The following is a 115,343-nucleotide window of genomic DNA, read 5'->3' as shown; positions in this document are numbered from 1 at the left end:
GATCTCTTCGGTGCGCGGCTTGAACAGTTGCCCGATATCTGGCGCGAGCTGGTCGAGGCGGGGTTTGAGACCGGGCACGCTTACGGGAAGTCGCTGCGTACGGTGAAGTCCTGTGTCGGCTCAACCTGGTGTCGCTACGGTGTTCAAGACTCAACCGGACTGGCGGTCACACTGGAGAATCGCTACAAGGGCCTGCGCGCACCGCACAAAATCAAAATGGCGGTTTCCGGCTGTACCCGCGAGTGTGCCGAAGCCCAAGGGAAAGATGTCGGCGTCATTGCCACGGATAAAGGCTGGAACCTCTATTTGTGCGGCAACGGCGGCATGAAGCCGCGCCATGCCGATCTGTTTGCCAGCGATCTGGATGATGCCATGCTGATTCAGACCATCGATCGTTTCCTGATGTTCTACATCCGCACCGCGGACCGCCTGCAGCGTACCAGTACCTGGATGGACAATCTCGAAGGCGGTATTGATTACCTGCGCGAGGTGATCATGGACGATAGCTTAGGTATTGCCAGCGAGTTGGAACAAGAGATGGCGCGGGTAGTGGAAAGCTACCAGTGCGAGTGGCAAACCACGCTCAGCAGTCCGCAACGTCTGGCGCTGTTTCGCTCTTACGTCAACAGCGATGCCCCGGATGACGCCATCGCGCGTCAAGCCTTACGCGGCCAGCCGCAGTTGGCCCCCCCTGTACGCCATGCTCGTGAGACATTGCCGGTGAAACCCTGGCAGGCGATCTGCCCGCTTGAGGCGATCCCGGAACAGGCAGGGATTGGTGCCCTACTGGGTGACCTGCAAATCGCACTCTTCCGTTTTGGTCAGTCGATTTATGCGCTGGATAATCGTGAACCCGGCAGTGACGCTCAGGTACTTTCGCGCGGCATTTTGGGGGATGTGGCCGGTGAGCCTGTTGTGATTTCGCCGCTGTATAAACAGCGCATTCGCCTGCGTGATGGTCGCCAGTATGACAGCGGCGAGCAGGCGGTACGCGCCTGGCCGGTGAAAGTGGTGGATGGAAACGTGTGGGTGGGCAATCAGGCATTGATTCTGCGCGCGGAGGCCTCATGAGTGAGATACGTACCACATGTCCCTACTGCGGCGTCGGCTGTGGGGTGATCGCCCAGGTGAGCGAAAAAGGCGTTAACGTCCGGGGCGATCCTGACCATCCGGCAAACTTTGGTCGCCTGTGCGTCAAAGGCGCGGCGCTGGCGGAAACCACCGGGCTGAGCGGCAGATTGTTACAGCCGACGGTTGACGGGGCGAAGGTTAGTTGGTCGCAGGCGCTGGAAACCGCAGGCACGCGTCTGCGCAGCATTATCGCCCAGCACGGCCCGCAGGCGGTGGCCTTTTACGCTTCCGGTCAGCTACTGACGGAAGATTACTACGCGGCCAACAAGCTGATGAAAGGTTTTATCGGTGCGGCCAATATCGATACCAACTCGCGGCTTTGCATGTCGTCGGCGGTGACCGGCTATAAGCGGGCGCTGGGTGCCGACGTGGTGCCCTGCAGCTATGAAGATATCGAGTGTAGCGATCTGGTGGTGCTGGTGGGATCGAATGCCGCGTGGACGCATCCAGTGCTGTACCAACGGCTGGTGCAGGCACGACAAACCAATCCATTGTTGAAGGTGGTGGTAATCGATCCCCGACGTACTGCCACCTGTGATATTGCGGATCTGCATCTGCCGCTGCTGCCTGGCAGCGACGGTGGGCTGTTTGTGGGTTTGCTCAACAGAATTGCCACCGACGGTGCAGCGCTGGGGGATTTTGACGGGGCAACGGAAACGCTGGCTATCGCGCGTGACTGGGACGTGGCGCGGGTGGCGGAGTTTTGTGGGCTGGAGGTGGCGGAAGTCACCGCGTTTTATGACGCGTTTATGCAGGCGCCAAAGGCCGTCACGCTGTACACCATGGGCATTAACCAGTCCGCCAGCGGCAGCGATAAATGCAATGCGATCATCAACGTCCACTTGGCCAGCGGTAAATACGCCCGCGCCGGGTGCGGGCCATTTTCGCTGACCGGACAGCCAAACGCGATGGGCGGTCGCGAGGTAGGCGGGCTGGCGACGCAGTTGGCAGCGCAGATGAGTTTTGACCCGCAGGACCTGTCGCGCGTGGCCCGCTTCTGGGGTGCTGAGCGGCTGGCGCAAACGCCGGGGTTGATGGCGGTCGAGCTGTTCGAGGCTATTGGCAACGGCAAGATTAAAGCGGTGTGGATCATGGGGACTAACCCGGCAGTATCGCTACCGGACAGCCATGCCGTGTGTCAGGCGCTGGCGGCCTGCCCGCTGGTCATTGTCTCCGAGGTGGTGGCCGACACCGATACCAGTCGCTATGCCCACATTCGCTTTCCGGCGCAGGCCTGGGGAGAGAAGAATGGTACGGTGACCAATTCAGAGCGGCGCATTTCTCGCCAGCGCGCCTTTTTGTCCTCTCCCGGTGAGGCGCGTGCAGACTGGTGGATTATCGCCCAGATGGCTAAACAGTTGGGGTATGCCGGGGCGTTTAGCTGGCAAAACGCGTGGGAGGTCTTCTGTGAACATGCGGCGCTTTCCGGTTTTGAAAATAATGGGGAACGCGCCTTTGATATTGGTGCCCTGGCCGATATGACGTACGCGCAGTGGGAAGACATGACCCCGGTTCGCTGGCCGGTCAGTCGACGTCTAGCGCCGCTAAACCTCTGGCAGGGCTGGCACGCGAACCAGCGTTTGCGGCTGGTGCCGGTCACGCCGCAGGGGATGACAACTGCCTGTGATGCGCTCTATCCGCTGGTGTTAAACAGCGGGCGTATCCGTGACCAGTGGCACACCATGACCCGCACCGGCACCGTTTCGCGCCTGATGCAGCACATCAGCGAACCGCTGGTCGAGGTGTCACCCGAGGACGCCGCACGATTTCAGCTGACCGGGGGGGCGCTGTGTCGTATCAGTTCCCCGCGCGGGCTGATGGTGGGCAGGGTGGCAATCCAGCCAGGTCAGCGGGCGGGCAGCGCGTTTACCTCGATGCACTGGAACAACAGCTTTGCCCGTCAGGGCCGGGTAAACGCGCTGGTCGCGCCGGTGTGCGATCCCCATTCCGGACAGCCAGAAAGTAAACAGACTGCGGTGCGTATCATGCCCTGGCAGCCGCAATGGCAGGGGGAGATGTTTAGTCGGCATCAATTAACACTGCCCGGTTTTGTCCATTGGTGGCGCAAAGCGGCGGACACGGTTTTTCGCTATACCCTGGCGGGTGACAGGGAATTCGCCAGCTGGCTATGCCAGTACTGCACGGCACAAGGCTGGCAAATCCAGCAGGCGCACTGGGGCCAGGGGCTGAATATCCTGGCCTGGCGGGAGGGGCAACTGATGCTGGGATTCTGGTCGGCGGCGACGCAGCCTGAGATTGACACCGTCACTATTCTCGCCGCGTTTGTGCGAGCGCCAGACAATGCTGAAATACGCCATGCGCTGCTGAGCGGCAAACCCGCAGGTATAGCGCCTGACGAGGGGGCGATAGTGTGCAGCTGTTTCAGCGTAGGTGAAACGGCGATCGTCCGGGCGATCACCGACGGTTGCCATTCGGTTCAGACGTTGGGGCAACAGCTGCGCTGCGGCAGCAACTGTGGGTCGTGCATCCCGGAGTTGCGTGCCTTACTGAAACAAACGGTAACGCTTAAAGAGTAAGGATATTCCTGAAAATTTGAGAAAAGGCTGCAAATTGCTGGCCTGAAAGGTATGGTTAACGGTCGAGAGACCTGATTTTAATGATGTAAAAGCCACCGACGATTTGAGCCGTTTTTTCAGTTGTACACGTAGTATCCTCCTACTCTTGCCGCTGGCAGGCGGTACTGCCAGCGCGCAGTCTTCGTTTATCCAGCAGGCCGCCAACCCGTTTGACAACAATCATGATGGCTTACCCGATCTTGGCATGGCAGCGGAGTCCCGGGCCGGTGAAAAGCATTTTGCCGAAATGGTCAAAGCGTTTGGCGAAGCCAGCATGACCGATAATGGTCTTGATACCGGTGAACAGGCGAAGCAGTTTGCGTTTGGCCAGGTGCGTGACACGGTCAGTGAGCAGGTGAATCAACAACTGGAGTCGTTGCTTTCTCCCTGGGGTAATGCCAGCGTTGGGCTACAGGTGGATAACGAGGGTCGCTTTACCGGCAGCCGGGGAAGCTGGTTTATTCCCTGGCAGGATAATCAACGCTACCTGACCTGGAGCCAGATGGGGATAACCCAGCAAGATGAGGGGCTGGTCAGTAATCTGGGCATCGGGCAGCGCTGGGTACGCAACGGCTGGTTGTTAGGTTACAACACCTTTTATGACACTCTGCTGGATGAAAACCTGCCGCGCGGTGGCGTGGGTGCCGAAGCGTGGGGCGAGTATCTGCGCTTATCTGCCAATTATTACCAGCCGTTCTCGTCCTGGCAGGAACGTTCTGCGACGCAGGTGCAGCGCATGGCGCGGGGATACGATCTTACTGCCCTGATGCGGGTCCCGTTTTATGAACATCTCAATACCAGCGTTAGCGTGGAGCAATACTTTGGCGACCAGGTCGATCTGTTTCATTCCGGAACCGGCTACCATAATCCGGTGGCGGTCAAGCTGGGGCTGAGCTACACGCCGGTGCCGCTGGTGACGGTGACCGCGCAGCATAAGCAGGGGGAAAGCGGGGTCAGCCAGAACAGCGTCGGCGTAAAGCTTAGCTATCGCTTTGGCGTGCCGTTAAAAAAACAGTTGATGGTCAGCGAGGTGGCTGGCAGTCAGTCCTTGCGCGGGAGTCGTTATGACTTACCACAGCGTAACAATCTGCCGACGATGGAATATCGCCAGCGCAAAACCCTGGCTGTGTTTCTGGCAACTCCGCCGTGGGATCTCACGCCTGGCGAGTCGGTAGCGCTGAAGCTGGAAGTGCGCAGTCAGCACGGTATTCGCCACCTGACGTGGCAGGGGGATACGCAAGCGCTGAGTTTGACGGCGGGAACAACTACCCGGAGTGCAGAAGGCTGGACGATTATTATGCCAAAGTGGGACAGCAGTGACGGGGCAACAAACCGCTGGCGGCTGTCGGTGGTGGTGGAAGACGAACAGGGTCAGCGTGTCTCTTCCAATGAGATCACGCTATCACTGACCGAACCGTTTAGCGCGGTGTCGGAAAATGATCCTCGTTAACGATAAGCAGCATTAAAAATTAGAAAATGCGTTCCTGATGCACCCATACCGCGGCTTCTACGCGTGATTTGAGCTTCATTTTCTTCAGCATATGCTTCACGTGGACTTTGACCGTGCTTTCGGTGATGTCCAGACGGCGGGCAATCATCTTGTTAGGCAGGCCCTGGGCAATCAGTTTCAGGATGTCGCGTTCGCGCGGCGTGAGCTGGGTGACATCGCGGTCTGAGGTGGCACGATTAGCACGCAGGCTGGCGGCCAGTACGGGTGTTAAAGCTTCGCTAAGCACCATTTCACCGGCGGCCGCTTGCTGTAATGCCTTCAGCAAATCTTCCGGTTCCATGTCTTTCAACAAATAACCATCCGCGCCGCGTTTCAGGGCGGTGACCACGTCTTCTTCATGATTGGAGACGCTGAATACGACGATGCGGCCGGACAGGGATTTTTCGCGCAGCTTATCGAGCGTTTCCAGACCGTTCATACCGGGCATATTGAGATCCAACAGGATCAGATCGGGATCAAGAGACTCAGCCAGCTCGATACCCTGCTCGCCATTACTGGCTTCGCCGACCACGGTAATATCGGGCGCCATGCTGACAAGCTGTTTTACACCGGTTCGCAACATCGGATGATCATCGATCAACAGGATGGTTGCCGGTTCCAGATTACTCATGGGTATCTCCTTGGACTTCTGTGAAGTTTGTTTCGGGAATGAAAGTGACAGCAACTTCAGTACCGCCAGTCTCGCGACGGCGTACACGGCAATCGCCGCGCAAGCTTTGCGCACGATCGCGCATAATAATCATGCCGTAGTGGTTACTGCGTTCGGCGTTTTCCGGTACGCCGCAGCCGTTATCTTGCACTGTCAGTTTGACCTGCTTGCCATTTTGCACCACCGTCACCACAACGTCATCGGCGTGAGAGTGTTTCAGGGCATTACTCAGGGCTTCACGGGCAATTTGCAACAGGTGAATAGCCTGGTGCGAAGGCACCAGACGCGGCGGCAGCTGGTAATCCAGCTTCACCGTAAAACCAAATCGGGCGCTGTATTCCAGGCAGCTGGCTTCCAGCGCTGGGCGCAATCCAGGCTCCGTTAACTGCAAACGGAAGGTGGTTAACAGCTCACGCAACTGCACCCAGGACGTGTTCAGTTCATTACGAATTTGACTCAACAGGTCGCGGCAGTTTTCCGGCAGCGCCTCGCCTTGCATTTGCAAACAGCTGACCTGCATCTTCATACAAGAAAGCGATTGTGCAATAGAATCATGCAGTTCACGTGCAATGGTGGCACGCTCTTCCATCACAATCAACTGCTGCTGACGCTCCTGCTGCCTGTCCAGCGCCAGCGTCGCGGTCAGTTGTTCAACCAGGGTATCAACCAGTTGCTGCTGGTCGTGGCTAAGATGACGTCCGTGCGGCAACGTGGCCAGCAGAATACCATACTGAGTATGCGCATCGGTCAGTCGCCATTTCAGTGTGATTCCGCCGTCAATGGCGGGCAGCGTGCCGCGCGGACACAGATGACACCCTTTTTCATCACAGCTGACGTTCGACTGACAGGTAAACTCCTGGTGATTATCTTCATCTTCCAGGTCGTACACCCGCAGTTCGATATCATGCAACAGCGTTAAATTTTGTAGCCCGTTGAGTACCGGGGAAAGACGTTCACACAGTGGTACCTGAGAGTGCAGACGGCGGTTGGCTTGCCACAGGAAGGAGAGGATCTGGTTTTTATGCTCCAGACCGGCGGTTTTCTCCTGCACCCGCTGTTCCAGTACCGCGTAACTTTCTGCCAGCTCTTCTGACATATTGTTCAGTGCCGATCCCAGGGCCGCCATTTCATTACGCCCGCTAATGCATGCGCGCTGGGTAAAATCACGTTGGCTGACGGCTCGCGCCATCGACAGCAGCTGTTTCCACGGTTCCAGCAGACGAACACGCAGCCAGATAATGGTGAAAACCAGCAGCAGTGCCATAAACACGGCCATCAGACGATGCAGCATCACCACGCGCTCAATACGCAATTCCGTGGTGTGGTCAAAGGCGGTCACCAGCTTATCCAGTCCTGCCACAAACTGCGTAACGTCCTCGGCAACGGCGTCCGCGTTTTGTGCATGTGATAGCCCTGGCGCCAGTTCGGTATGCCAGTAATCCTGTAACGCCTTCAGCTGTGCCTGTTGTCCGTCGCGCTTAGCGGCGCGCGTGAGTTCCGGGCTGAAGGCCGTTCTTTCCATCTCTTCCAGCAGCGGCTGGTCATTGGCATCCAGCGGAACCGCTGCCAGCAGACGATAGCTCTGCATACGCAGGGAGCCGGCTTTGTTAATCGCATGCGCGCTGCCCTGAACGCCCTGAACCAACCAGCCGGAGACGGCCATACCTGCCACGCCGATTGCGGTGGACAGTAAAACAATCAGCGCCACCTGGTTGACCAGCGTAAGCGGAGAGAGACAACGTTTTAACATGGTGACTTCTTCCTTCAGGATTTCGTTGTAGCGAAAACCTTATGAATGACGATGCTGCTGCAAGCAGTGGCGTTATTCTCAGCTATACACTGGAGTATACCCATACCTCAAACGGGCTACCCCTTAATTGCCACAGGTGGGAGAGATCCCCGGCTGCGGGGAGTAGGGGGCGACAGAAGCGTGAAAAACCACATCTTTTTTAGCGATGTTATGTACTCATTTGGGGTAATGATAAATTTTAAGCACTAATAATGACATCTTTTCCTTTGATTTATATCAACTTACCTCTCGCTGTAAACCCTAATGTTGCAGGCATCGAAACAAGTATCAGAGGTGTCTATGAGTCACTCATCTGCCCCGGAAAGGGCATCTGGATCTGTAATTACAGAATGGCGGCCGGAAGATCCCGCCTTTTGGCAACAAAGAGGTCATCGTATTGCCAGCCGCAACTTGTGGATTTCCGTCCCTTGTCTGCTGCTGGCATTTTGCGTATGGATGTTATTTAGCGCCGTAGCGGTGAACTTACCGAAGGTTGGCTTTGACTTTACCACCGAGCAGCTGTTCATGCTGACGGCATTACCGTCGGTTTCCGGTGCGCTGCTGCGTGTTCCGTACTCCTTTATGGTTCCTCTGTTTGGCGGACGTCGCTGGACGGCATTCAGCACCGGTATCCTGATTATTCCTTGCGTATGGTTAGGTTTTGCCGTGCAAGATACCACCACGCCGTTTAGCACGTTTATTATCATCTCTCTGCTGTGCGGTTTTGCCGGGGCAAACTTTGCTTCCAGCATGGCTAACATCAGTTTCTTCTTCCCGAAACAGAAACAGGGCGGTGCACTGGGGCTGAACGGCGGTCTGGGTAACATGGGCGTCAGCGTGATGCAGTTGCTTGCGCCGCTGGTGGTCTCCTTGTCTATCTTCGCGGCATTCGGTAGCCACGGCGTTGAACAACCGGATGGCACGCAACTGTATCTGGCCAACGCCGCGTGGATTTGGGTACCGTTCCTGGCGGTGCTGACGCTGGCTGCGTGGTTTGGTATGAACGAACTGGCAACCTCTAAAGCGTCACTGAAAGAGCAATTACCGGTGCTGAAACGCGGACATCTGTGGATTATGAGTCTGCTGTATCTGGCAACCTTCGGCTCCTTTATCGGCTTCTCTGCCGGTTTTGCCATGCTGTCAAAAACGCAGTTCCCTGAGGTGCAGATCCTGCATTACGCCTTCTTTGGTCCGCTGATTGGCGCCCTGGCTCGTTCTGCTGGTGGGGCAATTTCTGACCGACTGGGCGGGACGCGTGTGACGTTGGTGAACTTTGTCCTGATGGCCATTTTCAGCGCCTTGCTGTTCCTTACGCTGCCAACAAACGGTGAGGGTGGCAACTTTATCGCCTTCTTTGCGGTGTTCCTGGCGCTGTTCCTGACGGCTGGGTTGGGTAGTGGTTCTACCTTCCAGATGATCTCTGTGATCTTCCGTAAACTGACGATGGACCGAGTGAAAGCCGAAGGTGGCTCCGAAGAGAAAGCGATGCGTGAAGCGGCAACCGACACGGCGGCGGCACTGGGCTTTATCTCAGCTATCGGCGCGATTGGCGGCTTCTTTATTCCTAAAGCGTTTGGTACGTCGCTGGCGTTAACCGGTTCGCCGGTGGATGCGATGAAAGTGTTCCTGATCTTCTATGTCGCCTGCGTGGTCATCACTTGGGTGGTATACGGACGTCATTCTAAAAAATAAAAAAGTAATGTACACAAAATCACTCAAACTGCATCACGGCGGCAAGTGAGAAATCCCCAGGAGCATACTCAAGTCAGTGACTGGGGAGAACGAGCACAGCCAACGCGGAAGCAGTTTGAAGGATGACGTGTAGGTTGATTATCCTTTGCGCGGTGTTAGACCGTGCTTTTTTTTGTCTGTAATTAGTTACAACATACTTATTTGTCTACAGAGACTATCGTCTGTCAGAACGGTACACAGAAAGAGGCCTGCCAGGGGGGATACCCCTTAATACTCACTTGTAAAGAATTTAACATTTGTATGATGAGTTAATTTTAAAATCATATTTAAAATCAATTGATTACTGACTTTTACCTCATCCCACTTAAGGGGTATATAAAATTTAACCTCTCTTTCCCATCCCTGCCTGCCTTGATCGTTATCAATTCCCACGCGCTTTCATAGCGTTACCTTCATTCTCAATCAAGCAATGTCGATTTATCAGAGAGCCGTCAGGCTCCTACAGGAGACAACCGATGAGTAAATTCCTGGACCGGTTTCGCTACTTCAAGCAGAAGGGCGAAACCTTTGCCGATGGGCACGGCCAGCTTCTCAATACTAACCGGGACTGGGAGGATGGATACCGCCAGCGTTGGCAGCATGACAAAGTCGTGCGATCAACTCATGGGGTAAACTGCACTGGCTCATGCAGCTGGAAAATCTACGTGAAAAATGGTCTGGTGACCTGGGAGACCCAGCAAACCGACTACCCGCGCACCCGTCCAGACCTGCCAAACCACGAACCACGCGGCTGCCCGCGCGGTGCGAGCTACTCCTGGTATCTCTACAGCGCTAACCGCCTGAAATACCCGCTGATGCGTAAACGCCTGATGAAAATGTGGCGTGAAGCGAAAAGACTGCACAGCGATCCGGTAGATGCATGGGCATCCATCATCGAAGACGCCGATAAAGCAAAAAGCTTCAAGCAAGCGCGCGGTCGTGGTGGTTTTGTACGTTCTTCCTGGCAGGAAGTGAATGAGCTGATTGCCGCTTCTAACGTCTACACCGTCAAAACCTACGGCCCTGACCGCGTGGCAGGCTTCTCGCCGATCCCGGCAATGTCGATGGTTTCCTACGCCTCCGGTGCACGTTACTTGTCCCTGATTGGCGGTACCTGCCTGAGCTTCTACGACTGGTACTGTGACCTGCCGCCTGCGTCTCCGCAGACCTGGGGTGAGCAGACCGACGTTCCGGAATCTGCCGACTGGTACAACTCCAGCTACATCATCGCCTGGGGTTCAAACGTTCCGCAGACCCGTACCCCGGATGCCCACTTCTTCACTGAAGTTCGCTACAAAGGGACCAAAACGGTCGCGATCACCCCGGACTACGCCGAAATTGCCAAGCTGTGCGACCTGTGGCTGGCACCGAAGCAGGGCACCGATGCCGCGATGGCGCTGGCAATGGGCCACGTCATGCTGCGTGAGTTCCACCTTGATAACCCAAGCCAGTACTTCACCGACTATGTGCGTCGTTACACCGACTTCCCGATGCTGGTGATGCTCGAAGAGCGTGACGGTTACTATGCGGCGGGCCGTATGCTGCGCGCCGCCGATCTGGTCGATTCTTTGGGCCAGGAAAATAACCCAGAGTGGAAAACCGTTGCCGTCAATACCGACGGCGAGATGGTCGCGCCAAACGGTTCGATTGGTTTCCGCTGGGGCGAAAAAGGGAAGTGGAACCTTGAGCAGCGCGACGGCACGTCCGGTAAAGAAACCGAACTGCAGCTCAGCTTGCTGGGCAGCCAGGATGACATCGCTGAAGTCGGCTTCCCATACTTTGGCGGCGAAGGCACCGAGCACTTCAATAAAGTCGAACTGGAAAACGTTCTGCTGCACAAACTGCCGGTCAAACGCCTGCAACTGGCGGACGGTACTACCGCGCTGGTGACCACCGTTTATGACCTGACCATGGCGAACTACGGTCTGGAACGCGGTCTGAACGATGAAAACTGCGCCACCAGCTACGATGACATCAAAGCATATACCCCGGCATGGGCAGAAAAAATTACCGGTGTATCACGCGCTCAAATCGTGCGTATCGCCCGTGAATTTGCCGATAACGCTGACAAAACGCACGGTCGTTCAATGATCATCGTCGGTGCCGGTCTGAACCACTGGTATCACCTCGATATGAACTATCGCGGATTGATCAACATGCTGGTGTTCTGCGGCTGCGTTGGTCAGAGCGGCGGCGGTTGGGCGCACTATGTGGGTCAGGAAAAACTGCGTCCGCAGACCGGCTGGCAGCCGCTGGCGTTTGGCCTTGACTGGCAGCGTCCGGCACGTCACATGAACAGCACCTCCTACTTCTATAACCACTCCAGCCAGTGGCGTTATGAGACGGTAACTGCGCAGGAACTGCTGTCGCCGATGGCGGATAAGTCCCGCTATAGCGGTCATTTGATCGACTTTAACGTGCGCGCTGAACGTATGGGCTGGTTGCCATCTGCGCCGCAGTTGGGCACCAACCCGCTGTACATTGCCCGTGAGGCGGAAAAAGCCGGGATGACGCCGGTGGATTACACCGTGAAATCGCTGAAAGAGGGTTCTATTCGCTTTGCGGCAGAACAACCTGAAAACGGTAAAAACCATCCGCGTAATCTGTTCATCTGGCGTTCTAACCTGCTGGGCTCGTCCGGTAAAGGTCATGAGTACATGCTGAAGTATCTGCTGGGTACTGAACACGGTATTCAGGGGATGGATCTGGGCAAACAGGGTGGCGTGAAGCCAGAAGAAGTGGAATGGCAGGATAACGGTCTCGATGGCAAGCTGGATCTGGTGGTGACGCTGGACTTCCGTCTGTCGAGCACCTGTCTGTATTCCGATATCGTGTTGCCTACCGCCACCTGGTATGAAAAAGACGACATGAATACATCGGACATGCATCCGTTTATTCATCCGCTGTCTGCCGCTGTTGATCCGGCCTGGGAATCGAAAAGCGACTGGGAAATTTACAAAGCCATCGCCAAGAAATTCTCTGAAGTCTGCGTAGGTCACCTCGGTAAAGAAACCGACGTGGTGACGCTGCCTATCCAGCACGATTCCGCTGCCGAACTGGCGCAGCCGCTGGACGTGAAGGACTGGAAAAAAGGCGAATGCGATCTGATCCCAGGCGTTACTGCCCCGCACATCATGACCGTTGAGCGTGATTACCCAGCAACTTACGAACGCTTCACCTCCATCGGCCCACTGATGGATAAAGTCGGTAACGGCGGGAAAGGGATTGCCTGGAACACCCAGAGCGAAATGGACCTGCTGCGTAAGCTTAACTACACCAAGGCAGAAGGCCCGGCTAAAGGTCAGCCGATGCTGAATACGGCGATTGATGCCGCCGAGATGATCCTCACCCTGGCGCCGGAAACCAACGGTCAGGTGGCGGTGAAGGCCTGGGCTGCGCTGAGTGAATTTACCGGCCGTGACCATACGCATCTGGCACTGAATAAAGAAGACGAGAAAATCCGCTTCCGCGATATTCAGGCGCAGCCGCGTAAAATTATCTCCAGCCCGACCTGGTCTGGCCTGGAAGATGAGCATGTTTCTTACAACGCCGGTTACACCAACGTTCACGAGCTGATCCCATGGCGTACGCTGACCGGTCGTCAGCAGCTGTATCAGGATCATCAGTGGATGCGCGACTTCGGTGAAAGCCTGCTGGTTTATCGTCCGCCAATTGACACCCGTTCGGTGAAAGCCGTGATGGGCGAGAAATCCAACGGCAATCCGGAGAAAGCGCTCAACTTCCTGACGCCACACCAGAAGTGGGGTATCCACTCCACTTACAGCGACAACCTGCTGATGCTGACATTAGGCCGCGGCGGTCCGATCGTGTGGATGAGTGAAGCGGATGCGAAAGATCTGGGTATCGAAGATAACGACTGGATCGAAGTCTTTAACAGCAACGGTTCACTAACCGCCCGTGCGGTAGTCAGCCAGCGTGTCCCGGCCGGGATGACCATGATGTACCACGCCCAGGAACGTATTGTGAATATTCCAGGGTCGGAAATTACCGAACAGCGCGGTGGGATCCATAACTCGGTGACCCGTATTACGCCGAAACCGACGCACATGATTGGTGGTTATGCCCACCTGGCCTACGGCTTTAACTACTACGGCACCGTAGGGTCAAACCGTGATGAGTTCGTGGTGGTCCGTAAGATGAAGAACATTGACTGGTTGGATGGCGAAGGCAATGACCAGGTACAGGAGAGCGTAAAATGAAAATTCGTTCACAAGTCGGCATGGTGCTGAATCTCGATAAGTGCATCGGTTGCCACACCTGTTCAGTAACCTGCAAAAACGTCTGGACCAGCCGTGAAGGGACCGAGTACGCCTGGTTCAACAACGTTGAAACTAAGCCGGGCACCGGTTTCCCGACCGACTGGGAAAACCAGGAAAAATGGAAGGGCGGTTGGATCCGCAAGATCAACGGTAAGCTGGTGCCGCGCATGGGTAACAAAGCGCTGCTGCTGGGTAAAATTTTCGCTAACCCGCATCTGCCGGGTATCGATGATTACTACGAGCCGTTTGACTTCGATTACCAGACGCTGCACAACGCACCGGCTGACAGCAAAGCGCAGCCGATTGCACGTCCACGTTCGCTGATCACCGGCAAGCGTATGGACAAGATAACCAAAGGTCCGAACTGGGAAGACGACCTGGGCGGCGAGTTCGAGAAGCTGTCAAAAGACAAAAACTTCGAGAACATGCAGAAGGCGATGTACGGCCAGTTCGAAAATACCTTCATGATGTATTTGCCGCGTCTGTGCGAGCACTGCCTTAACCCGGCGTGCGTGGCGACCTGCCCAAGCGGTGCCATCTACAAGCGTGAAGAAGACGGCATCGTGCTGATCGACCAGGACAAGTGCCGCGGCTGGCGTATGTGTATTACCGGTTGCCCGTACAAGAAAATCTACTTCAACTGGAAGAGCGGTAAGTCAGAGAAGTGCATCTTCTGCTATCCGCGTATCGAAGCCGGTCAGCCGACCGTATGCTCCGAAACCTGCGTCGGACGTATTCGTTACCTCGGCGTACTGCTGTATGACGCTGACGCCATTGAAAGCGCGGCAAGCACCGAGAACGAGAAAGATCTGTACCAGCGTCAGCTGGACGTGTTCCTCGATCCGAATGACCCGGCGGTCATTGAGCAGGCACTGAAAGACGGTATTCCGCTGAGCGTGATCGACGCGGCTCAGCAGTCTCCGGTGTACAAAATGGCGATGGACTGGAAGCTGGCGCTGCCGTTGCACCCAGAATACCGCACGCTGCCAATGGTCTGGTATGTTCCGCCTTTGTCACCGATTCAGTCTGCGGCTGATGCGGGTGAGCTGGGCAGCAACGGTATTCTGCCGGACGTGGACAGCCTGCGTATTCCGGTTCAGTACCTGGCAAACCTGCTGACTGCAGGGGATACGCAGCCGGTGGTACTGGCGCTGAAGCGCATGCTGGCGATGCGTCACTTTAAACGTGCGGAAACCGTTGACGGTAAAGTCGACACCCGTGCGCTGGAAGAAGTTGGTCTGACTGAAGCGCAGGCGCAGGAAATGTACCGCTACCTGGCCATCGCGAACTACGAAGATCGTTTCGTGGTACCGAGCAGCCATCGTGAGCTGGCGCGTGAAGCGTTCCCGGAGAAAAGCAGTTGTGGCTTTACCTTCGGCGACGGTTGCCACGGTTCGGACACCAAATTCAATCTGTTCAACAGTCGCCGCATCGATGCTGTCGATGTGACCAGCAAAACGGAGCCGCACCAATGATTGAACTCGTCATTGTTTCGCGTCTGCTCGAGTACCCGGATGCTGCCTTATGGCAGCATCAGCAGGAACTTTTCGATGCACTCGCGTCATCTGAAAACCTGGACAAAGATGATGCCCAGACTCTGGGCGTCTTCCTGCGCGATTTAACCGCGCAGGACATGCTGGACGCACAGTCCCGCTACAGTGAACTGTTCGACCGTGGCCGTGCAACCTCGCTGCTGTTGTTTGAACATGTGCATGGTGAATCCCGCGACCGCGGTCAGGCGATGGTTGACCTGATGGCGCAGTACGAGCAGCACGGTTTACAGCTCGACAGCCGCGAATTACCGGACCATCTGCCGCTGTACCTGGAATATCTGGCGCAGTTGCCGAAGGAAGAGGCGCTGGGTGGTTTGCAGGATATCGCCCCGATTCTGGCCCTGCTCAGTGCGCGTCTGCAACAGCGTGAAAGTCGCTACGCCGTGCTGTTCGATCTGCTGTTGAAACTGGCGAATGCAGCTATCGATAGCGACAAAGTGGCGGAGAAAATTGCGGATGAAGTTCGCGATGATACTCCGCAGGCGCTGGACGCTGTCTGGGAAGAAGAGCAGGTGAAATTCTTTGCCGATCAGGGGTGCGGTGAATCTGAGATCTCCGCTCACCAGCGTCGTTTTGCCGGGGCCGTCACGCCGCAGTATCTGAATATCACCACCGGAGGACAGCAATAATGCACTTCCTGAATACGTTCTTCTTTGACATCTATCCGTACATTGCGGGTTCTGTCTTCCTGATTGGTAGCTGGCTGCGTTATGACTACGGGCAGTACACCTGGCGTGCGGCATCCAGTCAGATGCTGGATCGCAAAGGGATGAACATGGCGTCAAACCTGTTCCATATCGGGATCCTGGGTATTTTCGCCGGCCACTTCCTGGGGATGTTAACGCCGCACTGGATGTACGAAGCGTGGCTGCCGCTGGAAGTGAAACAGAAAATGGCCATGTTTGCAGGCGGTGCGTCCGGCGTGATGTGTCTGGTCGGTGGTGTATTGCTGCTCAAACGCCGTTTGTTCAGCCCACGCGTGCGTGCCACTACCACCGGCGCGGATATTCTGGTGCTGTCCGTTCTGGTTATCCAGTGTGCGCTGGGTCTGCTGACGATTCCGTTCTCCGCCCAGCATATGGACGGGAGTGAGATGATGAAGCTGGTCAACTGGGCACAGTCCGTGGTGACCTTCCACGGCGGCGCGTCCCAGTACTTGGACGGTGTGGCGTTTATCTTCCGTATGCACCTGGTGCTCGGTATGACGCTGTTCCTGCTGTTCCCGTTCTCGCGTCTGGTACACATCTGGAGCGTGCCGGTCGAGTATTTGACCCGCAAGTATCAGATTGTTCGCGCACGCCACTAATCGATTCTCTGCGTCATTGTAAACCCTGCTTCGGCGGGGTTTTTTTATGGCTGTTGCCGGGTGGTGGCGAATACGCCTTATCCGGCCTATGGGGTTTAGCTGTTTAGCTAAGGGTACTACAGAGAAGTGGTGGAGGGGGAAGGATGACTCAGCGCTGCGCGCTTCGCCCTTCGGGTCGTTGCCTGCGGCAACGCTTTCTCGCTATGCTCGAATCGAACCTTAATCGAAGCTTCTCATCCTTCCCGCACGGGCAGAATATAGGGCATTGTGCTTTGATTTAGCTGAGGTATCACAGGGGATTGATGGTGGTGGGGGAAGGATTCGAACCTTCGAAGTCGATGACGGCAGATTTACAGTCTGCTCCCTTTGGCCGCTCGGGAACCCCACCAGGGGTAATTCAAATTGTAGGTAATGCTATGAGGATGGTGGTGGGGGAAGGATTATTCGTCGCTTCGCTCCTCACCCTTCGGGCCGTTGCCTTTAGCAACGTTCTCTCGCTTTCGCTCGAGTCGAACCTTAATCGAAGGTTCTCACCCTTCCCCGATAAGTGCAAACTTCTGCATTGCTCATCGAGTTAACTACATCGCTGTAGTGAATAATGGTGGTGGGGGAAGGATTCGAACCTTCGAAGTCGATGACGGCAGATTTACAGTCTGCTCCCTTTGGCCGCTCGGGAACCCCACCACGGGGTAATGCTTTTACTGGCCTGCTTCCTTGGGAAGCGGGGCGCATCATATCAAATGACGCGCCGCTGTAAAGCATTCCTTTGCTTAACGTAGATCGTTTGCGTGTTTTTCATCCGTAACGCAGTAAAGCTAATCAATTCATATTATTGGTGATTACAGAATAATCGTTCGGTTACCGTAAACAAAGACTCGCTGGGCCAGAACCTGATACAGCGCACGGCTTAACACATTCTTTTCTACGTCGCGGCCTGCGCGCATCATATCTTCTGCGGTATAGGTGTGATCCACGTGAATCACGTCCTGCATGATGATTGGACCTTCATCGAGGTTATCATTCACATAGTGAGCCGTTGCACCAATGATCTTGACGCCGCGCTCATAAGCCTGGTGGTACGGACGTGCACCAATAAAGGCAGGCAGGAACGAGTGGTGAATATTAATAATCTTGTTCGGGAAGCGTGAAACAAATTCTGGCGTCAAGACACGCATATATTTCGCCAACACCACATAATCAGGCTGGTGGGCGTCGATGGCATCGGCCATGTTTTGATCGTGTTCTTCGCGGGTTAATCCTTCATGGCTGACTAGCTCAAAAGGAATATCAAAACGTTCAACCAGCGAACGCAGCGTGTCGTGGTTGCCGATTACCGCCGCAATTTCAACATCGAGTCCACCGTAATTGGCTTTCATTAACAGGTCGCCCAGACAATGCGCTTCCTTGGTGACTAAAATAACGATGCGGCGACGGCCTGCTGGCGTAAGTTCGCGAATGGATCCTTCAGGCAGTGCGCTGTCCAGATCGGTCAGCAGCGTGACGTCATTAAAAATGCCTTCCAGTTCTGTACGCATAAAAAAGCGACCGGTACGGTGGTCAACAAACTCGTTGTTTTGCACGATGTTCAGTTCATGCTTGTAACAAATATTGGTGATGCGTGCGATCAAACCTTTTTGGTCGGGGCAGATAGTGCGCAGAACTTTACGTTGTTGTGAATGCATTGCCGGGGTATTCCTGTTGAAAATGTTTGCGTAATAAATGCTGTCGGGCGTGGGTTAGCCGCAGCACTTTTTAAATTTTTTACCTGACCCGCAAGGGCAGGGATCGTTACGGCCAATTTGCGGACGCGTACCATCAATATAATACCACTGGCCGTTTTCTTTTAAAAAACGAGAGCGCTCAATAATGGCGCCCATTTTCCCCTGTTCGGAAAACCGCGCCACAAAGCTGACATAGCCGGTATTTTCTGTGTTCGACGTTGCCTGTTCAAAAAGGGTAAGTCCAAGCCATTCGGTATGGGCAAAACCTGCGCTAATCTCATCGCGAAATGCAGCAGCATGACAGTCGGGGTGCCAGGTCTTAATCAGGTAATCTGCGTCTTTCATCACAAAAGCACAGTAACGAGAACGCATGAGGTGTGACGGCGTTGGTGCTACTTGCGCGCCAGACACATAACGGTAGCAACATAGGCTATACTCGACAGCGCTACCACAGGGACAAAGCTGAGACACAAAATACTCCCTGGAATAAAAAAACGGCGTAAAAACGCCACGGTAGCACTATGTTAACTGAGCCGTAGTGATGTTGCTACGTCTGCAAGCCAGGGGAAGTCTGTAGGTACAATGAGAAAAATAAAAATTGGGCTGGCGCTAGGTTCCGGCGCGGCACGAGGCTGGTCGCATATTGGTGTGATTAAGGCCCTTAAACATATGGGCATTGATGTTGATATCGTTGCAGGGTGCTCAATCGGTTCGTTGGTTGGCGCCGCCTATGCGTGTAATAAATTACCCGCCCTCGAGCAATGGGTCTGCTCGTTCAGCTATTGGGATGTTTTACGCCTGATGGATCTCTCCTGGCGCAGAGGCGGATTGCTGCGCGGTGAACGCGTGTTTAATCAATACCGCAACGTCATGCCTGTCGAGTCAATTGAACAATGCCAGCGCCGGTTTGCTACCGTCGCGACGAATCTGAGTACGGGTCGCGAACTGTGGTTTACCGAAGGTGATTTACACCTTGCCGTGCGGGCCTCTTGCAGTATTCCTGGTCTGATGTCCCCGGTTGCACATAATGGTTATTGGCTGGTTGATGGCGCGGTGGTTAACCCTGTGCCGGTTTCGCTGACGCGTGCGCTAGGCGCCGATATCGTCATTGCGGTTGACCTGCAACATGATGCGCACCTCATGCAACAAGATCTGCTCTCCTTTAACGTCAGCAATGATACCGACTCGAGTGATGACGAGCTTTCATGGCATGCGCGTCTGAAAGAGCGGTTGAGTAATATCACCGCCAGACGAACGGTCACTGCGCCCACGGCGATGGAGATCATGACCACCTCTATTCAGGTGCTGGAAAACCGGCTTAAACGTAACCGCATGGCCGGCGACCCGCCAGATATTCTAATTCAACCGTTTTGTCCGCAAATATCCACGCTGGACTTCCACCGTGCTGGAGCAGCTATTGCTGCCGGGCAGCTTGCGGTAGAGAAAAAAATGGATGAGTTGCTGCCACTGGTGAAGACCAACATCTAACGCATTTTTTATCAACACTTAAGTCAATTCTGACAGGCGTGAGTAGCAATAGCATGCCACTATTGATTAAAGCCAGTCAGGGGGGAGAATATGACGCAGCCATTGGTCGGAAAACAGATTCTTATTGTTGAAGATGAGCCTGTATTTCGCTCACTTCTGGACTCATGGTTTTCCTCTTTGGGAGCGACAACGGCTGTAGCGGGCGATGGGCTTGATGCGCTGGAATTATTGGGGCGCTTTACACCCGATCTGATGATCTGCGACCTTGCGATGCCGAGAATGAACGGTCTCAAACTGGTTGAATACCTGCGTAACCGTGGCGATCGGACGCCAATCCTAGTTATCTCCGCGACAGAAAATATGTCTGATATTGCCAAAGCACTTCGCCTCGGTGTGGATGATGTGTTGCTTAAGCCGGTGAAAGACCTTAACCGACTACGGGAAACGGTTTTTGCGTGCCTTTACCCCAACATGTTTAACTCGCGCGTTGAAGAAGAAGAGCGGTTATTTCGTGACTGGGATGCGATGGTCGGCGACCCCGCAGCAGCAGCAAAACTGTTACAAGAGCTACAGCCACCGGTTCAACAGGTGATTTCACAGTGTCGCATCAACTACCGTCAACTGGTTGCCGCCGATCAACCCGGCCTGGTCCTTGATATTGCGCCGTTGTCGGAACACGATCTTGCCTTCTATTGCCTGGATGTGACGCGGGCAGGGGATAATGGCGTGCTGGCGGCACTGTTGTTACGGGCACTGTTTAATGGGCTGCTACAAGAGCAACTGGCACATCAGAATCAACGGTTGCCGGAGCTCGGTACGCTCCTGAAACAGGTTAATCATCTGCTGCGACAGGCCAATCTGCCAGGGCAATTTCCGTTGCTGGTGGGTTACTACCATAGCGGTTTAAAAAATTTGGTCCTGGTCTCTGCGGGTCTGAATGCGACCTTAAATACTGGTAGCCACAACGTGCAAATCAGTAACGGTGTTCCGCTGGGAACGTTGGGGAATACGTACCTCAACCAACTAAGCCAACGCTGTGAGTCCTGGCAGTGCCAAATTTGGGGGGCCGGGGGGCGTCTGCGACTGATGTTGTCCGCAGAATGAACAATCGAGAGGCAGGGATTCAAATTGGCTCACCTCCCTGTCTTTTGCAGTGCTACTATCAGCGCCAGATTTATTCGTATTTATCTTAATTATACCGACGCGCGTCCTTTTCAGACCTGAAGCTTGTCGCGGTACTGATATACTCGGATGCGATACAGATTGATGAACACGTTCAATACATGAACAGTCCAGGAGAGTTTTAAATGGCTGCCCTTAATTCGAAAGTCAAAAAAGCCGTTATCCCGGTAGCGGGATTAGGAACCAGGATGTTACCGGCGACCAAGGCAATTCCTAAAGAAATGTTACCGCTGGTTGATAAGCCATTAATTCAATACGTCGTCAACGAATGTATTGCCGCGGGTATCACTGAAATTGTCCTTGTGACTCACTCGTCTAAAAATTCGATTGAAAACCACTTCGATACCAGCTTTGAACTTGAAGCTATGCTGGAAAAACGTGTTAAGCGCCAGTTGCTGGAAGAAGTGCAATCTATTTGCCCACCGCACGTGACGATTATGCAGGTTCGTCAGGGTCTGGCAAAAGGTCTGGGTCACGCTGTATTGTGTGCGCACCCGGTTGTTGGTGATGAACCCGTAGCGGTCATCCTGCCGGATGTTATTCTCGACGAATACGAATCTGATTTATCCCGCGATAACCTCGCCGAAATGATTAGTCGCTTTGATGAAACAGGCAGCAGCCAAATTATGGTGGAGCCAGTAGAAGATGTGACGGCTTACGGCGTGGTGGACTGTAAAGGTGTGGAATTAGCGCCGGGCGAAAGCGTACCGATGGTCGGTGTTGTGGAAAAACCGAAAGCCGATGTCGCGCCATCTAATCTTGCTGTTGTAGGGCGTTATGTCCTGAGTGCAGATATCTGGCCTCTGCTGGCAAAAACGCCTCCGGGCGCAGGTGACGAAATTCAGTTGACCGATGCTATCGATATGCTGATTGAAAAAGAAACGGTTGAAGCCTATCACATGAAGGGCAAAAGCCATGACTGTGGTAATAAGCTGGGTTATATGCAAGCGTTCGTCGAATATGGTATTCGTCATAATACCCTTGGCGCTGAATTTAAAGCCTGGCTTGAAGACGAGATGGGTATTAAGAAGTAACATCACGTTATTAATCCGCATGCAACGGCGCTGTTTATCCAGCGCTGTTTTTTTATACCCCTATTGGGTAGGTGTTATGCGAAGTACAGGTAAAAAAAATCCCGCCGTCGGCGGGATTTTAAGCAAACTAATTGTGGATTAATCCTTGATCAGGAAATCGTCCAGCTGTTTACCTTGTTCTTCCATCGCTTTTTTGATTACTGCCGGTGTACGACCCTGGCCGGTCCAGGTTTTCGTTTCACCGTTTTCGTCAACATAGCTATATTTAGCTGGGCGTGCTGCGCGCTTGGCTTTAGCACCGGTTTTAACCGCAGCCATGCTATTCAGCAGTTCGTTCGGGTCAATACCGTCAGCAATCAGCATTTCACGATATTGTTGCAGTTTACGAGTGCGCTCTTCAACTTCAGCAGCGGCAGCGCTTTCTTCTTCGCGACGCTCGCTAACGACAACTTCTAATTTTTCCAGCATTTCTTCAAGCGTTTCCAGAGTGCATTCTCTTGCCTGCGCACGAAGAGTACGGATGTTGTTCAGAATTTTAAGTGCTTCGCTCATTGTAGTAATCTCAAACTTATATTGGGTGGGGTTTGTTGAGCTAATAATAGAGCGATAAATTCAGATGTGCAATAGCCAGGAATGTAAGGAATTCAAAATTGCGCTTTATTTAGTATCTACATTAATTCATTGTCGTTAAATTTCGTCTGGGAAAGGGCATGAAAAAGGCTTATTGGTGTGGGGGCTACTCTTCAGTCATGCAGGAAAATTCAAGATTCAGGTCACATTTTACAGCACGGTAATTGTATCTGTTTGCAGTAATTTCAACCTTTTGTATTAGTTTTGCTTACGGGAATTCACTATTACAGGGTGTTCGTAGGGGGATTCAATAACATTGAAAGCAAGGTTTCTTTATTGAACTGTGATGATAAGCACCGTTGATGAATTTCAAGGGCACTATTTGTGAAAGAATGTGTATATACCGTCATAAGTCAGATTATTCGAGCATTGGTGGTGTGCATCACTGTGCGATCCATAACTTAAGTCTGTTTCCTGAACCTTACCGTAGTTCGTCATATTTAGGAGGTTGATGAGTGATGCTGACGCGATTTTTTATACGTATGTGGGCGACAACGGTGCGCAGACATGTTTGTGAATTATGATACAATCGCGCCCATATTTATTTACTCAGGTGAGGGCTGACGGTCAATGGCACAGCTATATTTTTACTATTCTGCAATGAATGCGGGGAAGTCGACCGCTTTGCTGCAATCTTCATACAATTACCAGGAACGTGGCATGCGTGCCGTTGTATATACAGCGGAAATCGACGATCGGTTTGGAACAGGGAAAGTAAGTTCACGTATAGGTCTGTCGTCACCTGCAAAACTGTTTAACCAAAATTCATCATTGTTCGAAGAAATTCGCGCGGAGAATGCGCAGCAGAGAATACATTGTGTACTGGTTGACGAGTCACAGTTTTTGACACGCCAGCAGGTTTATGAATTATCCGAGGTTGTCGATCAGCTGGATATTCCGGTTTTGTGTTACGGGTTACGCACCGATTTTCGTGGTGAATTATTTGGCGGTAGCGAATACCTGCTTGCCTGGTCAGATAAATTGGTCGAATTAAAGACTATTTGTTTCTGTGGGCGGAAGGCGAGTATGGTACTACGTCTTGATCAAGCTGGACGACCTTATAACGAGGGAGAACAGGTGGTTATTGGTGGCAATGAACGCTATGTGTCGGTATGCCGCAAGCACTATAAAGAGGCGCAATCTGAGGGCTCTCTGACGGCCATTCAGGAAAGGCACAGCCACGATTAATCTACGCTCGCCTGGGCGCTGTAACGCGCAGGGTAGACCACTGGCCATAAGTCAGAAGTACTACCCTACAATCACCTCTGTAGACCCTTTACGCGCATCCTCCTCCAATCTCCTACGGGCATGTCCATTCACCGCGATGGTCTGCATGAGTTTTTGCGCTGTGAAGGTGAGAATAAATCAGGCGAAAAAAAACGGTCCCCTAAAGGGACCGTTCGACGTGATACTACAGCTTAGATTTATGAATTAAGCGGATTTCTTCGCTTTTTTCTCTGCTTTAGGCGCGGCAGGTGCTTCAGTTTTAGCGGCAGTTTCACCTTCGTTGTATTCGCGACCGTAGAAGGTATCCAGCAGGATCTGTTTCAGTTCAGAAATCAGCGGGTAACGCGGGTTAGCGCCGGTGCACTGGTCGTCAAACGCATCTTCAGACAGTTTGTCAACATGTGCCAGGAAGTCAGCTTCCTGAACGCCAGCTTCACGGATAGACTTAGGAATACCCAGTTCAGCTTTGATCTCATCCAACCATGCCAGCAGTTTCTGGATTTTCGCTGCGGTACGGTCACCCGGTGCGCTCAGACCCAGATGGTCTGCGATTTCAGCGTAGCGACGACGGGCCTGCGGACGGTCGTACTGGCTGAAAGCAGTCTGTTTAGTCGGGTTGTCGTTCGCGTTATAACGAATAACGTTGCTGATCAGCAGGGCGTTCGCCAGACCGTGAGGAATGTGGAACTGTGAACCCAGCTTGTGCGCCATGGAGTGACATACACCGAGGAAGGCGTTAGCAAACGCGATACCTGCGATGGTCGCTGCACTGTGTACACGCTCGCGAGCTACCGGGTTCTTAGAACCTTCGTGGTAGGACGCAGGCAGGTTTTCTTTCAGCAGTTTCAGCGCTTGCAGAGCCTGACCGTCAGAGAACTCAGAAGCCAGTACGGAAACGTAAGCTTCCAGGGCGTGAGTGACGGCATCCAGACCACCGAACGCACACAGTGACTTCGGCATATCCATCACCAGGTTAGCATCGACAATCGCCATATCCGGGGTCAGCGCGTAGTCTGCCAGTGGATATTTCTGACCAGTAGCGTCGTCGGTTACAACCGCAAACGGGGTGACTTCAGAACCAGTACCGGAAGTGGTGGTGACGGCGATCATTTTCGCTTTCACGCCCATTTTCGGGAACTTGTAGATACGTTTACGGATGTCCATAAAGCGCAGCGCCAGTTCTTCGAAGTGGGTTTCCGGATGTTCGTACATGACCCACATGATTTTCGCTGCGTCCATCGGGGAACCGCCACCCAGCGCGATGATCACGTCTGGTTTGAAGGAGTTGGCTAGTTCAGCACCTTTGCGCACAACGCTCAGCGTCGGGTCAGCTTCAACTTCAAAGAACACTTCGGTTTCAACGCCCGCAGCTTTCAGAACGGACGTGATCTGATCAGCATAGCCGTTGTTGAACAGGAAGCGGTCGGTCACGATCAGCGCACGTTTGTGACCATCGGTAATCACTTCATCCAACGCGATTGGCAGTGAACCACGGCGGAAGTAGATAGATTTCGGAAGTTTGTGCCACAACATGTTTTCAGCTCGCTTAGCAACGGTTTTCTTGTTGATCAGGTGCTTAGGACCAACGTTTTCAGAGATGGAGTTACCACCCCAGGAACCACAACCCAGAGTCAGGGATGGTGCAAGCTTAAAGTTGTACAGGTCGCCGATACCACCCTGAGACGCCGGGGTGTTGATCAGGATACGTGCAGTTTTCATCATCTGACCGAAGTGAGCAACGCGTTCTGGCTGGTTGTCCTGGTCAGTGTACAGGCAAGAGGTATGACCGATACCGCCCATAGCAACCAGTTTTTCAGCTTTAACAACTGCATCTTCGAAGTCTTTCGCACGGTACATTGCCAGCGTCGGAGACAGTTTTTCGTGAGCAAACGGTTCGCTTTCGTCGACAACTTTAACTTCACCAATCAGAATCTTGGTGTTAGTCGGCACGGAGAAACCAGCCAGCTCAGCGATTTTGTATGCCGGTTGACCCACGATAGCCGCGTTCAGCGCGCCATTTTTCAGGATGATGTCCTGAACAGCCTTCAGCTCTTTGCCCTGCAGCATATAGGCACCGTGGCTGGCAAAACGTTCGCGAACGGCGTCGTATACGGAATCTACAACCACAACGGACTGTTCAGACGCACAGATTACACCGTTGTCGAAGGTTTTAGACATCAGCACGGAAGCAACGGCACGTTTGATATCTGCTGTTTCGTCGATAACAACAGGGGTGTTACCTGCGCCAACACCGATTGCCGGTTTACCAGAGCTGTATGCTGCTTTAACCATACCAGGACCACCGGTCGCAAGGATCAGGTTAATGTCCGGGTGGTGCATCAGAGCGTTAGACAGTTCAACAGAAGGTTGATCGATCCAGCCAATCAGGTCTTTTGGTGCGCCAGCAGCGATAGCAGCCTGCAGAACGATGTCTGCCGCTTTGTTGGTTGCATCTTTAGCACGCGGATGTGGAGAGAAGATGATAGCGTTACGCGTCTTCAGGCTGATCAGCGATTTGAAGATTGCAGTAGACGTTGGGTTAGTGGTTGGAACGATACCGCAGATGATACCAATCGGTTCAGCGATAGTGATGGTCCCAAAAGTATGGTCTTCGGCCAGGACACCACAGGTTTTTTCATCTTTATAAGCGTTATAGATGTATTCAGATGCGAAGTGGTTTTTAATCACTTTATCTTCGACAATACCCATGCCAGATTCGGCAACGGCCATTTTCGCGAGAGGAATTCGAGCGTCTGCGGCAGCCAGAGCGGCGGCACGGAAGATTTTGTCAACCTGTTCTTGAGTGAAACTGGCATATTCACGCTGGGCTTTTTTTACGCGCTCTACAAGTGCGTTAAGTTCAGCGACATTAGTAACAGCCATGATGCTCTCCTGATAATGTTAAACTTTTTTAGTAAATCATCTGCTCGCTACGAGAGTATAGACAGATCGACGAAAATTTGTGTAACGTTTTGAAAATCAAACGGTTAATTAACGCCCGCCTTACATTGATTTACTAAAAGAGCTTATACGCTAGCGTATTCAACTCTAACGCGTTTCCTCCAGGTGGCGTAAGCAAGATTACTCACTTCTGAGTAGTAATTGCGTGATCTGGATCAAATTTACGCGAAGCTGACACCTTTCAGCAGGCTCTTTTAGTGTTTATCGGCAAGTGTTAACGAATTGATGGAGTGAATGAGATTAACATTAGCATATTTCATACATATTAATAACACCGAGTATTGGTAGCACGTTTACAGAGATTAACGCAGATAGAAGGTGAAGAATGCTGCCAAAAAGCGTATCTTCAGCGCGGTTTTTAACATTTTTTATGACTCATTTTATCCGGCTAACGCTTCGGAGCTAACCGTGATCCAAACGCTATTTGATTTTCCTCTTTACTTTAAGTTTTTCATTGGGTTATTTGCGTTGGTCAACCCCGTCGGGATCATCCCGGTCTTTATCAGTATGACCAGCTACCAAACCGCAGCGGCGCGTAACAAAACCAATCTGACGGCAAACCTGTCGGTGGCGATTATTTTGTGGACCTCGTTGTTTCTTGGTGATGCGATCCTGCAACTCTTCGGTATCTCGATTGATTCGTTCAGAATTGCCGGCGGGATTCTGGTGGTAACCATTGCAATGTCGATGATCAGTGGGAAACTCGGGGAAGATAAACAAAACAAACAGGAAAAGTCAGAGACTGCCATACGCGAGAATGTTGGTGTTGTTCCGTTGGCATTGCCGTTGATGGCGGGGCCGGGGGCGATAAGTTCAACCATCGTCTGGGGGACTCGCTATCACAGCGCATTAAACCTGTTCGGGTTCTTTGTGGCGATTGCACTGTTTGCCTTATGCTGTTGGGGACTATTTCGTATGGCTCCTTGGCTGGTACGCCTGTTGGGGCAAACGGGTATTAACGTTATTACCCGTATTATGGGCTTATTGCTCATGGCGTTGGGGATTGAATTCATCGTCACCGGCATCAAATCTATTTTCCCGGGCTTACTGGCCTAACGGGACTGTTTTCAGTAAACGGAGCTGGCCCTCAGCTCCGTTCTTTTCATTATCAGTAAAACGTCTCACTAAAGTTGAAAATTAGCATTGAAATTGTAAAACATGCTGATTGCCAATCCATCCGTTACGTATTGATTTAAAAGATAATAATTTTTATGGCTACGTCCCTGAATAGGGGGCTTACTGTTATTTTTCTAACATTATACTCTGGGGCTTGCTGAAGGATTATCGAAATGTTATTAGTTATTTCAGTGTCTTTTTTAGAGTAATGTGCTAATTAATGACCAATTGTTAATTTTATGTAAATTATATCGGCATATTGATACCGGACAGGGTAATCAACCGCTCAATGGATTTAATTCTTTATCTATCATGATGTTACGATTATGGCCTCTCTTTTTGAGGACCATTGATGTGCGATTTTTTTCGATAAAAGCGAATTGGTTAACAAATATGTAAAATGTATTGGCGGTTAAGAAAGGCATTTGATACTTTCCGACCAGGTATTTTGCAGAAGATTTTACGTTGATGAGAACTGTTTTCAGTTAGTTTCTCTCAATAGAGTAACCGCGTGTTTCCGACAGGGGAGACACGTAGAAAATCGACGCAAGGCGGTCGCTCGAACCGCCAGAATAAATAAAGTCGGTGATAGCAAGCAGTAAAACAATAAATCACCTGACGGCAGAAAATCTCCGGTGCCGTACAGGGATCCGTACAGGATTAACAGTCTGGTTAAAAAACCAGCCATAATAATGAGGGAGTACAAACACAATGACTAACATCACTAAGAAAAGTTTAGTAGCGGCGGGGATTCTATCTGCGCTTATCGCAGGAAATGTTGCCACGGCGGCAGAAGTACCTGCCGGTGTTCAACTTGCTGAGAAGCAAACGCTGGTACGCAATAATGGTTCGGAAGTTCAGTCTCTCGATCCGCACAAGATCGAAGGTGTGCCAGAATCCAACATTAACCGTGACCTGTTTGAAGGTTTATTAATCAGCGACGTTGATGGCAAGCCATCACCGGGCGTGGCGGAAAAATGGGAAAATAAAGATTTTAAAGTCTGGACGTTCCATCTGCGTAAAGACGCGAAATGGTCCGATGGCTCGCCCGTGACCGCGCAAGATTTTGTGTATAGCTGGCAACGTCTGGCGAATCCAAATACCGCTTCACCATACTCCAGCTATTTACAGTATGGGCACATCGTTAATATTGATGACATTATCGCCGGTAAAAAACCGGTCACCGATCTCGGTGTAAAAGCCATTGATGACCATACTTTTGAAGTTACCCTCAGTGAACCTGTTCCGTATTTCTACAAACTGCTTGTTCACTCATCCGTTTCCCCGGTGCCTAAAGCCGTGGTGGAAAAATTTGGTGATAAATGGACCCAGCCCGCGAACATCGTTTCTAACGGCTCCTATAAATTAAAAGATTGGGTCGTCAACGAGCGCATCGTTCTTGAGCGTAATACTAACTACTGGGATAACGCCAAAACGGTGATTAACCAGGTAACTTATCTGCCAATTTCTTCTGAAGTGACTGATGTTAACCGCTACCGCAGTGGTGAAATCGACATGACCTACAACAACATGCCGATTGAGTTATTCCAGAAACTGAAAAAAGAGATCCCGAACGAAGTTCACGTTGACCCGTATTTGTGTACCTACTATTACGAAATTAATAACCAGAAGCCACCGTTCAACGATGTGCGTGTACGTACCGCCCTGAAGATGGCACTGGATCGTGACATTATCGTCAACAAAGTGAAGAACCAGGGCGACCTGCCAGCGTACAGCTTCACGCCGCCGTATACCGATGGCGCAAAACTGGTTGAGCCAGAGTGGTTCAAGTGGTCACAGGAAAAACGTAACGAAGAAGCGAAAAAACTGTTGGCTGAAGCTGGCTTTACCGCAGAAAAACCGCTGACGTTCGACCTGTTGTATAACACCTCCGATCTGCACAAGAAGCTGGCTATTGCAGCCGCCTCTATCTGGAAGAAAAATCTGGGTGCCAACGTTAAGCTGGAAAACCAGGAGTGGAAGACCTTCCTCGATACCCGTCATCAGGGTAACTATGATGTTTCTCGTGCGGGCTGGTGTGCGGATTACAACGAACCGACCTCTTTCCTTAACATGGTGCTGTCAGACAGCTCCAACAACACTGTTCACTATAAGAGCGCGGCATTTGATAAGTTGATTGCCGATACGCTGAAAGTGACTGACGAAGCGCAGCGCAGCGAGCTGTATTCGAAAGCTGAGCAGCAGTTGGATAAAGACTCTGCGATTGTACCGGTGTATTACTACGTCAATGCGCGTTTGGTGAAACCATGGGTAGGCGGATACTCCGGTAAAGACCCGATGGATAATATCCACGTTAAAGACTTGTATATTATCAAGCATTAATGGCAAGACGTGGGGCGACCATCGTTGCCCCACAGTGTCTTTTTCTTCGAACTATAAATACCTCTCTGGCCCCATAACTGGCTTAAAGAGGTATAAAGGCACACGCCAGAAGGTACGGGCAATGTTAAAATTCATATTACGTCGCTGTCTGGAAGCGATTCCGACGCTATTTATTCTTATTACGATCTCATTCTTTATGATGCGCCTTGCGCCGGGAAGTCCTTTCACCGGTGAACGTGCGTTACCGCCAGAAGTACTGGCGAATATTGAAGCGAAATATCATCTTAATGACCCTATCACCACGCAGTACTTCAGCTACCTGAAGCAACTGGCGCATGGCGATTTTGGACCTTCCTTTAAATATAAAGACTATACAGTTAACGATCTGGTTGCCTCGAGCTTCCCGGTTTCGGCGAAGCTGGGTGCAGCTGCCTTTATCCTGGCGGTACTCGTTGGCGTCAGTGCTGGCGTCATTGCTGCGTTGAAGCAAAATACGCGCTGGGATTATACGGTGATGGGGGTGGCGATGACCGGGGTGGTTATCCCAAGCTTTGTGGTGGCCCCCTTGTTAGTGATGATATTTGCAATAACGCTGAAATGGTTGCCCGGTGGTGGCTGGAACGGCGGGGCGCTGAAATTTATGATCTTGCCGATGGTGGCGTTGTCGCTGGCTTATATCGCCAGTATCGCCCGTATCACCCGTGGGTCGATGATTGAAGTGCTGCACTCCAACTTTATTCGTACCGCACGGGCGAAAGGTCTGCCAATGCGGCGGATTATTTTCCGTCACGCGTTAAAGCCCGCTTTGCTGCCGGTGTTGTCTTATATGGGCCCGGCGTTCGTCGGCATTATTACCGGTTCGATGGTGATTGAAACTATCTACGGCTTGCCGGGTATTGGTCAACTGTTCGTTAACGGCGCGCTGAACCGCGACTACTCGCTGGTATTGAGCCTGACCATTCTGGTCGGTGCACTGACAATTGTATTTAATGCGATTGTTGATGTGCTGTATGCCGTTATCGATCCGAAAATCCGTTACTGATACTGGAGCTCGCTATCTATGATGTTAAGTAAGAAAAACAGCGAGACGCTGGATAATTTCAGTGAAAAGCTGGAAGTCGAAGGCCGCAGTTTGTGGCAGGATGCGCGTCGACGCTTTATGCATAACCGCGCGGCGGTAGCCAGTCTGGTTGTGCTGGTGATTATCGCGCTGTTTGTGACCCTTGCGCCGATGCTATCGCAATTTACCTACTTCGACACCGACTGGGGAATGATGTCCAGCGCGCCGGACAGTGAGTCCGGCCACTACTTCGGTACTGATTCTTCGGGGCGTGACCTCCTGGTACGCGTGGCGATTGGTGGACGTATTTCGCTGATGGTCGGGATTGCCGCGGCGCTGGTGGCGGTGATTGTCGGCACGTTGTACGGATCGTTGTCAGGATATCTGGGCGGCAAAATTGACTCCGTGATGATGCGCCTGCTGGAAATCCTCAACTCCTTCCCGTTCATGTTCTTCGTCATTCTGCTGGTGACCTTTTTTGGGCAAAACATCCTGCTTATCTTTGTGGCGATCGGTATGGTCTCCTGGCTGGATATGGCACGTATCGTGCGTGGCCAGACGCTGAGCCTGAAGCGCAAAGAGTTTATTGAGGCTGCGCAGGTGGGTGGGGTTTCGACCGTGCGCATTGTTATCCGCCATATTGTCCCGAACGTTCTGGGCGTGGTAGTTGTGTACGCATCGCTACTGGTACCGAGCATGATTCTGTTCGAATCCTTCCTGAGCTTCCTTGGCTTAGGGACCCAGGAGCCGTTAAGCAGTTGGGGAGCGTTGTTAAGTGATGGTGCTAACTCAATGGAAGTCTCACCGTGGCTGCTGCTGTTTCCGGCTGGTTTCCTGGTGGTGACGTTGTTCTGTTTCAACTTTATTGGCGATGGCCTGCGTGATGCCCTCGACCCGAAAGACCGTTAAGGAGTGCAGCCATGAGCGTAATTGAAACCTCAACCGCGCCGCTCGCGCAACAACAGGCTAACGCACTGCTGGACGTGAAAGATCTGCGCGTGACGTTTGCCACCCCTGATGGGGATGTAACCGCGGTAAACGATCTGAACTTTTCGCTGCGTGCCGGTGAAACGCTGGGTATTGTCGGTGAATCTGGATCGGGGAAATCGCAAACGGCGTTTGCCCTGATGGGACTGCTGGCGGCCAATGGTCGCATCGGCGGTTCTGCGACGTTTAACGGACGTGAAATTCTTAATTTACCGGAACGCGAGCTGAACAAACTGCGCGCCGAACAAATTTCAATGATCTTTCAGGACCCCATGACCTCTCTGAACCCGTATATGCGGGTCGGAGAGCAGTTAATGGAGGTGCTGATGCTGCATAAAGGCATGAGTAAAGCCGAAGCGTTTGAAGAATCCGTCAGAATGCTGGATGCGGTCAAAATGCCGGAAGCGCGCAAGCGTATGAAGATGTATCCACATGAATTTTCAGGCGGGATGCGCCAGCGTGTGATGATCGCCATGGCGTTACAATGTCGGCCAAAGTTACTGATCGCCGATGAGCCGACAACCGCGCTCGATGTCACGGTTCAGGCGCAAATTATGACGCTACTGAATGAACTTAAGAGCGAATTCAATACCGCGATTATTATGATCACCCACGACCTCGGTGTGGTTGCCGGGATATGCGACAAGGTTCTGGTGATGTATGCCGGGCGCACCATGGAATATGGCAGCGCGCGCGATGTCTTTTATAAACCCGTTCATCCGTATTCTATTGGTTTGCTTAACGCGGTACCGCGTCTGGATGCTGAAGGGGAAGAGATGCTGACCATCCCGGGTAACCCGCCAAACCTGCTGCGTTTGCCAAAAGGATGCCCGTTCCAGCCTCGTTGTCCGCATGCGATGGAAATTTGTAGCAGTGCACCGCCGCTGGAAGAGTTTAGCCCAGGCCGCCTGCGCGCCTGCTTTAAACCGGTGGAGGAACTGGTATGACAACGGCAACTGAACAACGAAAAGTCTTGCTTGAGATAGCCGATCTTAAAGTCCATTTCGATATCAAAGACGGCAAGCAGTGGTTCTGGCAACCCTCACAAACACTGAAAGCCGTTGATGGCGTGACCCTGCGACTGTACGAAGGTGAAACGTTAGGGGTGGTGGGCGAGTCAGGCTGCGGTAAGTCTACCTTTGCCCGCGCCATTATTGGTCTGGTGAAAGCCACCGACGGCAAAGTGGCCTGGCTGGGTAAAGATTTGCTGGGTATGAAACCCGATGAGTGGCGCGCGGTGCGCAGCGATATTCAGATGATTTTCCAGGATCCGCTGGCTTCATTAAACCCGCGTATGACCATCGGTGAAATTATCGCAGAACCGCTGCGCACTTATCATCCCAGCCTGCCAGGGCAGGAAGTGCGCGATCGCGTGAAGGCAATGATGATGAAAGTCGGGCTGTTGCCAAATTTGATCAACCGCTATCCGCACGAATTTTCAGGCGGGCAGTGTCAGCGTATCGGGATTGCTCGCGCGCTGATCCTCGAGCCGAAGTTGATTATTTGCGATGAGCCGGTTTCGGCGCTGGACGTGTCGATTCAGGCGCAGGTAGTGAACCTGTTGCAACAACTGCAGCGTGAAATGGGATTATCGTTAATCTTTATTGCCCATGACCTGGCGGTGGTTAAACATATTTCCGATCGCGTGCTGGTAATGTACCTGGGGCATGCGGTAGAACTGGGCACTTACGACGAGGTGTACCATAACCCGCTGCATCCTTATACTAAAGCGCTGATGTCGGCGGTGCCGATCCCCGATCCCGATCAGGAGAGGAACAAAACCATCCAACTGTTGGAAGGCGAATTACCGTCACCGATCAATCCGCCGTCTGGTTGTGTGTTCCGTACCCGTTGTCCGATTGCCGGACCGGAATGTGCAAAAACGCGACCGGTTCTGGAAGGAAGTTTCCGCCACGCTGTTTCCTGCCTGAAAGTAGACCCGCTATAATCGTGAGGGCTGACAAAGGTCAGCCCTTCTTATAGATGAGGTGAATGTGTCTGGCTTTGTGTCCTCTGTCCGCCGCGCTGTCTATCGTAAATTATTCGATTTAAACACGCGCTCAGGTCGTCGTTTTGAAGGTCTGTGCGCGCTGTTTGCGTTGCTTAGCGTCATTGTCATCTTCGTCGAGTCGGGCGTCGGGACGCAATATCATTTAACGTATGATGAATGGCGTTCTTTTGTCTGGCTGGAGATCTTTATTACTCTGGTCTTCACCGCCGAATACTTGCTGCGATTATGCTGTTGGGCCAATCCGGCAAAATATGTGTTTAGTTTTTGGGGTATTATCGATTTGGCCACCATTTTGCCGCTGTATGTGATGTGGTTATGGCCAGAAATGAGTCTGAACTATGTGTTTGCCTGGCGAGCGATGCGGGCGATTCGTGTACTGCGGATCCTCAAGTTGTTGCGCTTTATGCCTTCGTTGATGGTGTTTTGGGGCGCCATAAAAAGTGCACGTCACCAGTTGATTCTGTTCTATTCGTTTATCGCCATTTTAATGATTATTTTCGGCGCGCTGATGTATCTCATTGAAGGGCCGAAGTATGGATTTGATACGCTGAATGCGTCGGTGTACTGGGCCATTGTGACGGTAACGACGGTTGGGTATGGGGATATCGCGCCGCACACGCCGTTAGGGCGTATGGTGGCGTCGGTGCTTATCCTGATCGGTTATTCAGTAATTGCAATACCCACGGGCTTGATTACTACGCACATGAGCAGCGCGTTTCAGCATCGGCAGAATCAGCGTCAATGCCCTCAGTGTCAGCAGCATCAGCACGAGCACAGCGCGCAATTTTGTAACCGCTGTGGAACAAAGCTTCCGAATTAAATAAAAAAAGCTGCCTGGGCAGCTTTTCTTTTGACTCATTCGCGCCAGAGAATATGGCAGAGCTTGTGATTTTTTTCACGGCATAACAAAACGCGTGCGAAAATATCGTTAATCTCGCCATCTTCTGAGTCGGCCAGACCAATCACCACTTCGGCAAAAAAGTCAGGATTCAGGTCAAAATCGACGTGCTCCTGCCAGTCTTCTGCCGGGTCAAATAACTCTGCGCCGCCGCGTTCTTCAAACTGTAAATTGAACAGAAGAACGTCAGCGGGGTCGAGATTGTCTGTCGCCAGTTCGAGAAAAATGTCATAAGCCTGCTCAAGCGTTTCGTCTTCAGTCAGGCGATTGTTCAAATCCATATCCATAATGACTACCTGTTTACCGTCTCTTGGGCACGTTTTACAGCAACGGACTAAAGAAGTAAAACAGTCGCTCGGTGATCCGTTGCCAGAGTGGCCTTTTTAGCCACAAACGCGCATCAAGCAGGCGCGAACGGGAGATGTAATCGTCCTGTACTGCCGCGAGATCGGCACCAAATCCGGCATCGTCAATCACCAGCGTGATCTCAAAATTCAGCCACAAGCTGCGCATATCCAGGTTTACGGTACCCACCAGACTCAGCTCACCATCGACCAGCACGCTCTTGGTGTGCAACAGACCCCCTTCAAACTGGTAAATTTTCACGCCAGCCGCCAGCAGCTCGGTGAAAAAGGCCCGACTTGCCCAGCCAACCAGCATAGAGTCATTTTTGCGGGGAAGAATAATGCTCACATCCACCCCACGCTGCGCCGCCGTACAGATGGCATGCAGCAGATCGTCGCTGGGGACGAAGTAGGGCGTGGTCATGATTAAATATTCACGCGCAGAGTATGCCGCGGTCAGTAAAGCCTGATGGATCAAATCCTCAGGAAAACCCGGGCCGGAGGCTATGGTATGAATGGTGTGCCCACTTGCCTGCTCAAATGGCATGATATTGGCATCCGGTGGCGGCGGTAAAATGCGCTTACCGGTCTCAATCTCCCAGTCACAGGAATAGACAATCCCCATCGCGGTGGCGACCGGACCTTCCATTCTTGCCATCAGATCAACCCATTGCCCGACGCCGGCATCCTGTTTAAAGAAACGCGGGTCAACCATGTTCATACTGCCGGTGTAAGCAATATAATTGTCGATCATTATCATCTTACGGTGTTGGCGCAGGTCCATGCGGCGTAAGAAGACACGCATCAAGTTAACCTTCAGTGCCTCAACGACCTCAATACCTGCATTACGCATCATCGCGGCCCACGGGCTGCGGAAGAACGCCACGCTGCCTGCGGAGTCCAGCATCAAGCGACAGTGAATACCGCGTCGTGCCGCGGCCATTAATGATTCTGCGACCTGATCGGCCATGCCGCCGGGTTGCCAGATATAAAACACCATCTCAATGTTATGCCGCGCCAGTTGAATGTCGCGGATCAACGCCTGCATCACGTCATCGGAACTGGTGAGCAACTGAAGCTGGTTTCCTTTAACGCCGCCGATACCCTGGCGACGTTCGCACAGCTTAAATAAAGACGAGGCGACGCTGCTGTTCTCCTGAGCAAAAATATGGTTACAGGCTTTTAGGTCGTTGAGCCACTTGGCCGTTGAAGGCCACATCGCTCTGGCGCGCTCGGCGCGACGTTTGCCCAAATGAAGTTCACCAAAAGACAGATAAGCAATGATCCCGACCAATGGCAGAATATAGATGATCAAAAGCCAGGCCATTGCAGAGGGCACTGCGCGTCGCTTCATCAGAATGCGTAATGTTACGCCAGCGATGAGTACCCAGTATCCCAGAATGACCAGCCAACTCACCACGGTGTAGAAGGTTGTCATAAATTTAAAAATCCTTTTGAAAGCGTATTGTTAAGAGTTTACGCATCAGGATTCATCTGGCAAATAAAAACACGGGAAAACTGCTGGTCTGCATTCGGTCAGGCGGTATAATGTCCGCTCTGTGACGGTAAGAGTGGTTAACATGAAACGTAGTAGAACGGAAGTGGGGCGCTGGCGGATGCAGCGTCAGGCCAGTCGCCGTAAAGCGCGTTGGCTTGAAGGACAATCGCGCCGCAATATGCGCATCCATACCATCAGAAAGTGCATTCTCAACCATCAACGTAACTCGTTGTTGTTTGCAATCCACAGCGTCTGATCAAAAAAGGGCATCGCTGGCGGTGCCCAATGACCACAGCACAACCCGCCATCTTTTATCCTCCCGGTTAATATTCTGCGTTATTCAATCAGCCCCCTTATTTATTGATTGCTCGTGTCGGATATGTTTGTAACAATGCGCCGGCAATAACTAATTATATAAATTTCACCAATATTTTTGTACGGTAATTGAAAAGCGGAGTTTAGATGAAGTATTTAATGGCGCTCATGCTGAGTGTGACGTTGTCTGGTTGCACGGCAAGCGACTGGATTGATGCTGCCGGTGGCATCATGCAGGCAACAGATAAAAATCAAAAAGACGCCAGGACTAAGCGAATCAATGCGGCTAATAAAGCTGCTGGATATTAAAGACCCAGTGAGTTAATGCCACTTCTGATGGCGTAATGCAGAAGTGGCATCGGGTGCCTCAGATGGATGCGGTGATATATCTTGTTGTTTTAAAAGTGATAAATTAGTGAGTTGAAATTTTATTGAGCTTGATGTATCTCTTTTCAGAAGTGAAACACATAATAAATTGACTATAATAAATAGTAATTTAATAGGAAGTCGACAGCATTCCCCTACCTTATTCTACGTCTATCGAAAAGACCGTCATTATTCATGAAACGATTCGCCGCATAACATTTTGCCAAATGCTTTAGCTTCTAACCACTAAGTGTTATATGCCATGATGAGTATTGAAATAGCAATAATACAGGTGCATTGAATATTATCTATTCAGATGCACCCTTGTGAATATTATAAGCGGGTAGATAATCACTCTACTTATTAATGTTAGTCTGACGTTGTTGCTTAAAATACTTTCTTATACGGTTTTACTGAAACTTGCGCATAAACGCCTGCCGCTACATACGGGTCAGCTTCAGCCCATGCTTGTGCAGCTTCGAGTGATTCAAATTCGGCAATGACGGTTGATCCGGTAAATCCGGCCGCACCCGGGTCGTTGCTATCCACGGCGGGCATAGGACCTGCGGTCAACAGGCGACCTTCGTCATGGAGAAGTTGCAGACGTGCCAGATGTGCCGGGCGCACGGAAAGGCGTTTTTCGAGAGAATCAGCGATATCTTGAGCATAAATAACGTACAGCACGGGAAGAGCTCCTTGAGCGGTAAAAGTCGTTAATTACGTTATTGGAAAGGCCTAACAACTGCAACGGAAAGATAACGGATTTGTTAAGCCCCTACTTTAGAAGTGGGTTATTATCATAAAATCGCGTTTTAAATGCCGCTTACCGCCATGGGCTTATTGAATATGATTGCTATTTGCATTTAAAATCAGGGCCTGGTTTTTTAACTGAAACGATTATGACTTCAATGACCCTTGATTTACCTCGTCGCTTTCCCTGGCCGACGTTACTTTCTGTCAGCGTTCATGGTGCTGTAGTGGCAGGACTGCTGTATACCTCGGTACATCAGGTTATTGAACTGCCTGCGCCCGCGCAGCCGATTTCTATCACGATGGTCGCGCCAGCTGACCTCGAACCGCCGCAGGTTGTTCAGCCGCCTCCGGAGCCCGTCGTCGAGCCAGAACCGGAACCCGAACCGATTCCTGAGCCGCCAAAGGAGGCACCGGTCGTTATTGAGAAACCGAAGCCAAAGCCAAAACCGAAGCCAAAACCGGTGAAAAAGGTGCAAGAACAGCCGAAACGTGACGTTAAACCGGTTGAATCACGCCCGGCTGCGCCAGTTGAAAACACCGCGCCTGCGCGCCCGACCACCAGTACCGCCCCGGCCACCAGCAAGCCGACCGTCAGTGCGCCTGCTGGCCCGCGTGCGCTGAGTCGTAATCAGCCACAGTATCCGGCACGTGCGCAGGCGCTGCGTATTGAAGGTCGTGTAAAAGTGAAATTTGACGTGACGGCAGATGGCCGGGTTGAGAACGTGGAGGTGCTTTCCGCGCAGCCCGCCAATATGTTTGAGCGTGAAGTGAAGAATGCCATGCGCAAATGGCGCTACGAGGCGGGCAAACCCGGCTCCGGACTGGTGGTGAATATTGTTTTCCGTCTGAACGGTACTGCGCAGATCGAGTAAGAAGTTGGCCGGATGAGGCGCTACGCCATCATCCGGCAATTAGCATAATGCTTGTCTGATTTCGACGTTAACGTGTCGTATCAGGCAGAGGCGGGGATCGGACGGGGTTTCCCATCTTTATCCACGGCCACGTAGATAAACAACGCTTCGGTGGCTTTGTAGCGTTGCCCAATTGGCTCAGATGCCACTTTCTTAACCCAGACTTCAATATTAATGCTGATGGATGTGTTACCGCGCTTCACACAGCGCGCATAGCAACAGACCACATCACCGACGGCAACCGGGCGTAAAAAACTCATTCCTTCCACTCGCACCGTGACCACACGACCGTGCGCGATTTCCTTGGCCTGAATAGCGCCACCGATATCCATTTGCGACATCAGCCAACCGCCAAAAATATCGCCGTTAGCATTGGTATCGGCTGGCATGGCCAGAGTACGTAAAACCAGCTCACCTTGAGGGGTGTTATTCGTTGTTGTCATTGTAGAACCGACTGTAGAGAAAGATTACAGGCGCGATGCTACTAGAATTTGTGGGCTGAGAACAGAGGGGATGCGGTGTACAACGCGGTGTTAAAGTGAGAGAAAGGTATGGTGGGTTAAAAATTCGCCAGATCCGCAGATCTGGCGAATGCACATTATGACTTATCTTCCTGCGGCAGATGACGGTAAATATATACCCCGCTCAGCAGCGTGAAGACCAACGTCAGGGCGGTTAAGCCAAACACTTTGAAGTTAACCCAGATATTTTGCGGCAGCCAAAACGCGATGTAGATATTCGCCAGACCGCACAGGATGAAAAAGACGGCCCAGGCCAGGTTCAGTTTCGACCATACCGGCTGCGGCAGCGTCAGTTCTTTACCTAACATGCGCTGAATCAGCGGTTTTTTCATCACCCACTGGCTGACCAGTAAGGCACCCGCAAACAGCCCATATATCACCGTTACCTTCCACTTAATGAATTCATCGTTGTGGAAGAAAACGGTCAGGCCGCCAAAAACAGCCACCAGAATAAAGGTGATCAACGCCATCTTCTCGACCTTGCGATAGCGAACCCAGCTGTAAATCAACACAATGGCCGTCGCGACAATCAGTGCCGAGGTCGCCGCATAGATGTCATAAAGCTTATAAAAAGCGAAAAAGACCACCAGCGGTAAAAAATCAAGAAACTGCTTCATTCTTCGATTCCGTAATCAAAAAGCATCGACCAAGAGGCCGGGATGCGTTCAGGGTTTATTGGCGAATCAGCATATACAGGCGGAACAAATAGATCAGCAAAACGGCAGAAATCATATTGCTCAGCGTATTCGCCACTACCGCGCCAACATTCGGCGTTAATACAGCAAAAGTGGGGGCGAGCAGCAACAGTGACGTTTTTGCCAGCAGCCAACCGATCACAGCGGGCGCAACCAGTCGCATGTGAGACCACGCCAAACGCATACTGTTGCGCATGGCTGCAAAGACACCCATCTTATCCTGAACCATCATCACTGGCGCAAGCGACAGCAGAATGGCCAGCACAATACCGGGTACAACGACCAGCATAATCCCGATTTGCACCAGCAGGGTAGTCAGAAAAATCAGAATAAACAGCTTAGGCAATACCGGTGCACTGGCACCAATGGCCCGCAACGCGCTGACTCGATGGCCTGCTGAAATTAACTGGATCATCAGAATAATACCGCCCGCGAGGATGGCATTGCCGATAAGTCCAGAAAATGTCGATGCCGCTGACGCACGTAGCAGGATTTGCTGCTGTTCCGGTGTCATGTTCTGCACCAGGTCGAACAGTCCCACGCTGTTGGTTATCTGATCCCCTTCACTGAGTTGCGCAATCTGCGCGTCGCTGGGGGAAAAAGCATGCCCGAACACCACCGTGATAAACGCGCACAACAGCGATACCAGCAAGATGGTAATGAATTGATTACGGAAAAAGTTTCCCGTGTCACGGTAAACGGACTTCGCCGTGATTGACATGCACTCTCCTTGAGTTTTGCAGGTGTTCATTTGCGGGCAATTGTACCCTGGATAACTCAACAGTGGCAGCATCGCGAGGTGTATGGAAAAGCATATCTTTGTAAAGCGGCGGTAATTTTTGGCTATGACTTCAGCATTATGCAACAACGCTGCTTGTTCTCTGTACACCATGGCTCATTACGTCCGTATACCATTGAAGGGAAATGCTCACAGGGTGGAAATATATCAAAATTGATCTGAATTAAGTTAACCAGGATTTTGAATGCAAGTTCTAACTTAATCTGGATCAATAAATGTTAAATTACAGACGTCAATGTGATCTGTGTTAGATCATTTATTACTCCATTGTAGGTATATTCGTTCCGCTTTTATAACCATAACGATGGAGCGGACATGAAAAAATTAACAGTGGCAGCATTGGCATTAACAACTCTACTTTCCGGGAATGCATTTGCGCATGAAGCGGGAGAGTTCTTTATTCGCGCAGGTTCTGCAACCGTAAGACCGACGGAAGGTGCGGGCGGTACGCTGGGAAGTTTGGGCGGTTTTGACGTCAGCAATAACACGCAACTGGGGCTGACATTCACCTATATGGCGACCGACAATATTGGTGTCGAATTACTGGCCGCAACGCCGTTTCGTCATAAAATCGGCACCTCAACCACCGGGGATATCGCGACCGTTCACCATTTACCGCCAACGCTAATGGCGCAGTGGTACTTTGGCGACTCCAGCAGCAAGTTGCGTCCTTACGTTGGCGTCGGCGTTAACTACACCACGTTCTTCGACGAAGGATTTAACGATAACGGCAAAGAAACCGGATTATCTGACCTGAGCCTGAAAGACTCCTGGGGTGCGGCGGGACAGGTGGGGATGGACTACTTAATCAACCGCGACTGGCTGATTAACATGTCGGTCTGGTACATGGATATCGACACCACCGCGAGCTACAAACTGGCTGGTGCACAGCAGCACGATAACGTACGCCTCGATCCGTGGGTGTTTATGTTCTCTGCGGGTTATCGTTTCTAACGCTGTGATTCAAATGTGAAAAGACGGGGCGAGCGTTGTCCCGTCTTTTGGCTCCTGTTTTTTCCCTCCCGCCTTTTCACCCTTCGATCAAATGCTACTCTTTAAGCAAACCTGCTTTGAGGGCATTGACGATGGAATTGTCCCGCCAACAGCTGCAACAAAAAATTTCACTTCTGGAATCATCACCCAACGATGACATAGCAGAATTCGCCCTGTATGCTGCGCGCGCACTGCTGGGGTATATGACTCGGGTGGAGAGACTTGAACACGCTCTGGCCGTACCGATCAAATTACCTTATTGCAGTGCCAGCCCGGTTTGCGAAATTGAAGCGGGTTATGCCGCCGGCGTCAGCGACTGCCGTGAGGCCATTCGCCGGGCGGGCTATCTGCTCGATGGTGAAGACTAGTTTGCGCATTTGTTAATAAAGATATGCTTTTTATGGGTAAATCTGTAACTTAGCGCTCAAGTAACTGATTTGGCAATGCGGGTAACTATCAGGGTGGACGCGTGAAGATTGTGCAGGATAAGCTCAGAAACAGGCAGGCGTTGCTGGTCTCTGGCCTCATTACACTGATATTTACATCACTGTTCCTGTTCATCATTTACGAGCAGCGTACGGCCACCGCAAGTGAAGGTATCAACCGTCTCCAAACGCGTCTCATGGACATCTTTAACGACAATGAACTGATCGCGGACGCCATCGGTGAGCGTTATCACCACACCATTAATGGTGGACGATGTGGCAGCAAGTCGCGCTTTGTTCCGCGCGAGGAGGGGGAGTGGGGAATCAACGCCGATCGAAAGCGGATACATTCGGCATCTGGAGCCATTATCGCTAAGCAGCCCAGCCAGCAGGCCCTGTGTATGTTTACCGCCGCAGAGTTTATCCGCGGAATGGTGAATGAGCTCAATCCGGGCACTTTCGACGCGCATCGTTATATTATCGCCAAAGACGCAGATTATTTTTACTGGTTTACTCCTGCCGACTCTCACAATTTTTCTTTCGCTGACTCCGAGATGGCGCTCGATATTTCCAATTTTTTCTACCCGCCGGTCGATTTTTATACCCGACTACTGCAAAAAAACGTCAAAAACAAAGCCCTTAGTTCGACCAATTTTTACACCGATAAAATCACCGGTGATAAGGCGTACAGTGTCGTTAGCTATATTTACGATCTGTCAGGCGATGATATCTCCGATCATATCGTGGCGTACCTGGTTTATGACCATTCGAAACCGGAATTGCAAGATGAGTTGGCAAACGCGTTTGAATACCAGCTTCCGCCGGGTCTTAATGTGGCATTGGTTAATTTACTCAACAACGAGAGTCTCTGTTTAGCGGGGAAATGCGCAAACCTGAACAACGCTCATGTCAGGATGTTGTCAGAAAAGTACGCGCTGCACTATTCGATCTCGTTAGGTCGTTTTATGGTACACGATGCGCATGCCGGAATTGTGATTCTTTTGGCGCCGTTCTTCTTTATTATCATTAGCTTTTCGTTGAAATCGTGGCTGAATGAAAGCGATCTAAAGGTGTATATCGATTCGCTGACCGGTTGTTTTAACCGCAGGATCCTCGACATTATTAAACGCCGGGATTTATCCCATTGTTCGGTGGTACTTCTGGACTGTAATAAGTTTAAGGCCGTCAACGACACCTGGGGCCACGCGGCCGGGGATCGCGCACTGCAAACCATTGCCAACAGAATGCTGTCTAATACCCGAACCAGTCACGATCTGGTGATTCGTACCGGCGGGGATGAGTTTATGATCCTGCTGTTTCGCTCTCAGGCGAGTGACGCTATCGCCATCGCTGAGCGTATTAGCGGTCAGGTCAATAATCACGTATTTGTGGTGGAGGGGCACACTGTGCCGCTGTCGGTGTCATGGGGAATTGCGGAAGTGAACGGTGAACTGGATGTGGCTATTCAGAACGCAGATAACGCCATGTACAAAATGAAGCAGGCGAAAGAAGGATAAAACCGCCAGATTTACGCTGGCGGTTGTGGCTTATTACTGATGCGTGGCGGCTTTCATCGCGCTGACAAAAGCCCTTAGCTCTGTCAGCATCTGTTCCGGTGCGGTGACATTTTTCTCGATAATTTTCACAATCGCCGAGCCTGAAATCGCCCCGGCAGCACCTGCTTCAATCGCCCCCGCGACCTGCTCAGGCGCTGAGATACCGAAGCCTTGCAACGACGGCGGTGCATTGTATTGTTTCAGCTTCTCGACCAGATGATGCAGCGGTAGCGCAGCACGCTTTTCGGCGCCAGTCACGCCAGCACGAGACAACAGATAGGTATAACCGCGACCATGGGACGCAATCTGGCGCAGCAGGTCGTCATCAGCGTTCGGCGGGCAGATGAAAATCGGTGCCACGTTGTGGCGCAGTGCCGCTGTCCGGAATGGCGCAGACTCCTCAACCGGCACATCGGCGACTAACACTGAATCCACGCCGACTTTTTCACACTGGGCGTAAAATTCGTCAATGCCTTTACTGAACACCAGATTGGCGTACATCAGCAGGCCAACAGGGATGTTGGGATGTTTTTGACGGATCAGCGCCAGCATTTCGAAGCATTGCGACGGCGTGACGCCTGCGGCAAAAGCACGTAAAGTCGCATCCTGAATGGTCGGGCCGTCAGCCAGCGGGTCGGAGAAGGGGATCCCGAGTTCGAGCGCATCAGCTCCGGCGTCGATCAGCGTATCAATAATCTTCAGCGACTGCTCAACAGAAGGGTCGCCGAGGGTGACGAAGGGGACAAATGCACCTTCTTTTCGGTCCTTCAGCTGTGCAAACAGGTTTTCATAACGTTCCATCAGATTTCCCCTCGTGCTTTCAGAATATCGTGTACGGTGAAGATGTCTTTGTCGCCGCGACCGGAGAGATTTACCACTAGCAGCTGCTCTTTGTCCGGATCCTCACGCATCATTTTCAACGCGTGCGCCAGGGCATGTGATGACTCCAGGGCCGGAATGATCCCTTCATGCAGGCACAGGGTTTTAAAGGCTTCCAGCGCTTCGTCATCGGTAATCGATACGTAATCGGCACGGCCAATACTATTCAGGTAAGCATGCTGTGGCCCGACGGACGGGAAATCCAGACCCGCTGAAATCGAATAGGACTCTTCGATTTGCCCCTCTTCGGTTTGCATCATCGGCGATTTCATGCCGAAGTAAATTCCGACGCGACCATGCTTCAACGGCGCGCCGTGTTCACCGGACTCAATCCCGTGACCGCCCGGCTCAACGCCAATCAACCCGACGCTGGTGTCATTAATAAAATCAGCAAACATACCGATAGCATTCGACCCACCACCCACGCAGGCGATAACGGCATCCGGCAGACGACCTTCTTTTTCGAGGATCTGCGCTTTGGTTTCTTCGCCGATCATGCGCTGGAACTCACGCACAATAGTTGGGAAAGGATGTGGGCCAGCCGCCGTACCAAGCATATAGTGCGCAGTATCGTAGCTGCCAGACCAGTCGCGCAGCGCTTCATTACAGGCATCTTTCAGCGTGGCGGAGCCGCTGTGTACCGGGATCACCTCGGCGCCCATCAGCCGCATACGGAACACGTTGGGAGACTGACGTTCGATGTCTTTCGCACCCATATAGATGCGACACTTCAGGCCAAGCAAGGCACAGGCGAGCGCGGAAGCTACGCCGTGTTGACCGGCACCTGTTTCAGCGATGATCTCGGTTTTACCCATACGTTTTGCCAGCAGCGCCTGACCCAACACCTGGTTAGTCTTGTGCGCACCGCCGTGCAGCAAGTCTTCACGCTTCAGATACAGGGTAGTGCGAGTACCCGCGGTGATGTTCTGGCATTTGGTCAGCGCGGTAGGGCGGCCTGCATAGTTTTTCAGCAGGTCGGTAAACTGCGCCTGAAACTCAGGATCTTTCTGCGCGCTGACGAAGGCTTCTTCCAGCTGGCGCAGGGCAGGCATCAGAATCTGTGGCACATACATGCCGCCAAATTCACCAAAATAGGGGTTGAGTAATGTTGTCATATCCTTTTCCTTAATATGCGCGCAGTGTTTGAAAGACCGAGGCCAGCAGACGCGCATCTTTGATGCCCGGCTGCGACTCTACGCCAGAATTGAAATCGAGACCGGCACAGCCGGTTTTAGCCGCGTCGACGCAGTTATCTGCACCGAGTCCGCCAGCCAGTAAAACGTTATCCAGTGATTGCCCACCCAACAGCGACCAGTCAAAGCGCTGTCCGCTGCCGCCCTGGCCGTTATCGAAAACGTATTTATCAACATGCTGATAGCTGCGGACTGGCAGTGACTCGCCCACGCTCAGCGCCTTCCAGATTTGCACCTGTTGCGGTAATGCCGCACGCAGCGTATCGATATAAGTCTGATCTTCGTTCCCGTGCAGTTGCACGGCTGTCAGTGATAAATGCCCGACGGTGGAGCACACGTCATCAATATTGCTGTCGCGAAACACGCCAACGTACTGTAGCGGCGCACCTGTCATGACCTCACGAGCCTGCTCAATATTGACGGCACGTGGTGAAGAAGGAACAAAAATCAGTCCGCCATAAATTGCGCCGGATTCATACGCCGTATGGGCATCCTGTGCGCGCGTCAGTCCGCAGACTTTATTCTCGCCGAGCAGCACGCGACGTACCGCTGCATGCAGGTCCTGATGCGACATCAGCGCGGAGCCAATCAGAAAACCGTTGGCGAAATGGCTGAGTTCGCGCACCTGGCCGTAGGTATTAATGCCGGACTCGCTGATGACGGTCACGCCGTGGCCCAGTCGCGGTGCCAGTTGGCGGGTGCGATTGAGGTCAATCGACAGATCGCGCAGGTCGCGGTTGTTAATGCCCACGACTTTTGCGCCAAGCGCAATGGCACGCTCCAGCTCTTCTTCGTTGCTGACCTCGGTCAGCACACCCATTTTCAGGCTGTGTGCCACGGCGGCAAGCTGACGATATTGTTCGTCATCCAGCACGGACAGCATCAGTAAACAAGCGTCAGCCTGGTAATGACGGGCCAGGTAAATCTGGTAAGGATCGATAATAAAGTCTTTACACAGAATCGGCTGTGGTGCGATGCGGCTGACGATGGGCAGGAAATCAAAGCTTCCCTGGAAATATTTCTCGTCGGTCAGCACAGAAATCGCCGAGGCATAATGTTTATACACACCCGCAATATGTGCCGGGTCAAAGTCATCACGGATCACGCCTTTTGACGGAGAGGCTTTTTTGCACTCCAGAATAAACGCGGTCCGCGCGCCTTGCAGCGCATCATAAAAATGTCGCGAGCTTGGCTGAACATCATTTTGAAAGCTGGCCAACGGTTGTTGCTGTTTGCGGGCTTCTACCCAAATCGCCTTGTCTGCGACAATTTTCGCTAAAACGGTTTGCATCATTTACCCTCTTGCTGCCAGGGCGGTGACCCGGTCATAGGCCGCACCGCTACGCAGGACATTAATCACGATTTGTGCGTTGGCTTTTAAATCTTCTTCGCCGTGCAGGCGCATTAACATGGCGACATTCGCTGCCACGGCGGCCTCGTGCGCGGCTTCACCTTTACCTTGTAACAAGCGACTGAGAATGTCACGGTTTTCTTCCGGCGTGCCGCCCGCCAGCTGTTCCTGGTGATATGGCGTCAGGCCAAAGTCGTCTGCCGTCAGCTGATAACTCTTGATTTCGCCGTCATGCAATTCGGCCACAATGGTCGGTGCATGCAGCGAAACTTCATCCATTCCGCCGCTGTGCACCACGGCTGCACGCTGATATCCCAGCACGCGCAGGGTTTCGGCAATGGGCAGTACCAGTTCCGGGCTGTAGACGCCGATCAGCGCCAGCGGCGGATGCGCAGGGTTAATCAGCGGCCCGAGCACGTTAAACAGCGTGCGGGTTTTGAGCTGCTGACGAACCGGCATGGCGTGACGAAAACCGGTGTGATATTTCGGTGCAAACAGGAAACATACGCCCAGTTCGTCAAGCGCCAGGCGCGACTTATCGGCATTCATATCCAGGTTGATGCCAAAGGCCGCCAGCAGATCGGATGATCCTGATTTACTGGAGACGCTACGGTTACCGTGCTTCGCTACCTTTAACCCACAGGCTGCGGCGACAAACGCGCTGGCGGTGGAAATATTGATGCTGTTACTGCCGTCACCGCCGGTCCCGACAATGTCGGCAAACAGATAGTCCGGACGTGGGAACGGCGCGGCGTTCTCCAGCAGGGCCGTCGCCGCCCCGGCAATTTCATTCGGATGCTCACCGCGCACTTTCATGCTGACCAGTGCGGCAGCCAGCTGCTCCGGCTTCAATTCACCGCGCACGACTGCAGAGAACAATTGGTGGCTCTCCTGCTGGGACAGCGTCTGGGCCTGATACAGTTTTTCGAGAATAGGCTGCAGCGTGTTGGTTTGTTCAAGCTTCTGCTGTGCCCAGGCCAGCGTTTGCTCCAGCAGACGCGCGCCCTGAGTGGTGAGAATTGATTCCGGATGGAACTGGAATCCGCACACGCGGTCGGTGTCGTGGCGAACCGCCATCACCATGCCGTTGAAGTGGGCGTTAATGGTTAGTCCCGCCGGGACGTTGCTGCCGACCAGTGAATGGTAACGCGCCACAGGCAAGGGATTAGCCAGACCGGCGAACATTTCCTGACCGTCGTGTTCAATACTGGAGGCTTTGCCGTGCAGGATTTCTCCCGCCTGACCTACATATCCGCCGTAAGCTTCGACAATCGCCTGATGCCCAAGGCAAATACCGATAATCGGCAATTTGCCGCGCAGGCGAGTCAACAACTCCGGCATGCAGCCTGCTTCGCTTGGCGCGCCCGGACCTGGCGAAAGCATCAGTACCGGGTTTTTCATGGTCGCTAAGCGGTCAATTAAGGTCTGAGCCGGGATATGGTTGCGATAAATCACCACGTTGTGGCCGTTGGTACGCAGCTGATCTGCCAGGTTATAGGTAAAAGAGTCAATGTTATCGAGCAGCAGAATATCAGCCATTAGAAAATCTCCTGTGCGTGGTGTGCTGTGGCGATAGCACGCAGAACCGCACGCGCTTTATTACGGGTTTCATCGGCTTCAGACTGCGGTACAGAGTCCAGAACAATCCCGGCACCCGCCTGCACGGTGGCGATACCGTCTTCTACCAGGGCAGAACGAATCACAATGCACGTGTCCAGATCACCGTGGGCGGTGAAGTAACCGACCGCGCCGCCATAGCTACCGCGGCGGCGACCTTCAGCCTCGGCGATAAGCTGCATGGCGCGCACTTTCGGCGCACCGCTCAGCGTGCCCATGTTCATACAGGCACGGTATGCATGCAGGACGTCCAGGTCATGACGCAGTTCGCCGACCACGCGGGAAACCAGGTGCATCACGAAGGAATACCGGTCAACTTTGGTCAGGTCGGCCACGTAGCGACTGCCCGGGGTACAGATACGTGCCAGGTCATTACGCGCCAGGTCCACCAGCATCAGGTGCTCGGAAAGTTCTTTATGGTCAGTGCGCATTTCCAGCTCAATACGGCTGTCGAGATCGCGGTCCAGCGAGCCGTCAGCACGACGGCCGCGTGGGCGAGTCCCGGCAATGGGGTAGATCTCAATCTGGCGGCTGGTGGCGTCGTATTTCAGCGAACTTTCCGGCGAGGCGCCGAACAACGTGAAATCGTTATCCTGCATAAAGAACATGTACGGGCTGGGATTGCTCTTTTTCAGAACATAATAGGCAGCAAGTGGTGACGGGCAGGGCAGTGAAAAGCGGCGGGAAGGCACCACCTGGAAAATCTCACCGGCACGAATAGCTTTTTGCAAACCGCGCACGACGGTACCGAACTCTTCATCGCTCTGATTACACTCGCAGCGCATTTCTGGTACTTCAATAACGGGCAGCGGCGGCGCGGGTTCGGTTAACTGCTGGCTCAACTGCGCCAGTCGGTGGGCCAGACGCTGTTTTTCTTCCTCGCAGGGCGTGAACACGCTGGCCTGAATACGGGTGCTTTTTTTCTGGTGGTCAATGACCATCAGGGTTTCGGCCAGGTAGAAGCAGTAATCAGGGCAGCGGTTGCCGGCTTCAAGCTGGGGTAAATCTTCGAATCCAGCGACCAGATCGTAGGAAAACAGACCGCCGAAGAACATGGCTTCACGCTCCTGCTCCGGCACATTCACCAGTTCCTGCATTAAACGGAACGTGTCAAAGACCGACAGGGAACATAAGCGGGCATCTTCATCCAGCAGTGGGCTGACGGCCGGAAAACGCAACTGGCGGGTATTCGGCTGTTGTTGGTTTTCAACACCAGTTGGCAAGGCGGCATCCAGCAACGGGAGCAGGGAGGCTCCATTCGCTGACAACGCCTGAATGGTAACGGTGTCACCTAAGGCGGTAATACGCAGCGCGCTGTCGACCAACAGCAGACTCTTCAGGTCGTCCTTGCTGTCGATATCGGCGGATTCCAGTAACAATGTCGCCGGGCGCGCGCCGCAGACCTGATGAAACAGCTCGGTCGGGTTGTTACGGTAGGCGGCGTCACAGGCCAGCAGTTCGAGTGTCGGTTTTTGTGTTTGCATCGTTATTCTCATTAATTTTGTTCAAAAAAAAGCCCGCTTAGTTGGCGGGCCGGGTATCTGGTTGCATATTGCAGACGTAAGACACTGCCCGAAATCAGGAAGTGCGCCACCCACCGTGCAGGACATATGTTGCTTTCATCTCAGATACCTTCTTTCTTCATGTGAACTTGCGTACTAGTTAACTAGTTCAATGGAATAAAGTCAACACCTGATTTCAGTAAATTTGTCTAAAACGCTATGATGAGCGTGATACGACATTTATTGAAACGGGAGCCGCCTTGAGCGACACGAATTACGCAGTGATTTACGACCTGCACAGTCATACAACGGCGTCCGATGGACGATTGACACCTGAAGCATTGGTACACCGTGCGGTAGAGATGCGAGTCGGGACATTGGCGATTACCGATCATGACACCACGGCAGCGATTCCGGCGGCAAGAGAAGAAATTTCACGTTCAGGTTTAGCCTTGAAGTTGATAGCGGGCGTTGAAATTTCCACGGTCTGGGAAAACCACGAGATCCATATCGTCGGCCTGAATATCGATATCGACCACCCCATGATGCGTGCGTTTCTGGCAGAACAAACCGCGCGTCGTCAGCTGCGTGCGCAGCTAATTGCTGAGCGACTGGACAAAGCACATATCCCGGGCGCGTGGGAAGGCGCGTTACGTCTGGCTGACGGCGGGGCCGTCACGAGAGGCCATTTTGCGCGTTTCCTGGTTGAGAGTGGCAAAGCCACGACCATGGCTGACGTGTTTAAAAAATACCTTGCCCGCGGGAAAACCGGTTACGTTCCGCCACAGTGGTGTACAATAGAACAAGCTATTGATGTCATTCATCATTCTGGCGGTAAGGCGGTGCTGGCTCATCCTGGTCGGTACGATCTTAGCGCTAAGTGGCTGAAAAGACTGGTTGCCTGGTTTGCCGAACATCACGGTGACGCGATGGAAGTGGCACAGTGTCAACAGTCTCCCAATGAGCGTACCCATCTGGCGACGCTGGCGCGTCAGCATCAGCTGTGGGCATCACAAGGATCTGATTTTCATCAGCCGTGCCCGTGGATTGAATTGGGTCGTAAGCTCTGGTTGCCCGCAGGCGTTGAAGGCGTCTGGCAGCTTTGGGAACAGCCCGAGACCACTGAGAGGAAAGTATGAGTCAGTTTTTTTATATCCATCCTGATAACCCACAGCAACGCCTGATCAATCAGGCCGTTGAAATTGTGCGTAAAGGTGGGGTAATCGTTTATCCCACTGATTCCGGCTATGCGTTAGGCTGCAAAATCGAAGACAAAGGGGCGATGGAGCGTATTTGCCGTATCCGTCATCTGCCCGATGGACACAACTTCACGTTGATGTGCCGTGACCTGTCCGAACTGTCGACGTATTCATTCGTGGACAACGTTGCTTTTCGTTTAATTAAAAACAATACGCCGGGCAACTACACCTTCATCCTGAAAGGGACGAAAGAAGTGCCGCGCCGATTGCTGCAGGAAAAACGTAAAACCATCGGTCTGCGCGTACCGTCCAATCCGATTGCGCTGGCGTTGCTGGAAGCGTTGGGCGAGCCCATGCTCTCAACATCGCTGATGCTGCCAGGTAGCGAATTTACCGAGTCCGATCCGGAAGAGATTAAAGATCGTCTGGAGAAGCAGGTGGATTTGATTATCCACGGCGGGTATCTCGGTCAGCAGCCCACCACGGTTATCGATTTAACCGATGACTCGCCGGTGGTGTTGCGTGAAGGCGTCGGTGACGTTAAACCTTTCTTATAAGGGCGCAACTCGGTATACTACGCGGCCTTAAAATGGTGCTAACTGGCGCCGTTGATTCTCCTGTTCGACGCCTGTGAAGGCGACACCTAAAGGAAGCTCTATGAGCGAAAAGTTACAAAAAGTGCTGGCGCGCGCTGGCCACGGTTCTCGCCGTGAAATTGAAACCATTATTGCAGCAGGTCGCGTGAGCGTTGACGGCAAAATTGCCACGCTTGGCGATCGCGTTGACGTAACACCGGGTCTGAAAATCCGTATCGACGGTCATCTGATTTCGGTTAAAGAATCTGCGGAACAAATCTGCCGCGTTCTGGCGTATTACAAGCCGGAAGGTGAATTGTGTACCCGTAACGACCCGGAAGGTCGTCCGACCGTCTTTGACCGTCTACCAAAACTGCGCGATGCGCGCTGGATTGCGGTGGGTCGTCTGGACGTGAATACCTGTGGTTTACTGCTGTTCACCACCGATGGTGAACTGGCGAACCGTCTGATGCACCCGAGCCGTGAAGTTGAGCGTGAATACGCGGTGCGTGTGTTTGGCCAGGTGGATGAAACGAAACTGCGTGACCTGAGCCGTGGCGTGCAACTCGAAGATGGTCCGGCCGCATTTAAAACCATCAAGTTCAGCGGTGGTGAAGGGATTAACCAGTGGTATAACGTCACCTTGACCGAAGGGCGCAACCGCGAAGTGCGTCGCCTGTGGGAAGCCGTTGGCGTGCAGGTGAGCCGTTTGATCCGCGTACGTTACGGTGATATTCCGCTGCCGAAAGGTCTGCCGCGTGGTGGCTGGACGGAGCTTGATCTCGCCCAGACAAACTATCTGCGTCAACTGGTGGAACTGCAGCCGGAAACCAGCTCGAAGGTTGCTGTTGAGAAAGACCGTCGTCGCATGAAGGCGAACCAGATCCGCCGTGCAGTTAAACGTCACACCCAGGTCGGCGGTAGCCGTCGTCCGGGCGGTCGTAACAACAACGGTTAATCATGAGTAGGCCTGATAAGCAAAGCGCCATCAGGCGTTAGCGTGGAGCCGGATGCGGCGCAAACGCCTTATCCGGCCTACACTCAATAATCAATCCCTATTTGGGCTTTCACCCCCGCCTCAAAGGCGTGCTTGACCGGGCGCAACTCGCTGACCGTATCAGCTAATTCCAGAATATCGCGATGGCATCCTCGACCAGTGATAATCACCGTCTGGTGAGAAGGGCGCGCGCTTAAGGCGTCGAGCACCTCTTCCAGCGGTAGATAGTCATACGCCACCATGTACGTCAACTCATCCAGCACCACCATATCCAGCTCAGGATCGGCCAGCATCCGTTTACCGTGCTCCCACACGGCCAGACAGGCAGCGGTGTCAGAATCTCGGTTTTGCGTCTCCCAGGTAAATCCTGTCGCCATGACCTGAAACTCCACGCCGTGGGGTTCCAGTAAGTTTCGTTCGCCGTTGGGCCACGTGCCTTTAATGAACTGCACCACGCCGACTTTTTTACCGTGACCGACCGCGCGCGTGGCGGTACCAAATGCGGCGGTGGTTTTCCCTTTACCGTTGCCGGTAAAGACGATGATGATACCGCGCTCGTCCTTTGCGGCGGCAACGCGTGCGTCAACACGGTCTTTTACGCGCTGCTGGCGCTGCTGATAGCGTTCTTCACTCATTGGGCAATTCCTGGTTTACGGCCCGGTTGGGCGTCGAAGGTCATACCGGTTTTACGCCGGCTGTCGTCGCCCATCAGCCACAGGTACAGCGGCATAATGTCGGCGGGTGTTTTTAATTTTTGTGGATCTTCTGTTGGGAATGCGCTGGCACGCATGCCGGTACGCGTGCCGCCAGGATTAATACAGTTTACGCGCAAATGATGGTTTTGATACTCGTCTGCCAGCACCTGCATCATGCCTTCGGTGGCAAACTTCGAGGTTGCATAGGCCCCCCAGTTGGCGCGTCCCTGACGACCAACGCTGGATGAGGTAAAGACCAACGATCCAGAATCAGACTTAAGCAACAAAGGGAGCAGCGCCTGGGTCAGCATAAAGGTGGCATTGACGTTTACCTGCATGACCTCCTGCCAGACCTGCGGAGTTTGTTCGATCATCGGACCGATTTCACCCAGTAACCCGGCATTATGCAACACGCCATCCAGACGCGGGTAATGGGCGTTGATTCGCTGCGCCAGTTCATGACACTCAGCGGAAGTACAGGTCAGCAGATCCAGCGTAAACCACTGCGCGGGCGCGCCGTTTTCTGCGGCAACGGCCTGGGCGACCTGACGAAGTTTTTCTTCATTGCGCCCGAGCAGAATCACGGTTGCACCGTAGCGGGCATAGGTCAGCGCAGCTTCTCGACCGATGCCATCGCTGGCTCCGGTGACCAGAATAATGCGATCCTGTAACAGATCTTGTTTGGGTTGGTAATGCACGGTTACTCCTCGGCGACGCTCTGGCCATCCCGTTTTCTATAACTTGTCGGTTTTATGCCTTAAACCCTGCTATTTTTCAATCAGCCAAAGGTAATAACACCGTAAAATGAACACTTTATCATGCTTTTTACCGATTACCATGCGGATGGATGAAGCAAGACGGGTTAACACACCTGTTGTACACTGAGCGAAAGTTGCGTTGTTTAACCAAGGTGGGATTCGTGGAATTGTTGTCTGAATATGGGCTGTTTTTGGCAAAAATCGTCACAGTGGTAGTGGCGATTGCGGTGATTGTTATGCTGATCGTCAATGCGACACAACGCAAGCGTCAGCGCGGTGAACTCCGGGTCATTAATCTCAGTGAACAATATAAAGAGATGAAAGAAGACCTGGCGATGTCTTTACTGGACAGCCACCAACAAAAGCTCTGGCATAAAGCGCAGAAAAAAAAGCACAAGCTGGAAGCGAAGGCGGCCAAAGCCAAAGCAAAATTGGGAGAGAATACATCATCGGGTAAACCGCGTGTCTGGGTGCTTGATTTTAAAGGCAGTATGGATGCCCATGAAGTCAGCGCGCTGCGTGAAGAGGTGACGGCGGTACTGGCGGTAGTAAAACCACAAGATCAGGTGGTTATTCGCCTGGAAAGCCCCGGTGGTGTGGTGCATGGCTATGGGCTGGCGGCATCACAATTGCAGCGTCTGCGCGATAAGCAGATCCCATTAACGGTGACGGTCGATAAAGTTGCCGCCAGCGGCGGATACATGATGGCCTGCGTGGCAGATAAAATTGTTTCGGCACCGTTTGCTATTGTGGGCTCAATTGGCGTGGTGGCGCAGATCCCTAACTTTAACCGTTTCCTGAAAGGCAAAGACATTGATATTGAGTTGCACACTGCCGGGCAATACAAACGGACGTTGACGCTGCTTGGTGAGAACACGGAAGAGGGTCGTCAGAAATTCCGCGAAGACCTGAACGAAACGCATCACCTGTTTAAAGATTTTGTGCACCGAATGCGTCCGACTCTGGACATTGAACAGGTTGCCACTGGGGAACACTGGTTCGGTCAACAGGCGCTGGAAAATGGGCTGGTGGATGAGATCAATACCAGCGATGAGGTGATCCTGAGTTTGATGGAGGGTCGCGAAGTGCTTAACGTACGCTATCTGCAGCGCAAAAAACTGATGGACCGTTTCACCGGTAGTGCAGCGGAAAGTGCGGATCGCTTGCTGCTGCGCTGGTGGCAGCGTGGTCAAAAACCGTTGATGTAAAATTGTCATTGCCGGATGGCGATGCTAAAGCATCATATCCGGCCTACAGGATCGTCGCATCGTAGGCCGGATAAGGCGGAGCCGCCATCCGGCAAATCATTTCTTGTATTAATCGATCAGGTGATACTTTTCAGAAAGGACATGCGCCAGGTGTTTAAACATATTAAACACTGCGGTGCTTTTTGGCGTAGGAAGCCCTTGTTCATCTAAAAAGTAATCTCCGCTGAAAACCAGCACGCCATTACGCTGTGTGACGCCGGTGGCGACAATCCCCGCCAGCGTGTCCTCATGCTCACGAATGATTTTGTTGGCTTCAATCAGCAGAGTTTCGCGATCGATGGGTTGAGTGTCTTTATGCATTATTTACTCCTTAAACAAGGACATTAGTCTACGCCGAGCCCGCCTTATGGGCAAATATTCCCTGATAAAAGAGCGGGTCTTACGATAGTGTGCCTACTGGCGAGATTTGTTTTTGCATGCTAATAAAGTTGCGTAACGCATTTTATCAGGTACAGTGTGACGCTTTCGTCAATCTGGCAACAGATTTGCTTGACATTCGACCAATATTCCGTCGTGCTTTAGCGAATTCGTGAAAAAAATCCTGTTAACTCAGTTAGATGGGAGTTACATTACGAACCCGCGACCGGTACCAGGGTTGATATCCGCCGACGCAGAGACCATATCGATGTCTCGTCGCCAGTGGAAGGTGAATCAACGCGCGACGCATTCCTGGAAGAATCAAATTAGGTAAAGGTGAATATGGGTAAAGCTCTTGTCATCGTTGAGTCCCCGGCAAAAGCCAAAACGATCAACAAATATCTGGGTAATGACTACGTGGTGAAATCCAGCGTCGGTCATATCCGTGATTTGCCGACCAGTGGCTCAGCAACTAAAAAGAGCGCCGACTCAACCGCCACCAAAACGGCTAAAAAGCCCAAAAAGGATGAACGTGGCGCTCTCGTCAACCGTATGGGGGTTGACCCGTGGCACAACTGGGATGCGCGCTATGAAGTGCTGCCCGGTAAAGAGAAGGTCGTCTCTGAACTGAAACAATTGGCTGAAAAGGCCGACCACATCTATCTCGCAACTGACCTTGACCGCGAAGGGGAAGCCATTGCATGGCACCTGCGGGAAGTGATCGGGGGCGACGACACCCGCTACAGTCGCGTGGTGTTTAATGAAATTACCAAAAATGCCATTCAGCAGGCGTTTGAAAAGCCGGGCGAACTGAACATCGACCGTGTCAATGCGCAACAGGCACGCCGCTTTATGGACCGCGTTGTGGGCTATATGGTGTCGCCGCTGCTGTGGAAAAAGATTGCTCGTGGCCTGTCTGCCGGTCGCGTACAGTCGGTCGCCGTGCGCCTGGTTGTAGAGCGTGAACGTGAGATCAAGGCATTCGTTCCGGAAGAATTCTGGGAAATAGATGCCAGCACCACGACGCCTTCCGGTGACGCGCTGCCACTGGAAGTCACGCACCACAACGAGAAGCCGTTCCGTCCGGTTAACCGCGAACAGACACTTGCTGCGGTAAGCCTGCTGGAAAAAGCACGTTACAGCGTGCTGGAGCGTGAAGATAAGCCGACCAGCAGCAAACCTGGCGCGCCGTTCATCACCTCTACGTTGCAACAGGCTGCCAGCACCCGTTTGGGCTTTGGCGTGAAGAAAACCATGATGATGGCACAACGCTTGTATGAAGCGGGCTACATCACCTATATGCGTACTGACTCAACCAACCTGAGCCAGGATGCGGTTTCTATGGTCCGCGATTACATCGGCGAAAACTTTGGTAAAAAGTATTTGCCGGAGAGCGCAAACCAGTACGCCAGTAAAGAAAACTCGCAGGAAGCGCACGAAGCCATCCGTCCTTCAGACGTCGCCGTACTGGCTGAATCGCTGAAAGATATGGAAGCTGATGCGCAAAAACTGTATCAGCTGATCTGGCGTCAGTTTGTCGCCTGTCAGATGACGCCAGCTAAATATGACTCCACCACGCTGACCGTTGGCGCAGGTGATTACCGCCTGAAGGCGCGCGGTCGTATTCTGCGGTTTGATGGCTGGACTAAGGTCATGCCAGCCCTGCGTAAAGGCGATGAAGATCGTATCTTACCGGCGGTGGATAAAGGCGATGTGCTGACATTGGTTGAACTGACCCCCGCGCAGCACTTTACCAAACCGCCTGCGCGCTTCAGCGAAGCGTCACTGGTTAAAGAGCTTGAAAAGCGCGGTATCGGTCGTCCATCTACCTATGCGTCGATCATCTCTACGATTCAGGATCGCGGCTATGTCCGTGTTGAGAACCGTCGTTTCTACGCAGAAAAAATGGGTGAAATCGTCACCGACCGCCTGGAAGAAAACTTCCGCGAATTGATGAACTACGATTTCACCGCGCAGATGGAAAACAGTCTCGACCAGGTGGCGAAACACGAAGCCGAATGGAAGGGCGTGCTCGACAACTTCTTCAGTGATTTTACTCAGCAACTCGATAAAGCCGAGAAAGACCCTGAAGAGGGCGGTATGCGTCCGAACCAGATGGTTCTGACCAGCATCGACTGTCCAACCTGTAGTCGTCAGATGGGTATCCGTACCGCCAGTACCGGTGTATTCCTCGGTTGTTCCGGTTACGCGCTGCCACCAAAAGAGCGCTGCAAAACCACCATTAACCTGGTGCCGGAAAACGAAGTGCTGAACGTGCTGGAAGGCGATGACGCGGAAACTAACGCGTTACGCGCGAAGCGCCGTTGCCAGAAGTGCGGCACGGCGATGGACAGCTACCTCATCGATCCAAAACGTAAGCTGCATGTGTGTGGTAACAACCCAACTTGCGACGGTTATGAAATCGAAGAAGGCGAGTTCCGCATCAAGGGCTACGACGGTCCGATCGTCGAGTGCGAGAAATGTGGTTCTGAAATGCACCTGAAAATGGGGCGTTTCGGTAAATACATGGCGTGTACTAACGACGAGTGTAAAAACACCCGTAAGATCCTGCGTAATGGCGAAGTTGCGCCACCGAAGGAAGATCCGGTTCCGCTGCCGGAATTGCCGTGTGAAAAATCGGACGCGTATTTCGTGTTACGTGATGGCGCAGCAGGTATTTTCCTGGCGGCGAATACCTTCCCGAAATCGCGTGAGACGCGTGCGCCGTTAGTGGAAGAGCTGTACCGCTTCCGCGATCGTCTGCCGGAAAAACTGCGCTACCTTGCCGATGCGCCGCAGACCGATCCGGATGGCAACAAAGCGATGGTGCGTTTTAGCCGTAAAACCAAGCAGCAGTATGTGTCTGCCGAGAAAGACGGTAAGGCGACCGGCTGGTCTGCATTCTTTGTTGACGGTAAATGGGTAGAAGGCAAGAAGTAACAGCCCGACAGTTTGACATCGCCTTAAAGGGTCGCGTAAGCGGCCCTTTTTTATAGGTGACGGTATCTATACAGCTCTGATTAAAATGATATAGTGGTTATAGTTAACAAACTTTTTATTATTAAATCGTATTAGCAGCGCGATTCAGCCTGCTCATAAACGATGGTCTGATGCCGCTAATCTGGATGGTCTAACATGAAATTACAGCAACTTCGCTATATTGTTGAGGTGGTTAACCACAACCTTAATGTCTCCTCAACGGCCGAAGGGCTCTATACCTCTCAACCGGGTATCAGTAAGCAAGTTCGTATGCTGGAAGACGAACTGGGTATCCAGATTTTTGCCCGTAGCGGTAAACACCTTACGCAGGTTACCCCGGCAGGGCAGGAAGTCATTCGTATTGCGCGCGAAGTTCTGTCTAAGGTAGATGCCATTAAGTCGGTTGCCGGTGAACATACCTGGCCGGACAAAGGCTCGCTGTATATTGCGACCACCCACACCCAGGCGCGCTATGCGCTGCCTAACGTGATTAAAGGCTTTATTGAGCGTTATCCTCGCGTCTCTTTGCATATGCATCAGGGCTCGCCGACCCAAATTGCGGAAGCCGTGTCGAAAGGCAACGCAGATTTTGCCATTGCAACCGAAGCGCTGCACCTGTACGACGATCTGGTGATGCTGCCGTGCTACCACTGGAATCGTTCGATTGTTGTCACGCCGGACCATCCGCTGGCGGGTAAATCCTCCGTGTCGATTGAAGAACTGGCGCAATACCCGCTGGTGACGTACACCTTTGGCTTTACCGGACGTTCAGAACTCGACACCGCGTTTAACCGCGCGGGTCTGGAGCCGCGTATTGTCTTTACCGCGACCGACGCGGATGTTATTAAAACCTATGTGCGACTCGGACTGGGCGTGGGCGTGATTGCAAGCATGGCGGTCGATCCGATTTCCGATCCGGATTTGGTACGGGTTGATGCGCATGATGTCTTTAGCCATAGCACCACCAAAATCGGTTTTCGTCGTAGTACGTTCCTGCGCAGTTACATGTATGATTTTATTCAGCGTTTTGCGCCGCATCTGACGCGCGATGTAGTGGATACGGCGGTCGCGTTACGTTCTAACGATGACATTGAAGCAATGTTTAAAGATATTAAATTGCCGGAAAAATAATAACGGGCCAGCGCTCGTCGGTATCTCAGTATGAAAAACGCTACCGACGGGCAAGTCTGAATTAGTTATATTAACCGCATATTATTTAAGGGGAATGTTCGCCAAAGTAGTTTTAAATTAGAAAATCTGCTCAAAACCCTGTCAAATATTTAAATCGGATCAAACAATTGATTTATTCACGGCTCAGGATTCGAAAATTAACTGGCTTTTTCACGCCTTTTTCTTTAGGATTTCTCTTATCTGATGATTAATTGTACCAATCGTTTGGTGCCAATATGATAAGTGATTTCGATAGTATGAGGTTAGCGATGCCTTCTGGAAACCAGCCAGCACGCCGGGATCCCGCGCTGAAACGTAAAGCATGGTTCACGGTCTTTCTCGGTTCAGTCCTGTTCTGGATTGTTGTTGCGCTCGTGGTTTGGAATGTGTGGAGTTAGTCATGTCCGTGCAACAGCAGCAACCCACGTCTACACCTTCTCAGCAAGACAATGAGCCAGCGCAGGAGGCGACTACTGAATGTAGAAAGAATATTCCTGACGCGTGGCAACTTTCCCCAGCACAGCAGGCTTTTATTGATCTATTTGATGAAGACGAAGAACAGAAACAATAATTAACCCGCGTTTTATAGCCGTCATACTTAAAGCAGCATGTGCGTTATTTCCGTTCGTTCACCCCAGTCACATAGTTATCTATGCTCCTGGCGATTCACTCACTTGCCGCCTTCATGCCGCTCTAATTATTTTGGCTATATCTTCATTAGAATTAGTTCACCGTATTGAAGAGTGAATGACGTAATTCCACCTTCACGCCGTAATCCCCTTGTATCGCCATTTATGCTTCTCCGCTTTTATCAATTTGAGTTGTTATCAAAGCGTTACATTTTGTTTGTGTTATCTTTAATACTAACCCTGAGAAAAGTCAGGGGATGCCACCCTGTCATTTAAGGAGGAGCTATGTCGTCGACCCTACGCGAAACCAGTAAGGACACATTGCAGGTTAAAGATAAAACCTACCGCTACTACAGTTTGCCGCTGGCTGCCAAATCATTGGGTGATATCACCCGTCTACCCAAATCGCTAAAAGTCTTGCTGGAAAACCTGCTGCGCTGGCAGGACAGTGATTCAGTTACTGAAGAAGATATTCATTCTCTGGCTCGATGGCTGGACAATGCCCATGCCGATCGCGAGATTGCCTATCGACCCGCCCGTGTACTGATGCAGGATTTTACCGGCGTTCCGGCGGTGGTCGATCTGGCGGCCATGCGCGAAGCGGTTAAACGCCTCGGCGGTGATACGGCTAAAGTGAACCCGCTTTCACCTGTTGATCTGGTGATTGACCACTCGGTGACGGTAGACCACTTCGGTGATGATGATGCGTTCGAAGAGAACGTTCGCCTGGAAATGGAGCGTAACCACGAGCGCTATGTGTTTCTGAAATGGGGGCAGCAGGCATTCAGCCGCTTCAGCGTTGTACCGCCGGGGACGGGGATCTGCCACCAGGTTAACCTCGAATACCTGGGAAAAGCGGTGTGGAGTGAATTGCAGGATGGCGAGTGGGTGGCTTACCCGGACACGCTGGTTGGTACCGACTCCCACACTACGATGATTAACGGCCTTGGTGTACTTGGGTGGGGCGTGGGCGGAATTGAAGCAGAAGCCGCGATGCTGGGGCAACCGGTCTCGATGCTGATCCCGGATGTCGTTGGCTTCAAGCTGGATGGAAAACTACGTGAGGGGATCACCGCCACCGATCTGGTCCTGACCGTGACCCAGATGCTGCGTAAGCACGGAGTGGTCGGTAAATTTGTTGAATTCTATGGTGATGGCCTCGACACGCTGCCGCTGGCAGACCGTGCCACCATTGCCAATATGGCACCGGAGTATGGTGCGACCTGCGGTTTCTTCCCCATTGATGGCGTCACGCTCGAATACATGCGCCTGAGCGGTCGCAGCGAAGAGCAAGTTGAGCTGGTTGAGTCCTACGCCAAAGCGCAGGGAATGTGGCGTAATACGGGCGATGCGCCGATCTTTACCAGTTCACTGGAACTGGACATGGCCGATGTGGAAGCCAGCCTGGCCGGACCGAAGCGTCCGCAGGATCGCGTCGCGCTGGGGGATGTCCCGAAAGCATTTGCGGCAAGCAATGAGCTTGAGCTGAACAGTTCGCACAAAGACAGTCAGCCGGTCGACTATGTTCTGAACGGTCATCAATACCAGCTGCCAGACGGTGCGGTGGTGATTGCGGCTATTACCTCCTGTACCAACACCTCAAACCCGAGCGTGCTGATGGCGGCGGGCTTACTGGCGAAAAAAGCGGTCACTCTTGGTCTGAAACGTCAACCATGGGTCAAAGCCTCGCTAGCACCGGGATCAAAAGTGGTGTCTGACTATCTGGCGCAGGCCCGGCTGACCCCGTACCTTGATGAACTGGGGTTCAATCTGGTTGGCTATGGTTGTACCACCTGTATTGGTAACTCTGGGCCGTTACCCGATCCTATTGAAACGGCGATTAAAAAAGGTGACCTGACGGTGGGGGCGGTACTTTCCGGTAACCGTAACTTTGAAGGACGCATTCATCCGTTAGTGAAAACGAACTGGCTGGCCTCTCCGCCACTGGTGGTCGCTTACGCGCTGGCGGGCAATATGAACATTAACCTGACCAAAGATCCGCTCGGGCACGATAAAAAAGGTGACCCCGTATATCTGAAAGATATCTGGCCTTCTGCACGGGAAATTGCCCGCGCCGTCGAGCAGGTATCCACGGAGATGTTCCACAAAGAGTATGCGGAAGTGTTTGAAGGCACGCCGGAATGGAAATCGATCAATGTTGATCGTGTCGACACCTACGGCTGGCAGTCTGACTCGACCTATATTCGCCTGTCACCGTTCTTCGAGGGCATGCAGGCTACGCCGGCTCCGGTAAACGATATTCATGGGGCGCGTATATTGGCGATGCTGGGTGACTCGGTGACCACAGATCATATTTCCCCCGCTGGCAGCATTAAGGCGGACAGCCCGGCAGGACGCTATTTGCAGAGCCACGGCGTTGAGCGCCGGGATTTTAACTCCTATGGTTCACGACGTGGAAATCATGAAGTGATGATGCGAGGTACTTTTGCCAACATTCGTATCCGCAATGAAATGGTGCCGGGAATTGAAGGCGGGATGACTCGCCATTTACCGGGGACGGAAGTGGTAGCCATTTACGATGCGGCCATGCGTTATCAGCAGGAGAGCGTGCCGCTGGCGGTGATTGCCGGTAAGGAATACGGATCAGGCTCCAGTCGCGACTGGGCAGCGAAAGGTCCACGTTTACTGGGTATTCGCGTGGTCATCGCAGAATCGTTTGAGCGAATTCACCGTTCCAACCTGATTGGTATGGGGATCCTGCCGCTGGAGTTCCCGCAAGGGGTGACGCGTAAAACGTTGGGACTCACCGGTGAGGAAGTGATTGATATTACGGAGTTACAAACAATTCAACCGGGCGCCACAATTGCGGTGAATATGATGCGCGCAGATGGCAGCAAAGAGGTGATTATGTGCCGCTGTCGTATCGATACTGCGACGGAGTTAACCTACTACCAGAACGACGGTATTTTGCACTATGTGATTCGTAATATGCTGAAGTAAAAAGTGAAAAAGCCTGCGTAAGCAGGCTTTTCATGGGGCAGGTGCATGTGCAATTACCGGGCGATTATTCGCTCAATAAATGGCCCATTTTGGCGGCTTTGGTATCCAGATAATGCGCATTTTTCGGGTTCCGGCCCACGATCAGCGGCACGCGTTCGACAATATTGATCCCAGCTTCGGTCAGAATCTCAACTTTCTTCGGATTATTGGTCAGCAGTCGTACTGCATCTACGCCCAGCAGCTTAAACATATCTGCGCACAGGGTGAAGTCGCGCTCATCGGCAGCAAAACCTAACTGGTGGTTGGCTTCAACGGTATCGTAGCCTTGATCTTGCAACGCATAGGCGCGGATCTTATTCAGCAGGCCGATGTTGCGACCTTCCTGACGATGGTAAAGCAGGATACCGCGTCCCTCTTCAGCAATGTGCGTGAGCGCGGCTTCCAGTTGGAAACCGCAATCGCAACGCAGGCTGAAAAGCGCATCGCCAGTCAGACATTCGGAATGGACGCGTGCCAGGACCGGTGTTTGACCCGAAATATCGCCAAATACCAGCGCGACATGATCGTGCCCGGTTGCCAGTTCTTCAAATCCCACCATCAGGAAATCACCCCAGGGGGTTGGCAGTTTGGCTTCTGCCACACGTTTAAGCTGCATGTATTTCTCCAGATTACGCTGGCACTCGCCGTGCCGTCGCCTATTGGCTTCTGTATGGCACTATTTTGCCATAAGGCGACGGCGTTCGCCTAATGGCGACAGCGCATTCGTATTTGCAATGGCACAAAATTGTCAATTTTCCCGGCGCGCAATTTTTTCAGTTATGATTGTGAGACTTATCGACGAAAGGAGATGCAATGCTTTCTATCGCAAAGCGAACCGCCGTAGGTGCTGTTCTGTTGTTGATTATGCCAGTGTCCATGTGGGTGTCTGGCTGGAGTTGGCAGCCAGGGAACAATGTCTGGTGGTTAAAATCCTTATACTGGATAACGGAAACGGTGACGCAACCCTGGGGAATCATTACTCATGTGTCCCTGTGTGTGTGGTTTTTGTGGTGTCTGAGATTTCGTCTGAAAGCCGCGATGATGCTGTTCGCCATCCTTGCCGCGGCAATTTTGATCGGCCAGGGGGGCAAGTCATGGGTAAAAGAAAGGGTGCAGGAGCCACGACCTTTTGTGGTTTGGCTGGAAAAAACGCACCATGTCCCTGTTGATGAGTTCTACACTTTAAAGCGTAAAGAGCGCGGACACTTAGTCAAAGAGCAATTATCAGGACAGCAGGATATCCCGACCTTTTTACGTAAACACTGGCAAAAAGAGACGGGTTTCGCATTTCCCTCTGGTCATACGATGTTTGCCGCCAGTTGGGCGTTACTGGCCGTGGGGCTATTATGGCCGCGTAGACGTACGCTAACGATTGTTTTCTTGCTGGTCTGGGCGACGGGTGTAATGGGCAGTCGTTTGTTACTGGGCATGCACTGGCCGCGAGATTTAGTCGTGGCGACGTTGATATCATGGCTGCTGGTTACGTTGGCGACATGGCTTGCACAACGGGTCTGTGGGCCATTAACACCGCCGGTTCAGGAGCAACAAGAAATCGCGCAGCGTGAACAAGAAAGCTGACCGTGATTGATTTTTCGCGTTTTGCCCTTAAATCATAAAGACTAAAGCGCTTTTCCATTTCGCACTCGTCGTGAAAATGGTAATTTAAAGGGCTCAACGCGGTAAGTTGTACACGATTTATTCGCTCAAACCACATAACGGGAAGTAATGTGAAATATTTACTCATTTTCTTACTGGTGTTGGCGATTTTTGTTATTTCGGTGACATTAGGTGCGCAAAACGATCAACAGGTAACGTTTAACTACCTGCTGGCCCAAGGTGAATATCGTATTTCTACGCTGCTTGCCGTGTTGTTTGCTGCAGGATTTGCGATTGGTTGGTTAATTTGCGGCCTTTTCTGGCTGAGGGTTCGCGTGTCTCTTGTGCGTGCCGAACGTAAAATCAAACGACTGGAAAACCAGCTTGCGCCTGCGACCGACGTTGCGGTTTCTGCCGATTCGTCGGTTGTGAAGGAATAATTATTTATGCTGGAGTTGTTGTTTCTGCTGTTACCTGTAGCCGCTGCCTATGGGTGGTATATGGGTCGCAGAAGTGCGCAACAAACAAAACAGGACGAAGCTAACCGCCTGTCGCGTGACTATGTCGCCGGGGTTAACTTCCTTCTGAGCAACCAACAAGATAAAGCGGTGGATCTGTTCCTCGATATGTTGAAAGAGGATACCGGCACCGTTGAGGCTCATCTCACCCTCGGAAACCTGTTCCGCTCGCGCGGTGAAGTCGATCGCGCTATCCGCATCCATCAAACGTTGATGGAAAGTGCGTCATTGACCTACGAACAGCGTTTGCTGGCGGTTCAACAACTCGGTCGCGATTACATGGCCGCAGGTCTGTATGACCGCGCTGAAGACATGTTCAATCAGCTTACCGATGAAACCGATTTCCGCGTGGGTGCGTTGCAACAGCTGTTGCAGATCTATCAGGCAACCAGTGAGTGGCAAAAAGCCATTGACGTTGCGGAACGCCTGGTGAAGCTCGGTAAAGATAAGCAGCGAATTGAGATCGCACACTTCTACTGCGAACTGGCTCTTCAGCAACTGGGCAGCGACGACATGGACCGCGCCATGACGTTGTTAAAAAAAGGGGCTGCCGCCGACAAAAACAGTGCGCGGGTTTCCATCATGATGGGACGCGTGTACATGATGAAAGGGGACTATGCGAAGGCGGTCGAAAGCCTGCAGCGCGTAATTTCCCAGGACAAAGAGCTGGTCAGCGAAACGCTGGACATGCTACAGAGTTGCTACCAGCAACTTGGTAAGAACGATGAATGGGCGGAGTTCTTACGCCGCGCCGTAGAGGAGAATACCGGTGCCGCCGCTGAGCTGATGTTGGCGGATATCCTCGAAGCGCGTGAGGGCAGCGATACCGCGCAGGTTTATATCACCCGTCAGTTGCAGCGTCATCCGACGATGCGCGTCTTCCACAAACTAATGGACTATCACCTCAATGAGGCCGAGGAAGGGCGTGCTAAAGAGAGTCTGATGGTGTTACGGGATATGGTCGGCGAACAGGTTCGCAGTAAGCCGCGCTACCGCTGCCAGAAATGCGGATTTACCGCCTACACGCTGTACTGGCATTGCCCATCGTGCCGTTCATGGTCAACCATTAAGCCAATTCGCGGTCTTGACGGTTTGTAATTAAAAAAATACCGACTTTAGTTACAACATCCTTATTGTTTAATAACATCCTGCACATTTAGCCTCCGTGCCACATCGCCAAGCAGCGATGTAATCGAATCTGTTAATTTCCTATGACCACAGGTAGAATGCACGCCGTTTACCCATTTTGTGCCGAAAGGTGCCCATCTTCAGGAAGGTCTGGTTATGACGTTTACTGCTTCATCTTCTCCCCGTGCTGTTACTGATTCTCCTGTCGTTGTCGCTCTGGACTACAATAATCGCGATAAAGCATTGGCATTTGTCGACAGAATTGATCCCCGTGATTGCCGTTTGAAAGTGGGCAAAGAGATGTTCACGCTTTTTGGACCTCAATTGGTGCGCGACCTGCAACAGCGTGGATTTGATGTATTTCTGGACCTGAAATTCCACGACATCCCCAATACCACGGCACATGCCGTAGCGGCTGCGGCAGACCTTGGCGTGTGGATGGTTAACGTTCATGCCTCGGGTGGGGCACGGATGATGACGGCGGCTCGTGAAGCCTTGGTACCATTTGGTAACGATGCGCCGTTGTTAATTGCCGTGACGGTGCTGACCAGCATGGAAGCCAGCGACCTTGCCGATCTGGGAGTGACGTTGTCACCTGCGGAGCATGCAGAAAGACTGGCACGGTTAACGCAAAACTGCGGGCTGGACGGCGTTGTCTGTTCTGCACAGGAAGCGGTACGATTCAAACAAGAGTTTGGTCAGGCGTTTAAGCTGGTAACGCCTGGTATTCGTCCTGAAGGCAGTGAAGCGGGCGATCAGCGCCGCATTATGACGCCACAGCAGGCACTGTCAGCGGGTGTGGATTATATGGTGATTGGTCGTCCGGTCACGCAGTCGGCGGATCCGGGCCAGACGCTGAAGGCGATCAACACCTCACTGAAACGAGGAGCGTAAATGAGCGACGCTAACTCTCGTCTGGTCTACTCGACTGAGTCTGGACGAATTGACGAACCTAAAGCGGTGACAGAACGTCCAAAAGGCGATGGTATTGTGCGAATTCAACGCCAGACCAGCGGTCGAAAAGGAAAGGGCGTTTGCCTGATTACCGGTATTGATCTGGACGACTCAGAGCTAACCAAATTAGCAGCCGAGTTAAAGAAAAAATGTGGCTGTGGTGGGGCCGTGAAAGAGGGCGTCATTGAAATACAAGGCGATAAACGCGACCTGATTAAATCCTTGCTGGAAGCCAAAGGCTTGAAAGTTAAACTGGCTGGCGGCTAATAAAAAAAGCCACGAAAATATTCGTGGCTTTATTATTAGTAATGTAAATAGTACGGTCGCGAAAAAGTAAACGTATTATTATATCGAGCCGGTCAACCGTAGATTATTTACCCACCTGGTGGCCGATAATACCACCTACTGCAGCACCACCCAGCGTACCCAGCGTACTGCCGTCCGTCAGGACTGCGCCACCAATGGCACCTGCACCCGCACCAATGGCGGTGTTGCGGTCTTGTTTAGACCAGTTAGAGCAGGCACTCAAAGACATAGCCAGAGTAATCGCCAGAATGGCAGCGGTCATTTTTTTGCTCGTTACTAACATAATACTTTCTCCTGAATGATTGATTCACGGAATCCAGTCTCTTTAATGATAGCGTGAAATTAAGGTCATTAAAGGTATTTCCGTGAAACCGTTTAGCGCAGGGCATGACCATCAATCATCTGTTGATGAGAGTGTGTTCCTGTTATATCGCTAACATTAATTTTACGACATTACCCTGTTAACAACAGGTAAAAAGTCTTAATTGGACGGTCGGATAAGTCTCAGAGAGAAGATGATTTGCCGACAGGCAAATCATCTGGTGATGTATTATGCGCGGGTATCGATGATGTTAACGATTAATCCTGAATGCTCTAGTTGCATTTGCACGCTGGCACTGAGTTTTGCATCAGTGACGACACGATTGAATCGCTCCAACGGACCGAGTGTGTACGGATGAATGGCGTCAAACTTCGAACTGTCGGTGAGCACAATCACCTCTGAGCCTTTTTCCAGCACTGCATTGACCACGTCTGAACGCATCATGTCACGGCCGGTGAAGCCGGTTTCAGGCTGCCAGCCATCGATTCCAATAAAAGCCTTACTAAAGTGAACCTGCTGGATAAACTGACGCGTTAATGGCCCAACCATGCTTTCGCTTTTTTTCTGATAGATCCCGCCGAGGAGGATTACTTCGCAGGGTGTTTCTTTCAGCAGGTGAGCGATATAGCTGCTGACCGTAATGATAGTGACGTCTTTTTGTTCCGCCAGCGTTCTGGCCAGCAGTGCATTACTGCTACCGTTTTCAATAAATACGGATTCACCAGGATTGACCAGTGAGGCGGCAAACTCAGCCAGTTCACGTTTCAGGGTGAAGTTGGTCATCATACGCGTTTCAACATCGTCGCTATTCAGTGACACTGCGAAACCATGCGCACGGCGTAAATAACTCTGTTTTTCCAGCGTGTTCAGATCCTGTCGAATCGTCACTTCAGAGACACCGGTGATTTTGGCAAGCTCAGATACGCTCATCTGGCCTTTATCGGTCACCATCTGCAAAATAGATTGTTGTCGGGAATTCATAGTATTAATTTTTATAGCGGTATCGTATCGGACATTAAACGGAGGTTACGTTATCAGCAGTCTGATATCAGCAACCACATAACAAGTACAAAGCCGTCAGATCTCCCACGGGGCTTTGTGTTTTTTTGACACTGGCGCTGTTTCTTCGTTGACCGTGCTTAACAGTTCAGCCTTGAGGATTTCGAGATTGTGGATGGCTGAATGAGAGTCACCTGCAACAAGGATATCCAGTACGGTATCAATGCGTTCGGCCAGTCGTTTTGTGTCGATATCAGACATGGTCATCATCCTGGTGTCAAAAAATTTAGAATTTCATGATGCAGAAAATCATCATAAAAGAGAAGGGAAAAATAGTATTAACCGACATGATCGGAGAATATTATATATTCCGTGATTACAGACAGATACGATAGTCACGGAATGTACATTCTTCGCTATTTCTCGACGAGTATTCCTGCATGGTTAGCGCATTTTTTTATTCAGATGTCGCTTATACCAACGTTCAAACGCGGCAGCTGGCATTGGCTTAGCGAACAAAAATCCCTGACGCTCATTGACACCATTCTTGGTCAGAAAGGCATCCTCTTTCGCACTTTCCACGCCTTCAGCAATCACCTGGAGATTTAGCGCTTGCGCCACCGCAACAATGGCGCGTACCAGCGACTGTGAAATGGATTGTTTGTGGATATCCCTGACGAAGGTCTGGTCCAGTTTAATCGCATCGAGCGGGAAGCGGGCAAGCTGGGAAAGTGAAGAGTATCCTGTGCCAAAATCATCCAAATGGATCTGGGCGCCAAGCTGACTAAACTACTGAATAACGGACAGTGCTAGCTGTTCATTCTCAATTAAACTGCTTTCTGTTAACTCGACGTCAATGGGGCAATACTCAAAATTCAGATCGTGCAGAACCTGCTTCAGATCGGTGAACAGTGTTTGATCGGCCAGTTGACGCGCCGAGACGTTTACCGCCACGCGCAAATTGATTCCCTTATCGCGCCACTTCGCCACCTGGCGCACAACGTCCAGAATCACCCAGCGCCCCAGCGGGACGATAAGCCCTGATTCTTCGGCGTAAGAGATAAATTCCAGCGGCGGAATTAACCCACGCTCCGGCGACTGCCAGCGGACCAGCGCCTCCAGGCTGCGGACTTCACCCCGCCAGGTTATTTTGGGCTGGTAGTGGATCAGCAACTGATCGTTTTCCAGCGCCTTACGCAGGTTGGTATCCAGCCACAGATACTCGAACACCCGCTGATTCATTTCAGGGGAGAACACGCAAAACTGCCCACGTCCGCCTTCTTTGGCGGTATACATGGCGGTATCCGCGTTGCGAATGACGTTTTCGCTGTCATTACCATGCTGGGGTGCCAGGGAAATGCCGATAGAACAGCCGGTATACACTTCAATCAGGCCAATGCGGAACGGTAGCCGCAGACGGGTCAGAATGCGCGAGGCCGTGGCCTCCAGCGCCCCCTGGGAGGTTCCCGTCGCGAGGACGATAAACTCATCACCACCGAAGCGCGCCAGTAACTGGTTATCTTCGAGGCAACTTAGGATGGCCAGCGAGACACTCTGTAAAAGCTGGTCGCCAAACATATGCCCGTAGGCATCGTTGACCTTTTTGAAGTTATCGAGGTCGAGATAAATAATGCCAACCTGCGTGTCGCCCGCGTTATCAATCGCCTCGCTAATCAACTCATGAATGGCGTTACGGTTGGGTAACCCGGTGATGGAGTCGGTGTTCGCCAACACGCGAAGTCGCTCCTGGGCGCGCCGTTCTTCGGTAATATCGGTCCCGGAACAGATCAGAAATATTTCGTTCTTACCGCTGCCGTTATGCACAAATTTATTACGAAACAGGAACAGGCGCTGACCCTTACAGGTGTTAACCCAGCGCTCGACTTCATACGAGTTGCCTTCACGAAAAAAAACGTCAATATTGCGTCTTGATGCCGCAGCTTCACGACGGCTCATAAACAGCGTGAAGACGCTTTGCCCGATCACTTCACGTTCTCTTAGCCCGGTGTATTCTTCGCATAACCGATTAAAACGTTGAATGTTACCCTGTCGGTCAAGTATCACGATAACTGAATTGGCTTCCGATACGACCTGTTCGGCAAAGGATAATCCTTGTGCCAGATCGCGTGCTACAGAAGGGGTGTCGTCCCAGGCTGATGCGCTACCAGCCCATTCACGTTTATTAATTTTTCGCCCGACAAGGTGCACGGGAATGTCATCCGTATCGATGGGAAGGGTCATCAGCAGACTTGATGTAATCACTGTCATTTCCCGAATGCGATCGGCTTGTTCCGGTGATAATTCGATGGTTTGTTCTGCTGCGGCCGTTTCGTCAATAGAGAAATGCAGGATGTTACACTCCTCTGACAAACGCCAGTAAGGGTTGTGAGAACCCACAAAGCTATACAACGTTACCAACTCCCGAACGTCTTTCATGATGTGTACTATCCCGTTTAAAGCGCATAGAGCCTCAAAAGTAAGGGTAGCCATGATTCATACAGGGTGATTATGGCTGAACATATTGTTTTATTTATATATTTATGTGTAATCCAGATTCAGAAAAAAGCAAAGTCAGCAGACCTGAAAAGAGTAAAAATAATTTGGACTGGATGAAGGAAGTGTAGTGCGTGGCGGCGTATCAGGGGGGAAAAGAAAACGACCTTTCACAAAAAGAGAAAGGCCGTTGAGTTTAGTGGTGCTACGCGGCTGGACGTGCGATAACGCTGCGGGTTTCCATTCGCACTTCTGCGATGGTCACGTCGATCACGTCAGTGACCTTGTAAACCACGTCACCTTTGATCTGTACCGTGCCGTTTTCCTGGCTGCACACCAGTTCATCACGGACCGCGTGCAGGAACGGTGCCGGGATAAACGCGACGGCGCCATTGTCGACTAAGCGCACCCGCATACCACCGCGGCTGACATCGATGATTTCAGCCGCAAAACGGGTGTCAGTCCCGGCTTTGTCACTCAGGAAGCGGGCGTATAACCAGTCACCGACGTCACGTTCGGCCATCCGGTTCAGGCGACGGCGTTCCGTCATCTGTATCGTGATGTCTTCCTGTGGTCGAGCGATGGTTTCGCCTTTAATTACCGCTTTTAACAGGCGATGGTTGATCATATCGCCATACTTACGGATAGGTGAGGTCCAGGTGGCGTATGCCTCCAGGCCCAGCCCAAAGTGCGGACCTGGCTCGACGCTGATTTCAGCGTAGGACTGGAAACGGCGAATACGGCTATCGAGGAAACCAGAAGGTTGAGCATCCAGTTCACGACGCAGTTTGCAGAAGCCTTCCAGCGTCAACACCTCTTCGGCATCCACGTGCATACCATGGGTTTTCAGCAGGGCGGCCAACGCTTCAGCATTCGCCGGATCGAACCCCATGTGTACGTTATAAATCCCGAAGCCTAGTTTGTCGCGAAGAACGCGCGCGGCGCAGATGTTTGCCGCAATCATCGACTCTTCCACGATACGATTAGCAATGCGACGCGGTTCCGCCACGATATCCAGCACTTCACCTTTTTCACCCAGTACAAAGCGGTAATCCGGGCGATCTTTAAACACCAGTGCGTGGTTATGACGCCACTCGCCACGGCTCATGCAGATACGCTGCAACAGACGGATCTGCTCGGCAATCTCGTCGTTTTCAGGCTGCCAGCCATTATTCCCTTCCAGCCAGTCAGACACGTTGTCATAGGCCAGTTTCGCTTTGGATTCGATGGTCGCCGTGAAGAAGGTGATGTCGTCTTCAATAGTGCCGTCAGCCGCAATGGTCATGCGGCAAGCGAGCACCGGACGGACTTCGTTAGCCCGCAGCGAGCACAGGTCGTCTGACAGTTCACGCGGTAACATCGGGATATTGAAGCCCGGGAGATAGTTGGTGAACGCGCGAATTTTAGCAGTGTTATCCAGCTTGCTGCCTTCGGCAATCCAGGCGGTAGGATCGGCAATGGCGACGGTTAATTGCAGTTTGCCATCAGCCAGTTCCTCGGCGTACAGCGCATCGTCCATATCTTCGGTGCTGGCACTGTCAATGGTGACGAAGTTCAGTGCGGTAAGATCCTGACGTTCCAGACCTTCATCCAGCATTTCGGTGGCTACGCCATTCGGTGCTTCTTTTTCAAGATTGTGGCGCGCCAGCGTGACCCACCAGGGGACGAAATGATCGTCAGCAAAGGTGATGAACTGGGTTAATTCAGCGTAGAAGGTGCGGTCGCCTTTCAGCGGATGGCGACGCATTTCTGCGACGGCCCAGTCACCTTCCTTAAATTCATGATCCACACCGCGAGCAGCGCGGCAGGGGATAGCGTCTTTCAGTAACGGATGATCTGGCACAATGGACAGACGATCGTTCTTACCCTGAACTTTACCCACAAAACGCGTCAGGAACGGTTCAACCAGTTCTTCCGGCTCGGCAGATTCGCGATCTTTTTCGCTATGGATCACCGCGACAATGCGGTCACCATGCATCACTTTTTTCATCTGCGGCGGTGGAATGAAATAGCTTTTTTGTGCATCGACTTCCAGGAAGCCAAAGCCTTTTTCCGTGGCTTTTACCACCCCTTCAGCACGCGGCGTCTGGGAATGTAGTTGCTGTTTAAGCTGCGCTAGCAGCGGGTTGTCCTGAAGCATAATTGTCTATTTTCGTGGCCAAAAGAGCGGCTGACAGTTTTACGCGAAACTGCCAGTCGCAGCAAGCGCTCTTTCAATGAGCGGAGTGGTTAGTGAGTCTCGCCCAGCGCGATTTTCAAGCGATTCAACCATCCGCACAATCCACTCCAGGCCAGTAAGTTAATAGCCTGTTCCGATGAGGTACCCTGTTCAAATAACGGGGTTAACAGTGCGGCGCTAAAACGGTCGGGCGCCCTGGTTAACCATTGTACCGCTTGCAGGGTAGCGCGCTCAACCGGATGTCGTTGTTCCCAGCGCTGCAATTCGCGTTCATCCAGACGCAGTATCGTTATGAAGTCCGCCAGTTGATGAGCTGTGAGGGCCTGTTCATTAAAGCATGCCACGCTGCCGTTAATGCGTGATGTCAGCAGTGTGGCGAGAGAAAACGCCCTCGACGGTGTATCTGTACATAGCGTACTGGTCAGCAATGATCTGATTAAAGCCAGTATCGTCGGTGAATGTGCCAGCAGCGGCGCGAGCGTTTGTAAATCCGGGATGCGCCCGTTTTGGTCAACGCTGCCTGGTGAAGCCTCGCGAGGCGGGATGACGTCTATCGGGAATGCGGCCATATGCCATTGTGCATCGGCGTTGTTAAAAATAGCGGCCTGCGCGTATTGCTGAACATCAAGGCCCGGTATGCGACGCAAAGGATGGCCAAAATAAGCCTGAAGGACCGCCACGACACGGGCCTGAAAACCGACAAAGCCGATGACCTGATTAATCAAGATGATATCGCAGGTTGTTAATCCAACATCATCAAGATGATGGCGATCGCGTACGCCAATCACGGCGGGAGAACTGGCAAGTTGGCGAGCATACTGGGTAATTTGTGCCAGCCGGTGATTACTCTCACGGGAGGAGTCCGGGCCTGGTAGCGGGGTCAAACGTGCTGCGTAGTGGTTACACAATCGTTGGATGCCGTAAACCTGAGCGACAGTTAAGGCGGTACTCATTCGTTCATAGGCGCTGAACGTATGTAACGAATTTAGGTCAACATCAGCAGGGAAGAGAAGGTGAGCAAGTTCACGGGCAGGTTCTAACCAGGACTGAAAGGGTAACAGCGCGACTTCCGGTATCGCCAGGTCCAGCAAAAAACTGTCTTCGACGTCTGCTGCTTCTGGCACCAGCGGAAGAACATCTTGCGGATAGGTGCTGGACTGCGTTTCATGATACCAGTGGCTTTTGCCTTCAATTCGGCGTTGTTCCATGGGCGTTCCTTGGTCAAAAAAGTGGCGACCCGGATACGTCGTTATGTTCGTCCGCCGGATCGTTTGCGCTGCAATATCCTGGCGTAAGCTGATGAGGGGATGAAAGATTGTTACGTGATAATAAATATCAGAAAAGTATATATGACAGGGAGTAGCTGACGGGAGGGGGAAAAAATCATGGGCGACATCGCGCCGCCCACAGAGGAGGTCTGAAAGATTATTTCAGTTCCAGCTCGTTCATTGCCGCGATGCTGAAGCCACCATCAACGTGAACGACTTCGCCAGAGATGCCGGCAGACAGGTCAGAACACAGGAATGCTGCTGAGTTGCCCACATCTTCAATGGTCACGGTACGGCGAATCGGAGTAACTGCTTCGCAATGGGCCAGCATTTTACGGAAATCTTTGATGCCAGAAGCCGCCAGAGTACGGATTGGACCTGCGGAGATTGCGTTGACACGCACACCTTCTGGACCCATCGCGTTAGCCATATAGCGGACGTTTGCTTCCAGAGACGCTTTCGCCAGACCCATTACGTTGTAGTTCGGGATAGCGCGCTCTGCGCCCAGGTAGGACAGCGTCAGCAGTGCAGAGCCTGGATTCAGCATCGTGCGGCAGGCTTTTGCCATCGCTACAAAGCTGTAGGCGCTGATGTCATGAGCGATTTTAAAGCCTTCGCGGGTTACCGCATTCACATAGTCGCCATCCAGCTGGTCTGCCGGTGCGAAACCGATGGAGTGTACGAAACCGTCGAATTTTTCCCAGGTTTTGCCCAGTTCAGCGAACATGGTGTCGATGCTGGCGTCTTCAGCCACATCGCACTGCAGGACGATGTTGGAACCCAGTTGAGCTGCAAATTCTTCCACGCGGCCTTTCAGTTTGTCGTTCTGGTAGGTGAACGCCAGTTCAGCTCCCTCGCGGTGCATCGCTTGAGCGATACCGTAGGCGATGGACAATTTACTGGCAAGACCGGTCACCAGAATGCGCTTACCGGAAAGAAAACCCATAGCTTTAATCCTTATAGTCATTACTTATTTTTTTAGCAATCAATGCGTTATGATTGCAATTTCAAGGTCACTCGAAATTGGTCTGAAATTATATCCCACTCTCTGCCCCTTGTGTCACGATCTTTCTCTGCGAGTCACCATACGGTTAACGACAGTAAAAGGGATTTCGGGAACCGTGGCATCGTTGTCAGTATCAGTGGCCTGTCACTATTCGTTGCACGTGAGGAGTATATCACTCCCCCCAGGTTCTGCCTCCTCCAACCAGACCGGAGCAGGGGCGAGGGCAGAAAACACGAGGACTCAACGGCGTAAAATGGTATGATTTAGCGCTAGTCGATGTTGATGAACATATCAATGTCAGAAGATTCTTAAAACTAAAAAATCGGCTATATTCATCCTGTTATCATATATTGTTTTTATCGATCAATAATGAATCATTGATCTATATTATTGATTGATTATAATTAAAAGCGCATTATCAGTATGTTATGATCAATTGGAGTGGTCTTATGCGCTATCATTTCATCGCGGAACCGATGAGAGACACAACGGAAAAGTTGCTGGGTGTTGAGATGATCGCCCGGTTTACCTCAGAGACGGTTCACCCGTTACATTCAGATTTCATCATTGCCGCGTGGAATAGTGCACAAAAACGCCATTTCATGCTTGAACAAATCGCGTTAATCACCCGAAAGCGCGCCTGGTTTGAGAGCAATAACCTTTTTTGTACACTTAATCTGATTGATGAAATGGCGCTTCTCGCGATAGGCGACCCTGCCATAACCTCGGCCTTACACGCTATGCCGTTTATTGCACTTCAACTCTCAGAACGTTTCCTGTCGAATACTGCTTGCCTGAATAACCTGCTGATTAATTCTCTGCGTGACGGGCCTAATGCCTTGTGGTTGAGCAATCTTGGCTCTGGTAGCGTGGGGGCAAACCCGCTGGTCAGCGGTAATTTTGATGTAGTGAAAATGGATCGCGGCTTCTTTTTGTCGCAGGTCGAAAAGCCGATGTTCCCGGTTCTGATTAAGAACATCAGGGAATATTGTGACCGAGTGGTCGTCGAGGGGCTGGAGGATGCGCGGCTTATTGATGAGCTAAGCCATGCGGGTATCTGGGCCGTGCAGGGTGATATTTCCCCGCCGGTTGCATTTAGCGACATTGAAGCATTGCTACCTGCAGATATTGTTCACTGACGATATAAAAAGCCCTCCATCAGAGGAGGGCGTCAATAACTGTTAGCGATCTTTGCGCCAGGCATCGGCGGTGAGCGCCTCACCGAAATGCCCGGATATCAGGCGGCGGGTCAGTTCATGCAGCGGCGAGGCCAGCACATCCGCCGTACTGCCGCGCTCGACGACCTCGCCCTGGTGCATCACCAACACCTGATCGCTGATGTGTTTCATCATCCCAATATGCTGCGTCACATAGATATATGAAATACCCTGTTTTTCCTGTAGCTCGAGCATCAGGTTAATCAGCTGCGAACGCATCGACATATCCAGAGAGGCCAGCGCTTCGTCCGCGATAATCACTTTGGGACGTAAAATCAGGGCGCGAGCTAACCCCAAGCGCTGTTTTTGTCCTGGTGCCAACATATGCGGGTAGTAGCTAACGTGATCGGGCAGCAGACCGACCATGCGCATGGTTTCGACGATCTGCTTGCGGCGTTGCTCCGGCTCAAGATCGGTATTCAGACGTAGCGGAAAATCGAGGATCTGCGAGATACGTTGACGCGGGTTCAACGATGTTGACGGATCCTGGAAAATCATACGAATGCGCTGGCTGCGAAAAGAATAATCACCGTATTTTAGCGGATGATCGTCAATCAGCAGCTCACCGCTGGTCGGCTCAACCATTCCGGCCAGCATTTTCGCCAGCGTCGATTTACCGGAGCCGTTTTCGCCAATGACGGCAAGTGTCTGGCGCTCACGCAGTGTAAAGCTCAGTGGCTTGACGGCTTCTACGGTCTGCCGACGAAACAAGCCCGTCCGGTAGCGAAAGGTTTTGCTCAGGTTACGTACTTCGAGCAGTGTTTCTACCATCTCACTCTCTCTCCATGTTCAGCGGGAAATGACAGGCATAGAGATGATTCTTTGCTCCGGTCAGTCGTGGGGTTTCAATGCACTCACGTTGAGCGTAAGGGCAGCGCGGCCCCAAACGGCACCCCATTGGTAACTGTTCCAATAATGGGATCGCACCAGGCATCGTATTCAGGCGGCTTTTATGCGGCATTGGGCTACCAAAATCTGGAATGGCACGGATCAACGCCTGTGTATAAGGATGGTGCGGAATCGTCACCAAATCTTTACTTGGCGCGGTTTCCACCGTTTGTCCGCAGTACATGACGTTGATTTTATCCGCCCACTGGCTGAGCATTTGCAGGTCATGGCTGATCAGCAAAATGGTGGTGTTGCTGTTTTGATTGAGCCGGGTCAGCAGACGGAAAATTTGCGCCTGAGTGGTGGGCTCCATCGCATTGGTCGGCTCATCGGCAATCAGCAAACGTGGCTGATTCGCCAGGGCGATGGCAATCATGACTTTCTGGCACTCGCCGTCCGTCAACTCATACGGGAAGCTGCGCATCGCATCTTTATGGTCTTTTATCCCGACGCGGTGCAGCAGTTCAATCGCGCGGCGTTTGCGCCAGCCAATGCGTTGCCACCAGCGCCCTTTATAGGTCCAGGCGGGAATATTTTGCATCAGCTGCCGTCCGACGCGTTCAGACGGATCGAGACAGGACTGCGGTTCCTGAAAGATCATGGACACATTATGACCGACCAGTTTACGCCGCTCGCGGGCAGACAGTCGTAGCAGATCGATATCATCAAAGCGCATGCGGTCAGCGGTCACGCGCCAGTTGTCTTTTGCCACGCCGCAAATAGCCTTGGCGATTAAACTTTTACCGGAGCCCGATTCACCGACCAGTCCACGGATCTCGCCTTCATTGAGTGTCATACTGACGCGGTCAACGGCCTTTACCCAGTCGTCGCCGGTTCTGAACTCAATGGTCAGGTTACGAATATCCAGTAATGGCATTATTCCACCCCCGCGATAATTGCGCGGCGTACACCGTCACCTAACAGGTTTACCAGCAGCACGCTAATCATGATCGCCGCCCCGGGCAACATCACGGTCCATGGGGCAACGTAAATTAACTCCAACGCGTCGCCCAGCATGGCGCCCCATTCCGGCGACGGAAGCTGTGCGCCGAGGTCGAGAAAGCCCAGTGCGGCAATATCCAGAATCGCCATCGACAAAGCGCGGGTGATTTCAGTGATAAGCCCAGCGGTAATATTGGGCAAAATCGCAAACCACAGAATGTTGAGCGTGGAGGCACCATCCAGACGGGCAGCAATGACATACTCTTTTTCCAGCTCGTCATGCACCATGCTATAGACAGAGCGCACCATGCGTGGCAACAGCGCCAGCCAGACGGCAAACATCGCGTGCGTTAGATGGGGGCCAGCAAACGCCACCACAATGATCGCCAGCAGCAGCGACGGGATCGAGAGCAGGGTATCGAGAATATGGTTCAACACTGCCGAGCGTAAACCGTGGGTTGCCCCGGCTAAAACCCCCAATACCAGACCGCATATCGTGGCGGCGAGCGTGACAACAAATGCGCCGCCGACAGTGGGAGCTGCACCGCTCAGCAGGCGGCTTAATACGTCACGTCCCAGATCGTCGGTCCCAAGGAAGAATGACACCTCGCCATAACGCGACCAGGAAGGCGGGAGCAGTTGATAACCCAGGAATTGCTGATCGATACCATAAGGCGCAAACCAGCCACCGAAAACACACAGTATGGCCAGTCCCGCACAGCCATACAGACCGACCATTGCAGACGCATCGCCATAAAAATTGCGCCACGCGGTACGCAGCGTGCCAGGCGGGCGCTTTTCGCTGTATACGCTATCGTAAGGCATACCATTCCTTATGTTTCAGAGGGTTAGCCATGGCACCCAAAATATCAGAGATCACGTTTACGATAATGACCAGTGAGCCAATCACCATCACGCCGGCTGAAATTGCGGCGTAATCCTGCTGGCGAATGGCGTTGATCAGCCAGCGGCCAATGCCTGGCCAGCTAAAGACCATTTCGGTGATCATCGCCAGCGTCAGCATGGTGGAAAACTGGAGACCAAGCCGCGGGATCACCGGCGGCAGGGCATTATGCAGTACGTGGCGACGTAAAATGGTCAGTCGAGACAGGCCGCGAGTGGCCGCCGCTTTTACGTAATTTTGATCGAACACCTCGATGGTACTGATACGCATCAGGCGAATGACTTCGGTCGTTGGCGCAACGGAGAGCGTTAACACCGGCAGCACCATGTGGCGTATTGCGCTGACCAGCATTTCATCGCGCCACGGCGAGTCGGAAAGCCACGCGTCGACGATGGCAAGACCGGTAACAGGTTTGACTTCATAAAGCAGATCAAAACGGCCAGACACGGGCAGCCACCCGAGCGTTAACGAGAAGAACAGCGTCAGCAACAGTGCTAACCAAAAAACCGGGATGGAAAAACCCATCAGGGCAAAGGCACTAATGCATCGATCCGGCCATTTATTGCGTGTGATCCCCGCCAGCATGCCAATCGGGATACCGACCATTAGCGCAAAACCGAAGGCGAGAACGCACAATTCCATTGTGGCAGGGAACACTTCTTTCAACTGTTCCGAGATCAGTTGTCCGTTAATGCTGGATACACCGAAATCCCAGTGGATGAGGCCATTGAACCAGAATACCCACGCATTCCACAGCGACGCACCCTGCAGAGGAGCATGGGGGGTAAAATAACTCAGGCTGAACCCGATAAACGTCAGGAAGAACAGGGTGACCAGGAGCAGTAGAAAGCGACGCAGGGTAAAGATAATCATGGTTTTTTCACCTCATCTTTCTTTTCCCTGGATACGCCGGCAAAGGAGGCATTACCGAATGGGCTGAGTACCAGGCCTTTGATGTCATAGCGATAGGCCTGCAAACGCAGTGAAGAGGCCAGCGGCAGGATGGGTAGCTCTCGTGCCAGGATCGTTTGCGCTTCGTCATAGGCATCAATGCGTGACGAGAGCTGCTGCGATGACAGCGCTTTGCGCAGAACGCTGTCAAACTCCGGATCACACCAATGGGCAAAGTTGGTCTGCGAGTTGATGGCGGCACAGCTAAGCAGCGGACGGAAAAAACTGTCAGGATCGTTACTGTCTGTCGCCCAACCGGACAACGTCAGATCATGGTTCATATCCATTAATCTCGCCTCCTGAAAACGACCTTCCACCGGAATAATCTTCACTTTCACGCCAACCTGCGCCATGTCCGCTTGAATAAGCTCGGCGGTTTTCAGCGGGCTGGGGTTCCAGGCCTGGGAGCTGGTTGGTACCCAAAGCTGTAACGTCAGGTTCTCCAGCCCCAGCGCTTTTAACTGCTCGCGAGATTTTGCCGGATTGTATTCTGTAATTTTAGCTTCGTTGTCATACGCCCACGAGGCGCGCGGCAAAATAGATGCGGCGGTTTCTGCTGTACCGTAATAGATCGACTGCATCAGCCGCTGGTTGTTGATTGCCAGCGCCAGTGCATGACGCACGGCCGGATTGTTCAACGGGGGTTTATTGGTATTGAAAGCCAGGTAAGCAATGTTCATCCCAGGGCGCAGCGTCAGGCGCAAACGTGGGTCATCACGTAAGATGCTGAGCTGACTGGCAGCAGGCCAGGCCAGCACGTCGCATTCACCGGTGAGCAGTTTTGATAAGCGCCCGGTTCCACCAGAACCGAGATCAACGACGACCTGCGGCATTAAGGGTTTCCCGCGCCAGAACGCGTCGTGACGCTGCAGGCGAATATATTGCCCGCCACGATTTTCCGAAAGCTGATACGGACCGGTACCGACAGGCTGTCGGTCCAGTAATTCCTTGCGATCCTGTTTTGCCAACTGCCCCGCGTATTCCGCTGACATAACCGACGCGTAATGCGTGGCCAGATGCCACAGGAAAGACGCATCCGGTTGAGTCAGGCGAAATTCAACGGTATGGCTGTCCAACTTGCGCACGCTTTGCACATTATCGGCGAACTGGAGGCTATCAAAGTAGGGGAAGTTGCTGCCGTTAACATTGTGCCACGGATGCTGGCGGTCAAAGATTCGCTCGAAGGTAAACACCACATCGTCTGCATTCAGTTTACGAGTAGGGGTGAACCAGGTGGTTTTTTGAAATGGCACGTCACGACGCAGGTGGAAGCGGTACGTTGCGCCGTTATCCAGCACCTCCCAGCTTTCGGCCAGTTCTGGCACCAGGCGATAGGTGTAAGGATCCACATCAAGCAGACGGTCATAAAGTTGGGCGGCAAGCGTGTCGACGATCAGTCCACTGCTCGCTTTCTGTGGGTTGAACGTATTGACCTGTCCGCTGACGCAATAGACAAAGCCGCTGTCACGAATATCAGCGTGCGTGGTCTGCTCAGGCGCGGCAGCAGCCTGACCACTCAGAAGTCCAGCCATCACAATCAGAGATGATAAAACCAGGCGCATAATTTTTAAGGTTTTTAGAGTCGATCTGCAAAGTGTATCGCACAACGGCCCGTCAGGTAAAAATGTCTGCAGGTAACTGGCGTAAATGTGTGCGATTCAGGTCATGGAACCGCTAAATCTGATGTTTTTTGAGCAATGCCCGCAGCTGGTGGTAGGTCAGCCCGAGTAATTCTGCCGCCTTTTTCTGATTAAACTTTGCCTGCTGCAAGCTGGTTTGCAGAAATGCTTTTTCTTGTTGCTGCTGGAATTCACGTAGATCCAGCGGCAGTGTCACCGGCGCGGAGTGAGTTTCCTGCTCCGAAGGTTGTACGGTGTGGCGTTTGAAAGGGTCAATCACGACTTCATCCAGTGGAAATTCGCTGGTGCCGTGGCGGTAAACAGAGCGCTCGACGACGTTTTTCAGCTCACGAATATTGCCCGGCCAACGGTAGTGCAGCAGAGTATCCCTGGCCTGTGCGCTAAAGCCTGGAAACAGTGGTAAGCCAATTTCCCGGCACATTTGAATGGCAAAGTGCTCGGCCATTAGCATGATGTCGCTTTGACGCTCCCGCAACGGGGGAAGTTGCACCACATCGAAGGCCAGCCTGTCGAGCAGGTCCGCGCGAAACGTCCCTTCATTAACCATCCGCGGTAAATCGGCGTTGGTGGCGCAGACCAGGCGCACGTTAACCTGCAGCGGTTGGCTGCCGCCAACACGTTCGAGTTCCCCGTATTCAATCACCCGTAGCAGTTTTTCCTGTACCAGCATCGGGGCGGTGGCCAGTTCATCAAGAAACAGCGTCCCGCCATCAGCGCGTTCAAAGCGTCCGGGATGACGTTTTTGTGCGCCGGTAAAGGCGCCGGCTTCGTGACCGAACAGTTCTGAATCGAGTAAGTTTTCATTGAGCGCCGCACAGTTCAGCGAAATAAACGGCCCTTGCCAGCGCGAAGAGAGGTAATGCAGGCGGTTAGCGATCAGCTCTTTGCCCGTGCCGCGCTCACCGATCACCAGTACCGGTTTATCCAGCGGTGCCAACTGAGAAACTTGCTCAAGCACCTCGATGAAACTGTTGGCTTCGCCGAGAAGGTTGTCTTTGTATCCGGTCATGATGAAATTCACTATTTGTTAGTGTTATTCACCAATGTACCCTAATTTCGCTATCAGGTAAAATTAACTATTATTTTTATAATCAAATAGTTATAAAGTTGGCACGCAATCTGCATTAATCCAGCAGCAGGGCATCGCCCGATATCAGAACTATCAGTGAGGATTACATTATGGGTATTTTTTCTCGTTTTGCCGACATCGTGAACGCCAACATCAATGCGTTGCTGGAAAAGGCTGAAGATCCGCAGAAGCTGGTGCGGTTAATGATTCAGGAAATGGAAGACACGTTGGTTGAGGTGCGTTCGAACTCGGCACGTGCGCTGGCGGAAAAGAAACAGCTATCCCGCCGTATTGAACAGGCCACAGCGCAACAGGTTGAGTGGCAGGAAAAAGCAGAACTGGCGCTGCGTAAAGAGAAAGAAGATTTGGCGCGCTCTGCCTTAATTGAAAAGCAGAAGCTTACCGATCTGATCGCCTCGCTGGAACATGAAGTGACGCTGGTTGATGACACGCTGTCACGCATGAAAAAAGAGATTGGCGAGCTGGAAAATAAACTCAGTGAAACCCGTGCTCGTCAGCAGGCATTGACCCTGCGTCATCAGGCCGCCAGTTCTTCACGTGATGTTCGTCGTCAACTGGACAGCGGTAAGCTCGATGAAGCCATGGCGCGCTTTGAGTCTTTTGAGCGTCGTATCGACCATATGGAAGCTGAAGCTGAAAGCCATAACTTTGGTAAGCAAAAATCGCTGGATCAGCAATTCGCCGACCTGAAAGCGGATGATGAAATTAGCGAGCAGTTGGCGCAACTGAAAGCCAAAATGCAGCAAGACAAGCAATAATAATATCTGGCGGCGCCCGAACGCGCCGCCGCTCATCACCTGTAAGGAGTACTCATGAGCGCGCTATTTCTGGCCATCCCGTTAACCATCTTTGTGCTGTTTGTTTTACCGATTTGGTTATGGCTGCATTACAGCAACCGTTCCAGTCGTGGCGAATTGTCGCAGAACGAACAGCAGCGTTTAGTGGAGCTGAACGCTGAAGCGCAGCGCATGCGTGAGCGTATTCAGACGCTGGAAGACATTCTGGATGCTGAACATCCTAACTGGAGGGATCGCTAATGGGAGGCGTTAACCTGAACAAAAAGTTGTGGCGTATTCCGCAGCAGGGCATGGTGAAGGGGGTCTGCGCAGGCATCGCGCAGTATCTCGACGTGCCGGTGAAGCTGGTACGGATTCTGGTAGTACTGTCGATTTTCTTCGGTCTGGCCTTTTTCACCCTGGTGGCCTATATCGTACTGACTTTTGTGCTGGATCCAATGCCGGACAATGTCGCAACCGGTGAACAGCAACCGTCCAGCGGGGAACTGTTGGATGCCGTCGACCGCGAACTCGCGGCCAGTGAAAATCGTTTGCGGGATATGGAGCGTTATGTGACGTCAGATACCTTCACATTGCGTAGCCGCTTCCGTCAACTGTGAGAAATGAGATGAACAATCGCTGGCAACGTGCCGGGCAGAGGGTAAAGCCTGGCGTTAAATTAGCAGGTAAGCTGGTTCTGTTTACGGCACTTCGCTACGGCCCGGCGGGCGTCGCCGGGTGGGCGGTAAAATCCGTCGCCCGTCGCCCGCTAAAAATGTTGCTGGTTTTGATGCTTGAACCTTTATTGAACAAGGTCGCCAAAAAAATATCCCGCCGTTATGGTCAGTGATAGTGCGCTCGCAATATTTTCTTAAGATCAATTATATAGTGTTAGATGAAATTAGGTCATTTAACAGGACGATACTATGTTGAGAAAAGGGGTATTCGCGCTAGCGTTGCTCATCGGTATGCCGGTTTTTGCCGCGGAACATTGGATTGATGTCCGCGTACCTGAGCAATACCAGCAGGAGCATGTTCAGGGAGCCGTCAAAATTCCCTTAAAAGATCTCAAAGCGCGCATCGCGTCCGAGGTTCCGGATAAGACCGACACCGTGAAACTGTACTGCAACTCCGGGCGGCAATCGGGACAGGCGAAAGATATGCTTACCGAGATGGGATACACGCAGGTAACAAATGAAGGGGGGATCAAAAGCATTGATCTTCCGAAAGTAGAAAACAAATAATCGCACAATGTACATCTATTTCGGGCGGCATTATTTTTTGTCGCCTGCTAGACCTCAGGTAGTTGATAAATAAGAATTACCCCCTATCTTTACTTCCAGTTTGTTATATTTTCTACGGTTCCTTCAGCATAACGGGATGGCGATGAAGCGACTCAAAAATGAACTCAATTCGCTGGTGAATCGCGGCGTGGACAGGCATCTGCGTCTGGCTGTCACCGGGCTTAGCCGCAGTGGTAAGACCGCGTTTATCACCGCGATGGTGAACCAATTACTCAATATTCATGCCGGCGCTCGTCTGCCGCTGCTCAGCGCGGTGCGCGAAGAGCGTCTGCTCGGCGTTAAACGGGTTCCACAACGCGACTTTGGCATTCCGCGCTTTACCTATGATGAAGGGCTGGCCCAGCTGTACGGCGCTCCGCCGACCTGGCCGACACCGACGCGCGGCGTGAGTGAGATTCGTCTGGCGCTGCGTTATAAGTCCAATGACTCATTGCTGCGCCACTTTAAAGACACCTCCACGTTATATCTGGAGATCGTCGATTATCCGGGCGAATGGCTGCTTGATTTGCCGATGCTGGCACAGGATTACCTGAGCTGGTCGCGGCAAATGACCGGATTATTGCAGGGCCAGCGGGCAGAATGGTCGGCAAAATGGCGGCAGTTAAGTCAGGGGTTAGATCCCTTAGCGCCCGCCGATGAAAATCGTCTGGCGGAGATTGCCGCCGCCTGGACGGATTATTTGCATCAGTGTAAGCAGCAGGGCCTGCATTTTATTCAGCCGGGGCGCTTTGTTCTGCCGGGCGATATGGCGGGCGCACCCGCGCTGCAGTTTTTCCCGTGGCCGGATGTTGACGCGTATGGCGAATCGAAACTGGCGCAGGCTGATAAACACACCAACGCTGGCATGCTGCGCGATCGGTTCAATTACTACTGCGAGAAAGTGGTGAAGGGGTTTTATAAGAATCACTTCCTGCGCTTTGACCGTCAGATTGTGCTGGTTGACTGCCTGCAACCGCTCAACAGCGGACCACAGGCGTTTAACGATATGCGTCTGGCGCTCACGCAGTTGATGCAAAGCTTCCATTATGGTCAGCGTACATTGTTCCGGCGGTTGTTCTCACCGGTGATCGACAAGTTACTGTTTGCCGCTACCAAAGCCGACCACGTGACGGTCGATCAGCATGCCAACATGGTGTCGCTACTGCAGCAACTGATCCAGGACGCCTGGCAAAATGCCGCCTTTGAAGGCATCAGCATGGATTGTCTGGGGCTGGCGTCGGTGCAGGCCACTACCAGCGGATTGATCGATGTGAAAGGCGAGAAGATCCCGGCACTGCGGGGGAACCGCCTGAGCGACGGCGCGCCGCTAACCGTCTATCCGGGAGAGGTGCCAGCACGCTTACCGGGTCAGGCGTTTTGGGACAGTCAGGGCTTTCAGTTTGAAGCGTTTCGTCCGCAGGTCATGGATGTGGATAAGCCCTTACCACACATTCGTCTTGATGCCGCGCTGGAGTTTTTAATAGGAGATAAATTGCGATGAGCGAGCCGTTAAAACCGCGTATCGATTTCTCAGGACCGCTGGACGTTGATCAACGTCCGTCTTTTAAAGCACAGCAGATGTTCGACGATACGCAAGCGCAGACTTTTTCTCCGGCTCAACTTGACGAGCCTCTGGCAGATGAAGGACAGGCCGAAGCGGTCATTGATGCCGCTTTACGTCCTAAGCGTAGCCTGTGGCGCAAGATGGTGATGAGCGGGCTGGCATTGTTTGGCGTCAGCGTGGTCGCACAGGGTGTGCAGTGGACGATGAATGCCTGGCAAACGCAGGACTGGGTTGCGCTGGGCGGGTGTGTCGCCGGGGCGCTGATCGTTGGCGCCGGTGTCGGTTCGGTGGCAACGGAGTGGCGTCGGCTGTGGCGTTTACGCCAGCGCGCGCACGAGCGTGATGAAGCGCGGGATTTGTTGCATAGCCATGGCGCCGGCAAAGGGCGCGCGTTTTGTGAAAAGCTGGCACAGCAGGCGGGTATCGACCAGTCTCATCCGGCGCTACAGCGCTGGTATGCCTCTATACACGAAACGCAAAACGATCGTGAAGTGGTGAGTCTGTATGCTCATCTGGTGCAGCCTGTGCTGGATGCGCAGGCGCGACGTGAAATCAGCCGCTCAGCGGCAGAATCTACGTTGATGATCGCGGTCAGCCCGCTGGCGCTGGTGGACATGGCATTTATCGCCTGGCGAAATCTGCGATTGATTAACCGTATTGCGACGCTATACGGCATCGAACTGGGCTATTACAGCCGCTTGCGCCTGTTCCGCCTGGTGCTGCTGAATATTGCCTTTGCCGGGGCCAGTGAACTGGTTCGCGAAGTCGGTATGGACTGGATGTCGCAGGATCTGGCTGCACGTTTATCCACGCGTGCTGCCCAGGGCATTGGCGCCGGGTTGTTAACGGCGCGTCTGGGGATTAAAGCGATGGAACTGTGTCGTCCGCTGCCGTGGATTGACGATGATAAACCGCGTCTCGGTGATTTCCGTCGCCAGCTGATCACTCAGGTCAAAGAGACCGTACAAAAGAATAAACCTGCGCGTGAAAGCTGAGTAAAAATGGGCGCCGATCGTATAACTTTACGCCCCGGCGCCTAATTTTCCAGCGTGCTGTCAATATTTGTTGACAGAGTCCTTCCTGCTAACGAAATACTGGCTTATCATCTATCACATGATCCCTTGTTTAGGTGAAGGTTCCCATGCGTCTGGAAGTGTTTTGTGAAGACCGACTTGGTCTGACCCGCGAATTACTCGATTTACTGGTGCTTCGAGGCATTGACTTACGCGGTATCGAGATCGACCCCATCGGGCGAATCTACCTTAATTTTGCGGAACTGGAGTTCACCAACTTCAGCAGCCTGATGGCTGAAATCCGCCGTATTGCCGGTGTTACGGATGTGCGCACCGTGCCCTGGATGCCTTCTGAACGCGAACACCTGGCGCTGAGCGCGCTGCTTGAGGCGCTGCCTGAACCGGTCCTTTCACTGGACATGAAAAGCAAAGTGGAGATGGCGAACCCGGCGAGCTGCCAGCTTTTTGCCCACACTCAGGATCGTATGCGCAACCACACGGCGGCGCAACTCATCAATGGCTTTAACTTCCAGCGCTGGCTGGAGAGCAATCCGCAGGATTCCCACAGCGAGCATGTCGTCATTAATGGACAGAATTTCCTGATGGAAATAACCCCTGTCCATTTGCAGGGCGAAAATCAGGAACAGATGTTAACCGGCGCGGTGGTGATGCTGCGTTCCACCATCCGCATGGGGCGTCAGTTGCAAAACATGACCACCCAGGACCTGAGCGCCTTTAGCCAGATTATTGCTGTCAGCGCCAAAATGAAACACGTGGTAGAACAGGCGCGTAAACTGGCCATGCTGAGTGCGCCGCTGCTGATTACCGGCAATACCGGGACGGGGAAAGATCTGTTTGCCCATGCCTGCCATCTGGCAAGCCCGCGAGCGGCGAAACCTTATCTGGCGCTGAATTGTGCGTCGATCCCTGAAGATGCGGTAGAAAGCGAGCTGTTTGGTCATGCGGGGGAAGGTAAAAAAGGTTTCTTTGAGCAGGCTAACGGTGGTTCAGTACTGTTGGATGAAATTGGCGAAATGTCGCCGAGCATGCAGACCAAATTGCTGCGTTTTCTTAATGACGGGACCTTCCGCCGCGTCGGCGAAGATCATGAGGTTCACGTTGATGTCCGTGTGATTTGCGCCACGCAAAAAAATCTGGTGGAGCTGGTACAGAAAGGTTTGTTCCGCGAAGATCTCTATTATCGTCTGAATGTACTGACGCTCAACCTGCCGCCGTTGCGCGATTGTCCGCAAGACATTATGCCGCTCACCGAGCTGTTTGTGGCGCGTTTTGCCGACGAACAGGGCGTGCCGCGCCCGAAACTGTCCGCCGATCTCAGTACGGTGTTAACCCGCTACGGTTGGCCGGGTAACGTGCGCCAGTTGAAAAATGCTATCTACCGGGCATTAACCCAGCTTGAAGGGTACGAACTGCGGCCACAGGATATCTTATTACCGGATTATGATGCGGCGACGGTAGCTGTGGGGGAAGAGGTGATGGAAGGGTCGCTGGATGAAATTACCAGCCGCTTCGAGCGCTCTGTCCTGACGCAGCTGTATATGAATTATCCCAGTACGCGCAAACTGGCCAAACGACTTGGTGTTTCGCATACGGCAATCGCCAATAAGTTACGTGAATACGGTCTGAGTCAGCAGAAAAAAAGCGAAGAGTAATACGTAGATGAAAAAGCCTCCGAATGGAGGCTTTTTGCTTTAGGGCGACTTAGGCTTTCAGTACGTCCAGAGCGGCAGCATAGTCTGGCTCGTTGGTGATTTCATTCACCAGCTGGCTGAAAATGACGTTGTCATTCTCGTCGATAACCACCACGGCACGCGCGGCCAGGCCCTTCAGTGGGCCTTCGGCGATTTCAACGCCGTAGTTTTTCAGGAATTCCGCGTTACGCAGGGTGGACAGAGTGATCACGTTGCTCAGACCTTCCGCGCCACAAAAGCGAGAATGGGCGAATGGCAGGTCGGCTGAAATACACAGTACGACAGTATTGTCGATTTCTGTCGCCAGTTGGTTAAACTTACGTACCGATGCCGCACAGACGCCGGTATCGATGCTTGGGAAAATATTCAGCACTTTGCGCTTGCCGGCAAACTGGCCCAGCGTAACGTCAGACAGGTCTTTAGCCACAAGGGTAAAAGCCTGCGCTTTGCTACCTGCCTGAGGAATGGAGCCGGCAACGGCAACCGGGTTGCCCTGGAAATGAACGGTTTGTGACATGGTTATCTTCCTGTTTACATATAGTTAACGTCGAGGTTATTTTATGCCATCAACAGTTAACACGGCAAACGCTATTTGCGGATATCCACTTCCGGGACTGCATAAGGAAAACAAATGAGAACAGTGAAGGTATATGAGGAAGCCTGGCCGTTACACACCCCGTTTGTAATTGCCCGTGGCAGCAGGACCGAAGCGCACGTGGTGGTGGTCGAACTGGAAGAAAACGGCGTGAAGGGGATCGGCGAGTGTACGCCTTATCCTCGCTATGGCGAGAGCGATGCTTCGGTACTGGCGCAAATTATGGGTATCGCCCCACAGCTGGAAAACGGACTGACGCGCGAAGATTTACAAAAGCTACTGCCTGCCGGTGCCGCACGTAATGCTGTCGACTGCGCGCTTTGGGATTTAAGTGCCCGGCAACAGCAGCAAACCCTGACCGAGCAGGTCGGTGTCGAACTCGATGCAACGGTAACGACGGCTCAGACGGTGGTGATCGGCACGCCGGAACAGATGGCGGCAAGCGCTGCCGCCCTGTGGGAGAACGGGGCGACGCTGCTGAAAGTCAAACTGGATGCGCGCTTAATCAGCGAACGTATGGTCGCTATTCGTTCGGCTGTTCCTGATGCGACGTTGATTGTTGATGCCAATGAGTCCTGGCGTGCCGAAGGTCTGGCTGCACGCTGTCAGCTGCTGGCTGACTTAGGTGTTGCCATGCTGGAACAGCCGCTGCCTGCTCAGGATGATGCTGCGCTGGAGAATTTTGTGCATCCGCTGCCCATCTGTGCGGATGAAAGCTGCCATACCCGCAGTAGCCTGAAAGCGCTACACGGACGCTATGAGATGGTGAACATTAAGCTGGATAAAACCGGTGGCCTGACGGAAGCACTGGCGCTGGCGACCGAAGCCCGAGAACAGGGTTTTGCATTGATGCTGGGATGCATGCTGTGCACATCGCGCGCGATCAATGCCGCTTTGCCGCTTACGCCGCAGGTCTGCTTTGCCGATCTCGACGGCCCGACCTGGCTTGCGAACGATGTGCAGCCCGCCCTGCATTTTACGACCGGGCAACTCCATCTTTAGGGTGCCAGCGCAGCAAATTGGACATCGCCAGCAGGTATTTTTCGCTGGCTTCATCTGAAGAGATGGGCGGGAACTCTGCGGTAATGCAGTGCAAGTTCAGATCGGCACACCAACTGCCGAAAGACCCCGGTGTTTCATAACCCACGCTGGTGACGAGGGGGAGTTCAAACCCTCGTGCCAGCCACTCGCCCAGTTCGCTGTGCCTCGGATCCTCAATGCATGCCAGCGGGTCGTGAAATGAGACCACCCAGGCGGGATGAATGCGGTGAATCAACTGACACAGCGCCTGGGTTTCCGGTTCGGAACCCGGATGATCCCCCGTCAACAGCACGACATCGCGTTGTTCTGCACTGCTATTCCAGCGATAGACAGTTTCACCTGCTTTCCAGTTTGCTGCCGGGAAATTACGATTGAGATCAACCCCGTTAGCATTGGCGCGCAGGCCGAGTTGACACCCGTCAGGGTTTACCGCCAGTACCACGTGGTGACGGCGCAGGGAAGGGGTAAGCGTACGCAAGGCGCAGGATAGCGTGACAATTGAAGCGTTTTCGTCACCGTGGGTACCCGCCAGAATGAGTCCACTATCACGATCGGCTGCCGGCGCGGGAAACCAAATTAACGGGGCACCTAAGAGTGAACGTCCGTAATGTTCGGTTCCTGGCGGAAATGCGCCGCGCTCGGCACGGGGACGGGTAACGGTCATAGTCATCTCTGAATGCATAAATTGTTATTCGCAGTGTTGTGCAAAATGTATGGATAATCAAATCGTTTTCACACACTTATCTTTTCAGGTGTAATATCACTTTCTTGTCCGAAGTTAATTGCATTTCCTGCTGGCGATACAAATAATTACACATTCACTTAATGGCCAGATTTGAGGGTATCTTATGCGGCATTCTGTTCCAGTAACCTGTTGTGCGCTGTTGGTTAGCAGCATTTCCTTGTCCTGGGCTGCGGATGTACCCAGCGGTACGGTACTGGCAGAGAAACAAGAACTGGTGCGTCATATCAAAGATGAACCGGCCTCGCTCGATCCGGCCAAGGCTGTGGGGTTACCAGAAATTCAGGTCATTCGTGATTTATTTGAAGGGCTGGTTAACCAAAACGAAAAGGGCGAAATTGTGCCTGGCGTTGCCACCCAGTGGAAGAGTAACGATAACCGTGTCTGGACGTTTACGCTGCGTGATAATGCCAAATGGGCCGACGGTACGCCGGTAACGGCACAAGATTTTGTTTACAGCTGGCAGCGTCTGGTTGATCCGAAAACACTGTCTCCGTTTGCCTGGTTTGCGGCGCTAGCCGGGATCAATAATGCGCAGTCGATTATCGATGGTAAAGCCACTCCCGATACGCTGGGCGTTAGCGCGGTAGATGCCCGCACCTTAAGAATTCAGCTGGATAAACCGCTGCCGTGGTTTGCAAATTTAACGGCTAACTTTGCGTTTTATCCGGTACAGAAAGCCAATGTTGAAAGCGGTAAAGAGTGGACGAGACCGGGTCATTTAATCGGTAACGGCGCGTATGTATTAAAAGACCGCGTGGTTAACGAAAAATTGGTGGTGGTACCGAATACGCATTATTGGGATAACGCCAATACCGTGCTGCAAAAAGTCACCTTCCTGCCGATTAACCAGGAATCTGCGGCAACAAAACGTTATCTGGCTGGCGATATTGATATTACGGAATCCTTCCCGAAGAACATGTATCAGAAACTACTGAAGGATATTCCGGGACAGGTTTATACCCCGCCGCAGCTCGGCACCTATTATTATGCGTTTAACACCCAGAAAGGCCCGACGGCTGATTCACGCGTGCGTCTGGCGCTCAGCATGACTATCGATCGTCGTCTGATGGCGGAAAAAGTCCTCGGAACCGGCGAAAAACCAGCCTGGCATTTTACCCCGGATGTCACGGCGGGATTTACGCCTGAACCTTCACCGTTTGAGCAAATGAGTCAGGAAGAGCTGAACGCGCAGGCGAAGACGCTGCTGCGTGCGGCAGGCTATGGACCACAAAAACCGCTAAATCTGACGCTGTTGTATAATACGTCAGAAAACCATCAGAAGATTGCCATCGCCGTCGCGTCAATGTGGAAAAAAAACCTGGGCGTTGATGTTAAGTTGCAAAACCAGGAGTGGAAAACCTACATCGACAGTCGTAATACCGGTAATTTCGATGTTATCCGTGCTTCCTGGGTGGGGGATTACAATGAGCCGTCTACCTTCCTGTCGTTATTAACCTCGACTCACACGGGCAATATTTCGCGGTTTAATAATCCCGCGTACGATAAAGTGTTGACCCAGGCCACGATGGAAAGCACCGAAAAAGCCCGTAATGCGGACTATAATGCGGCAGAAAAAATACTGATGGAGCAGGCGCCAATTGCTCCGATTTATCAGTACACCAATGGTCGTTTAATTAAGCCATGGCTGAAGGGGTATCCGATTACCAACCCTGAAGATGTGGCATACAGCCGCAGCATGTATATTGAGAAGCATTAAATCTGGTATCGGCTGGGGAATTTTCGTGCCAGCCTTTTCCTGTTATTCCGGGGGCTGGTGCTCCCGGCAAATCAGCATTGAATCATCTTCACTCAACACCTCTTTCGTCAGATTACAAAATCCCTGACCCTTTATTTTTTGGTGAAACCGACAGCTATGGCACAGACCAAAGCCTGGCACATTGTGGGTCCGCTGAATTTCTCTTAGTAGTTCGAACAACAGTTCTTTTAGCTGCGTCGCGCGTTCACCCATTGCCGATTCGCCTGCCACTAAAAATGTGGGGGGAAGCAGCGCATCCAGTAAGGTGTTGGCTGACTCAGTTAACTGCAGATGAACGCTGCGTTTATCGCGATCATCCTGCTTGCGCACGATCAACCCTTTGGTTTCCAGAAGCTTAAGCGACTGGGATACCGTACCTTTGGTGAGACCGAGGTAATCCGTCACGCCGAGCGGCGTATTGGAATAGCGGTTGCAGCGCGCCAGATACATTAACGCGCTGAGCTGTACTGGTTGCAGCTCCGACAGTAATGGATGCTGGCGAAACCACATCCGCATCAGGCTAGAAAGCCTGTCCATAACGTCGAAAAGTGACATATCGTGCATAACAAAATCCTCCTCGACATATAGTATCGACTAAAAACTATATTGACAAAGTCTAAATCTATCGTAGTATAAATTATAGTATCGAATCGATACTATAATTCACAGGAGAGATATTATGAGCAAAGCCCGGTTTTATCATGCTGGTTGCCCGGTGTGCGTATCCGCAGAACAAACGCTGCTACAACATCTGTCCCCTGATGTGGAGGTTGATGTCATTCACCTGGGAGAACAGCCTGCTCGGGTGGCAGAGGCTGAGTTGGCTGGCGTGAAGTCTGTTCCGGCGTTGGTCATCGATGGCAATGTGCTGCATATCAACTTCGGCGCACCTATCGAAGCCTTGAAATAACACAAGCGTTCGGGGCGTTGCGCGGGCAATTTCCCGAACATCCGATCGAATGGTCAGGGGCCGTTATGTATTCCACAGAAAAGTATCACCCTGTTGATTGCGACCTTCATGATTATCTGGAGATCGCCTGCTTATACCGCTATATGCTGCGTATTGTGCTCACCGACGGCACAGTCTTTGATGCCAGAGCCGTGACGACACGAACAACGGCAGGTAAAGAGGAGTATTTGGTGGTTGAAAGGCAGGAAAGTCCGCAAAACATTCGTCTGGATTACCTGTCAGCCATCACCGCGTTAACGGCAGGGGCAAAATTTAGCACTGTGCTATTTGCCTCTGTGACTCGTTGACGTCACAGAGAGAGCGTTACACGGTATAAATCCGGATGTCGTGCGCCTGAAAAGCGGTGCCATACTGTTTGCTTATGTTTTCCTCTACCACTATCACATCGATTTCGCTGCTCTGAGCGACCACATATCGGGCCACTGCGGGGATCTTATCTGCCGTCAGCGCGACAATGGTTTCATTGCACTGCTTAATCACCGCTCTCTTGAACTCACAGTCGGCATAGTCAAACCCGGTTAAACCGGATTCCGGTGCCATTGCGCAGCCGCCAATAAATCCTTGGTCAAACAAAATGCCCTGCACCTGGGTTATCGCGGTGGTGCCTACACTTCCACCGGATGAGCGCTGTATCGGGCCACCGAGGATTATGACATCGTACAACGGTTTCTTGAGCAGAGCGGTGGCTATTTCCGGAGAATTAGTCACAACGGTCAAAGCAAGCTCGGCGGGTAACGCTTCAGCCATCGCCAGATTGGTGGTTCCGCTATCAATAAAGATACAGCTGCCGGATTTGACCAGTCGGGCACAGCGTTGCGCGAGGCTACTCTTTTTCGCCGTATTTTTCGTTTTCCTCACCGACATATCTTCAGATTCCGGCAAAGAAATGACGGCGCCACCGTACACTTTTTTGCAGACACCTTCTTTACTTAGCTCATGCAAATCCCGACGAATTGTGTGTTCTGACACGCCGAGTCGACCGGCAAGCTCGGAACAGACAACCCTACCGTTTTCCTGCAGGATTTGATAAATCAGCGACTGACGTTGTTCCGGGAATGCAGCATAATCGAGCATCAAAACTCCTGGTAAAATAAATATCGAGCAACAATAATCATGATCGTGCATTATGACTGGTATTGTCAATGTCCCTTAATGGGCGTGTTTGAGAGAGGCAGGTGATGAAGATTGCACATATGGCGCTGTGGACACAGGATCTCGAGCGGCAGGCCCGTTTCTGGGTCACCTTTTTTGGCGGTGAGATTAACGAAAAATACGCCAGTAAAACTAATCCCGGGTTTGAATCCTATTTTGTCAAAATTGGCGAGAGTATTGCGATTGAGTTAATGACTAAACCCAGCCTGAGCCAGGTGGTGCCCGACAATAACACCACCGGGTGGGTACATCTGGCGATCTCTGTTGGTGGGGTAGAGAACGTCGACTCAATATCAATGCGCGCCAAACAGCAGGGGATCCTCGTCTCCGGTCCGCGTACCACTGGAGATGGCTATTACGAAGCGGTCATTCACGATCCCGACGGCAATTTAATTGAGATTGTTGCATAACGCGAGTTGGTTTGGGCATATCGCGGTGGAAATCCCGGCTCCAGGCGCCTCGAACGAATGGCTGGAACCCGTGGCCGACGAAGAATACAACCCACTTCCCTGATTGATAGACTAATAAGACGCGGGGTTCCGCGCCTTATGCCTTTTAATGAGCAGAAGCCTGAGGCTGAGGATTATCCATATACAGCGTCTGGCTGGGGAAGGCAAAGTCAGCGCCGTTTTCCTGGACCAGGGTGATAATTTTCAAATAAACATCCTGCTGTACGGCAAGCCACTCCTGCCACACGGTTGTCTTGGTGAAGCAGTAAACCATAATATTCAGCGAAGAATCGGCAAACTCATTAAAGTAGACCAGTAGGGTCTGCTTCTGGTCAATTCCAGGGTGATTTTGCAGCATTTGTCTGATCGCATCGACAATCGTGCTTATTTTATCGGCATCCTCATACCGCAACCCGATCACCGTTTTTATCCGTCGATTGCTCATCCTGCCCGGGTTTTCTACGCTAATTGATGAGAAAATCGAATTGGGCACATACAGGGGACGATGATCGAAGGTGTTTATTTTGGTCATCCGCCAGCCAATTTCGGTCACCGTACCTTCGATGTTTCTGTCCGGGGAGCGGATCCAGTCACCGATGCTGAACGGTCTGTCAAAATACAGCATGATACCTGAGAAGAAATTGCTCAGAATATCTTTCCCCGCCATACCGACAGCAATACCACCGATACCGCCGAAGGTTAACAGGCCAGACAGGCTCATACCAAAATGCTCGCCGTACAGTAAAACGATGGCGACGACGATCGTAATCTTAATAATACGCGACAGGATCCGCGCACTGGTAATGTCCCGGCCTTTGTTGATCTGCGTTTTTTCAAACTGGTTAATCACCAGAAAGAGCTTTGTAGTTAAAATCAATGCAATCAACGAGGTACAAAGAAAATCGACCACACTGGGCGAGACAAATGTCAGTTTATAGCTGTCGATAACGTTATTGGCGATGCTGCCAAACGTACCGATAATAATGGCATAGACGAAAAACTGCGCCGCGTGGAATATAAATCCTTTGCAGTGTTTTTCACTACGATGAAACCAGACGCTCATCAGCACTAATGCTGCACAGCAACTGAGAATGACCGTCAGATTAAAGGCATTATTCATAAACAATTTAGCGATCATGATTCTCCCTGGCTACTCCGTGTTAGCAAAATATCATCTGACATCCTGATCCTCAGGTATTTTACCTGTAACAGGCTGTCATATCATTCATCATGAGGAGATAGAAATAATACAATTAGCGCTATTTTCAGTTGAATAACGCGGGTGTCAACCCCGTAGGCAGTTTATGTAGCAGACAGTGAGTTGATGTCATGGTATTGTTATTGCAAAGTGACAATATTTTCATCTGCACAAGAAAAGGACGAGACTATGATCATGGCTAAGCTGAAGACAGCTAAGGGAAGAAAATTTCTGTTGTGTCTGCTTGGGGTGTTTATCATCGCCGCATCGGTGGTGACGCGTGCCACTATAGGTGGGGTGATTGAACAGTACAATATCCCGCTGTCTGACTGGACGGCTTCCATGTATGCCATCCAATCGGCAATGATTGGCGTCTACAGTATGGTGTTTACTATTCTGCTGGCAATCCCGCTTGGGATCTATTTCCTTGGCGGCGAGGATAAGCACTAAGCGCTTATGATGCCGGATGACATCGTCATCCGGCAGGTTGCTGCGTGATCAATCGTCTTCGTCGTCCAGTTCAACCGGCGTCTGATACTGATCGGGCTTAATGACCAGCAGATCGCAGCGTAGATGGTCGATGACCTGTTCCGCCGTATTGCCAAGGAATGCGGCAGAAATGCCGGTGCGCCCCACGGTACCCAGTACTACGATACCCGCCTGTAAATGCTCTGCCAAATCAGGAATGACCTCTTCAGGCAATCCTTTTTCAACGTGCGTGACTTTCTCATCGATGCTGAATTTCTGACGCAATGCCTTCATGGCCAGCAGGTGCTGTCCGCGAATCGCGTCGTTATAAACGCTAGGGTCAAACTCAGGCAGTTCAATGGCGATGTTGATTGGGGTAACAGGGTAAGCCCCCACCAAATGTACTTCGGTATGGTTAACCTGATCTGCGAGCATCAGCGTTTCTTTGACCAGCTTTTCGTTAAGCGCGTTGTGATACGCTTCTTCGCTGGCCAGGTTGACGGCAACCAGTGCCTTCCCGCCTTCCGGCCATGGTTGGTCTTTGACCATCCACACCGGACTTGGGCATTTACGTAATAAATGCCAGTCGGTTGGGGTGAAAATCACCGCCTCCAGGCGGTCGTGCTGGTGCGCCATTTTAAGGACCAGGTCATGCTTAGCACTGATGACTTCCTGGATGATGGCTTCGAAGGGACGGTTGTGCCAGACCACTTTAATATCAACAGGAATACCTGCATCAATATAGTATTTCGCTTGCTCGCGTATCCATGCCGTTCGCTGACTGATAACGCCTTGACGCATTGCCGTCCGCTCATCGGGCGACAACAGGGTAGTCATCTCATAGGAAAAGTCATAGATCGGCAAAAAGGCTTTAATTTTGCCACCAATCCGTTGATGCAAATAAACAGCTCGCCGTAATGCAGGTTGATCGTCCTGGTTCGGATCGATGACCACCAGCATGTTTTGATACATAGCCATACAGGGTCTCCTTACAACTGTCACCGCAGTTTGTCATTAAAAGAGTAACCCAATAATGTGGATTGAAACAGGGGAGAACCTCCTGCCAGATCAATAAATCGGGAGAATCCCGGTTTTTTGTCCGTATCCCACGAAATGAGAGCAACTGTTCTTAGCCGTTGTAACCCTTTGATGCCAGAACGGGTTGAGATTTCTCGTCAATTTAAAAAAACTCATCGAGCATCAAATGAAACTGCAACTTTTTCAGATCAGGGGTTGCGATGCCATATGTATGAAAAAGTCTATTCTGTAAAGACGGTGAAAAATCACCGAGACAGTTCCAGATAATGGCAAGATCCTGGTATCGATCGGCGATACCAACGCGACCAACATCAATACAACCCACCACTTCACCCTGGCTAATAATAAGGTTATCCAGTGAGAAGTCTCCGTGCGTCACCACGGAGTCGGGCGAGAAGGGTAAAAGGGACTGCATCTCATTCCAGACGTGTTCAACAGACCACCCCTTGCGCTCATCATCAAAATCATCAGCATCAACCAGACCGCTATTCATTCGTGTTTGCGCCAATGCGAGCCGAAACAAATGATCGCTGTTAAAAGGACAGTGGCTTACAGGGATCTGGTGTAACCGCTGCAGGAATACAGCAAGTGCATCAACAATACTATTCTGTGCAGCAGGGTATTCTTCTAACATCTGGAACGCAGTCTTGCCGGGTATCGCTGTTGTGAGTAGCAGCGCTTCATCCCCTGTGCGGGTAAAATGCTTGATAGCCGGAAGTGGTAAATAAGCCTTCAGCCAGTTAAGTCGGATCATTTCATCTGTAATATCGTCGGCAACGGTCCCTCTACCTTGCTTCAGGTACAATTCCGGCGCACCAGCTTTACTATACAATCGATAAATGGCTGCGCCAGATTGACCGACATGATCACGCGCCCATTGATAGCCCTTCAGGTCAGCGTCCAGACTTGTATGTAATTGCAGAGCTGAGCACTGCTTTTCCCTTTGAATATAATTCATAACATTCCTTTGTATTGTGACTGACTCATAGCGGATGCATTTGTTGTAAGCAGAAAACGGATACCAGACGGGCAAAGCGGAAAAGAGTCGATGAATGATGATTAGAGCAGAAGAGAACCTTCTGCCAGATCGTTAAATTGGGAACATTTAGCGATGTGACAGAAGGGTAATAGCGATGCTTGCAGAACGATTACGCTACGTTGCGCGAATGGCCAGCAAGAACAGCCAGCGCGTCGCTATTCTCGATAGTGATATATTTGCCTTTCACCGCTAGCATGCCGCTTTTCTGGAATCGACCCAGCAGACGACTGATGGTTTCTACCGTGAGGCCGAGATAGTTACCAATATCTCCGCGAGTCATGGTCAGGCGGAATTCGCGAGGCGAGAATCCACGTTGGGCAAAACGACGGGACAAATTGTAGATGAAGGCCGCTAAACGTTCTTCTGCGTTCTTCTTCGACAGCAACAGGATCATGTCCTGATCGCCTTTGATCTCGCCGCTCATCAGACGCATCATCTGCTGACGCAGATTCGGCATCTTACCGGACAGATCGTCCAGGGTCTCGAATGGGATTTCACAGACCATTGAGGTTTCCAGCGCCTGTGCAAAGCTCGGATGATGACCGCTACCGATGGCGTCAAAACCGACTAAATCGCCGGCCAGATGGAAACCGGTAATTTGCTCATCGCCTTGTTCGGTAATGGTATAGCTTTTAATCGTTCCGGAGCGGATAGCATAGAGTGATTTAAGTTCATCGCCTGCTTTAAAGAGCGTCTGCCCCTTTTGGATAGGCTTTTTGCGCTCAATGATATTATCGAGCTGGTCAAGCTCGTGCTCGTTAAGTGTGAACGGGATGCAAAGCTGGCTGATGCTGCAATCCTGGCAATGGATAGCACAACCGCCAGACTGAATGCGCCGTATAATTCGCTTTTCCGGGATCATAGGTCTGCTCAAGCCGTAATTGATATTTGTCAATTTTAACATCTTTTTGGTGAGCACGTAAGCCTGACCTACCCCTAAGAGAGAATAATTCAGGCATAAGCGAGTTGAATGTTTGTATCTGTTTGATTAACCGCACTTTATCTGCGGTTGCTTTATGTAGAAGTGTGATGAATAAGGCATTAATTGCCTGGATTCTAGAGTAGCAAATAGCCTTCATGGCGCAATAACCACTCTTTTCGCTGCACGCCACCTGCATATCCGGTCATGGTACCGTTGCGTCCAATCACGCGATGGCAGGGAACAACGATGCTGACTGGGTTAGAACCGTTTGCCGCACCCACGGCCCTGGCGGCACCGGGACGCCCCAGTTGTTCGGCCAGTTGCCCATAGTGCATCACCTGACCACAGGGGATCGCGCGTAGTGCTTGCCAGACTTCCCGCTGAAACGGGGTACCTGCGGTGGCCGTTTCCAGTGTGTCAATAATGCCCAGATTCCCCGCGAAATATTCAGACAACTTATCGCTTAACCCCCCGGGGTTTTTTGCGGCAATGCGCTGGTAGCCTTCAGCGCGATAATGAATATCCAGCAGCTGTTCCATACGATCGCTGTGCTGATCCCATTCGATGGCGCGCAGGCGAAATTGTTCATCGCAAATCACCCACAGTGGACCTAGCGGTGTTGCAATGGTGTCTTCAAGTAAATTAAGCATCCGTTTCTCTCAATACCGGCGGGACAATACCCGTGTCATCTGGCGGGCTTACACCTTATCACGCCAAGGATATTCACAGCTATACCCCCTAAGATCCACGACTTAAACCACCGAGTAGAATCGCCTGATTATTGGAGATAGCTGTAAACCGTTGTCGGTATAGTTGTCGGTATAATAGTGCGCAGTTATGATAATGACCGTCGCAAAATGCTGGAGGATGAAACATGAACCCCGATGACGCATCATTGTTTCTGGACGCTATGGGGGATGTTGAACCTCTGAAAGGCTGTACTGATATCCACTGGCAGCCTTCGCGCAATCCTCGTGCGCCAGCGCGTATTGATACGCTGCAGTTGGATAATTTTCTCTCGACGGGTTTTCTGGAGATCGTACCGTTGAACGAACCGCTGGCATTTCATCGCGAGGGGGTACAGCAGGGCGTTACCGATAAGCTGAGGAGCGGAAAGTATCCCCAGCAGGCGAGTCTCAATCTTTTGCGTCAGCCGGTCGAAACATGTCGTCAGATGTTATTCAGTTTTATCCATCAGGCCCTACAGGAGGGGCTGCGCAACGTTCTCATTATTCATGGCAAGGGACGAGACGATAATTCCCATGCCAATATCGTGCGCAGCTACGTGGCGCGTTGGTTGACGGAGTTTGACGACGTGCAGGCGTACTGCAGTGCACTGCCGCACCATGGTGGTAGCGGGGCATGTTATGTTGCACTTCGCAAAACGGCGCAGGCCAAACAGGAAAACTGGGAGCGCCATGCAAAACGCAGTCGTTAACGGCTGCGATCTCAGGCTGCCAGCACCCGGTTTCTGCCTTCGTTCTTGGCTTTGTATAACGCGTCGTCCACGCGTTTGAACAATTCATCAATGCTTTCATTCGCTTCGTGTCGTGCCACGCCGATGCTGACGGTAAAGCGGGGAAGGCCCGGGAGGCTGACACGGGCAACCGTCGCACGTAGGGTTTCTGCCAGATTAAGTGCAACATCGAGAGATGTACGTGGCAGGAGCAGCAAAAATTCTTCACCTCCCCAACGAAAGACCAGATCGTCTTTACGCGCGCAGGCTTCCAGCGTGCGAGCCAGCGCGCAAAGCACCTCATCGCCCTTCAAATGACCGAAGAGATCGTTAATGCTCTTAAAACGATCGGTGTCGATCAGTAACAAGCTATAGTCCTGCGTCAGCGGCATAGCGTGCGTTTGTTCAGCTTCAGTGATGTGATAAAAATGCCTGCGATTGAATAATCCGGTTAAGGCGTCACGCAGTGCAGCCCGTTCCAGTTCCTGCTCAAGGCGTTTTTGCTCGGTAATATCGTGAATAATGCATAGCATCAGTTTATTACCGTAAATCTCGATGGGGCCAGCGTAGGTTTGCACGTGACGAGTGCTGCCGTCGGCCAGTTTGTGGACAAAATGTAAGGGCTTATGGCCGCCAGGCAGATGCGCAATTTTATGCATCACCGGTAAGACGTGACGCCCCAGCATGTTAATTTCCCAGGTATGTTTCTGGCACATCACGTCATGGCTGTAACCATAAAAATTCAGTGCACTGAGGTTGGCGTCGACAATCAGCCCATCGCGAGACGGATCGATGAGCAGCATCGGCGCTGAGTTTGTCAGGAAAAAACGCGCGTAAAATCCCTGTTTCTTACGTTGGTAATTGGCGGAACGACTGGCTTTAAGCCCTTGTGCCGCCGGGGTTTCAATACCTTCAAAAAGAATGACGTCACCGCAATTAGCCAGATCTCTGATCGACAGACGGCAGGCCTGGGCAATTTCCTCTCCGTTCCGGCAAACTGTGAGAATTTCCACAATGTCATGCTGATTTTTCAGGTCGCTGAGATACTGGGTTAAGTCTGCCTGAGCATGGGTCGAAAACACCCCCTTCCTGAGGCGTGAGAAATCCGCAGCTTGCATGATTTCCCGCGCTACGGTATTGGCGAATACCAGGTCCTCGGTATAGGGCGAAACGAGCCAGACCGGAATGGTTAATAAATCCAGTGAATGCAGTTCGTTTGTGCTCATCGATAATCCCGTTATCTTCATTGGCTATGTTGCCGACCGACTGGCAACTAATATTTCTTTTTCAGTCTCACACGATATTGATTTCTGGTGAGACAATGCCTGTGCGGCCAGTATCGGTTTTACGCTGTTTTCTGTGTGCATCAATTCATGGATCTGATGTGCGGGCAGGGGCTTAGCAAACAGAAAACCTTGTAAAACTCTGCATCCCATTTGGGTGAGGAGTATTTCCTGCTCATGTGTCTCTATACCCTCAGCCACTACGCACATATTCATCGAGTGGGCTATGTCAATAATAGTAGACACGATTTTTGTATTTTTGCTGTTCTCACTAATATCTTTGACAAATATTCTGTCAATTTTTAATTCCCGCGCCGGGAGTGACTTTAACATCAGGATATTTGAATAACCGGTGCCAAAATCATCAATAGAAATGGTGATGCCGAGTGCAGAAAATGCATTCAAAACGTCGACGCTATGCTTTAAATTTTTAAGGGCTGTACTTTCAGTCAGTTCCAGCGTTAATTGTGTCGGTGATAGCTGATATTGCGCGAGAGCATTGCAGACAATATCGACGATATCATGCTGTTCAAACTGGGCGGATGAAAGATTTACGGCGAGCGTCCACTGGCTATGACCTTGCAACGCCCATTGGTGTAACTGAAAACAGGCCTGATGAATAACCCAGTCACCGACTGGAATGATCAGACCTGTCTCCTCAAGCGCGGGAAGAAATTCAGCAGGCAGCAGCATGCCGCGCTCGGGGTGGTGCCAGCGAAGGAGTGCTTCAAATCCGGTCAGCGTATGATCGCCTGCGGTATATTTAGGCTGATACCATAGCTCGAATTGATTACGCTCAATCGCCTGCGACAGTTCCTGTAAAAACGTCGGTGGCGTATCTGCGATTGCCTCCATATCTGGCGTGTATATTGCCCAACCGTTTCTGCCAGCCTGTTTAACATGGTACATCGCCATGTCAGCCTTCACTTTTAACTCATGCAACGTTGCGCCATGTTCAGGATAAATACTGCTTCCTGCGCTTAACGACACCCGAAGAGAATGTCCACATAGCGTAAACGGCTCTTTGATAACATTGGCAATACGGGCCAGCAGGTTGGAGATAGCCTCTCTGCCGCTATTCGGAACCAGCAGCATGAATTCATCCCCACCCAACCTTGCGAGGGTCATAGTGTCATCAAGACAGGTATAGATGCGTTGAGTACTGGCGATCAGCAGTTGATCGCCCATGTGATGACCCCAGGTGTCGTTGACCACTTTGAACCGATCGAGATCAATAAAGACCAGCGCAAAAGGGTGTTGATGCAGCCTGGAATACTGCAGGCAGGCCTGTAGGCAGGCATCGATCTGGGTGCGGTTGGCAAGCCCAGTCAGCGGGTCAAAGTGGACCTGATGTTCGAGCTGACAGTTTAATTGATGCAAATTATCTGCCAGTCGTGATGTCCGTAGTTGGGCGTCCACCATCGAAATCACCAGCATTATCCCCAGGATCACCATCGTTATGGCGCTGACCCAAATGGAGAGTTCCAGCGTGGAGATCCCCTCGTGCGCGGTGTGCGTGACGTGAGTGAAAGTTGCAGCACTCATCCCGGTGTAATGCATAGACGCAATAGCCAGCGCCATAATGAGCGCGGCAATAAGGCGGTTGATCAACGCGCGCCGGGTATTTTGGCGTAAATGAAACGCCAGCCATAAACCCACGCCCGACGCCACGACGGCAATGACCACAGAGAGCAGAATAAGCCTGCGATCCCAGATAATTGCCACATGTTCAATAATGGCCGCCATGCCAACGTAGTGCATTGCCACTACGCCAGTGCTTAATAGACTCGTGGCGACAACCAGGCGTTTTGTTGAAAGCGTCTGACCCGATATGGCGATATTGATGGCAAACGTTGCACTTACAAGAGCAATGAGAAAAGAGCACGCGGTGAGTACGAAATGATAATTTATCGACATGCTCATTTTCATGGCCAGCATACCAATAAAATGCATTGACCAGATCCCCAGACCTAGCGTCGCACCACCGGATAACCGCCAGAAGGTCGATTCTCGTCGACTGGAGATTGCCACTTTTCCCGCACTGTCGAGAGCAATAAAAGAGGCAATAAAAGCGACTACAAAGGAAATCCCAATCAGTACAGGGTCCCACGACACGTGCAACATCGTACTACCTATAGATAAAAAGTCGTGATGTTAAATCTAGCAGGTTTTGTCAAGTTAACCCGATAAAACCAGGAATAGTCTTAATATTTCATCATGAGTATTAGCTTGAACCTCTCAAAATAGGAAATATTCTATTTTCGCTTATGTAAACATTCACCATATTTATGTTTTTGCGCATTTTGTGTTCGTGGTGTGCTCCTCATCACAATAATCTGAACGTTGGTGCGGTGACCCGCTTTGGCAGAGAAAAATGCGGCATTAATGAAAATCTAAACTGTAATAATACGCCTTAAGTGAAAGTGGGGTAGGGTCCAATTGAAAATTAAGGTTTCTGCGTAAGCGAATGGTAATCTGTATCGCAACTGCTATAAAAATTACTACCCGTATTTATATTATTTCTTGGTGAGCAGAGCTGAAATGTTGAAGAATATAAGCGTCAGGACATTTATTATTTCATTTGTGACATTAACACTTTTTATTCTCAATGTGATGGAGTTATTATTATCCACAGAGATTGATACTATTATTTATACTGACGTAGTGAGTCTGATCTCGATATTATGTCTGTGGTGGTACATGACAAAATATCTCGTTGAACCAATCAATACCGTCAAAAAAAGCATAGAAGAGGTCACGTCAGGGAATTTGGCGATCAGTATTCCTGAGTTCGGAAATAATTGCGCCGGGCGACTTATTCCGGGTATCAATAGCTTATCGAGTAATATTTCTGCGTTAGTCAGCGAAATCCGCACTTCTTCACGCACGGCGATGATGCTCTCTGAACAACTTGCGGACCGCAGTGCAGCGCTGTCGGTTAAAACGGAGCAGCAATCAGGGGCGTTAACGCAAACCTCTGCCAATATGGATGAGATAGCCATCAGTACACGTAATAATGCTGAGAATACGCAGTTGGCCAGTGCCCAGGCGAATATCGCTACACACTCTGCCCGTCAGGGGGGCGAATTAATGGTACAGGTTGCGACCAATATGCGCTCTATCACCGAATGCGCGCAGCAGATGACGGAAATCATCGCCCTGATCGATGGCATTGCTTTTCAGACGAATATTCTGGCATTAAACGCAGCTGTGGAATCAGCACGAGCAGGTGAGCACGGCAAGGGGTTTTCCGTGGTAGCGGGAGAAGTGAGGACGCTGGCCCATCGTAGTGCTGAAGCAGCAAAGAGTATTAAACGGCTGATTGATGAAACTCATTATAACGTGCGCGAAGGGGCGGCTATTGTCCGCGAAGCCGAAAAAAATATGCAGGATATCGTGGGCGGCGCCGGGCAATTGGACCAATTGATGGGGGAGATATTAACCACCACGCGGGAACAGGAGAAGGGTATCGTTAAGATTACCCAGGCCCTGGCAGAGTTGGAAAACGTGACTCAAAGTAATGCCATCATGGTCGATGAGTTATCGGATTCATCTGCCATTCTGAAAAATCAGGTAAACGACCTGCAGTCACGAACACATAAATTTCATTTAAGTAACACTCCGGAAAAAGAATTTTTCCCACAACCTCACGGCACCGTAACACCTTCGGGGTTCAGCCGACGGGATAAATACGGTCATTCATTCTAATCCTGTCGTCACCCGCGCCGACGTCGTCGGCGTTTTCATTTTTATTTAACTTTTCTGAATCATTTCAGCACAATGGGATAATGAGATATTGCTTAACATAATCTGCAGGCTAGACTAACGAAAAAGACTGAATGACTGTGGAGGCGCTGTGGAAGCCATTAGGGGAGCGGACGTTAATGTGCCGGATGCCGTGTTTGCCTGGCTACTGGATGGCCAGGGCGGAGTAAAACCGCTGGAAGATAACGATGTGATCGATGCTCAGCATCCCTGCTGGTTGCATCTTAATTATACCCATTCTGATAGCGCGAAGTGGTTGGCGACGACGCCTCTGCTTCCTAATATTGTGCGCGATGCGCTGGCCGGTGAAAGTACGCGCCCACGAGTCAGCCGGATAGGGGAAGGCACGCTGATCACCCTGCGGTGTATTAATGGCAGCACGGATGAGCGTCCAGACCAACTGGTGGCAATGCGTTTATATATGGATGAGCGGCTGATTGTCTCGACGCGTCAGCGTAAAGTGCTGGCGTTGGATGATGTGATCAGCGATTTGCAAGAAGGAACGGGGCCGAATGACTGTGGCAGTTGGTTGGTGGATGTCTGTGACGCGTTAACCGATCATGCCAGTGAGTTTATTGAACAGCTGCACGACAAAATTATCGATCTGGAAGACAATTTACTCGATCAACAAATCCCACCGCGCGGCTTTCTGGCACTGTTGCGTAAGCAACTGATCGTCATGCGGCGCTATATGGCTCCACAGCGAGATGCCTATGCACGTCTGGCGAGCGAACGACTGCCGTGGATGACCGACGATCAGCGGCGCCGGATGCAGGATATCGCCGACAGGCTGGGAAGAGGGTTGGATGAGATTGACGCCTGTATTGCCCGGACCGGTATCATGGCGGATGAAATTGCGCAGGTGATGCAGGAATCGTTGGCTCGCAGAACCTATACCATGTCGTTGATGGCGATGGTCTTTCTACCCAGCACATTCTTAACCGGATTGTTTGGCGTTAACCTTGGGGGAATTCCCGGTGGCGGCTGGCAGTTTGGTTTCTCATTGTTCTGTATTCTGTTAGTGCTCCTGATTGGTGGTGTTACTTTATGGTTGCATCGTAGTAAATGGTTGTAACAGCAACGTTTTTTACCGCCTCTGATGGGCGAAAACGTTTAATATTTTGAGCGAGGTCAATAAACTCTCTACCTATTCGGGGCAATATCTCTCTCGCAGGTGAATGCAACGTCAAGCGATGGGCGTTGCGCTCCATATTGTCTTACTTCCTTTTTTGAATTACTGCATAGCACAATTGATTCGTACGACGCCGACTTAGATTAGTCGGCTTTTTTTTGCCTGCAGGAAATGAGCGTCTACCCTAAAAGAGTCAACCTGAATGACTGGAGGGAATATGACCCGTCTCACGCTATTGCTACCGTTGCCCACACTCAACACCGACTCTGTACCGACCGATCCGGTACCTATTCCTGACCCGATACCTCGTCCGCAGCCGATGCCTGATCCACCGCCGGATGAAGAACCGATTAAATTGTCGCATCACGGGCGCAGATCTGCGAGGATACGCGCCTGCTAATTGTAAGTTCTTACCGCGAGATTAAATTGTGACCGCTTTTTCTACCCTGAATGTTTTACCTGCCGCTCAACTCGAGAATCTTAACGAGCTGGGTTATCTTGAAATGACGCCTGTTCAGGCCGCTGCGCTACCGGCGATCCTGGCAGGAAAAGATGTTCGCGTGCAGGCAAAAACCGGCAGTGGCAAAACGGCCGCGTTTGGTCTTGGACTGTTACAGCACATTGATGCCGCGCTGTTTCAGACGCAGTCGCTGGTCCTATGCCCCACACGTGAACTGGCTGACCAGGTCGCGGGCGAACTGCGTCGATTAGCGCGTTTCCTGCCGAATACCAAGATATTAACGTTGTGCGGTGGGCAACCTTTTGGCGCACAGCGTGATTCTTTGCAACATGCGCCACATATTATTGTCGCCACGCCGGGCAGATTGCTCGACCACCTGCAAAAAGGTACCGTGTCGCTGGAAGCCCTGAATACACTGGTAATGGATGAAGCCGATCGCATGCTGGATATGGGCTTTAGCGATGCCATTGATGAGGTGATCCGCTTTGCGCCTGCGTCACGCCAAACGCTGCTGTTTTCGGCGACCTGGCCGGAAGCGATTGCCGCAATCAGTGGCCGGGTGCAGCAAAATCCGTTAACGATTGAAATCGATACGGTAGATGCGCTACCGGCGATTGAACAACAGTTTTTTGAAACCTCCACACACGGCAAAATATCGTTGCTGCAAAAGTTGCTGAGTCAGCATCAGCCGGCATCGTGCGTTGTCTTCTGTAACACCAAAAAAGATTGCCAGGCCGTGTGCGACGCGTTGAATGCCGCAGGACAAAGTGCGCTGTCACTACATGGCGACCTGGAGCAGCGCGATCGCGATCAGACGCTGATTCGTTTCGCTAACGGTAGCGCGCGCGTGCTGGTGGCAACCGATGTTGCAGCACGTGGCCTCGATATTAAATCGCTTGAGCTGGTGGTGAACTACGAACTGGCATGGGATCCGGAGGTGCATGTACACCGTATTGGACGTACTGCGCGTGCGGGTAACAGCGGCCTGGCCATCAGCTTCTGTGCGCCAGAAGAAGCCCAGCGTGCCAATATTCTTTCTGAAATGCTGCAACTTAAGCTGAACTGGCTACCTGCACCTGGCAACGGTTCAATTGTGCCGCTTGAGGCCGAGATGGCGACGCTGTGCATTGATGGCGGCAAAAAGGCAAAAATGCGTCCGGGTGATGTTCTGGGGGCATTGACCGGTGATATGGGGCTGGATGGGGCCGACATTGGTAAGATTGCCGTGCATCCGATGCATGTCTACGTGGCCGTTCGTCAGTCCGTGGCGCATAAAGCGTGGAAGCAGTTACAAAACGGTAAGATTAAAGGCAAAACCTGTCGGGTTCGCCTGTTGAAATAAATGTCCGTTGGAGTGCCTGATGGTGCTCTACTTATCCGGCCTACAGGCGTTTATGCATGTCGTAGGCCGGATAGGACGTTTACGTCGCCATCCGGCATGATAAATTACTTCACTTCAACCACGTTCAGGCGTAACTCATCCAGCTGATTTTCATCTTCTTCCGGCTGCCAGCCAGCAGGTTGCAGCGGGATCTCTTCGCGATCGAACGCTAAGTCACCGCCGTCAACGACCGCTGAGCCGTGTTTAATACCTTTAAAGTCGAACAGATTGATATCGCTAAGATGCGAAGGCACCACGTTCTGCATTGCGCTGAACATGGTTTCAATACGGCCCGGGTAGCGTTTATCCCAGTCACGCAGCATGTCAGCAATCACCTGACGCTGCAGGTTCGGTTGTGAACCGCACAGGTTACACGGAATAATCGGGTAGCCTTTGGCTTCTGCAAAACGCTCAATGTCTTTTTCACGGCAATAGGCCAGCGGACGAATGACGATATGTTTTCCGTCGTCGCTCATCAGCTTCGGTGGCATACCTTTCATTTTCCCGCCGTAAAACATGTTTAAAAACAGCGTTTGCAGGATATCGTCGCGGTGGTGTCCCAGCGCAATTTTCGTGGCACCGAGTTCGGTTGCCGTGCGGTACAGAATGCCGCGGCGCAGGCGAGAGCACAGTGAGCAGGTTGTTTTCCCTTCCGGAATTTTGTCTTTGACGATCCCGTAGGTATTCTCTTCGACAATTTTGTACTCGACGCCCAGTTGTTCCAGATACTCCGGCAGAATGTGTTCCGGGAAACCGGGCTGTTTCTGATCCAGGTTAACCGCAACCAGAGAAAAACTGATCGGCGCGCTTTTCTGCAAATTGCGCAGGATCTCCAGCATGGTGTAGCTGTCTTTCCCACCGGAAAGGCACACCATAATGCGATCGCCATCTTCAATCATGTTGAAGTCGGCAATCGCTTCGCCCACGTTACGACGCAGACGCTTTTGTAATTTGTTCAGGTTATACTGATCTTTCTTGCTAATTTCTTGATTTTGCGACATTTAATAGAGGCTCAATTCATAGTGTGGCATCAGAAGAGAATGCATCACGCCGGATTGTCCGGCAAAAGAAGTCTGATATAAAAACTGTGGCGTGTATGGTACGGATAAGCGGGAAAAATGTCAGCACATTTAGGTCAGGAATCGCGGGGTAAAAGAGGTAGAAATGAAAAGCCCGCAGCGATGTGCGGGCCAGAAAACTTAGCGGACGACCAGAACCGAACACTCCGCATGCCGCACTACAGCTGCGGCGTTGGAGCCAAGCAGATAAGTGGTGATGTCAGGTCGGTGCGAGGCAATAATGACCATATCTGCGGGTAATTTCCTGGCAAGCTCCAGAATTTTATCTTTTGGCGAACCTTCAACGACATGAACGTGAATTCTGTCTGCCGGGATATTGAACTTCTTGATCATCTCTTCCAGTTGAGATTTCGCTTCGGCCTTAAGATCGTCCATGGCCGGCAACTCAGCCGAGTAGGCCAGTCCAAGCGAAGCATAATAGGGCAATGACGGAATAACGGTCAGAAAATGGACCTGTGCATCGTCAATTCTTGCCTCGGCTTCTACATGGGCAATAACACGTTGAGTTAATTCTGAGTCTGAAATATCGATGGGTACAAGAATCGTTCTGTTCATAAAACCTCCTGTTTAAGTATCCTCCTAAAGCTTACCGCGTAATGGCACTTTATGTACAATGACAGAGATCACATTTTGGCATCACTTTATTTTGAGTTCAGGGAACTTGCCTTTTATTACGCCATCGTAAAACCGGCCTTTTGAGACCACTGTCAGGAAATCTCGAAAGATACGCGCCGGGACCGCGTGATATTGCAGGATTTCCGTATGGTGAAAACGAATTTCTAACGTGCGGGATGATTCGTCATAACCGACGGATGCAATACGGGATGATTTAACGGGGTGATGATTCATTGCAGGCATCCTCTGCGGCGAGTGTGAAGGCAATATATCATCTATCAGGGATGTGTTTTAACGCAACAGATATAATGTTTTGATCTAGATAAAACGCAATTACGGCGCAGGGGGTGGGAGTAGCCCGCTGTTTCCAGCGGGCTGACAGATTAGAACTGGTAAACCATACCCAGTGCTACAGTGTCATCGGTAGAGATGTCATTTTGGGTGTAGAAGCTGTCGTCTTCATCCAGCAGGTTGATTTTGTAATCAACGTAGGTGGAGAAGTTTTTATTGAAGTAGTAAGTCGCACCTACGGAAGCATATTTAACCAGATCTTTGTCACCGCTGGTGCCTGCAGGACTTGCTGCATTTCCTGGCATGGACAGATCCTGGCCTTTAGACATCAGGAAAGAAACTTCCGGACGCAGACCGAAGTCGAACTGGTATTGCGCAGTCACTTCAAAGTTCTGCGTTTTGTTGGCAATAGTATTATTGCTACCGTCTGAGCCGCCATAAGGGGTCATATTACGGGTTTCAGAGTACATGGTTGCCAGGTAGATGTTGTTGGCGTCGTATTTCAGGCCAGCAGTCCAAGCATCAGCTTTGTCGCCGCCAGCGGTAGAGTGATTAACCTGCTCGTTGGTACGGTCAGAAGAGGTATATGCCGCACCGAAGCTGACGCCCATACCCAGATCGTAGGTAGAAGACAGACCGAAGCCGTCACCGTTGGAGTTCTTCATATTACGATCGTCACCACCGTTATTGGTGCCTTCTTGCTCCGGTGACTGATTTTCGTTCGCGCCCTGGTACTGCAACGCCACGTTCAGACCATCAACCAGGCCGAAGAAATCGGCGTTACGGTAGGTTGCTACGCCGTTGGCACGACCGGTCATGAAGTTATCGGCTTTGGTGTAAGAGTCACCGCCGAATTCTGGCAACATATCGGTCCAGGCTTCTACGTCGTACATCACGCCGTAGTTACGACCGTAGTCGAATGTGCCGTAATCGCCAACTTTAATACCCGCGAAAGCCAGACGGGTCCAGGAATCGCCTTTATCACCTTCTGTACCGTTTGCCTGAACCTGATATTCCCACTGGCCATAGCCGGTGATCATATCATTAACCTGAGTTTCGCCTTTGAAACCCATACGCATATAGGTCTGATCGCCATCACTGCCAGCGTCATCAGAGAAATAGTGCAGACCGTCTACTTTACCGTAGAGATCTAATTTATTGCCGTCTTTATTATAAACTTCAGCAGCGTGAGTAGCGCCTGCAGCTAAGGAAGGTGCGAACAAGTTCCTGA

Annotated in this window: 107 protein-coding genes, 2 tRNA genes, 2 other RNA genes, 3 pseudogenes and 1 other annotated feature (1 of these 115 running past the window's edge); of the genes and pseudogenes, 60 read left to right on the top strand and 54 right to left on the bottom strand. The window is 51.9% G+C overall.

Annotated elements, in window-relative coordinates; translation table 11 throughout:
- The 3 genes from nirB to FDW88_RS00680 form a co-directional block, all read left to right on the top strand.
- On the top strand, window positions 1-1,071 hold the end of the coding sequence (nirB, locus tag FDW88_RS00690) for a nitrite reductase large subunit NirB (RefSeq protein WP_137361817.1). It extends 2,997 nt beyond the left edge of the window; the window shows 1,071 of its 4,068 coding nt (coding positions 2,998-4,068); the start codon falls outside the window, past its left edge; it ends in the stop codon at window positions 1,069-1,071.
- Window positions 1,068-3,668, top strand: a complete 2,601-nt coding sequence (locus FDW88_RS00685; RefSeq protein WP_137361816.1) for a nitrate reductase — start codon at window positions 1,068-1,070, stop codon at window positions 3,666-3,668. Before nirB ends, FDW88_RS00685 begins: the two co-directional genes overlap by 4 nt.
- 103 nt (window positions 3,669-3,771) lie before the next feature.
- The gene (locus tag FDW88_RS00680) at window positions 3,772-5,157 is read left to right on the top strand and encodes a YchO/YchP family invasin (RefSeq protein ID WP_137361815.1); all 1,386 of its coding nucleotides are present in this window, start codon (window positions 3,772-3,774) and stop codon (window positions 5,155-5,157) included.
- Window positions 5,158-5,176: 19 nt separating this feature from the next.
- On the opposite strand, the gene narL is transcribed toward FDW88_RS00680, so the two are convergent.
- Window positions 5,177-5,827 (bottom strand): two-component system response regulator NarL, encoded by a 651-nt coding sequence (narL, locus tag FDW88_RS00675; RefSeq protein ID WP_003020756.1) that lies wholly within the window; start codon window positions 5,825-5,827, stop codon window positions 5,177-5,179.
- On the bottom strand, window positions 5,820-7,616 hold the full coding sequence (gene narX, locus FDW88_RS00670) for a nitrate/nitrite two-component system sensor histidine kinase NarX (protein ID WP_117342901.1): 1,797 nt from the start codon (window positions 7,614-7,616) through the stop codon (window positions 5,820-5,822). The genes narL and narX overlap by 8 nt, the downstream gene beginning before the upstream one ends.
- A 339-nt stretch (window positions 7,617-7,955) precedes the next feature.
- On the opposite strand from narX, the gene FDW88_RS00665 reads away from it, so the two are divergent.
- From FDW88_RS00665 to narI, 5 genes are all read left to right on the top strand, one after another.
- Window positions 7,956-9,347 carry a NarK family nitrate/nitrite MFS transporter gene (locus FDW88_RS00665; RefSeq protein ID WP_115258300.1) on the top strand — a complete coding sequence of 464 codons (1,392 nt, stop codon included), beginning with the start codon at window positions 7,956-7,958 and terminating at the stop codon, window positions 9,345-9,347.
- 515 nt (window positions 9,348-9,862) lie between these two features.
- Window positions 9,863-13,606 carry a nitrate reductase subunit alpha gene (locus tag FDW88_RS00660; protein WP_096756785.1) on the top strand — a complete coding sequence of 1,248 codons (3,744 nt, stop codon included), beginning with the start codon at window positions 9,863-9,865 and terminating at the stop codon, window positions 13,604-13,606.
- A complete protein-coding gene (gene narH, locus FDW88_RS00655; RefSeq protein ID WP_096756786.1) occupies window positions 13,603-15,141 on the top strand; it encodes a nitrate reductase subunit beta in 1,539 nt (512 codons plus the stop codon). Before FDW88_RS00660 ends, narH begins: the two co-directional genes overlap by 4 nt.
- Window positions 15,138-15,848, top strand: a complete 711-nt coding sequence (narJ, locus tag FDW88_RS00650) for a nitrate reductase molybdenum cofactor assembly chaperone (RefSeq protein ID WP_137361814.1) — start codon at window positions 15,138-15,140, stop codon at window positions 15,846-15,848. The genes narH and narJ overlap by 4 nt, the downstream gene beginning before the upstream one ends.
- On the top strand, window positions 15,848-16,525 hold the full coding sequence (gene narI, locus FDW88_RS00645; protein WP_115258301.1) for a respiratory nitrate reductase subunit gamma: 678 nt from the start codon (window positions 15,848-15,850) through the stop codon (window positions 16,523-16,525). The genes narJ and narI overlap by 1 nt, the downstream gene beginning before the upstream one ends.
- Before the next feature lie 127 nt (window positions 16,526-16,652).
- Here the strand turns inward: narI and FDW88_RS00640 are convergent.
- The 6 genes from FDW88_RS00640 to FDW88_RS00615 all read right to left on the bottom strand — a co-directional run bounded on the left by FDW88_RS00640 (window position 16,653) and on the right by FDW88_RS00615 (window position 18,717).
- Window positions 16,653-16,783, bottom strand: a non-coding RNA gene (locus tag FDW88_RS00640) — RtT sRNA.
- A 45-nt stretch (window positions 16,784-16,828) separates the two neighbouring features.
- A tRNA-Tyr gene (locus tag FDW88_RS00635) sits at window positions 16,829-16,913 on the bottom strand.
- Window positions 16,914-16,948: 35 nt separating this feature from the next.
- Window positions 16,949-17,080: non-coding RNA, RtT sRNA (locus tag FDW88_RS00630), on the bottom strand.
- 44 nt (window positions 17,081-17,124) lie between these two features.
- Window positions 17,125-17,209, bottom strand: a tRNA-Tyr gene (locus tag FDW88_RS00625).
- A gap of 155 nt (window positions 17,210-17,364) precedes the next feature.
- Entirely contained in the window at window positions 17,365-18,207 is an 843-nt protein-coding gene (gene purU, locus FDW88_RS00620; RefSeq protein ID WP_096756789.1) for a formyltetrahydrofolate deformylase, read from the bottom strand.
- Window positions 18,208-18,261: 54 nt separating this feature from the next.
- The gene (locus FDW88_RS00615) at window positions 18,262-18,717 is read right to left on the bottom strand and encodes a YchJ family protein (protein ID WP_137361813.1); all 456 of its coding nucleotides are present in this window, start codon (window positions 18,715-18,717) and stop codon (window positions 18,262-18,264) included.
- A 111-nt stretch (window positions 18,718-18,828) separates the two neighbouring features.
- On the opposite strand from FDW88_RS00615, the gene rssA reads away from it, so the two are divergent.
- The 3 genes from rssA to galU all read left to right on the top strand — a co-directional run bounded on the left by rssA (window position 18,829) and on the right by galU (window position 21,950).
- Window positions 18,829-19,734: a patatin-like phospholipase RssA gene (gene rssA / locus FDW88_RS00610; RefSeq protein ID WP_096756791.1), complete on the top strand. Its 906-nt coding sequence runs from the start codon at window positions 18,829-18,831 to the stop codon at window positions 19,732-19,734.
- Between the two features lie 90 nt (window positions 19,735-19,824).
- Window positions 19,825-20,838, top strand: coding sequence for a two-component system response regulator RssB (gene rssB, locus FDW88_RS00605; RefSeq protein WP_096756792.1), 1,014 nt, complete (start codon window positions 19,825-19,827; stop codon window positions 20,836-20,838).
- A gap of 203 nt (window positions 20,839-21,041) precedes the next feature.
- On the top strand, window positions 21,042-21,950 hold the full coding sequence (gene galU / locus FDW88_RS00600; protein ID WP_096756793.1) for a UTP--glucose-1-phosphate uridylyltransferase GalU: 909 nt from the start codon (window positions 21,042-21,044) through the stop codon (window positions 21,948-21,950).
- Window positions 21,951-22,088: 138 nt separating this feature from the next.
- Here galU and hns read toward each other — a convergent pair whose 3' ends face one another.
- A complete protein-coding gene (hns, locus tag FDW88_RS00595) occupies window positions 22,089-22,502 on the bottom strand; it encodes a histone-like nucleoid-structuring protein H-NS (RefSeq protein ID WP_096756794.1) in 414 nt (137 codons plus the stop codon).
- Window positions 22,503-23,150: 648 nt separating this feature from the next.
- On the opposite strand from hns, the gene tdk reads away from it, so the two are divergent.
- The gene (gene tdk / locus FDW88_RS00590; RefSeq protein ID WP_115258305.1) at window positions 23,151-23,768 is read left to right on the top strand and encodes a thymidine kinase; all 618 of its coding nucleotides are present in this window, start codon (window positions 23,151-23,153) and stop codon (window positions 23,766-23,768) included.
- Window positions 23,769-24,011: 243 nt separating this feature from the next.
- Here the strand turns inward: tdk and adhE are convergent, their stop codons facing one another.
- Window positions 24,012-26,690 (bottom strand): bifunctional acetaldehyde-CoA/alcohol dehydrogenase, encoded by a 2,679-nt coding sequence (adhE, locus tag FDW88_RS00585; RefSeq protein ID WP_137361812.1) that lies wholly within the window; start codon window positions 26,688-26,690, stop codon window positions 24,012-24,014.
- A 486-nt stretch (window positions 26,691-27,176) separates the two neighbouring features.
- On the opposite strand from adhE, the gene FDW88_RS00580 reads away from it, so the two are divergent.
- The 7 genes from FDW88_RS00580 to FDW88_RS00550 all read left to right on the top strand — a co-directional run bounded on the left by FDW88_RS00580 (window position 27,177) and on the right by FDW88_RS00550 (window position 35,105).
- Complete coding sequence (locus FDW88_RS00580; protein ID WP_137361811.1) at window positions 27,177-27,824, top strand: YchE family NAAT transporter; 648 nt, start codon at window positions 27,177-27,179, stop codon at window positions 27,822-27,824.
- A 771-nt stretch (window positions 27,825-28,595) separates the two neighbouring features.
- Window positions 28,596-30,227, top strand: a complete 1,632-nt coding sequence (oppA, locus tag FDW88_RS00575; protein ID WP_115258306.1) for an oligopeptide ABC transporter substrate-binding protein OppA — start codon at window positions 28,596-28,598, stop codon at window positions 30,225-30,227.
- 121 nt (window positions 30,228-30,348) lie between these two features.
- The gene (oppB, locus tag FDW88_RS00570) at window positions 30,349-31,269 is read left to right on the top strand and encodes an oligopeptide ABC transporter permease OppB (RefSeq protein WP_096756798.1); all 921 of its coding nucleotides are present in this window, start codon (window positions 30,349-30,351) and stop codon (window positions 31,267-31,269) included.
- Window positions 31,270-31,287: 18 nt separating this feature from the next.
- On the top strand, window positions 31,288-32,196 hold the full coding sequence (gene oppC, locus FDW88_RS00565) for an oligopeptide ABC transporter permease OppC (RefSeq protein ID WP_137361810.1): 909 nt from the start codon (window positions 31,288-31,290) through the stop codon (window positions 32,194-32,196).
- Between the two features lie 11 nt (window positions 32,197-32,207).
- A complete protein-coding gene (gene oppD / locus FDW88_RS00560; protein WP_096756800.1) occupies window positions 32,208-33,221 on the top strand; it encodes a murein tripeptide/oligopeptide ABC transporter ATP-binding protein OppD in 1,014 nt (337 codons plus the stop codon).
- Window positions 33,218-34,222, top strand: a complete 1,005-nt coding sequence (oppF, locus tag FDW88_RS00555) for a murein tripeptide/oligopeptide ABC transporter ATP-binding protein OppF (RefSeq protein WP_096756801.1) — start codon at window positions 33,218-33,220, stop codon at window positions 34,220-34,222. Before oppD ends, oppF begins: the two co-directional genes overlap by 4 nt.
- Before the next feature lie 46 nt (window positions 34,223-34,268).
- The gene (locus FDW88_RS00550) at window positions 34,269-35,105 is read left to right on the top strand and encodes an ion transporter (RefSeq protein WP_096756802.1); all 837 of its coding nucleotides are present in this window, start codon (window positions 34,269-34,271) and stop codon (window positions 35,103-35,105) included.
- 35 nt (window positions 35,106-35,140) lie between these two features.
- Here FDW88_RS00550 and FDW88_RS00545 read toward each other — a convergent pair whose 3' ends face one another.
- Together FDW88_RS00545 and cls are read right to left on the bottom strand one after the other, a co-directional pair.
- The gene (locus FDW88_RS00545; RefSeq protein WP_137361809.1) at window positions 35,141-35,470 is read right to left on the bottom strand and encodes an HI1450 family dsDNA-mimic protein; all 330 of its coding nucleotides are present in this window, start codon (window positions 35,468-35,470) and stop codon (window positions 35,141-35,143) included.
- Between the two features lie 34 nt (window positions 35,471-35,504).
- Complete coding sequence (cls, locus tag FDW88_RS00540; protein WP_096756804.1) at window positions 35,505-36,965, bottom strand: cardiolipin synthase; 1,461 nt, start codon at window positions 36,963-36,965, stop codon at window positions 35,505-35,507.
- Window positions 36,966-37,107: 142 nt separating this feature from the next.
- On the opposite strand from cls, the gene FDW88_RS00535 reads away from it, so the two are divergent.
- Entirely contained in the window at window positions 37,108-37,281 is a 174-nt protein-coding gene (locus FDW88_RS00535) for a YciY family protein (RefSeq protein ID WP_096756805.1), read from the top strand.
- A gap of 206 nt (window positions 37,282-37,487) precedes the next feature.
- Window positions 37,488-37,649 carry a hypothetical protein gene (locus FDW88_RS22390; RefSeq protein ID WP_164496617.1) on the top strand — a complete coding sequence of 54 codons (162 nt, stop codon included), beginning with the start codon at window positions 37,488-37,490 and terminating at the stop codon, window positions 37,647-37,649.
- Window positions 37,650-38,093: 444 nt separating this feature from the next.
- Here FDW88_RS22390 and FDW88_RS00530 read toward each other — a convergent pair whose 3' ends face one another.
- Window positions 38,094-38,390, bottom strand: coding sequence for a YciI family protein (locus FDW88_RS00530; protein WP_003020675.1), 297 nt, complete (start codon window positions 38,388-38,390; stop codon window positions 38,094-38,096).
- A 215-nt stretch (window positions 38,391-38,605) separates the two neighbouring features.
- Between FDW88_RS00530 and tonB the strand changes: the two genes are divergently transcribed.
- Window positions 38,606-39,331, top strand: a complete 726-nt coding sequence (gene tonB, locus FDW88_RS00525) for a TonB system transport protein TonB (RefSeq protein WP_212732606.1) — start codon at window positions 38,606-38,608, stop codon at window positions 39,329-39,331.
- 80 nt (window positions 39,332-39,411) lie between these two features.
- On the opposite strand, the gene yciA is transcribed toward tonB, so the two are convergent.
- The 4 genes and pseudogenes from yciA to FDW88_RS22615 all read right to left on the bottom strand — a co-directional run.
- Entirely contained in the window at window positions 39,412-39,813 is a 402-nt protein-coding gene (gene yciA, locus FDW88_RS00520; RefSeq protein WP_115258308.1) for an acyl-CoA thioester hydrolase YciA, read from the bottom strand.
- A 155-nt stretch (window positions 39,814-39,968) separates the two neighbouring features.
- Entirely contained in the window at window positions 39,969-40,508 is a 540-nt protein-coding gene (locus FDW88_RS00515; RefSeq protein ID WP_115258309.1) for a septation protein A, read from the bottom strand.
- A 55-nt stretch (window positions 40,509-40,563) separates the two neighbouring features.
- Window positions 40,564-41,307, bottom strand: coding sequence for a YciC family protein (locus FDW88_RS00510; protein ID WP_137361807.1), 744 nt, complete (start codon window positions 41,305-41,307; stop codon window positions 40,564-40,566).
- A gap of 28 nt (window positions 41,308-41,335) precedes the next feature.
- A pseudogene (locus FDW88_RS22615) lies at window positions 41,336-41,422 on the bottom strand (YkgJ family cysteine cluster protein); the annotation flags it as partial.
- Between the two features lie 278 nt (window positions 41,423-41,700).
- Here FDW88_RS22615 and ompW point away from each other — a divergent pair.
- The 3 genes from ompW (at window position 41,701) to FDW88_RS00495 (ending at window position 44,320) form a co-directional block, all read left to right on the top strand.
- Entirely contained in the window at window positions 41,701-42,339 is a 639-nt protein-coding gene (gene ompW / locus FDW88_RS00505; RefSeq protein WP_096756809.1) for an outer membrane protein OmpW, read from the top strand.
- A 131-nt stretch (window positions 42,340-42,470) separates the two neighbouring features.
- Window positions 42,471-42,746: a hypothetical protein gene (locus FDW88_RS00500; protein WP_137361806.1), complete on the top strand. Its 276-nt coding sequence runs from the start codon at window positions 42,471-42,473 to the stop codon at window positions 42,744-42,746.
- 101 nt (window positions 42,747-42,847) lie between these two features.
- A complete protein-coding gene (locus FDW88_RS00495; protein ID WP_117342897.1) occupies window positions 42,848-44,320 on the top strand; it encodes a GGDEF domain-containing protein in 1,473 nt (490 codons plus the stop codon).
- Between the two features lie 33 nt (window positions 44,321-44,353).
- Here FDW88_RS00495 and trpA read toward each other — a convergent pair whose 3' ends face one another.
- The 5 genes from trpA to FDW88_RS00470 are packed head-to-tail and all read right to left on the bottom strand — an operon-like array spanning window position 44,354 to window position 50,883.
- The gene (gene trpA, locus FDW88_RS00490) at window positions 44,354-45,160 is read right to left on the bottom strand and encodes a tryptophan synthase subunit alpha (RefSeq protein WP_117342896.1); all 807 of its coding nucleotides are present in this window, start codon (window positions 45,158-45,160) and stop codon (window positions 44,354-44,356) included.
- Window positions 45,160-46,353 (bottom strand): tryptophan synthase subunit beta, encoded by a 1,194-nt coding sequence (gene trpB / locus FDW88_RS00485; protein ID WP_117342895.1) that lies wholly within the window; start codon window positions 46,351-46,353, stop codon window positions 45,160-45,162. Before trpB ends, trpA begins: the two co-directional genes overlap by 1 nt.
- 10 nt (window positions 46,354-46,363) lie before the next feature.
- Complete coding sequence (trpCF, locus tag FDW88_RS00480; RefSeq protein ID WP_249354859.1) at window positions 46,364-47,725, bottom strand: bifunctional indole-3-glycerol-phosphate synthase TrpC/phosphoribosylanthranilate isomerase TrpF; 1,362 nt, start codon at window positions 47,723-47,725, stop codon at window positions 46,364-46,366.
- Entirely contained in the window at window positions 47,726-49,321 is a 1,596-nt protein-coding gene (gene trpD / locus FDW88_RS00475) for a bifunctional anthranilate synthase glutamate amidotransferase component TrpG/anthranilate phosphoribosyltransferase TrpD (RefSeq protein WP_096756814.1), read from the bottom strand. It lies immediately after the preceding gene.
- Entirely contained in the window at window positions 49,321-50,883 is a 1,563-nt protein-coding gene (locus FDW88_RS00470; protein WP_137361805.1) for an anthranilate synthase component 1, read from the bottom strand. The genes trpD and FDW88_RS00470 overlap by 1 nt, the downstream gene beginning before the upstream one ends.
- 23 nt (window positions 50,884-50,906) lie before the next feature.
- Window positions 50,907-51,001: a sequence feature (Trp leader region), on the bottom strand.
- A 160-nt stretch (window positions 51,002-51,161) separates the two neighbouring features.
- Here FDW88_RS00470 and rnm point away from each other — a divergent pair.
- The 3 genes from rnm (at window position 51,162) to rluB (ending at window position 53,633) form a co-directional block, all read left to right on the top strand.
- Entirely contained in the window at window positions 51,162-52,040 is an 879-nt protein-coding gene (gene rnm / locus FDW88_RS00465; protein ID WP_115258317.1) for an RNase AM, read from the top strand.
- Window positions 52,037-52,657, top strand: a complete 621-nt coding sequence (locus tag FDW88_RS00460) for an L-threonylcarbamoyladenylate synthase (RefSeq protein ID WP_096756817.1) — start codon at window positions 52,037-52,039, stop codon at window positions 52,655-52,657. The genes rnm and FDW88_RS00460 overlap by 4 nt, the downstream gene beginning before the upstream one ends.
- A 100-nt stretch (window positions 52,658-52,757) precedes the next feature.
- Window positions 52,758-53,633, top strand: a complete 876-nt coding sequence (gene rluB / locus FDW88_RS00455; RefSeq protein WP_096756818.1) for a 23S rRNA pseudouridine(2605) synthase RluB — start codon at window positions 52,758-52,760, stop codon at window positions 53,631-53,633.
- Between the two features lie 83 nt (window positions 53,634-53,716).
- Here the strand turns inward: rluB and cobO are convergent, their stop codons facing one another.
- Both cobO and FDW88_RS00445 read right to left on the bottom strand, forming a co-directional pair.
- Window positions 53,717-54,307, bottom strand: a complete 591-nt coding sequence (gene cobO / locus FDW88_RS00450) for a cob(I)yrinic acid a,c-diamide adenosyltransferase (protein ID WP_096756819.1) — start codon at window positions 54,305-54,307, stop codon at window positions 53,717-53,719.
- The gene (locus FDW88_RS00445; RefSeq protein ID WP_117342892.1) at window positions 54,304-55,065 is read right to left on the bottom strand and encodes a YciK family oxidoreductase; all 762 of its coding nucleotides are present in this window, start codon (window positions 55,063-55,065) and stop codon (window positions 54,304-54,306) included. Before FDW88_RS00445 ends, cobO begins: the two co-directional genes overlap by 4 nt.
- Before the next feature lie 221 nt (window positions 55,066-55,286).
- Here FDW88_RS00445 and sohB point away from each other — a divergent pair, with 221 nt between their 5' ends.
- On the top strand, window positions 55,287-56,333 hold the full coding sequence (sohB, locus tag FDW88_RS00440) for a protease SohB (RefSeq protein ID WP_096756821.1): 1,047 nt from the start codon (window positions 55,287-55,289) through the stop codon (window positions 56,331-56,333).
- A gap of 108 nt (window positions 56,334-56,441) precedes the next feature.
- On the opposite strand, the gene FDW88_RS00435 is transcribed toward sohB, so the two are convergent.
- Window positions 56,442-56,693: a YciN family protein gene (locus tag FDW88_RS00435; RefSeq protein ID WP_003020616.1), complete on the bottom strand. Its 252-nt coding sequence runs from the start codon at window positions 56,691-56,693 to the stop codon at window positions 56,442-56,444.
- 399 nt (window positions 56,694-57,092) lie between these two features.
- Between FDW88_RS00435 and topA the strand changes: the two genes are divergently transcribed.
- The 5 genes from topA (at window position 57,093) to acnA (ending at window position 64,489) form a co-directional block, all read left to right on the top strand.
- Complete coding sequence (gene topA, locus FDW88_RS00430) at window positions 57,093-59,690, top strand: type I DNA topoisomerase (protein ID WP_117342889.1); 2,598 nt, start codon at window positions 57,093-57,095, stop codon at window positions 59,688-59,690.
- A gap of 195 nt (window positions 59,691-59,885) precedes the next feature.
- The gene (gene cysB, locus FDW88_RS00425; protein WP_115258322.1) at window positions 59,886-60,860 is read left to right on the top strand and encodes an HTH-type transcriptional regulator CysB; all 975 of its coding nucleotides are present in this window, start codon (window positions 59,886-59,888) and stop codon (window positions 60,858-60,860) included.
- 296 nt (window positions 60,861-61,156) lie between these two features.
- On the top strand, window positions 61,157-61,297 hold the full coding sequence (locus FDW88_RS00420; protein ID WP_213083822.1) for a YmiA family putative membrane protein: 141 nt from the start codon (window positions 61,157-61,159) through the stop codon (window positions 61,295-61,297).
- 2 nt (window positions 61,298-61,299) lie between these two features.
- Window positions 61,300-61,470: a hypothetical protein gene (locus FDW88_RS22385; RefSeq protein WP_170974142.1), complete on the top strand. Its 171-nt coding sequence runs from the start codon at window positions 61,300-61,302 to the stop codon at window positions 61,468-61,470.
- A 343-nt stretch (window positions 61,471-61,813) separates the two neighbouring features.
- Window positions 61,814-64,489: an aconitate hydratase AcnA gene (acnA, locus tag FDW88_RS00415; protein ID WP_137361804.1), complete on the top strand. Its 2,676-nt coding sequence runs from the start codon at window positions 61,814-61,816 to the stop codon at window positions 64,487-64,489.
- Between the two features lie 64 nt (window positions 64,490-64,553).
- Here acnA and ribA read toward each other — a convergent pair whose 3' ends face one another.
- Window positions 64,554-65,144, bottom strand: coding sequence for a GTP cyclohydrolase II (ribA, locus tag FDW88_RS00410; protein ID WP_096756827.1), 591 nt, complete (start codon window positions 65,142-65,144; stop codon window positions 64,554-64,556).
- Window positions 65,145-65,341: 197 nt separating this feature from the next.
- Here ribA and pgpB point away from each other — a divergent pair, with 197 nt between their 5' ends.
- The 5 genes from pgpB to yciH all read left to right on the top strand — a co-directional run bounded on the left by pgpB (window position 65,342) and on the right by yciH (window position 68,991).
- Window positions 65,342-66,106: a phosphatidylglycerophosphatase B gene (gene pgpB / locus FDW88_RS00405; RefSeq protein WP_137361803.1), complete on the top strand. Its 765-nt coding sequence runs from the start codon at window positions 65,342-65,344 to the stop codon at window positions 66,104-66,106.
- 149 nt (window positions 66,107-66,255) lie between these two features.
- Window positions 66,256-66,564 carry a LapA family protein gene (locus tag FDW88_RS00400; protein WP_096756830.1) on the top strand — a complete coding sequence of 103 codons (309 nt, stop codon included), beginning with the start codon at window positions 66,256-66,258 and terminating at the stop codon, window positions 66,562-66,564.
- 6 nt (window positions 66,565-66,570) lie between these two features.
- Complete coding sequence (gene lapB / locus FDW88_RS00395; RefSeq protein ID WP_096756831.1) at window positions 66,571-67,740, top strand: lipopolysaccharide assembly protein LapB; 1,170 nt, start codon at window positions 66,571-66,573, stop codon at window positions 67,738-67,740.
- 186 nt (window positions 67,741-67,926) lie between these two features.
- Window positions 67,927-68,664 (top strand): orotidine-5'-phosphate decarboxylase, encoded by a 738-nt coding sequence (gene pyrF / locus FDW88_RS00390; protein ID WP_137361802.1) that lies wholly within the window; start codon window positions 67,927-67,929, stop codon window positions 68,662-68,664.
- Complete coding sequence (gene yciH / locus FDW88_RS00385; RefSeq protein WP_135911919.1) at window positions 68,665-68,991, top strand: stress response translation initiation inhibitor YciH; 327 nt, start codon at window positions 68,665-68,667, stop codon at window positions 68,989-68,991. It abuts the gene before it with no gap.
- 103 nt (window positions 68,992-69,094) lie between these two features.
- Here the strand turns inward: yciH and osmB are convergent, their stop codons facing one another.
- From osmB to fabI, 7 genes and pseudogenes are all read right to left on the bottom strand, one after another.
- On the bottom strand, window positions 69,095-69,313 hold the full coding sequence (osmB, locus tag FDW88_RS00380; RefSeq protein ID WP_096756834.1) for an osmotically-inducible lipoprotein OsmB: 219 nt from the start codon (window positions 69,311-69,313) through the stop codon (window positions 69,095-69,097).
- 267 nt (window positions 69,314-69,580) lie between these two features.
- A complete protein-coding gene (locus FDW88_RS00375; protein WP_137361801.1) occupies window positions 69,581-70,333 on the bottom strand; it encodes a DNA-binding transcriptional regulator YciT in 753 nt (250 codons plus the stop codon).
- A 96-nt stretch (window positions 70,334-70,429) separates the two neighbouring features.
- The gene (locus FDW88_RS00370) at window positions 70,430-70,612 is read right to left on the bottom strand and encodes a hypothetical protein (RefSeq protein WP_137361800.1); all 183 of its coding nucleotides are present in this window, start codon (window positions 70,610-70,612) and stop codon (window positions 70,430-70,432) included.
- A 183-nt stretch (window positions 70,613-70,795) separates the two neighbouring features.
- Window positions 70,796-72,787, bottom strand: a pseudogene (pdeR, locus tag FDW88_RS00360) (cyclic di-GMP phosphodiesterase).
- 262 nt (window positions 72,788-73,049) lie between these two features.
- A complete protein-coding gene (locus FDW88_RS00350) occupies window positions 73,050-74,984 on the bottom strand; it encodes an exoribonuclease II (protein ID WP_117342883.1) in 1,935 nt (644 codons plus the stop codon).
- Between the two features lie 89 nt (window positions 74,985-75,073).
- Window positions 75,074-76,231: a carboxymuconolactone decarboxylase family protein gene (locus FDW88_RS00345; RefSeq protein ID WP_137361799.1), complete on the bottom strand. Its 1,158-nt coding sequence runs from the start codon at window positions 76,229-76,231 to the stop codon at window positions 75,074-75,076.
- Between the two features lie 217 nt (window positions 76,232-76,448).
- Window positions 76,449-77,237: an enoyl-ACP reductase FabI gene (fabI, locus tag FDW88_RS00340; RefSeq protein WP_137361798.1), complete on the bottom strand. Its 789-nt coding sequence runs from the start codon at window positions 77,235-77,237 to the stop codon at window positions 76,449-76,451.
- Window positions 77,238-77,746: 509 nt separating this feature from the next.
- Here fabI and FDW88_RS00335 point away from each other — a divergent pair.
- Window positions 77,747-78,436 (top strand): EAL domain-containing protein, encoded by a 690-nt coding sequence (locus tag FDW88_RS00335; RefSeq protein ID WP_137361797.1) that lies wholly within the window; start codon window positions 77,747-77,749, stop codon window positions 78,434-78,436.
- 42 nt (window positions 78,437-78,478) lie between these two features.
- On the opposite strand, the gene sapF is transcribed toward FDW88_RS00335, so the two are convergent.
- From sapF to pspF, 6 genes are all read right to left on the bottom strand, one after another.
- Window positions 78,479-79,285, bottom strand: a complete 807-nt coding sequence (gene sapF, locus FDW88_RS00330) for a peptide ABC transporter ATP-binding protein SapF (protein ID WP_096756842.1) — start codon at window positions 79,283-79,285, stop codon at window positions 78,479-78,481.
- Between the two features lies 1 nt (window position 79,286).
- A complete protein-coding gene (gene sapD, locus FDW88_RS00325) occupies window positions 79,287-80,279 on the bottom strand; it encodes a peptide ABC transporter ATP-binding protein SapD (RefSeq protein WP_096756843.1) in 993 nt (330 codons plus the stop codon).
- Window positions 80,279-81,169 carry a peptide ABC transporter permease SapC gene (gene sapC / locus FDW88_RS00320; protein ID WP_096756844.1) on the bottom strand — a complete coding sequence of 297 codons (891 nt, stop codon included), beginning with the start codon at window positions 81,167-81,169 and terminating at the stop codon, window positions 80,279-80,281. Before sapC ends, sapD begins: the two co-directional genes overlap by 1 nt.
- Window positions 81,156-82,121 carry a peptide ABC transporter permease SapB gene (sapB, locus tag FDW88_RS00315; protein WP_137361796.1) on the bottom strand — a complete coding sequence of 322 codons (966 nt, stop codon included), beginning with the start codon at window positions 82,119-82,121 and terminating at the stop codon, window positions 81,156-81,158. The genes sapC and sapB overlap by 14 nt, the downstream gene beginning before the upstream one ends.
- Window positions 82,118-83,761, bottom strand: a complete 1,644-nt coding sequence (gene sapA, locus FDW88_RS00310) for an ABC transporter substrate-binding protein SapA (protein ID WP_115258335.1) — start codon at window positions 83,759-83,761, stop codon at window positions 82,118-82,120. The genes sapB and sapA overlap by 4 nt, the downstream gene beginning before the upstream one ends.
- A 112-nt stretch (window positions 83,762-83,873) precedes the next feature.
- The gene (gene pspF / locus FDW88_RS00305) at window positions 83,874-84,863 is read right to left on the bottom strand and encodes a phage shock protein operon transcriptional activator (protein ID WP_170973006.1); all 990 of its coding nucleotides are present in this window, start codon (window positions 84,861-84,863) and stop codon (window positions 83,874-83,876) included.
- Between the two features lie 155 nt (window positions 84,864-85,018).
- On the opposite strand from pspF, the gene pspA reads away from it, so the two are divergent.
- From pspA to tyrR, 8 genes are all read left to right on the top strand, one after another.
- Window positions 85,019-85,687 (top strand): phage shock protein PspA, encoded by a 669-nt coding sequence (gene pspA / locus FDW88_RS00300; RefSeq protein WP_096756889.1) that lies wholly within the window; start codon window positions 85,019-85,021, stop codon window positions 85,685-85,687.
- A 54-nt stretch (window positions 85,688-85,741) separates the two neighbouring features.
- Complete coding sequence (gene pspB / locus FDW88_RS00295; protein WP_115258337.1) at window positions 85,742-85,966, top strand: envelope stress response membrane protein PspB; 225 nt, start codon at window positions 85,742-85,744, stop codon at window positions 85,964-85,966.
- Window positions 85,966-86,325 (top strand): envelope stress response membrane protein PspC, encoded by a 360-nt coding sequence (gene pspC, locus FDW88_RS00290; protein ID WP_096756891.1) that lies wholly within the window; start codon window positions 85,966-85,968, stop codon window positions 86,323-86,325. Before pspB ends, pspC begins: the two co-directional genes overlap by 1 nt.
- Before the next feature lie 8 nt (window positions 86,326-86,333).
- Window positions 86,334-86,555 carry a phage shock protein PspD gene (gene pspD, locus FDW88_RS00285; protein WP_096756892.1) on the top strand — a complete coding sequence of 74 codons (222 nt, stop codon included), beginning with the start codon at window positions 86,334-86,336 and terminating at the stop codon, window positions 86,553-86,555.
- A 76-nt stretch (window positions 86,556-86,631) separates the two neighbouring features.
- Window positions 86,632-86,949 (top strand): thiosulfate sulfurtransferase PspE, encoded by a 318-nt coding sequence (gene pspE, locus FDW88_RS00280; protein WP_137361795.1) that lies wholly within the window; start codon window positions 86,632-86,634, stop codon window positions 86,947-86,949.
- Window positions 86,950-87,091: 142 nt separating this feature from the next.
- Window positions 87,092-88,489: a YcjX family protein gene (locus FDW88_RS00275; protein WP_135911928.1), complete on the top strand. Its 1,398-nt coding sequence runs from the start codon at window positions 87,092-87,094 to the stop codon at window positions 88,487-88,489.
- Entirely contained in the window at window positions 88,486-89,547 is a 1,062-nt protein-coding gene (locus FDW88_RS00270; protein ID WP_137361794.1) for a YcjF family protein, read from the top strand. The genes FDW88_RS00275 and FDW88_RS00270 overlap by 4 nt, the downstream gene beginning before the upstream one ends.
- A 146-nt stretch (window positions 89,548-89,693) precedes the next feature.
- Window positions 89,694-91,238 carry a transcriptional regulator TyrR gene (gene tyrR, locus FDW88_RS00265; RefSeq protein WP_115258340.1) on the top strand — a complete coding sequence of 515 codons (1,545 nt, stop codon included), beginning with the start codon at window positions 89,694-89,696 and terminating at the stop codon, window positions 91,236-91,238.
- Window positions 91,239-91,287: 49 nt separating this feature from the next.
- Here tyrR and tpx read toward each other — a convergent pair whose 3' ends face one another.
- Window positions 91,288-91,794 (bottom strand): thiol peroxidase, encoded by a 507-nt coding sequence (gene tpx / locus FDW88_RS00260; protein WP_096756896.1) that lies wholly within the window; start codon window positions 91,792-91,794, stop codon window positions 91,288-91,290.
- A gap of 114 nt (window positions 91,795-91,908) precedes the next feature.
- On the opposite strand from tpx, the gene ycjG reads away from it, so the two are divergent.
- Window positions 91,909-92,874: an L-Ala-D/L-Glu epimerase gene (gene ycjG / locus FDW88_RS00255; RefSeq protein ID WP_115258341.1), complete on the top strand. Its 966-nt coding sequence runs from the start codon at window positions 91,909-91,911 to the stop codon at window positions 92,872-92,874.
- Here ycjG and mpaA read toward each other — a convergent pair.
- Entirely contained in the window at window positions 92,849-93,577 is a 729-nt protein-coding gene (gene mpaA / locus FDW88_RS00250; RefSeq protein ID WP_115258342.1) for a murein tripeptide amidase MpaA, read from the bottom strand. The two genes, ycjG and mpaA, sit on opposite strands and share 26 nt — an antisense overlap.
- A gap of 184 nt (window positions 93,578-93,761) precedes the next feature.
- On the opposite strand from mpaA, the gene mppA reads away from it, so the two are divergent.
- Window positions 93,762-95,375, top strand: coding sequence for a murein tripeptide ABC transporter substrate-binding protein MppA (gene mppA / locus FDW88_RS00245; RefSeq protein ID WP_115258343.1), 1,614 nt, complete (start codon window positions 93,762-93,764; stop codon window positions 95,373-95,375).
- A 42-nt stretch (window positions 95,376-95,417) separates the two neighbouring features.
- Here the strand turns inward: mppA and FDW88_RS00240 are convergent, their stop codons facing one another.
- Complete coding sequence (locus tag FDW88_RS00240) at window positions 95,418-95,978, bottom strand: MarR family winged helix-turn-helix transcriptional regulator (protein WP_115258344.1); 561 nt, start codon at window positions 95,976-95,978, stop codon at window positions 95,418-95,420.
- 115 nt (window positions 95,979-96,093) lie between these two features.
- On the opposite strand from FDW88_RS00240, the gene FDW88_RS00235 reads away from it, so the two are divergent.
- Both FDW88_RS00235 and FDW88_RS00230 read left to right on the top strand, forming a co-directional pair.
- Window positions 96,094-96,324 carry a glutaredoxin domain-containing protein gene (locus FDW88_RS00235; RefSeq protein ID WP_096756901.1) on the top strand — a complete coding sequence of 77 codons (231 nt, stop codon included), beginning with the start codon at window positions 96,094-96,096 and terminating at the stop codon, window positions 96,322-96,324.
- 65 nt (window positions 96,325-96,389) lie between these two features.
- The gene (locus tag FDW88_RS00230) at window positions 96,390-96,671 is read left to right on the top strand and encodes a Rho-binding antiterminator (protein ID WP_115258345.1); all 282 of its coding nucleotides are present in this window, start codon (window positions 96,390-96,392) and stop codon (window positions 96,669-96,671) included.
- Window positions 96,672-96,687: 16 nt separating this feature from the next.
- Here FDW88_RS00230 and FDW88_RS00225 read toward each other — a convergent pair whose 3' ends face one another.
- Window positions 96,688-97,458 (bottom strand): DeoR/GlpR family DNA-binding transcription regulator, encoded by a 771-nt coding sequence (locus tag FDW88_RS00225; protein WP_135911930.1) that lies wholly within the window; start codon window positions 97,456-97,458, stop codon window positions 96,688-96,690.
- Between the two features lie 104 nt (window positions 97,459-97,562).
- Here FDW88_RS00225 and FDW88_RS00220 point away from each other — a divergent pair, with 104 nt between their 5' ends.
- Window positions 97,563-97,946, top strand: a complete 384-nt coding sequence (locus tag FDW88_RS00220; protein WP_115258347.1) for a VOC family protein — start codon at window positions 97,563-97,565, stop codon at window positions 97,944-97,946.
- Window positions 97,947-97,950: 4 nt separating this feature from the next.
- A pseudogene (locus FDW88_RS22785) lies at window positions 97,951-98,049 on the top strand (cupin domain-containing protein); the annotation flags it as partial.
- A 42-nt stretch (window positions 98,050-98,091) separates the two neighbouring features.
- Here the strand turns inward: FDW88_RS22785 and FDW88_RS00210 are convergent.
- Window positions 98,092-99,123: a mechanosensitive ion channel family protein gene (locus FDW88_RS00210; protein WP_115258348.1), complete on the bottom strand. Its 1,032-nt coding sequence runs from the start codon at window positions 99,121-99,123 to the stop codon at window positions 98,092-98,094.
- A gap of 249 nt (window positions 99,124-99,372) precedes the next feature.
- Here FDW88_RS00210 and FDW88_RS00205 point away from each other — a divergent pair, with 249 nt between their 5' ends.
- The gene (locus tag FDW88_RS00205) at window positions 99,373-99,633 is read left to right on the top strand and encodes a DUF2534 family protein (protein WP_096756906.1); all 261 of its coding nucleotides are present in this window, start codon (window positions 99,373-99,375) and stop codon (window positions 99,631-99,633) included.
- 48 nt (window positions 99,634-99,681) lie between these two features.
- Here FDW88_RS00205 and uspE read toward each other — a convergent pair whose 3' ends face one another.
- From uspE to ogt, 4 genes are all read right to left on the bottom strand, one after another.
- Window positions 99,682-100,629, bottom strand: coding sequence for a universal stress protein UspE (gene uspE / locus FDW88_RS00200; protein ID WP_137361793.1), 948 nt, complete (start codon window positions 100,627-100,629; stop codon window positions 99,682-99,684).
- 202 nt (window positions 100,630-100,831) lie between these two features.
- Window positions 100,832-101,647, bottom strand: coding sequence for an APH(3')-I family aminoglycoside O-phosphotransferase (locus tag FDW88_RS00195; protein WP_115258349.1), 816 nt, complete (start codon window positions 101,645-101,647; stop codon window positions 100,832-100,834).
- Between the two features lie 190 nt (window positions 101,648-101,837).
- A complete protein-coding gene (gene fnr, locus FDW88_RS00190; RefSeq protein ID WP_135911931.1) occupies window positions 101,838-102,590 on the bottom strand; it encodes a fumarate/nitrate reduction transcriptional regulator Fnr in 753 nt (250 codons plus the stop codon).
- A 194-nt stretch (window positions 102,591-102,784) separates the two neighbouring features.
- Entirely contained in the window at window positions 102,785-103,300 is a 516-nt protein-coding gene (ogt, locus tag FDW88_RS00185) for a methylated-DNA--[protein]-cysteine S-methyltransferase (RefSeq protein WP_137361792.1), read from the bottom strand.
- Window positions 103,301-103,524: 224 nt separating this feature from the next.
- Here ogt and smrA point away from each other — a divergent pair, with 224 nt between their 5' ends.
- Window positions 103,525-104,088 carry a DNA endonuclease SmrA gene (gene smrA / locus FDW88_RS00180; RefSeq protein WP_137361791.1) on the top strand — a complete coding sequence of 188 codons (564 nt, stop codon included), beginning with the start codon at window positions 103,525-103,527 and terminating at the stop codon, window positions 104,086-104,088.
- 11 nt (window positions 104,089-104,099) lie between these two features.
- On the opposite strand, the gene FDW88_RS00175 is transcribed toward smrA, so the two are convergent.
- A complete protein-coding gene (locus FDW88_RS00175; RefSeq protein ID WP_137361790.1) occupies window positions 104,100-105,332 on the bottom strand; it encodes a sensor domain-containing diguanylate cyclase in 1,233 nt (410 codons plus the stop codon).
- 24 nt (window positions 105,333-105,356) lie between these two features.
- A complete protein-coding gene (locus FDW88_RS00170) occupies window positions 105,357-107,513 on the bottom strand; it encodes a bifunctional diguanylate cyclase/phosphodiesterase (protein ID WP_137361789.1) in 2,157 nt (718 codons plus the stop codon).
- 417 nt (window positions 107,514-107,930) lie between these two features.
- On the opposite strand from FDW88_RS00170, the gene FDW88_RS00165 reads away from it, so the two are divergent.
- The 4 genes from FDW88_RS00165 (at window position 107,931) to dbpA (ending at window position 112,088) form a co-directional block, all read left to right on the top strand.
- On the top strand, window positions 107,931-109,097 hold the full coding sequence (locus FDW88_RS00165) for a methyl-accepting chemotaxis protein (RefSeq protein WP_137361788.1): 1,167 nt from the start codon (window positions 107,931-107,933) through the stop codon (window positions 109,095-109,097).
- Window positions 109,098-109,245: 148 nt separating this feature from the next.
- Window positions 109,246-110,229 (top strand): zinc transporter ZntB, encoded by a 984-nt coding sequence (gene zntB / locus FDW88_RS00160; RefSeq protein ID WP_137361787.1) that lies wholly within the window; start codon window positions 109,246-109,248, stop codon window positions 110,227-110,229.
- A gap of 274 nt (window positions 110,230-110,503) precedes the next feature.
- On the top strand, window positions 110,504-110,686 hold the full coding sequence (locus tag FDW88_RS00155) for a hypothetical protein (RefSeq protein ID WP_096756916.1): 183 nt from the start codon (window positions 110,504-110,506) through the stop codon (window positions 110,684-110,686).
- Window positions 110,687-110,714: 28 nt separating this feature from the next.
- Window positions 110,715-112,088 carry an ATP-dependent RNA helicase DbpA gene (gene dbpA, locus FDW88_RS00150; protein ID WP_096756917.1) on the top strand — a complete coding sequence of 458 codons (1,374 nt, stop codon included), beginning with the start codon at window positions 110,715-110,717 and terminating at the stop codon, window positions 112,086-112,088.
- Between the two features lie 104 nt (window positions 112,089-112,192).
- Here the strand turns inward: dbpA and ttcA are convergent, their stop codons facing one another.
- The 4 genes from ttcA to ompC form a co-directional block, all read right to left on the bottom strand.
- Window positions 112,193-113,128 (bottom strand): tRNA 2-thiocytidine(32) synthetase TtcA, encoded by a 936-nt coding sequence (ttcA, locus tag FDW88_RS00145; protein ID WP_137361786.1) that lies wholly within the window; start codon window positions 113,126-113,128, stop codon window positions 112,193-112,195.
- 198 nt (window positions 113,129-113,326) lie between these two features.
- On the bottom strand, window positions 113,327-113,761 hold the full coding sequence (gene uspF / locus FDW88_RS00140) for a universal stress protein UspF (protein WP_115258358.1): 435 nt from the start codon (window positions 113,759-113,761) through the stop codon (window positions 113,327-113,329).
- A gap of 81 nt (window positions 113,762-113,842) precedes the next feature.
- Window positions 113,843-114,055 (bottom strand): KTSC domain-containing protein, encoded by a 213-nt coding sequence (locus FDW88_RS00135; RefSeq protein WP_137361785.1) that lies wholly within the window; start codon window positions 114,053-114,055, stop codon window positions 113,843-113,845.
- Window positions 114,056-114,204: 149 nt separating this feature from the next.
- Complete coding sequence (ompC, locus tag FDW88_RS00130; RefSeq protein ID WP_137361784.1) at window positions 114,205-115,335, bottom strand: porin OmpC; 1,131 nt, start codon at window positions 115,333-115,335, stop codon at window positions 114,205-114,207.
- Window positions 115,336-115,343 lie beyond the last annotated feature (8 nt).

It is taken from the genome of Citrobacter sp. wls829 (genome assembly GCF_005280825.1).
In the GTDB taxonomy this organism is placed as follows: Bacteria; Pseudomonadota; Gammaproteobacteria; order Enterobacterales; family Enterobacteriaceae; genus Citrobacter; species Citrobacter gillenii.
The sequence above is the reverse complement of the archived record's forward strand: the minus strand, read 5'-3'. Positions and strand labels throughout refer to the sequence as shown.

Excerpts from the sequence above, each read along its gene's own strand:
- FDW88_RS00685 (WP_137361816.1), top strand. The coding sequence starts at position 1,068 with ATGAGTGAGATACGTACCACATGTCCCTACTGCGGCGTCGGCTGTGGG.
- narL (WP_003020756.1), bottom strand. The coding sequence starts at position 5,827 with ATGAGTAATCTGGAACCGGCAACCATCCTGTTGATCGATGATCATCCG.
- narX (WP_117342901.1), bottom strand. The coding sequence starts at position 7,616 with ATGTTAAAACGTTGTCTCTCTCCGCTTACGCTGGTCAACCAGGTGGCG.
- FDW88_RS00665 (WP_115258300.1), top strand. The coding sequence starts at position 7,956 with ATGAGTCACTCATCTGCCCCGGAAAGGGCATCTGGATCTGTAATTACA.
- FDW88_RS00660 (WP_096756785.1), top strand. The coding sequence starts at position 9,863 with ATGAGTAAATTCCTGGACCGGTTTCGCTACTTCAAGCAGAAGGGCGAA.
- narH (WP_096756786.1), top strand. The coding sequence starts at position 13,603 with ATGAAAATTCGTTCACAAGTCGGCATGGTGCTGAATCTCGATAAGTGC.
- narJ (WP_137361814.1), top strand. The coding sequence starts at position 15,138 with ATGATTGAACTCGTCATTGTTTCGCGTCTGCTCGAGTACCCGGATGCT.
- narI (WP_115258301.1), top strand. The coding sequence starts at position 15,848 with ATGCACTTCCTGAATACGTTCTTCTTTGACATCTATCCGTACATTGCG.
- purU (WP_096756789.1), bottom strand. The coding sequence starts at position 18,207 with ATGCATTCACAACAACGTAAAGTTCTGCGCACTATCTGCCCCGACCAA.
- rssA (WP_096756791.1), top strand. The coding sequence starts at position 18,829 with ATGAGAAAAATAAAAATTGGGCTGGCGCTAGGTTCCGGCGCGGCACGA.
- rssB (WP_096756792.1), top strand. The coding sequence starts at position 19,825 with ATGACGCAGCCATTGGTCGGAAAACAGATTCTTATTGTTGAAGATGAG.
- galU (WP_096756793.1), top strand. The coding sequence starts at position 21,042 with ATGGCTGCCCTTAATTCGAAAGTCAAAAAAGCCGTTATCCCGGTAGCG.
- hns (WP_096756794.1), bottom strand. The coding sequence starts at position 22,502 with ATGAGCGAAGCACTTAAAATTCTGAACAACATCCGTACTCTTCGTGCG.
- tdk (WP_115258305.1), top strand. The coding sequence starts at position 23,151 with ATGGCACAGCTATATTTTTACTATTCTGCAATGAATGCGGGGAAGTCG.
- adhE (WP_137361812.1), bottom strand. The coding sequence starts at position 26,690 with ATGGCTGTTACTAATGTCGCTGAACTTAACGCACTTGTAGAGCGCGTA.
- oppA (WP_115258306.1), top strand. The coding sequence starts at position 28,596 with ATGACTAACATCACTAAGAAAAGTTTAGTAGCGGCGGGGATTCTATCT.
- oppB (WP_096756798.1), top strand. The coding sequence starts at position 30,349 with ATGTTAAAATTCATATTACGTCGCTGTCTGGAAGCGATTCCGACGCTA.
- oppC (WP_137361810.1), top strand. The coding sequence starts at position 31,288 with ATGATGTTAAGTAAGAAAAACAGCGAGACGCTGGATAATTTCAGTGAA.
- oppD (WP_096756800.1), top strand. The coding sequence starts at position 32,208 with ATGAGCGTAATTGAAACCTCAACCGCGCCGCTCGCGCAACAACAGGCT.
- oppF (WP_096756801.1), top strand. The coding sequence starts at position 33,218 with ATGACAACGGCAACTGAACAACGAAAAGTCTTGCTTGAGATAGCCGAT.
- FDW88_RS00545 (WP_137361809.1), bottom strand. The coding sequence starts at position 35,470 with ATGGATATGGATTTGAACAATCGCCTGACTGAAGACGAAACGCTTGAG.
- cls (WP_096756804.1), bottom strand. The coding sequence starts at position 36,965 with ATGACAACCTTCTACACCGTGGTGAGTTGGCTGGTCATTCTGGGATAC.
- FDW88_RS00535 (WP_096756805.1), top strand. The coding sequence starts at position 37,108 with ATGAAACGTAGTAGAACGGAAGTGGGGCGCTGGCGGATGCAGCGTCAG.
- FDW88_RS22390 (WP_164496617.1), top strand. The coding sequence starts at position 37,488 with ATGAAGTATTTAATGGCGCTCATGCTGAGTGTGACGTTGTCTGGTTGC.
- tonB (WP_212732606.1), top strand. The coding sequence starts at position 38,606 with ATGACTTCAATGACCCTTGATTTACCTCGTCGCTTTCCCTGGCCGACG.
- yciA (WP_115258308.1), bottom strand. The coding sequence starts at position 39,813 with ATGACAACAACGAATAACACCCCTCAAGGTGAGCTGGTTTTACGTACT.
- FDW88_RS00515 (WP_115258309.1), bottom strand. The coding sequence starts at position 40,508 with ATGAAGCAGTTTCTTGATTTTTTACCGCTGGTGGTCTTTTTCGCTTTT.
- FDW88_RS00510 (WP_137361807.1), bottom strand. The coding sequence starts at position 41,307 with ATGTCAATCACGGCGAAGTCCGTTTACCGTGACACGGGAAACTTTTTC.
- ompW (WP_096756809.1), top strand. The coding sequence starts at position 41,701 with ATGAAAAAATTAACAGTGGCAGCATTGGCATTAACAACTCTACTTTCC.
- FDW88_RS00500 (WP_137361806.1), top strand. The coding sequence starts at position 42,471 with ATGGAATTGTCCCGCCAACAGCTGCAACAAAAAATTTCACTTCTGGAA.
- trpA (WP_117342896.1), bottom strand. The coding sequence starts at position 45,160 with ATGGAACGTTATGAAAACCTGTTTGCACAGCTGAAGGACCGAAAAGAA.
- trpB (WP_117342895.1), bottom strand. The coding sequence starts at position 46,353 with ATGACAACATTACTCAACCCCTATTTTGGTGAATTTGGCGGCATGTAT.
- trpCF (WP_249354859.1), bottom strand. The coding sequence starts at position 47,725 with ATGATGCAAACCGTTTTAGCGAAAATTGTCGCAGACAAGGCGATTTGG.
- trpD (WP_096756814.1), bottom strand. The coding sequence starts at position 49,321 with ATGGCTGATATTCTGCTGCTCGATAACATTGACTCTTTTACCTATAAC.
- FDW88_RS00470 (WP_137361805.1), bottom strand. The coding sequence starts at position 50,883 with ATGCAAACACAAAAACCGACACTCGAACTGCTGGCCTGTGACGCCGCC.
- FDW88_RS00460 (WP_096756817.1), top strand. The coding sequence starts at position 52,037 with ATGAGTCAGTTTTTTTATATCCATCCTGATAACCCACAGCAACGCCTG.
- rluB (WP_096756818.1), top strand. The coding sequence starts at position 52,758 with ATGAGCGAAAAGTTACAAAAAGTGCTGGCGCGCGCTGGCCACGGTTCT.
- cobO (WP_096756819.1), bottom strand. The coding sequence starts at position 54,307 with ATGAGTGAAGAACGCTATCAGCAGCGCCAGCAGCGCGTAAAAGACCGT.
- FDW88_RS00435 (WP_003020616.1), bottom strand. The coding sequence starts at position 56,693 with ATGCATAAAGACACTCAACCCATCGATCGCGAAACTCTGCTGATTGAA.
- topA (WP_117342889.1), top strand. The coding sequence starts at position 57,093 with ATGGGTAAAGCTCTTGTCATCGTTGAGTCCCCGGCAAAAGCCAAAACG.
- cysB (WP_115258322.1), top strand. The coding sequence starts at position 59,886 with ATGAAATTACAGCAACTTCGCTATATTGTTGAGGTGGTTAACCACAAC.
- FDW88_RS00420 (WP_213083822.1), top strand. The coding sequence starts at position 61,157 with ATGAGGTTAGCGATGCCTTCTGGAAACCAGCCAGCACGCCGGGATCCC.
- FDW88_RS22385 (WP_170974142.1), top strand. The coding sequence starts at position 61,300 with ATGTCCGTGCAACAGCAGCAACCCACGTCTACACCTTCTCAGCAAGAC.
- acnA (WP_137361804.1), top strand. The coding sequence starts at position 61,814 with ATGTCGTCGACCCTACGCGAAACCAGTAAGGACACATTGCAGGTTAAA.
- ribA (WP_096756827.1), bottom strand. The coding sequence starts at position 65,144 with ATGCAGCTTAAACGTGTGGCAGAAGCCAAACTGCCAACCCCCTGGGGT.
- pgpB (WP_137361803.1), top strand. The coding sequence starts at position 65,342 with ATGCTTTCTATCGCAAAGCGAACCGCCGTAGGTGCTGTTCTGTTGTTG.
- lapB (WP_096756831.1), top strand. The coding sequence starts at position 66,571 with ATGCTGGAGTTGTTGTTTCTGCTGTTACCTGTAGCCGCTGCCTATGGG.
- pyrF (WP_137361802.1), top strand. The coding sequence starts at position 67,927 with ATGACGTTTACTGCTTCATCTTCTCCCCGTGCTGTTACTGATTCTCCT.
- yciH (WP_135911919.1), top strand. The coding sequence starts at position 68,665 with ATGAGCGACGCTAACTCTCGTCTGGTCTACTCGACTGAGTCTGGACGA.
- osmB (WP_096756834.1), bottom strand. The coding sequence starts at position 69,313 with ATGTTAGTAACGAGCAAAAAAATGACCGCTGCCATTCTGGCGATTACT.
- FDW88_RS00375 (WP_137361801.1), bottom strand. The coding sequence starts at position 70,333 with ATGAATTCCCGACAACAATCTATTTTGCAGATGGTGACCGATAAAGGC.
- FDW88_RS00370 (WP_137361800.1), bottom strand. The coding sequence starts at position 70,612 with ATGTCTGATATCGACACAAAACGACTGGCCGAACGCATTGATACCGTA.
- FDW88_RS00350 (WP_117342883.1), bottom strand. The coding sequence starts at position 74,984 with ATGCTTCAGGACAACCCGCTGCTAGCGCAGCTTAAACAGCAACTACAT.
- FDW88_RS00345 (WP_137361799.1), bottom strand. The coding sequence starts at position 76,231 with ATGGAACAACGCCGAATTGAAGGCAAAAGCCACTGGTATCATGAAACG.
- fabI (WP_137361798.1), bottom strand. The coding sequence starts at position 77,237 with ATGGGTTTTCTTTCCGGTAAGCGCATTCTGGTGACCGGTCTTGCCAGT.
- FDW88_RS00335 (WP_137361797.1), top strand. The coding sequence starts at position 77,747 with ATGCGCTATCATTTCATCGCGGAACCGATGAGAGACACAACGGAAAAG.
- sapF (WP_096756842.1), bottom strand. The coding sequence starts at position 79,285 with ATGGTAGAAACACTGCTCGAAGTACGTAACCTGAGCAAAACCTTTCGC.
- sapD (WP_096756843.1), bottom strand. The coding sequence starts at position 80,279 with ATGCCATTACTGGATATTCGTAACCTGACCATTGAGTTCAGAACCGGC.
- sapC (WP_096756844.1), bottom strand. The coding sequence starts at position 81,169 with ATGCCTTACGATAGCGTATACAGCGAAAAGCGCCCGCCTGGCACGCTG.
- sapB (WP_137361796.1), bottom strand. The coding sequence starts at position 82,121 with ATGATTATCTTTACCCTGCGTCGCTTTCTACTGCTCCTGGTCACCCTG.
- sapA (WP_115258335.1), bottom strand. The coding sequence starts at position 83,761 with ATGCGCCTGGTTTTATCATCTCTGATTGTGATGGCTGGACTTCTGAGT.
- pspA (WP_096756889.1), top strand. The coding sequence starts at position 85,019 with ATGGGTATTTTTTCTCGTTTTGCCGACATCGTGAACGCCAACATCAAT.
- pspB (WP_115258337.1), top strand. The coding sequence starts at position 85,742 with ATGAGCGCGCTATTTCTGGCCATCCCGTTAACCATCTTTGTGCTGTTT.
- pspC (WP_096756891.1), top strand. The coding sequence starts at position 85,966 with ATGGGAGGCGTTAACCTGAACAAAAAGTTGTGGCGTATTCCGCAGCAG.
- pspD (WP_096756892.1), top strand. The coding sequence starts at position 86,334 with ATGAACAATCGCTGGCAACGTGCCGGGCAGAGGGTAAAGCCTGGCGTT.
- pspE (WP_137361795.1), top strand. The coding sequence starts at position 86,632 with ATGTTGAGAAAAGGGGTATTCGCGCTAGCGTTGCTCATCGGTATGCCG.
- FDW88_RS00275 (WP_135911928.1), top strand. The coding sequence starts at position 87,092 with ATGAAGCGACTCAAAAATGAACTCAATTCGCTGGTGAATCGCGGCGTG.
- FDW88_RS00270 (WP_137361794.1), top strand. The coding sequence starts at position 88,486 with ATGAGCGAGCCGTTAAAACCGCGTATCGATTTCTCAGGACCGCTGGAC.
- tyrR (WP_115258340.1), top strand. The coding sequence starts at position 89,694 with ATGCGTCTGGAAGTGTTTTGTGAAGACCGACTTGGTCTGACCCGCGAA.
- tpx (WP_096756896.1), bottom strand. The coding sequence starts at position 91,794 with ATGTCACAAACCGTTCATTTCCAGGGCAACCCGGTTGCCGTTGCCGGC.
- ycjG (WP_115258341.1), top strand. The coding sequence starts at position 91,909 with ATGAGAACAGTGAAGGTATATGAGGAAGCCTGGCCGTTACACACCCCG.
- mpaA (WP_115258342.1), bottom strand. The coding sequence starts at position 93,577 with ATGACCGTTACCCGTCCCCGTGCCGAGCGCGGCGCATTTCCGCCAGGA.
- mppA (WP_115258343.1), top strand. The coding sequence starts at position 93,762 with ATGCGGCATTCTGTTCCAGTAACCTGTTGTGCGCTGTTGGTTAGCAGC.
- FDW88_RS00240 (WP_115258344.1), bottom strand. The coding sequence starts at position 95,978 with ATGCACGATATGTCACTTTTCGACGTTATGGACAGGCTTTCTAGCCTG.
- FDW88_RS00235 (WP_096756901.1), top strand. The coding sequence starts at position 96,094 with ATGAGCAAAGCCCGGTTTTATCATGCTGGTTGCCCGGTGTGCGTATCC.
- FDW88_RS00230 (WP_115258345.1), top strand. The coding sequence starts at position 96,390 with ATGTATTCCACAGAAAAGTATCACCCTGTTGATTGCGACCTTCATGAT.
- FDW88_RS00225 (WP_135911930.1), bottom strand. The coding sequence starts at position 97,458 with ATGCTCGATTATGCTGCATTCCCGGAACAACGTCAGTCGCTGATTTAT.
- FDW88_RS00220 (WP_115258347.1), top strand. The coding sequence starts at position 97,563 with ATGAAGATTGCACATATGGCGCTGTGGACACAGGATCTCGAGCGGCAG.
- FDW88_RS00210 (WP_115258348.1), bottom strand. The coding sequence starts at position 99,123 with ATGATCGCTAAATTGTTTATGAATAATGCCTTTAATCTGACGGTCATT.
- FDW88_RS00205 (WP_096756906.1), top strand. The coding sequence starts at position 99,373 with ATGATCATGGCTAAGCTGAAGACAGCTAAGGGAAGAAAATTTCTGTTG.
- uspE (WP_137361793.1), bottom strand. The coding sequence starts at position 100,629 with ATGGCTATGTATCAAAACATGCTGGTGGTCATCGATCCGAACCAGGAC.
- FDW88_RS00195 (WP_115258349.1), bottom strand. The coding sequence starts at position 101,647 with ATGAATTATATTCAAAGGGAAAAGCAGTGCTCAGCTCTGCAATTACAT.
- fnr (WP_135911931.1), bottom strand. The coding sequence starts at position 102,590 with ATGATCCCGGAAAAGCGAATTATACGGCGCATTCAGTCTGGCGGTTGT.
- ogt (WP_137361792.1), bottom strand. The coding sequence starts at position 103,300 with ATGCTTAATTTACTTGAAGACACCATTGCAACACCGCTAGGTCCACTG.
- smrA (WP_137361791.1), top strand. The coding sequence starts at position 103,525 with ATGAACCCCGATGACGCATCATTGTTTCTGGACGCTATGGGGGATGTT.
- FDW88_RS00175 (WP_137361790.1), bottom strand. The coding sequence starts at position 105,332 with ATGAGCACAAACGAACTGCATTCACTGGATTTATTAACCATTCCGGTC.
- FDW88_RS00170 (WP_137361789.1), bottom strand. The coding sequence starts at position 107,513 with ATGTTGCACGTGTCGTGGGACCCTGTACTGATTGGGATTTCCTTTGTA.
- FDW88_RS00165 (WP_137361788.1), top strand. The coding sequence starts at position 107,931 with ATGTTGAAGAATATAAGCGTCAGGACATTTATTATTTCATTTGTGACA.
- FDW88_RS00155 (WP_096756916.1), top strand. The coding sequence starts at position 110,504 with ATGACCCGTCTCACGCTATTGCTACCGTTGCCCACACTCAACACCGAC.
- ttcA (WP_137361786.1), bottom strand. The coding sequence starts at position 113,128 with ATGTCGCAAAATCAAGAAATTAGCAAGAAAGATCAGTATAACCTGAAC.
- uspF (WP_115258358.1), bottom strand. The coding sequence starts at position 113,761 with ATGAACAGAACGATTCTTGTACCCATCGATATTTCAGACTCAGAATTA.
- FDW88_RS00135 (WP_137361785.1), bottom strand. The coding sequence starts at position 114,055 with ATGAATCATCACCCCGTTAAATCATCCCGTATTGCATCCGTCGGTTAT.